General features: G+C 59.6%; 105 protein-coding genes (1 of these 105 only partly in view). 38 read left to right on the forward strand and 67 right to left on the reverse strand.

Annotated elements, in window-relative coordinates; all coding sequences use genetic code 11:
* From exbB to PMI35_RS05655, 6 genes are all read left to right on the forward strand, one after another.
* The coding region (gene exbB, locus PMI35_RS05680; protein WP_008064482.1) for a tonB-system energizer ExbB at window positions 1-851 on the forward strand (851 nt) is incomplete at its 5' end.
* A 6-nt stretch (window positions 852-857) separates the two neighbouring features.
* The gene (gene exbD, locus PMI35_RS05675) at window positions 858-1286 is read left to right on the forward strand and encodes a TonB system transport protein ExbD (RefSeq protein WP_008064483.1); all 429 of its coding nucleotides are present in this window, start codon (window positions 858-860) and stop codon (window positions 1284-1286) included.
* Window positions 1283-2032, forward strand: coding sequence for a TonB family protein (locus tag PMI35_RS05670; RefSeq protein ID WP_008064485.1), 750 nt, complete (start codon window positions 1283-1285; stop codon window positions 2030-2032). The genes exbD and PMI35_RS05670 overlap by 4 nt, the downstream gene beginning before the upstream one ends.
* A gap of 173 nt (window positions 2033-2205) precedes the next feature.
* Entirely contained in the window at window positions 2206-3135 is a 930-nt protein-coding gene (locus tag PMI35_RS05665) for a hydrogen peroxide-inducible genes activator (RefSeq protein WP_008064487.1), read from the forward strand.
* Between the two features lie 8 nt (window positions 3136-3143).
* A complete protein-coding gene (recG, locus tag PMI35_RS05660) occupies window positions 3144-5219 on the forward strand; it encodes an ATP-dependent DNA helicase RecG (protein WP_008064489.1) in 2076 nt (691 codons plus the stop codon).
* A 78-nt stretch (window positions 5220-5297) separates the two neighbouring features.
* A complete protein-coding gene (locus PMI35_RS05655; protein WP_008064491.1) occupies window positions 5298-6698 on the forward strand; it encodes an aminoacyl-tRNA deacylase and HDOD domain-containing protein in 1401 nt (466 codons plus the stop codon).
* Between the two features lie 123 nt (window positions 6699-6821).
* On the opposite strand, the gene PMI35_RS05650 is transcribed toward PMI35_RS05655, so the two are convergent.
* The 5 genes from PMI35_RS05650 to PMI35_RS05630 form a co-directional block, all read right to left on the reverse strand.
* A complete protein-coding gene (locus tag PMI35_RS05650) occupies window positions 6822-7205 on the reverse strand; it encodes a hypothetical protein (RefSeq protein ID WP_008064493.1) in 384 nt (127 codons plus the stop codon).
* A 148-nt stretch (window positions 7206-7353) separates the two neighbouring features.
* On the reverse strand, window positions 7354-7728 hold the full coding sequence (locus PMI35_RS05645; protein WP_008064495.1) for a DUF6124 family protein: 375 nt from the start codon (window positions 7726-7728) through the stop codon (window positions 7354-7356).
* Window positions 7729-8079: 351 nt separating this feature from the next.
* Entirely contained in the window at window positions 8080-8355 is a 276-nt protein-coding gene (locus PMI35_RS05640) for an HU family DNA-binding protein (protein ID WP_003213368.1), read from the reverse strand.
* A 194-nt stretch (window positions 8356-8549) separates the two neighbouring features.
* Window positions 8550-9698 carry an NAD(P)/FAD-dependent oxidoreductase gene (locus PMI35_RS05635; protein WP_008064496.1) on the reverse strand — a complete coding sequence of 383 codons (1149 nt, stop codon included), beginning with the start codon at window positions 9696-9698 and terminating at the stop codon, window positions 8550-8552.
* An 18-nt stretch (window positions 9699-9716) separates the two neighbouring features.
* Complete coding sequence (locus tag PMI35_RS05630; protein WP_007995385.1) at window positions 9717-9887, reverse strand: rubredoxin; 171 nt, start codon at window positions 9885-9887, stop codon at window positions 9717-9719.
* A 201-nt stretch (window positions 9888-10088) separates the two neighbouring features.
* Between PMI35_RS05630 and PMI35_RS05625 the strand changes: the two genes are divergently transcribed.
* A complete protein-coding gene (locus tag PMI35_RS05625) occupies window positions 10089-10652 on the forward strand; it encodes a chorismate--pyruvate lyase family protein (RefSeq protein ID WP_008064498.1) in 564 nt (187 codons plus the stop codon).
* Window positions 10652-11542 (forward strand): 4-hydroxybenzoate octaprenyltransferase, encoded by an 891-nt coding sequence (gene ubiA / locus PMI35_RS05620; RefSeq protein ID WP_008064500.1) that lies wholly within the window; start codon window positions 10652-10654, stop codon window positions 11540-11542. The genes PMI35_RS05625 and ubiA overlap by 1 nt, the downstream gene beginning before the upstream one ends.
* Window positions 11543-11590: 48 nt before the next feature.
* On the opposite strand, the gene PMI35_RS05615 is transcribed toward ubiA, so the two are convergent.
* A complete protein-coding gene (locus PMI35_RS05615) occupies window positions 11591-11977 on the reverse strand; it encodes a COG4315 family predicted lipoprotein (protein ID WP_008064502.1) in 387 nt (128 codons plus the stop codon).
* 152 nt (window positions 11978-12129) lie between these two features.
* On the opposite strand from PMI35_RS05615, the gene phoB reads away from it, so the two are divergent.
* The 3 genes from phoB to PMI35_RS05600 all read left to right on the forward strand — a co-directional run bounded on the left by phoB (window position 12130) and on the right by PMI35_RS05600 (window position 15651).
* Complete coding sequence (gene phoB, locus PMI35_RS05610; RefSeq protein ID WP_008064504.1) at window positions 12130-12819, forward strand: phosphate regulon transcriptional regulator PhoB; 690 nt, start codon at window positions 12130-12132, stop codon at window positions 12817-12819.
* Window positions 12820-12900: 81 nt separating this feature from the next.
* The gene (gene phoR / locus PMI35_RS05605) at window positions 12901-14187 is read left to right on the forward strand and encodes a phosphate regulon sensor histidine kinase PhoR (RefSeq protein WP_238543207.1); all 1287 of its coding nucleotides are present in this window, start codon (window positions 12901-12903) and stop codon (window positions 14185-14187) included.
* 123 nt (window positions 14188-14310) lie between these two features.
* Window positions 14311-15651: a hemolysin family protein gene (locus tag PMI35_RS05600; protein ID WP_008064508.1), complete on the forward strand. Its 1341-nt coding sequence runs from the start codon at window positions 14311-14313 to the stop codon at window positions 15649-15651.
* A 128-nt stretch (window positions 15652-15779) separates the two neighbouring features.
* Here PMI35_RS05600 and PMI35_RS05595 read toward each other — a convergent pair whose 3' ends face one another.
* From PMI35_RS05595 to PMI35_RS05560, 8 genes are all read right to left on the reverse strand, one after another.
* The gene (locus tag PMI35_RS05595; protein ID WP_008064509.1) at window positions 15780-16676 is read right to left on the reverse strand and encodes a peptidoglycan DD-metalloendopeptidase family protein; all 897 of its coding nucleotides are present in this window, start codon (window positions 16674-16676) and stop codon (window positions 15780-15782) included.
* A gap of 194 nt (window positions 16677-16870) precedes the next feature.
* The gene (locus PMI35_RS05590; protein WP_008064511.1) at window positions 16871-17764 is read right to left on the reverse strand and encodes a response regulator; all 894 of its coding nucleotides are present in this window, start codon (window positions 17762-17764) and stop codon (window positions 16871-16873) included.
* A 168-nt stretch (window positions 17765-17932) separates the two neighbouring features.
* A complete protein-coding gene (phoU, locus tag PMI35_RS05585; RefSeq protein ID WP_008064514.1) occupies window positions 17933-18694 on the reverse strand; it encodes a phosphate signaling complex protein PhoU in 762 nt (253 codons plus the stop codon).
* A 115-nt stretch (window positions 18695-18809) separates the two neighbouring features.
* Complete coding sequence (gene pstB / locus PMI35_RS05580; RefSeq protein ID WP_008064516.1) at window positions 18810-19643, reverse strand: phosphate ABC transporter ATP-binding protein PstB; 834 nt, start codon at window positions 19641-19643, stop codon at window positions 18810-18812.
* A 143-nt stretch (window positions 19644-19786) separates the two neighbouring features.
* Window positions 19787-21457 (reverse strand): phosphate ABC transporter permease PstA, encoded by a 1671-nt coding sequence (pstA, locus tag PMI35_RS05575; RefSeq protein WP_008064517.1) that lies wholly within the window; start codon window positions 21455-21457, stop codon window positions 19787-19789.
* A gap of 15 nt (window positions 21458-21472) precedes the next feature.
* Window positions 21473-23755 carry an ABC transporter permease subunit gene (locus PMI35_RS05570; protein WP_008064520.1) on the reverse strand — a complete coding sequence of 761 codons (2283 nt, stop codon included), beginning with the start codon at window positions 23753-23755 and terminating at the stop codon, window positions 21473-21475.
* A 238-nt stretch (window positions 23756-23993) separates the two neighbouring features.
* Complete coding sequence (locus PMI35_RS05565; protein WP_008064526.1) at window positions 23994-24995, reverse strand: phosphate ABC transporter substrate-binding protein PstS; 1002 nt, start codon at window positions 24993-24995, stop codon at window positions 23994-23996.
* A 230-nt stretch (window positions 24996-25225) separates the two neighbouring features.
* The gene (locus tag PMI35_RS05560) at window positions 25226-26524 is read right to left on the reverse strand and encodes an MFS transporter (protein ID WP_008064528.1); all 1299 of its coding nucleotides are present in this window, start codon (window positions 26522-26524) and stop codon (window positions 25226-25228) included.
* Between the two features lie 364 nt (window positions 26525-26888).
* Between PMI35_RS05560 and PMI35_RS05555 the strand changes: the two genes are divergently transcribed.
* Window positions 26889-27293, forward strand: coding sequence for an acyl-CoA thioesterase (locus PMI35_RS05555; protein WP_007896491.1), 405 nt, complete (start codon window positions 26889-26891; stop codon window positions 27291-27293).
* Window positions 27294-27366: 73 nt separating this feature from the next.
* Window positions 27367-28266 (forward strand): D-hexose-6-phosphate mutarotase, encoded by a 900-nt coding sequence (locus tag PMI35_RS05550; protein WP_008064529.1) that lies wholly within the window; start codon window positions 27367-27369, stop codon window positions 28264-28266.
* A gap of 136 nt (window positions 28267-28402) precedes the next feature.
* On the opposite strand, the gene PMI35_RS05545 is transcribed toward PMI35_RS05550, so the two are convergent.
* The 5 genes from PMI35_RS05545 to PMI35_RS05525 form a co-directional block, all read right to left on the reverse strand.
* Window positions 28403-28939 (reverse strand): DUF3299 domain-containing protein, encoded by a 537-nt coding sequence (locus PMI35_RS05545; RefSeq protein WP_008064531.1) that lies wholly within the window; start codon window positions 28937-28939, stop codon window positions 28403-28405.
* A gap of 83 nt (window positions 28940-29022) precedes the next feature.
* Window positions 29023-29268: a GlsB/YeaQ/YmgE family stress response membrane protein gene (locus tag PMI35_RS05540; protein ID WP_008064532.1), complete on the reverse strand. Its 246-nt coding sequence runs from the start codon at window positions 29266-29268 to the stop codon at window positions 29023-29025.
* A gap of 125 nt (window positions 29269-29393) precedes the next feature.
* Window positions 29394-30476 (reverse strand): 5-(carboxyamino)imidazole ribonucleotide synthase, encoded by a 1083-nt coding sequence (locus tag PMI35_RS05535; protein ID WP_008064533.1) that lies wholly within the window; start codon window positions 30474-30476, stop codon window positions 29394-29396.
* A gap of 11 nt (window positions 30477-30487) precedes the next feature.
* Window positions 30488-30979, reverse strand: coding sequence for a 5-(carboxyamino)imidazole ribonucleotide mutase (gene purE / locus PMI35_RS05530; protein ID WP_007971731.1), 492 nt, complete (start codon window positions 30977-30979; stop codon window positions 30488-30490).
* Between the two features lie 309 nt (window positions 30980-31288).
* Window positions 31289-32203, reverse strand: coding sequence for a LysR substrate-binding domain-containing protein (locus PMI35_RS05525; RefSeq protein WP_008064535.1), 915 nt, complete (start codon window positions 32201-32203; stop codon window positions 31289-31291).
* Window positions 32204-32383: 180 nt separating this feature from the next.
* Here PMI35_RS05525 and aspA point away from each other — a divergent pair, with 180 nt between their 5' ends.
* The 3 genes from aspA (at window position 32384) to PMI35_RS05510 (ending at window position 35526) form a co-directional block, all read left to right on the forward strand.
* Window positions 32384-33808 (forward strand): aspartate ammonia-lyase, encoded by a 1425-nt coding sequence (gene aspA, locus PMI35_RS05520; protein ID WP_008064537.1) that lies wholly within the window; start codon window positions 32384-32386, stop codon window positions 33806-33808.
* A gap of 220 nt (window positions 33809-34028) precedes the next feature.
* Entirely contained in the window at window positions 34029-35033 is a 1005-nt protein-coding gene (locus PMI35_RS05515) for an asparaginase (protein WP_008064540.1), read from the forward strand.
* A gap of 178 nt (window positions 35034-35211) precedes the next feature.
* Entirely contained in the window at window positions 35212-35526 is a 315-nt protein-coding gene (locus tag PMI35_RS05510) for a hypothetical protein (protein ID WP_008064542.1), read from the forward strand.
* 69 nt (window positions 35527-35595) lie between these two features.
* On the opposite strand, the gene PMI35_RS05505 is transcribed toward PMI35_RS05510, so the two are convergent.
* On the reverse strand, window positions 35596-38460 hold the full coding sequence (locus PMI35_RS05505) for an EAL domain-containing protein (protein ID WP_008064543.1): 2865 nt from the start codon (window positions 38458-38460) through the stop codon (window positions 35596-35598).
* Between the two features lie 257 nt (window positions 38461-38717).
* Between PMI35_RS05505 and uvrD the strand changes: the two genes are divergently transcribed.
* The 4 genes from uvrD (at window position 38718) to PMI35_RS05485 (ending at window position 43082) form a co-directional block, all read left to right on the forward strand.
* Complete coding sequence (gene uvrD / locus PMI35_RS05500) at window positions 38718-40901, forward strand: DNA helicase II (RefSeq protein WP_008064545.1); 2184 nt, start codon at window positions 38718-38720, stop codon at window positions 40899-40901.
* 135 nt (window positions 40902-41036) lie between these two features.
* Window positions 41037-41477: an EamA family transporter gene (locus tag PMI35_RS05495; protein WP_008064547.1), complete on the forward strand. Its 441-nt coding sequence runs from the start codon at window positions 41037-41039 to the stop codon at window positions 41475-41477.
* Between the two features lie 180 nt (window positions 41478-41657).
* Window positions 41658-42536, forward strand: coding sequence for a Tim44 domain-containing protein (locus PMI35_RS05490; RefSeq protein WP_008064549.1), 879 nt, complete (start codon window positions 41658-41660; stop codon window positions 42534-42536).
* Window positions 42537-42674: 138 nt separating this feature from the next.
* Window positions 42675-43082, forward strand: a complete 408-nt coding sequence (locus PMI35_RS05485; protein ID WP_003187120.1) for an SMI1/KNR4 family protein — start codon at window positions 42675-42677, stop codon at window positions 43080-43082.
* 23 nt (window positions 43083-43105) lie between these two features.
* Here PMI35_RS05485 and PMI35_RS05480 read toward each other — a convergent pair whose 3' ends face one another.
* On the reverse strand, window positions 43106-44869 hold the full coding sequence (locus PMI35_RS05480) for a cation:proton antiporter (protein ID WP_008064550.1): 1764 nt from the start codon (window positions 44867-44869) through the stop codon (window positions 43106-43108).
* 286 nt (window positions 44870-45155) lie between these two features.
* Between PMI35_RS05480 and PMI35_RS05475 the strand changes: the two genes are divergently transcribed.
* Window positions 45156-45638 carry an acyl-CoA thioesterase gene (locus tag PMI35_RS05475; protein WP_008064551.1) on the forward strand — a complete coding sequence of 161 codons (483 nt, stop codon included), beginning with the start codon at window positions 45156-45158 and terminating at the stop codon, window positions 45636-45638.
* Window positions 45639-45689: 51 nt separating this feature from the next.
* Here the strand turns inward: PMI35_RS05475 and pdxY are convergent, their stop codons facing one another.
* A complete protein-coding gene (pdxY, locus tag PMI35_RS05470) occupies window positions 45690-46562 on the reverse strand; it encodes a pyridoxal kinase PdxY (RefSeq protein ID WP_008064552.1) in 873 nt (290 codons plus the stop codon).
* Between the two features lie 120 nt (window positions 46563-46682).
* Between pdxY and PMI35_RS05465 the strand changes: the two genes are divergently transcribed.
* On the forward strand, window positions 46683-47096 hold the full coding sequence (locus PMI35_RS05465; RefSeq protein ID WP_008064553.1) for a DUF3301 domain-containing protein: 414 nt from the start codon (window positions 46683-46685) through the stop codon (window positions 47094-47096).
* Between the two features lie 12 nt (window positions 47097-47108).
* Here PMI35_RS05465 and PMI35_RS05460 read toward each other — a convergent pair whose 3' ends face one another.
* Complete coding sequence (locus PMI35_RS05460; protein WP_008064554.1) at window positions 47109-48074, reverse strand: CobW family GTP-binding protein; 966 nt, start codon at window positions 48072-48074, stop codon at window positions 47109-47111.
* Between the two features lie 26 nt (window positions 48075-48100).
* Between PMI35_RS05460 and PMI35_RS05455 the strand changes: the two genes are divergently transcribed.
* The gene (locus PMI35_RS05455) at window positions 48101-48457 is read left to right on the forward strand and encodes a hypothetical protein (RefSeq protein WP_008064555.1); all 357 of its coding nucleotides are present in this window, start codon (window positions 48101-48103) and stop codon (window positions 48455-48457) included.
* A 3-nt stretch (window positions 48458-48460) separates the two neighbouring features.
* Here PMI35_RS05455 and zigA read toward each other — a convergent pair whose 3' ends face one another.
* Window positions 48461-49666 (reverse strand): zinc metallochaperone GTPase ZigA, encoded by a 1206-nt coding sequence (gene zigA / locus PMI35_RS05450; protein ID WP_008064556.1) that lies wholly within the window; start codon window positions 49664-49666, stop codon window positions 48461-48463.
* 94 nt (window positions 49667-49760) lie between these two features.
* Between zigA and folE2 the strand changes: the two genes are divergently transcribed.
* Entirely contained in the window at window positions 49761-50657 is an 897-nt protein-coding gene (gene folE2, locus PMI35_RS05445; protein ID WP_008064557.1) for a GTP cyclohydrolase FolE2, read from the forward strand.
* Window positions 50658-50852: 195 nt separating this feature from the next.
* A complete protein-coding gene (locus tag PMI35_RS05440) occupies window positions 50853-51743 on the forward strand; it encodes a His/Gly/Thr/Pro-type tRNA ligase C-terminal domain-containing protein (RefSeq protein WP_008064558.1) in 891 nt (296 codons plus the stop codon).
* Between the two features lie 68 nt (window positions 51744-51811).
* Here the strand turns inward: PMI35_RS05440 and PMI35_RS05435 are convergent, their stop codons facing one another.
* A complete protein-coding gene (locus PMI35_RS05435) occupies window positions 51812-52333 on the reverse strand; it encodes a DUF3617 domain-containing protein (RefSeq protein WP_008064559.1) in 522 nt (173 codons plus the stop codon).
* Between the two features lie 133 nt (window positions 52334-52466).
* Here PMI35_RS05435 and cls point away from each other — a divergent pair, with 133 nt between their 5' ends.
* Window positions 52467-53906 (forward strand): cardiolipin synthase, encoded by a 1440-nt coding sequence (gene cls, locus PMI35_RS05430; RefSeq protein ID WP_008064560.1) that lies wholly within the window; start codon window positions 52467-52469, stop codon window positions 53904-53906.
* Here the strand turns inward: cls and cfaB are convergent.
* The 5 genes from cfaB to hflK (PMI35_RS05405) all read right to left on the reverse strand — a co-directional run bounded on the left by cfaB (window position 53903) and on the right by hflK (PMI35_RS05405) (window position 61222).
* Window positions 53903-55087 carry a C17 cyclopropane fatty acid synthase CfaB gene (gene cfaB / locus PMI35_RS05425; RefSeq protein ID WP_008064561.1) on the reverse strand — a complete coding sequence of 395 codons (1185 nt, stop codon included), beginning with the start codon at window positions 55085-55087 and terminating at the stop codon, window positions 53903-53905. The two genes, cls and cfaB, sit on opposite strands and share 4 nt — an antisense overlap.
* 168 nt (window positions 55088-55255) lie before the next feature.
* Window positions 55256-57169 carry a heavy metal translocating P-type ATPase gene (locus tag PMI35_RS05420; RefSeq protein ID WP_008064562.1) on the reverse strand — a complete coding sequence of 638 codons (1914 nt, stop codon included), beginning with the start codon at window positions 57167-57169 and terminating at the stop codon, window positions 55256-55258.
* On the reverse strand, window positions 57166-58224 hold the full coding sequence (hflK, locus tag PMI35_RS05415) for a protease modulator HflK (RefSeq protein ID WP_008064563.1): 1059 nt from the start codon (window positions 58222-58224) through the stop codon (window positions 57166-57168). Before hflK (PMI35_RS05415) ends, PMI35_RS05420 begins: the two co-directional genes overlap by 4 nt.
* Window positions 58221-59261, reverse strand: coding sequence for a protease modulator HflC (gene hflC / locus PMI35_RS05410; RefSeq protein ID WP_008064564.1), 1041 nt, complete (start codon window positions 59259-59261; stop codon window positions 58221-58223). Before hflC ends, hflK (PMI35_RS05415) begins: the two co-directional genes overlap by 4 nt.
* Window positions 59258-61222: a protease modulator HflK gene (gene hflK / locus PMI35_RS05405; protein WP_008064565.1), complete on the reverse strand. Its 1965-nt coding sequence runs from the start codon at window positions 61220-61222 to the stop codon at window positions 59258-59260. The genes hflC and hflK (PMI35_RS05405) overlap by 4 nt, the downstream gene beginning before the upstream one ends.
* Window positions 61223-61440: 218 nt before the next feature.
* Here hflK (PMI35_RS05405) and lpdA point away from each other — a divergent pair, with 218 nt between their 5' ends.
* Entirely contained in the window at window positions 61441-62841 is a 1401-nt protein-coding gene (gene lpdA / locus PMI35_RS05400; RefSeq protein WP_008064567.1) for a dihydrolipoyl dehydrogenase, read from the forward strand.
* Window positions 62842-62871: 30 nt separating this feature from the next.
* On the opposite strand, the gene PMI35_RS05395 is transcribed toward lpdA, so the two are convergent.
* The gene (locus tag PMI35_RS05395) at window positions 62872-63345 is read right to left on the reverse strand and encodes an Lrp/AsnC family transcriptional regulator (RefSeq protein WP_008064568.1); all 474 of its coding nucleotides are present in this window, start codon (window positions 63343-63345) and stop codon (window positions 62872-62874) included.
* 146 nt (window positions 63346-63491) lie between these two features.
* On the opposite strand from PMI35_RS05395, the gene PMI35_RS05390 reads away from it, so the two are divergent.
* Entirely contained in the window at window positions 63492-64121 is a 630-nt protein-coding gene (locus PMI35_RS05390; protein ID WP_008064570.1) for a LysE family translocator, read from the forward strand.
* Between the two features lie 3 nt (window positions 64122-64124).
* Here the strand turns inward: PMI35_RS05390 and PMI35_RS05385 are convergent, their stop codons facing one another.
* The 5 genes from PMI35_RS05385 to PMI35_RS05365 form a co-directional block, all read right to left on the reverse strand.
* Window positions 64125-66251, reverse strand: coding sequence for a hypothetical protein (locus PMI35_RS05385; protein WP_008064572.1), 2127 nt, complete (start codon window positions 66249-66251; stop codon window positions 64125-64127).
* On the reverse strand, window positions 66238-67434 hold the full coding sequence (locus tag PMI35_RS05380) for a DUF3142 domain-containing protein (protein ID WP_008064577.1): 1197 nt from the start codon (window positions 67432-67434) through the stop codon (window positions 66238-66240). The genes PMI35_RS05385 and PMI35_RS05380 overlap by 14 nt, the downstream gene beginning before the upstream one ends.
* A gap of 111 nt (window positions 67435-67545) precedes the next feature.
* Window positions 67546-69576, reverse strand: a complete 2031-nt coding sequence (locus PMI35_RS05375; protein ID WP_008064580.1) for a 2Fe-2S iron-sulfur cluster-binding protein — start codon at window positions 69574-69576, stop codon at window positions 67546-67548.
* Between the two features lie 64 nt (window positions 69577-69640).
* Entirely contained in the window at window positions 69641-70267 is a 627-nt protein-coding gene (locus PMI35_RS05370; protein WP_008064582.1) for a glutathione S-transferase family protein, read from the reverse strand.
* A 130-nt stretch (window positions 70268-70397) separates the two neighbouring features.
* Complete coding sequence (locus tag PMI35_RS05365) at window positions 70398-71300, reverse strand: LysR family transcriptional regulator (RefSeq protein WP_008064584.1); 903 nt, start codon at window positions 71298-71300, stop codon at window positions 70398-70400.
* Window positions 71301-71615: 315 nt separating this feature from the next.
* Here PMI35_RS05365 and PMI35_RS05360 point away from each other — a divergent pair, with 315 nt between their 5' ends.
* Window positions 71616-72932: an MFS transporter gene (locus tag PMI35_RS05360; protein ID WP_008064585.1), complete on the forward strand. Its 1317-nt coding sequence runs from the start codon at window positions 71616-71618 to the stop codon at window positions 72930-72932.
* Between the two features lie 103 nt (window positions 72933-73035).
* On the opposite strand, the gene glmS is transcribed toward PMI35_RS05360, so the two are convergent.
* The 21 genes from glmS to rpmH form a co-directional block, all read right to left on the reverse strand.
* Window positions 73036-74868, reverse strand: a complete 1833-nt coding sequence (gene glmS, locus PMI35_RS05355; RefSeq protein ID WP_008064587.1) for a glutamine--fructose-6-phosphate transaminase (isomerizing) — start codon at window positions 74866-74868, stop codon at window positions 73036-73038.
* Between the two features lies 1 nt (window position 74869).
* Window positions 74870-75649: a DeoR family transcriptional regulator gene (locus tag PMI35_RS05350; protein ID WP_177325084.1), complete on the reverse strand. Its 780-nt coding sequence runs from the start codon at window positions 75647-75649 to the stop codon at window positions 74870-74872.
* 199 nt (window positions 75650-75848) lie between these two features.
* Window positions 75849-77216 carry a bifunctional UDP-N-acetylglucosamine diphosphorylase/glucosamine-1-phosphate N-acetyltransferase GlmU gene (glmU, locus tag PMI35_RS05345; protein ID WP_032832021.1) on the reverse strand — a complete coding sequence of 456 codons (1368 nt, stop codon included), beginning with the start codon at window positions 77214-77216 and terminating at the stop codon, window positions 75849-75851.
* Window positions 77217-77330: 114 nt separating this feature from the next.
* The gene (locus PMI35_RS05340) at window positions 77331-77756 is read right to left on the reverse strand and encodes a F0F1 ATP synthase subunit epsilon (RefSeq protein ID WP_007969909.1); all 426 of its coding nucleotides are present in this window, start codon (window positions 77754-77756) and stop codon (window positions 77331-77333) included.
* Window positions 77757-77801: 45 nt separating this feature from the next.
* The gene (gene atpD, locus PMI35_RS05335; RefSeq protein WP_008064593.1) at window positions 77802-79181 is read right to left on the reverse strand and encodes a F0F1 ATP synthase subunit beta; all 1380 of its coding nucleotides are present in this window, start codon (window positions 79179-79181) and stop codon (window positions 77802-77804) included.
* Between the two features lie 27 nt (window positions 79182-79208).
* Window positions 79209-80069 carry a F0F1 ATP synthase subunit gamma gene (atpG, locus tag PMI35_RS05330; RefSeq protein ID WP_008064595.1) on the reverse strand — a complete coding sequence of 287 codons (861 nt, stop codon included), beginning with the start codon at window positions 80067-80069 and terminating at the stop codon, window positions 79209-79211.
* A 50-nt stretch (window positions 80070-80119) separates the two neighbouring features.
* Window positions 80120-81664 (reverse strand): F0F1 ATP synthase subunit alpha, encoded by a 1545-nt coding sequence (atpA, locus tag PMI35_RS05325; protein WP_008064597.1) that lies wholly within the window; start codon window positions 81662-81664, stop codon window positions 80120-80122.
* Window positions 81665-81685: 21 nt separating this feature from the next.
* Window positions 81686-82222: a F0F1 ATP synthase subunit delta gene (locus PMI35_RS05320; protein WP_008064599.1), complete on the reverse strand. Its 537-nt coding sequence runs from the start codon at window positions 82220-82222 to the stop codon at window positions 81686-81688.
* A gap of 12 nt (window positions 82223-82234) precedes the next feature.
* Window positions 82235-82705 (reverse strand): F0F1 ATP synthase subunit B, encoded by a 471-nt coding sequence (locus PMI35_RS05315; RefSeq protein ID WP_008064601.1) that lies wholly within the window; start codon window positions 82703-82705, stop codon window positions 82235-82237.
* Between the two features lie 58 nt (window positions 82706-82763).
* Window positions 82764-83021 (reverse strand): F0F1 ATP synthase subunit C, encoded by a 258-nt coding sequence (atpE, locus tag PMI35_RS05310; RefSeq protein ID WP_003097235.1) that lies wholly within the window; start codon window positions 83019-83021, stop codon window positions 82764-82766.
* Window positions 83022-83155: 134 nt separating this feature from the next.
* On the reverse strand, window positions 83156-84025 hold the full coding sequence (gene atpB, locus PMI35_RS05305) for a F0F1 ATP synthase subunit A (RefSeq protein ID WP_008064603.1): 870 nt from the start codon (window positions 84023-84025) through the stop codon (window positions 83156-83158).
* A 16-nt stretch (window positions 84026-84041) separates the two neighbouring features.
* On the reverse strand, window positions 84042-84449 hold the full coding sequence (locus tag PMI35_RS05300) for a F0F1 ATP synthase subunit I (protein ID WP_008064605.1): 408 nt from the start codon (window positions 84447-84449) through the stop codon (window positions 84042-84044).
* A gap of 148 nt (window positions 84450-84597) precedes the next feature.
* Window positions 84598-85470 (reverse strand): ParB/RepB/Spo0J family partition protein, encoded by an 873-nt coding sequence (locus PMI35_RS05295; protein WP_008064607.1) that lies wholly within the window; start codon window positions 85468-85470, stop codon window positions 84598-84600.
* A gap of 9 nt (window positions 85471-85479) precedes the next feature.
* Window positions 85480-86277 carry a ParA family protein gene (locus PMI35_RS05290; protein WP_008064610.1) on the reverse strand — a complete coding sequence of 266 codons (798 nt, stop codon included), beginning with the start codon at window positions 86275-86277 and terminating at the stop codon, window positions 85480-85482.
* A gap of 18 nt (window positions 86278-86295) precedes the next feature.
* Window positions 86296-86940, reverse strand: a complete 645-nt coding sequence (gene rsmG / locus PMI35_RS05285) for a 16S rRNA (guanine(527)-N(7))-methyltransferase RsmG (RefSeq protein ID WP_008064612.1) — start codon at window positions 86938-86940, stop codon at window positions 86296-86298.
* On the reverse strand, window positions 86937-88835 hold the full coding sequence (gene mnmG, locus PMI35_RS05280; protein ID WP_008064613.1) for a tRNA uridine-5-carboxymethylaminomethyl(34) synthesis enzyme MnmG: 1899 nt from the start codon (window positions 88833-88835) through the stop codon (window positions 86937-86939). Before mnmG ends, rsmG begins: the two co-directional genes overlap by 4 nt.
* 549 nt (window positions 88836-89384) lie before the next feature.
* Window positions 89385-90755: a tRNA uridine-5-carboxymethylaminomethyl(34) synthesis GTPase MnmE gene (gene mnmE / locus PMI35_RS05275; RefSeq protein WP_008064615.1), complete on the reverse strand. Its 1371-nt coding sequence runs from the start codon at window positions 90753-90755 to the stop codon at window positions 89385-89387.
* 79 nt (window positions 90756-90834) lie between these two features.
* Complete coding sequence (yidC, locus tag PMI35_RS05270; protein WP_008064617.1) at window positions 90835-92514, reverse strand: membrane protein insertase YidC; 1680 nt, start codon at window positions 92512-92514, stop codon at window positions 90835-90837.
* A 2-nt stretch (window positions 92515-92516) separates the two neighbouring features.
* Window positions 92517-92762 carry a membrane protein insertion efficiency factor YidD gene (gene yidD / locus PMI35_RS34230; RefSeq protein ID WP_080725322.1) on the reverse strand — a complete coding sequence of 82 codons (246 nt, stop codon included), beginning with the start codon at window positions 92760-92762 and terminating at the stop codon, window positions 92517-92519.
* Entirely contained in the window at window positions 92755-93156 is a 402-nt protein-coding gene (gene rnpA, locus PMI35_RS34235) for a ribonuclease P protein component (protein WP_197677877.1), read from the reverse strand. Before rnpA ends, yidD begins: the two co-directional genes overlap by 8 nt.
* Before the next feature lie 16 nt (window positions 93157-93172).
* Window positions 93173-93307, reverse strand: a complete 135-nt coding sequence (gene rpmH, locus PMI35_RS34240; RefSeq protein WP_003213577.1) for a 50S ribosomal protein L34 — start codon at window positions 93305-93307, stop codon at window positions 93173-93175.
* A gap of 567 nt (window positions 93308-93874) precedes the next feature.
* On the opposite strand from rpmH, the gene dnaA reads away from it, so the two are divergent.
* Genes dnaA through gyrB form a run of 4 tightly spaced genes read left to right on the forward strand, consistent with a single transcriptional unit; the run spans window position 93875 to window position 100084 of the window.
* Window positions 93875-95395, forward strand: a complete 1521-nt coding sequence (dnaA, locus tag PMI35_RS05265) for a chromosomal replication initiator protein DnaA (RefSeq protein WP_008064622.1) — start codon at window positions 93875-93877, stop codon at window positions 95393-95395.
* 38 nt (window positions 95396-95433) lie between these two features.
* A complete protein-coding gene (gene dnaN / locus PMI35_RS05260) occupies window positions 95434-96537 on the forward strand; it encodes a DNA polymerase III subunit beta (protein ID WP_008064624.1) in 1104 nt (367 codons plus the stop codon).
* 20 nt (window positions 96538-96557) lie between these two features.
* Window positions 96558-97661, forward strand: a complete 1104-nt coding sequence (gene recF, locus PMI35_RS05255) for a DNA replication/repair protein RecF (protein WP_008064628.1) — start codon at window positions 96558-96560, stop codon at window positions 97659-97661.
* A gap of 5 nt (window positions 97662-97666) precedes the next feature.
* Window positions 97667-100084, forward strand: a complete 2418-nt coding sequence (gyrB, locus tag PMI35_RS05250) for a DNA topoisomerase (ATP-hydrolyzing) subunit B (protein ID WP_008064629.1) — start codon at window positions 97667-97669, stop codon at window positions 100082-100084.
* 265 nt (window positions 100085-100349) lie between these two features.
* Here gyrB and PMI35_RS05245 read toward each other — a convergent pair whose 3' ends face one another.
* From PMI35_RS05245 to glyQ, 4 genes are all read right to left on the reverse strand, one after another.
* The gene (locus tag PMI35_RS05245; protein WP_032832024.1) at window positions 100350-101129 is read right to left on the reverse strand and encodes a lysophospholipid acyltransferase family protein; all 780 of its coding nucleotides are present in this window, start codon (window positions 101127-101129) and stop codon (window positions 100350-100352) included.
* Between the two features lie 66 nt (window positions 101130-101195).
* The gene (gene gmhB / locus PMI35_RS05240) at window positions 101196-101729 is read right to left on the reverse strand and encodes a D-glycero-beta-D-manno-heptose 1,7-bisphosphate 7-phosphatase (RefSeq protein WP_008064633.1); all 534 of its coding nucleotides are present in this window, start codon (window positions 101727-101729) and stop codon (window positions 101196-101198) included.
* A 6-nt stretch (window positions 101730-101735) separates the two neighbouring features.
* Entirely contained in the window at window positions 101736-103790 is a 2055-nt protein-coding gene (glyS, locus tag PMI35_RS05235; protein WP_008064634.1) for a glycine--tRNA ligase subunit beta, read from the reverse strand.
* Window positions 103787-104740, reverse strand: coding sequence for a glycine--tRNA ligase subunit alpha (glyQ, locus tag PMI35_RS05230; protein ID WP_003213601.1), 954 nt, complete (start codon window positions 104738-104740; stop codon window positions 103787-103789). The genes glyS and glyQ overlap by 4 nt, the downstream gene beginning before the upstream one ends.
* A gap of 81 nt (window positions 104741-104821) precedes the next feature.
* Between glyQ and tag the strand changes: the two genes are divergently transcribed.
* On the forward strand, window positions 104822-105379 hold the full coding sequence (gene tag, locus PMI35_RS05225) for a DNA-3-methyladenine glycosylase I (protein ID WP_008064636.1): 558 nt from the start codon (window positions 104822-104824) through the stop codon (window positions 105377-105379).
* 40 nt (window positions 105380-105419) lie between these two features.
* Complete coding sequence (locus tag PMI35_RS05220; RefSeq protein WP_008064638.1) at window positions 105420-106307, forward strand: lysophospholipid acyltransferase; 888 nt, start codon at window positions 105420-105422, stop codon at window positions 106305-106307.
* Between the two features lie 25 nt (window positions 106308-106332).
* Here PMI35_RS05220 and PMI35_RS05215 read toward each other — a convergent pair whose 3' ends face one another.
* The 5 genes from PMI35_RS05215 to def all read right to left on the reverse strand — a co-directional run bounded on the left by PMI35_RS05215 (window position 106333) and on the right by def (window position 111062).
* Window positions 106333-106647 (reverse strand): tetratricopeptide repeat protein, encoded by a 315-nt coding sequence (locus PMI35_RS05215; RefSeq protein ID WP_008064640.1) that lies wholly within the window; start codon window positions 106645-106647, stop codon window positions 106333-106335.
* A 176-nt stretch (window positions 106648-106823) separates the two neighbouring features.
* A complete protein-coding gene (gene trkA, locus PMI35_RS05210; protein ID WP_008064642.1) occupies window positions 106824-108197 on the reverse strand; it encodes a Trk system potassium transporter TrkA in 1374 nt (457 codons plus the stop codon).
* A gap of 22 nt (window positions 108198-108219) precedes the next feature.
* A complete protein-coding gene (rsmB, locus tag PMI35_RS05205) occupies window positions 108220-109530 on the reverse strand; it encodes a 16S rRNA (cytosine(967)-C(5))-methyltransferase RsmB (RefSeq protein WP_008064643.1) in 1311 nt (436 codons plus the stop codon).
* Complete coding sequence (gene fmt, locus PMI35_RS05200; RefSeq protein WP_008064645.1) at window positions 109527-110486, reverse strand: methionyl-tRNA formyltransferase; 960 nt, start codon at window positions 110484-110486, stop codon at window positions 109527-109529. The genes rsmB and fmt overlap by 4 nt, the downstream gene beginning before the upstream one ends.
* 69 nt (window positions 110487-110555) lie before the next feature.
* Entirely contained in the window at window positions 110556-111062 is a 507-nt protein-coding gene (def, locus tag PMI35_RS05195; protein ID WP_008064647.1) for a peptide deformylase, read from the reverse strand.
* 175 nt (window positions 111063-111237) lie between these two features.
* Here def and PMI35_RS05190 point away from each other — a divergent pair, with 175 nt between their 5' ends.
* The 3 genes from PMI35_RS05190 to PMI35_RS05180 all read left to right on the forward strand — a co-directional run bounded on the left by PMI35_RS05190 (window position 111238) and on the right by PMI35_RS05180 (window position 114062).
* The gene (locus PMI35_RS05190) at window positions 111238-112263 is read left to right on the forward strand and encodes a LysM peptidoglycan-binding domain-containing protein (protein WP_008064649.1); all 1026 of its coding nucleotides are present in this window, start codon (window positions 111238-111240) and stop codon (window positions 112261-112263) included.
* 80 nt (window positions 112264-112343) lie between these two features.
* Entirely contained in the window at window positions 112344-113450 is a 1107-nt protein-coding gene (gene dprA, locus PMI35_RS05185) for a DNA-processing protein DprA (protein WP_008064651.1), read from the forward strand.
* Between the two features lie 54 nt (window positions 113451-113504).
* A complete protein-coding gene (locus PMI35_RS05180) occupies window positions 113505-114062 on the forward strand; it encodes an L-threonylcarbamoyladenylate synthase (RefSeq protein ID WP_008064654.1) in 558 nt (185 codons plus the stop codon).
* A gap of 103 nt (window positions 114063-114165) precedes the next feature.
* Here the strand turns inward: PMI35_RS05180 and PMI35_RS05175 are convergent, their stop codons facing one another.
* A protein-coding gene (locus tag PMI35_RS05175; protein ID WP_008064655.1) for an NADPH:quinone reductase crosses the window boundary here: on the reverse strand, window positions 114166-115086 show its 3' portion. 57 nt of this gene lie beyond the right edge of the window; 921 of the gene's 978 nt are visible here — the last part of the coding sequence; its start codon lies beyond the right edge, outside the window — the gene reads right to left on this strand; the stop codon is at window positions 114166-114168.

Consider the following 115086-nt stretch of genomic DNA (forward strand, 5'->3'; position numbering starts at 1 on the left):
CCGCACCGGCTGCCGCCGCCGCACCTGCCCAGGCCGACCACGCCGCTCCAGCAGTGACACCGGTTGCGACCGATCCTGCCCAGGCAGTGCCGGCAGACACTAACGGTGAAAACGCTCCCGAAGTCCTGGAGGCCGACAACACCCTGGGCATGGCCCATGACCTGTCGCCATGGGGCATGTACCAGAACGCCGACATCATCGTGAAAATTGTGATGATCGGCCTGGCCATCGCCTCGATCATCACCTGGACCATCTGGATCGCCAAGGGTCTTGAGTTGATGGGCGCCAAGCGTCGTCTGCGCGGTGAAATCGCCCAACTGAAAAAATCCGCCTCCCTCAAGGAAGCCAGCGCCACTGCGGCAAAGGAAGGCACCCTGGCCAACCTGCTGGTCCATGACGCCCTCGAAGAGATGCGCCTGTCGGTCAACAGCCGTGAGAAAGAAGGCATCAAGGAACGCGTCAGCTTCCGCCTTGAGCGCCTGGTAGCGGCTTGCGGTCGCAACATGAGCAGCGGCACCGGCGTGCTCGCCACCATCGGTTCCACCGCGCCGTTCGTCGGTCTGTTCGGTACCGTGTGGGGCATCATGAACAGCTTCATCGGCATCGCCAAGACCCAGACCACCAACCTCGCCGTCGTGGCTCCAGGCATCGCCGAAGCCCTGCTGGCGACCGCTCTGGGCCTGGTGGCAGCGATTCCTGCGGTAGTGATCTACAACGTCTTCGCCCGCTCCATCGCCGGTTACAAGGCCCAGGTGTCCGACGCGTCGGCACAGGTCCTGCTGCTGGTCAGCCGCGACCTCGACCACCAGCCTGAGCGCAGCTCGCAACCGCACATGGTGAAAGTGGGGTAATCGGCCATGGGCCTGCATTTGAAAGAAGGGGCAGACGACGATCTGTCCGAAAACCACGAAATCAACGTCACGCCGTTCATCGACGTGATGCTGGTGCTGCTGATCATCTTCATGGTGGCAGCCCCCCTGGCTACCGTGGACATCAAGGTCGACCTGCCTGCGTCCACCGCCAAGCCGGCGCCACGGCCGGAAAAACCGGTGTTCCTCAGCGTGAAGGCTGACCAGCGCCTGTTCCTCGGCGAAGACGAAGTGAAGGCCGAAGCACTGGGTGCCACGCTCGACGCCAGGACCCAGGGCAAGAAAGACACGACGATCTTCTTCCAGGCCGATAAAGGTGTGGATTACGGCGACCTTATGAGCGTGATGGACAATCTGCGTGCCGCCGGTTACCTGAAGGTCGGCCTGGTCGGACTCGAGACGGCAGCCAAGAAATGATCACTACGCGCCATAAGCTGACGCGTTACAGCGGTAGCCTGGCCATCGTGCTGGGCGTTCACGCGCTGGCCATCGCGCTGGCCGTCAACTGGACGGCCCACCCGCCCATCGAATTGCCACCCCAGGCAATGATGGTCGAGTTGGCGCCGGTTCCCGCCCCGCCACCGCCTGCACCGCCAAAGGTCGTCACACCACCGCAGCCGCCCGCTCCGGTCGAAGAACTGCCGATACCCAAGCTTGCCGAAGCGCCAAAGGCCGAGATTGCCGTGCCCAAGCCGGTAAAACCCAAGCCGAAGCCTCAGCCGCCCAAACCGGTAGAGAAGAAGCCCGAGCCGCCGAAGGAAAAACCGTCGGAAGCCAAACCGAGCGAGGCGCAACCGACCCCGGCCCCGTCGGAGAAATCCGCCCAGCCTGCACCTGGCCCTTCCGCCGCTCAAGTCGCGGCCAAGGCCAGTTGGCAAGGCGCATTGCTGGCGCACCTGCAAAAGTACAAGAAGTACCCGGCCAGCGCACAGGCACGGGGCAAGGAAGGCATGAACCGCCTGCGTTTCGTGGTGGATGCCGAAGGCAACGTCCTGTCCTTCGAACTGGTCGGCGCCTCGGGTACGGCCGATCTGGACCGGGCGACCCTGGACATGATCCGTCGTGCCCAGCCGCTGCCCAAGCCACCGGCCGACATGTTGACCAACGGCTCCATCGAAATCGTTGCACCCTTTGTTTACTCGATCGACAAACGCCGGCGCTAATCACACCGGCAACCCAGGTAACTGGAACTGCAAAAGGCACCGAAAGGTGCCTTTTGCATATCTGGAAACGCCAAACCGATATTGCCCCGTGTCACACGCCACATGCCTTCTGATAACGTGCGTCTATCGATTGCAAGCGGTATGCTTGGCCCGCAACTTCATGGACGCTTGCTATGACCCTCACAGAATTACGCTACATCGTCACCCTCGCCCAAGAACAACACTTCGGCCATGCCGCCGAGCGTTGTCACGTCAGCCAACCAACCCTGTCGGTGGGCGTGAAAAAGCTTGAAGACGAACTCGGTGTGCTGATTTTTGAGCGCAGCAAAAGCGCCGTGCGCTTGACCCCGGTCGGCGAAGGCATCGTCGCCCAGGCGCAAAAAGTGCTCGAGCAGGCCCAAGGCATCCGCGAACTGGCCCAGGCCGGCAAGAACCAGCTGACCGCGCCGCTCAAGGTCGGCGCGATCTATACCGTCGGCCCGTACCTGTTCCCGCACCTGATTCCACAACTGCACCGGGTTGCCCCGCAGATGCCGTTGTACATCGAGGAAAACTTCACCCACGTGCTGCGCGACAAACTGCGCAACGGCGAACTCGACGCGATCATCATCGCCCTGCCGTTCAACGAAGCCGACGTGCTGACCTTGCAGCTCTATGACGAGCCGTTCTATGTCCTGATGCCGGCGCAGCACCCATGGACGCAGAAAGAATCCATCGACGCCAACCTGCTCAACGACAAGAGCCTGCTGTTGCTCGGCGAAGGCCATTGCTTCCGCGACCAGGTACTCGAAGCCTGCCCGACCCTGGCCAAGGGCAACGACGGCGCCAAGCACACCACGGTGGAGTCCAGTTCGCTGGAAACCATCCGCCACATGGTGGCTTCCGGTCTAGGCATTTCGATCCTGCCGCTGTCGGCGGTCGACAGCCATCACTACGCCCCCGGCGTGATCGAGGTTCGTCCGCTGTCGGCGCCGGTGCCATTTCGCACCGTAGCCATCGCCTGGCGTGCGAGCTTCCCGCGGCCGAAGGCTATTGAGATCCTCGCTGACTCCATTCGCCTGTGCTCGGTGGCTAAACCCGCCGCACCGGTAACGGCCGGTTAAGCGACGCCATGACCGAGTTGTCGCAAGTGTCGGTGACGGCCCTCAAGGGTGTCGGCGAAGCCATGGCCGAGAAACTGGCCAAGGTCGGCCTGGAAAACCTCCAGGACGTTCTGTTTCATCTGCCGCTGCGCTATCAGGATCGCACTCGCGTCGTGCCGATCGGCGCGCTGCGCCCAGGGCAAGATGCCGTGATCGAAGGCACCGTCAGCGGTGCCGATGTGGTCATGGGCCGACGCCGCAGTCTGGTGGTGCGCCTGCAGGACGGTACCGGCGGGCTCAGCCTGCGCTTCTATCACTTCAGTAATGCACAGAAAGAAGGCCTCAAGCGCGGCACGCGGATTCGCTGCTACGGCGAAGCGCGGCCCGGCGCATCGGGGCTCGAAATCTACCACCCGGAGTATCGCGCCCTCACCGGCGACGAGCCGCCGCCCGTGGATGAAACCCTGACCCCGGTGTACCCGCTCACCGAGGGCCTGACCCAACAGCGCCTGCGACAGCTGTGCCTGCAAACCCTGACGCTGCTCGGCCCCACCAGCCTGCCCGACTGGCTGCCAACGGAACTGGCCCGCGATTACCAATTGGCGCCGCTGGCCGATGCGATCCGCTACCTGCATAACCCGCCTGCCGATGCCGATGTCGACGAACTCGCCCTGGGTCATCACTGGGCCCAGCACCGCCTGGCCTTCGAAGAACTGCTGACCCATCAGCTGTCGCAGCAACGCTTGCGCGAGAGCATGCGTGCCCTGCGCGCGCCAGCGATGCCGAAAGCCACGAAGCTGCCCTCCCAATATCTGGCCAACCTGGGCTTCACCCCGACCGGCGCACAGCAGCGGGTCGGCAACGAAATCGCCTACGACCTCAGTCAGCACGAACCCATGTTGCGACTGATCCAAGGCGACGTCGGTGCGGGCAAAACCGTGGTCTCCGCGTTGGCTGCACTACAGGCACTGGAAGCCGGTTATCAAGTCGCCCTGATGGCGCCCACCGAAATCCTCGCCGAGCAGCACTTCATCACGTTCAAGCGCTGGCTCGAACCGCTGGGTATAGAAGTCGCGTGGCTGGCCGGCAAGCTCAAGGGCAAGAACCGTGTCGCCGCGCTTGAGCAGATTGCGGGCGGCGCACCCATGGTGGTCGGCACCCACGCGCTGTTCCAGGACGAAGTGCAGTTCAAGAATCTCGCGCTGGCGATCATCGACGAACAGCACCGCTTTGGCGTACAGCAGCGCCTGGCGCTGCGGCAGAAAGGCGTCGGCGGGCGGATGTGTCCGCATCAGCTGATCATGACCGCCACGCCGATCCCCCGGACCTTGGCCATGAGCGCCTACGCCGACCTCGACACCTCGATCCTCGACGAACTGCCCCCGGGCCGTACCCCGGTGAACACGGTGCTGGTCACCGACACCCGGCGTGTCGAAGTGATCGAACGGGTGCGCGGTGCTTGTGCCGAAGGGCGTCAGGCCTATTGGGTGTGCACGCTGATCGAAGAATCGGAAGAGCTGACCTGTCAGGCCGCCGAAACTACGCACGAAGACCTCACCGCCGCCCTCGGCGAATTGAAAGTCGGCTTGATCCATGGACGCATGAAGCCCGCCGAAAAAGCGGCGGTGATGGCCGAGTTCAAGGCTGGCAACCTGCAGCTGCTGGTCGCCACCACCGTGATCGAAGTCGGCGTGGACGTGCCCAACGCCAGCTTGATGATCATCGAAAACCCCGAACGCCTGGGCCTGGCGCAACTGCACCAGCTGCGCGGCCGCGTCGGGCGGGGCAGCGCGGTTAGCCACTGCGTGCTGCTTTATCATCCGCCGTTGTCACAGATCGGACGTCAGCGACTGGGCATCATGCGCGAAACCAACGACGGCTTTGTGATCGCCGAAAAAGACCTCGAACTGCGCGGCCCTGGCGAAATGCTCGGCACACGGCAAACCGGCCTGCTGCAATTCAAGGTCGCCGACCTGATGCGCGACGCCGACCTGCTGCCTGCCGTACGCGACGCCGCCCAAGCCCTGCTGGAACGCTGGCCTGACCATGTCAGCCCGTTACTTGACCGCTGGCTACGCCATGGGCAGCAATACGGCCAAGTGTGAGCAGCGTCTCAGTTTCCAGACCATGGTTTTGAGCAAGCTGGTTATACTCCTGAAATTGTTTTGGAACGGATACAGACCATGACCGAAGTTGCCCTCGCACCCGCTGCCCCGCACGCTCCGTCGGTCATTCGGCTACTGCTGGACAAAATGGGCATTGCCTTCGAAGAAGTGCTCGACCATCACGGCCTGAACGCCGCGCGCAAAGTCCAGGCCGTGCTGCTCGATGACAGTGTCGGTGCGCTGATGGTGCTGTATCCGCAGAGCCAATTGCTGGACCTCAATCGCCTGACCGAACTCACAGGCCGCCGCCTCACCGCCGTGTCGACCGAGCGCCTGCAGAAAATGCTCGGCAAACACAGCCTGAGCCTGCTGCCGGGCCTGCCATCGCTGACCAGCTCGCCCTGCCTGTATGAAGAAAGCCTGCTGCGCGAGCCCGTGGTGCTGGTCAATTCGGGTGAGCCAGGCGTGCTGCTGGAGATCAGCAGTGAAGCCTTCAGGTCCATGCTGACCAAGGCCAGCGCCGCCAACTTCGGCGAGAACCTGAGCAGCATCCGCCCCAACCTCGATCGCCCTGACGATGACCGCGAGGAAATCTCCCAGGCCGTCCAGGCGTTCACCGCCCGACGTATCCAGCAACGACTGGAAGCGACCATCGAGATTCCACCGCTGGCCGAAACGGCACAGAAGATCATCAAACTGCGCGTCGACCCCAACGCCACCATCGACGACATTACCGGCGTGGTCGAAACCGACCCGGCGCTGGCTGCACAGGTGGTGAGTTGGGCCGCATCGCCCTACTACGCCTCACCCGGCAAGATTCGTTCGGTAGAAGATGCGATCGTCCGGGTACTGGGTTTCGACCTGGTGATCAACCTGGCGCTGGGCCTGGCCTTGGGCAAAACCCTGAGCCTGCCCAAGGATCACCCGCAACACAGCACTCCGTACTGGCAGCAATCGATCTACACGGCCGCGGTCATCGAAGGCCTGACCCGTGCCATGCCCCGCACCCAGCGCCCGGAAGCGGGCCTGACCTACCTGGCAGGCCTGCTGCACAACTTCGGCTACCTGCTGCTGGCCCACGTATTCCCGCCGCACTTCTCGCTTATCTGCCGGCACATGGAGGTCAACCCGCACCTGTGCCACAGCTACATCGAGCAACACCTGCTGGGCATCAGCCGTGAACAGATCGGCTCATGGCTGATGCGCTACTGGGACATGCCGGAAGAACTCACCACCGCGCTACGCTTCCAGCACGACCCGGGCTACGACGGCACCTTTGCCGAATACCCGAACCTGGTTTGCCTGGCTGTGCGCCTGCTGCGCAGCCGAGGAATTGGCTCCGGACCGGATGAGGACATTCCGGATGCCCTGCTGGAGCGACTCGGCCTGAGCCGTGACAAGGCCGAAGACGTCGTCAGCAAAGTGCTTGAGGCTGAAGTGTTGCTGCGTGAACTGGCTTCGCAGTTCAGCCAGCCCTGACAGCATCACCTGTAAGCCCACGGGCCAGACGCCGCGGTGTATCTGTCACGCCGCGTCATCGTTCTTCGCCGGCAAGCCTGGCTCCTACGGGCGAAGAACCCGACGCGGTCCAACTGAAAAAACTCAAGCCTTAGGCTTCGCCTTCTTCGGCTTCAAATACTTGGTCAGCCCCTGAAACCAGATCACCAGCGCCGGATTGCCCTTGATCTGGATCGACTTGTCCTGAATCCCCGTCATGAACGCCAACTGCTTGTTCTTCGCCTGCATCGTGGCAAAACCAAAGGCGGCATCCTTGAAGGCAATCGCAAACGCCGGCTCGGCGTATACGCCAGCCTTGCTGGTAATGCGCTGATCCTTCACCCGGAAGTGCCGCGCGACTTTCCCGTCCAGAGTCTGCAGCTGAAACACCAACTCCTTGTCACCCAGCTGCTGCTGAAACGCCGGATTGGTCCGACTGGCCTTACCCATCAACAAACCCAGCATCCACAGCAGAAAACGAAATTTCATGCGCAAGCCTCAAAAGAAAAATGAACGGCCGGCGCAGTGTATCGATTAAATGCCAGAACGCCACCTTCGAGTTACGTTAGGAGGAGATGCCATGTTTTTTGACGCCGATGACTACCAAGTCACTGGCGTAAGACCTCCTCTTCCCGACTCAGACAGGGTGTGTCGGGGCGACGTTATCCAGCACTCGATTCACCGCCAGCTCACCGAGCATGATCACCTGCTGAAGCGCCAGCATCGTACTGCGGTGCGCCCCTTCCAGCATCGCGGCGATTTCACTCGCCATCACATTGGCGGTCGCCAACGACTCACAGGCATGCGCCAATAGCGTCTCGTTGTCGATGTCAGGCGCCACGACGAAGATCGTGCCGGGCGGATGAGCACCGCTCATGACCAAGGCATTGGGTTTCAAATAATGGTCCAGGGCACGAGTGGCAGCATGGTGCAACTTTCTTGAAGTCGCGGACATGTACGGGGTAGTGCTTTCGGCCGCTGATCCGGCGGGTAATTCGTTGACCTTGGGCATGGTGCATCTCCGAGGAATATGGGGAGTGACCACGCTAACCGTCGCGCTTCCGAAGGCCAACCTTAAAAAAGCGTCGGATGCTTCCGCGATTTTGTAAGGGATTTCATCATTTTCGAATTGTGTTTAATGATTCAAAACTTGCCGTTTGGAGACATTGGAGCTTTCGAAGGTTCGAATCGCGTTCGGACGATCTTTCACTCCTTCATCTCACAACACTATCGGACATTTCCCTCAAAGACGCCGGGTTATGGGTGAACCCCACGGCGTTAAAGTCGATGCCAAAAAAATGGGCACCCAACCCGGTTGGCGTGCCCATTTTTTATTGCGCAACCCCGCAAAGGGGGATGCGAATTACGGATTAACACTATCCTTCAACGACTTACCCGGCTTGAACGCAACAGTGTTGCTGGCCTTGATTTTAACCGGCTCACCGGTTTGCGGGTTTTTGCCGGTGCGGGCACCGCGGTGGCGTTGCAGGAAGGTACCGAAACCTACCAGCGTCACGCTGTCTTTGCGGTGCAGGGCGCCGGTGATTTCTTCGAGAACGGCGTTGAGGACGCGGTTGGCCTGCTCTTTGGTGAGATCTGCTTTTTCAGCAATGGCTGCGGCGAGTTCTGGTTTGCGCATATTAGTGAAGCCCCTTTGACGGTTTTTTGTTGTTATGTCCGTGCCGCTCTCTGTGGAGCAGCGCCCAAAGCGCCGCAGGTGCTCTACTCTGCGGCCGACGGGAGTGAGGATGGCACGCAGTGAGGAGCCGCGCCAGTGTCGGCGCGGCCAATGTTTGGGCAAAAGGGGGGTGATTCCGACAGAACGACCGGTATTTACGCCAGCAGTGGTGGAAGCTCTTTGTTGAGGGCCAGTTTTTCCATCACGGCCGCGCCTGTCAGGGCATAACCGAGCAGTTTGCCGTTGTTATCGCGGCATAAAACCTTGATGTCAGCGCCCTGCCCTTCGACGGTCCAGATGCCCTCCGCGCCCCGTGGCGGCGGGGATACCACCAATGGACACACCGGGGTCTTGACGGTGATCGGCATCGGGCCATAGTTGACCACCGTCGGGTTGCCGGCGAGGGTCTGGGCCAGCGCTCTCGCACAGCTCATCAGGGGCATCACGTACAACAGGTTCAGCCCATCGACCTCGGCACAGTCGCCCAGGGCGTAGATGTTGGCGTGGGAAGTTTGCAGGTGACGATCGACCACTACGCCGCGATTGACCTGCAGGCCGGCAGCAGAGGCCTGGTCGATGCGCGGACGCAGGCCAATGGCCGACACCACCACGTCGCACGGGATAATCTGGCCATCGGAAAGATGGGCTTCCAGGCCGCCAGCAACCCGCTGCAGGCGGTTGAGCACCGGCCCGAGGTGGAAGCGTGCACCCAGGCTTTCGAGCCCAGCCTGGACCGCTGCGGCCGCCGCCGGGTGCAACAGGGTCGGCATGACCTGCTCGCACGGTGCAACCAGTTGCACCTCGTAGCCGCCCAGGGTCAGGTCGTTGGCGAACTCGCAGCCGATCAGGCCGGCGCCCAGCAACAAGACCCGACGCTTGCCAGCCGCTGCCGCGCGAAAGCGCGCGTAGTCTTCCAGGTCGTTGATCGGGAACACGCAATCCGGCGCGTCGCCTTCGATGGGTACGCGTACGGTTTCGGCACCCCAGGCCAGGACCAGATCACGGTAGATCACCGCTTCCTCGCCGATCCACAAGCGCTTGTGGCCAGGGTCAATGCCGCTGATTCGGGTATGGGTACGCACTTCGGCCTTCAACTGCTCGGCCATCGCGCCCGGTTCGGCCATGCTCAGGCCGTCGGCATCCTTGTTTTTACCGAACCCGGTGGAGAGCATCGGCTTGGAGTAGGAGCGCCCGTCATCGGCGGTAATCAGCAGGAGCGGGGTTTCGCTGTCGAGTTTGCGAAACTCGCGAGCCACGTTGTAGCCAGCCAGCCCGGTACCAACGATTACGACAGGTGCGTTCATTCCTTACTCCTCAGTTATTCAGGCGGCGATTTCGATCATTTCGAAATCCATTTTGCCCACACCGCAGTCCGGGCACAGCCAGTCTGCCGGGACGTCTTCCCAACGGGTGCCGGGCGCGATGCCGTCATCGGGCCAACCGTCGGCTTCGTTATAGATCAGGCCGCAGACGATACATTGCCACTTTTTCATTCAGGTATTTCCTCGAGATTCAGGCTATTGCCGGCGCGGACGGTCGATGGTTACTGCGTTGCCATCCAGCTCAAAGCGTTTTTTTACTGATCGGGCCCAACAGATGCAAGCCTGTTCGGCGCAATGGGCCGTCGGTTCAATCAAAATTCGTGGCGCACATGGTAAGCTCGCGACCTCCTTTGCTGCCAATAATGACTCATTGTGCAACACACAGAATCCCCCTGCCCGCCCCCGATCTGGCTCCTTGAAAGCCAACTGACGCCATTGCCCGACACGTCTATCCTCGATTGGTTGTTCGATCATGGCTCGCTGACCAGACGCCTTATTCATCTAACGAATGATGCGTTCAGCGTCACGCCGTTGTTCGAAGGCTGGCAGACCCTGCGCACGGATGAATGCGCCGCGCTCGACCTGGCCGAAGGCAGTGAAGGCTGGGTGCGCGAGGTGTATTTGCGTGGTCACGGGCAAGCCCTGGTGTTTGCCCGCAGCGTCGCCGCACGCAGTGCATTGCAGGGCGACGGCTTGCACATGGATGAATTGGGCAGTCGTTCGCTGGGCGAGTTGCTGTTTTGCGATCACGCCTTCCAGCGCCGGGCCATCGAGGTTTGCCACTACCCGCAGGCGTGGTTGCCAAGCGAAGTGCGGGCGTCTGGGCTGTGGGCGCGCCGCTCGCGCTTCGACCGTGGCGCCTTGAGCGTGCTGGTGGCCGAGATCTTCCTGCCGACCCTGTGGAGCGCCGCCCGCGCCCATCCGGAGAATTGCTGATGTACCAGAGCCTGCTCAAGTCCTTGAACCGCTTCAATCCCCGGGCCTGGGATTTCATTCAGCTGACGCGCATGGACAAGCCGATCGGCATCTACCTGCTGCTCTGGCCGACGCTCTGGGCGCTGTGGATTGCCGGCAAGGGCTCGCCATCGCTGGCCAATATCGTGATTTTCGTCCTTGGCGTGGTGCTGACCCGCGCGGGCGGCTGCGTGATCAATGACTGGGCGGACCGCAAGGTCGACGGCCATGTGAAACGCACCGAGCAGCGCCCACTGCCGAGCGGCAGGATCAGCTCCAAAGAAGCGCTGGTGTTCTTTGCATTGCTGATGGGCCTGAGTTTCCTGCTGGTGCTGTGCACCAATGCGGCAACAATCTGGCTGTCGTTTGGTGGCTTGGCCCTGGCCTTCACTTATCCGTTCATGAAGCGCTACACCTATTACCCGCAAGTGGTGCTGGGCGCGGCGTTTTCCTGGGGCATGCCGATGGCCTTCACCGCCGAGACTGGCGAACTGCCGGCGGCGGCGTGGCTGCTGTGGATCGCTAACCTGATGTGGACGGTGGGCTACGACACTTATTACGCGATGACCGACCGCGACGACGATTTGAAGATCGGCGTGAAATCCACGGCGATCCTGTTTGGTGAGGCAGACCGGGTGATTATCCTGACCCTGCAAGGGTTGGCATTAGGTTGTCTGCTGCTGGCCGGGTCGAAATTCGAGCTCGGCGGCTGGTTCCATCTGGGACTGACGGTGTCGGCGGGCTGTTTTGCATGGGAGTTCTGGTACACCCGCAGCAAGGACCGGATGCGCTGTTTCAAGGCGTTCTTGCACAACCACTGGGCCGGAATGGCGATTTTTGTCGGGATTGTGCTGGATTACGGGTTGCGCTAAAACGACGACTGCCCCGCAAAGCGGGGCAATCAAACCGGGCCGAATCCGTTACTTCTGCGATTCGTGAACGACGTGCCAGACGTCCTTCATTTTGTCGCCCTTCATTTCTCCAGGCTTTTCATCTTTTACAAACGTATAAAGCGGCTTGCCGTCGTAAGCGTATTGACTGGTACCGTCATCGCGCTTGATCACGCTCCACTTGCCTGTAGCCGCGGCACCCGCCGGCGCCATCATCGGTGGCCAGTTCTTGGCGCACTCGTCATTACACATCGACTTGCCGCCTGAGTCCTTGTCGAATGTGTACAGGGTCATTCCCTTATGGTCGACCATCATGCCGTCCTTCATCATCGCGGGGTCGGCGGCGAAGGCCATGGTCGGCAGCGTTAGCGCAGCAGTTACCAGCAAAGCCTTCCAGGATTGAGCAATGTGTTTCATGGAAACCTTCCGTTTGTGGTTGTCAGGATTCGGAGTTAGAGCTTAGTCCAGGTTCATGACAATCGCCGGGCGACTAAAATACTGTCACACGACTGCAATAATTCCGTTATCTAATGCGGCGCAAGACAGTTAAATGACAAGAGGATTAAGGCATGGTTGGCAGGAGCATTCTGATCGTCGACGACGAAGCGCCCATTCGCGAAATGATCGCCGTTGCGTTGGAAATGGCCGGCTATGACTGCCTGGAGGCGGAGAACTCCCAGCAGGCCCACGCCATTATCGTCGACCGCAAACCGGACCTGATCCTGCTCGACTGGATGCTGCCCGGCACGTCCGGCATCGAACTGGCCCGCCGCCTCAAGCGCGACGAGCTGACCGGGGATATCCCGATCATCATGCTCACCGCCAAGGGCGAAGAGGACAACAAGATCCAGGGCCTGGAAGTTGGCGCCGATGACTACATCACCAAGCCCTTTTCCCCGCGCGAGCTGGTTGCACGCCTCAAGGCCGTGCTGCGCCGTGCCGGCCCTTCCGATGGCGAAGCGCCGATCGAAGTTGGCGGCCTGCTGCTGGACCCGATTGGCCACCGTGTGACCATCGACGGCAAACCGGCAGAAATGGGACCGACTGAGTACCGTCTGCTGCAGTTCTTCATGACCCACCAGGAGCGCGCCTACACCCGTGGCCAGTTGCTGGATCAGGTCTGGGGCGGCAATGTGTATGTCGAGGAACGCACCGTGGACGTGCACATCCGGCGCCTGCGCAAAGCCCTCGGCGATGCCTACGAAAACCTGGTACAAACCGTGCGCGGCACCGGTTACCGCTTTTCCACAAAAGCCTGACCCGGATTTCCCCCGTTTTAGAAGTAGACAAGGACGCGCTTTCAAGTGAACCAAAACTGGCATGGCACCCTGATTCGCCACATGCTGCTGCTGGTCACCGCCTGCCTGGTGATCGGCCTGATTACCGGCTACTACGGCTGGAGCCTCGCCGCGGGACTCGGCGTTTACCTGGTCTGGACCCTCAAGCAACTGCTGCGCCTGCACGAATGGCTGCGTCTGCACAAACCCGATGAGGCGCCACCTGATGGCTATGGCCTGTGGGGCGAAGTGTTCGACAACATCTACCATCTGCAACGTCGCGACCAACGCGTTCGCGGGCGCCTGCAAGCGGTCATCGACCGGGTTCAGGAATCCACCGCAGCCTTGAAGGACGCAGTGGTCATGCTCGACAGCGACGGCAACCTGGAATGGTGGAACCGCGCCGCCGAAACCCTGCTGGGCCTCAAGACGCCGCAGGACAGCGGCCAGCCGGTGACCAACCTGGTTCGCCATCCGCGCTTCAAGGAATATTTCGAACAGGACAGCTACGCCGAACCGCTGGAAATCCCTTCGCCGACCAACGACCGGATGCGCATCCAGTTGTACATCACCCGCTACGGCAACAATGAGCACCTGATGCTGGTGCGCGACGTGACGCGTATCCATCAGCTGGAGCAGATGCGCAAAGACTTTATCGCCAACGTCTCCCACGAGCTGCGCACGCCGCTGACGGTGATCTGTGGCTATCTGGAAACCCTGCTCGATAACGTCGAGGAAGTGAACCCGCGCTGGACCCGTGCCTTGCAGCAAATGCAGCAGCAAGGCGGGCGCATGCAGACCCTGCTCAATGACCTGCTGTTGCTGGCCAAGCTGGAAGCCACCGATTACCCGTCGGACAACCAACCGGTGGCCATCGACGGCTTGCTGCAATCGATCAAGGGTGACGCTCAACAGCTGTCCGGCCAGAAAAACCAGAAAATCTCCCTCGAAGCCGACCCGACGATCCTGCTCAAGGGCAGTGAAGCGGAATTGCGCAGCGCGTTTTCCAACCTGGTGTTCAACGCAGTGAAATACACCCAGGCCGAAGGCAACATCCGCATCCGCTGGTGGGGCGACGAGCAAGGCGCGCATCTGAGCGTGCAGGACTCCGGAATCGGCATCGACAGCAAACACCTGCCGCGCCTGACCGAACGCTTCTACCGCGTCGACTCCAGCCGCAACTCCAACACCGGCGGCACCGGGCTGGGCCTGGCGATCGTCAAACACGTGCTATTGCGTCACCGCGCGCGGATGGAAATCAGCAGCGTGCCAGGGCACGGCAGCACGTTTACCTGCCATTTCGCCCCGGCCCAGGTCAGCAAATCCCGGGTGATCAGCACCGCCGACTGATACCGGCCAGCACGCGCCACTAGGCAATCGCCCGGTCAGCCGCTACATTGGCTGACTTGTGCCTGCCTTTCAGGTGCACTTTTTTCTTTCCTTTCGAATACACGGAACCCGCAAAACTCCATCATGGACCCTTCCCCTGGCTTGACCCTCGCAACAATATTCGCCGACTTCGGCATGATCCTTTTTGCTCTGATCCTGGTATTGCTCAACGGCTTTTTCGTTGCGGCAGAATTCGCCATGGTCAAATTGCGCTCGACCCGGGTCGAAGCCATCGCTGAGCAGCACGGCTGGCGCGGGCACATCCTGCGCACCGTGCACAGTCAGCTCGATGCTTACCTGTCGGCGTGCCAATTGGGTATCACCCTCGCCTCTCTGGGCCTTGGCTGGGTCGGTGAGCCGGCATTCGCGCACCTTCTGGCACCTGTGCTGAGTGCCGTGGGCGTCGATTCGGCCGAAGTGGTCAAGGCCGTGTCGTTCTTCACCGCGTTCTTCATCATTTCGTACCTGCATATCGTGGTCGGCGAGCTCGCCCCGAAATCCTGGGCCATCCGCAAACCCGAATTGCTGTCGCTGTGGACCGCCGTGCCGCTGTACCTGTTCTACTGGGCCATGTACCCGGCCATTTATCTGCTCAACGCCAGCGCCAACCAGATCCTGCGCATCGCAGGGCAAGGCGAACCCGGCCCGCATCACGAGCACCATTACAGCCGCGAAGAACTGAAACTGATCCTGCACTCGAGCCGTGGCCAGGATCCGAGCGACCAGGGCATGCGCGTTCTGGCCTCGGCTGTGGAAATGGGCGAGTTGGAAGTGGTCGACTGGGCCAACTCCCGTGAAGACCTGGTGACCCTGGAATTCAACGCCCCCCTCAAGGAAATCCTGGCGATGTTCCGTCGCCACAAGTTCAGCCGTTACCCGGTGTACGACAGCGAGCGCCAGGAGTTCGTCGGCCTGCTGCACATCAAGGACTTGCTGCTTGAGCTGGCGGCCCTGGACCACATTCCCGAGTCGTTCAACCTGGCCGAACTGACCCGCCCGCTGGAGCGCGTGTCGCGGCACATGCCGTTGTCGCAGTTGCTGGAGCAGTTCCGCAAGGGCGGCTCGCACTTCGCCGTGGTCGAGGAGGCCGACGGCAACATCATCGGCTACCTGACCATGGAAGACGTGCTGGAAGTGCTCGTGGGCGATATCCAGGACGAACACCGCAAGGCCGAGCGCGGCATCCTCGCCTATCAGCCAGGCAAGCTGCTGGTACGGGGTGATACGCCACTGTTCAAGGTCGAGCGCCTGCTGGGCATCGACCTGGACCACGTTGAAGCCGAAACCCTCGCAGGCCTGGTCTACGAAAGCCTCAAGCGCGTTCCTGAAGAGGAAGAAGTGCTGGAAGTCGAAGGCCTGCGCATCATCATCAAGAAGATGAAAGGGCCAAAGATTGTGTTGGCCAAGGTGTTGATGCTCGATTGATGCACTGATCCAGACCCGAGTCGATCCCTTCGCGAGCAGGCTCGCTCCCACAAGGTTCACACGGTACCTGTGGGAGCGGCGGTGCGGCGATCCGACTTGCCCGCGATGGCGTCAGAACAGGCAACACATTATTGTTTGCCCAACGCAAAGTTGGGCAACGCATTGACCGGCTGATTGAACTGGTACGGAATCGATACCAGTCCCATCCCGGTATTGCGCTGCACCACGAAGTGCAGGTGTGGCCCGCTGCTGTTGCCGGTATTGCCCGACAGCGCCAACGGGCTACCCACTGCCACCCGCTGCCCCTCCCGAACGCTGACCGAACCCTGTTTCAGGTGCAGGTACACGCCCATGGTCCCGTCATCGTGCAGCACCCGCACAAAATTGCCCGACGCGTCGGTGCCGCGCCCGCTCTGACTGTTTTCGGTTTTGATCACAGTCCCGCCTCGCGCGGCAATGATCGGCGTGCCTTCGGGCATGGCGATGTCGATGGCGTAACGGTTCTTCGGGCCGAAGTGGCTGTATTGGCCATTGGCGCCCTGACTGACCCGGAACGGCCCGCCCCGCCAGGGCAACGGGTAGCGATAGGCCATGGAGGCGCCTGCAGGGTCGCCCAGGGAATATTCAAACCTGGGGATGTAGGCAATCGGGCTCCCAGCCCGGGTCGCCGTGAGCTGCGCCAGGCGAATGCTGCTGCGCAACGGCATCACCCGGCGAATCGGTCGACTCGGCGCACCACTGACGTTCTTCAACCCGGCGAAACTCAACTCGATCTCTACCGGCGCATACAGGTCATTGCGCACGTACACGCTGTCCACCCCGTCCTTCTTCGTGATGACGAGGTACACCTGCCGCTCAAGGCGCTCGTCCATGCGATCCTGGAAAGTGAACACCTTGGAGCCTGTCGTGGGGCGGTCACTGTAGGAGACCACGCCATTGACGTCGGTGGACTTGTAGATGGTCATGGCCATGGCCGCGGTCGAGGCCATGAACAGACCACAGAAAAACAGCAGGCGCGCGAGCATGGGCGGGATTCTGTCGAGTCAGGTTTGGGATTGAGCCTAGCAGCTGCAATGGACCCGGGTAGTCGGCAGATGTTCAGACAGATGTGCGGTGATTTCGAAGGCCCCATCGCGAGCAGGCTCGCTCCCACAGGGTCAGTGCAAATCCTGTGGGAGCGAGCCTGCTCGCGAAGGCGGCCTGGCAGGCAAACCCGGATTTACGCGCCTGGAATGAAATGCTTCTGCGCGGTACCCCGGGCAATCAGACGGGAGAGGTAGTCCAGTTTCTGCGCGTCCTGATCGACGAAGCGGAAGGTCAGCTGCAACCAGTCACTGTCGGGCTTGGGCTCATGAGCCACCACAGCGTGCAGATAGCCATTGAGGCGGGCCACTTCGGCACGCTCGCCCTGCTCCAGATCCAGCACGGCACTGTCGAGCACCTGCGGCAAGCTTTCGGTACGCTTGACCACCAGCAGCGCTTCCTTGAGGCTCAACGCCTTGATCACGCACTGCTGGATGCCATTGGGCAACCGCAGTTGACCCTGGCCACGCCCACCGCCGGCAGCCGCCACCGGGGCTTTCACCGGCGAGTTGTTGAGCAAGCCCGGGGACGGTGCAGCGGCCGCTGGAGCGCTCACGGCAGGCTTGTTGCCGGTCAAGGCGTTCAGGGTGTCGTTGCCGAATGCCGAAACCGTCTTGGTCGCCGCCACGCTCATCAGGCTGTCGAGTTTGCCGACTTTGTGCAGCGCATGCTTGACCTTGGTGATCAGTTGCTCGTTGGTGAACGGTTTGCTGACGTAGCCGGAAACGCCGGCCTGGATCGCCTGGACGACGTTCTCCTTGTCACCGCGGCTGGTCACCATCACGAACGGCATGCCTTTGAGACTGTCTTGCTCGCGGCACCAGGTCAGCAGCTCCAGACCGGACATTTCCGGCATTTCCCAGTCGCACAGCACCAGGTCGAAGGCCTCCCTTGCCAGCAGCGACTGAGCCTTGCGGCCGTTGACCGCGTCTTCGATGCGCATGCCCGGGAAATAGTCGCGCAGGCATTTCTTCACCAAGTCACGAATGAACGAGGCATCGTCCACGACCAACACACTGACCTTACTCATCCATAACCCCTTTAAAAAATCCCGGCAAGCCTACCGTCTTGCTGATGGCACATTGCCAAAAATCTTCAGTCACGCCGGGACTTTTCGATCGCGGGTGCTGCTTTTCGAATGCGTGGACCGCAAACGAAAACGCCCGGCCAATGGGCCGGGCGCTTTGATTGGGCAATCTTACTTATCGTCAGATTTGCCCGGAACATTAGCGGTTTCGCCGCTGGTTCCTTCAACTTCTTCCTTCATGCGCTTGAGACCCAGGTGACGTACGTCGGTGCCGCGCACCAGGTAAATCACCAGCTCCGAGATATTGCGCGCGTGGTCGCCGATGCGCTCCAGCGAACGCAGTACCCAGATGATGCTCAAGACCCGCGAGATAGAGCGCGGATCTTCCATCATGTAGGTCGCCAGCTCACGCAAGGCGGTCTTGTATTCGCGGTCGATGATCTTGTCGTACTGCGCCACCGACAACGCCAGGTCAGCGTCGAAACGGGCAAAGGCATCCAGCGCATCACGGACCATGTTGCGCACCTGGTCGCCGATGTGGCGGACCTCGACGTAACCGCGCGGCGCTTCGCCTTCTTCGCACAGCTGGATGGCGCGACGGGCGATCTTGGTCGCTTCGTCACCGATGCGCTCCAGGTCGATCACCGATTTGGAAATGCTGATGATCAGGCGCAGGTCGGACGCCGCCGGCTGGCGACGGGCCAGGATGCGCAGGCATTCTTCGTCGATGTTGCGTTCCATCTGGTTGATCTGGTCGTCGATCTCACGCACCTGCTGGGCCAGGCCGGAATCGGCCTCGATCAGCGCGGTGACCGCGTCGTTGACCTGCTTTTCCACCAGCCCGCCCATGGCCAGGAGGTGGCTGCGCACTTCCTCGAGCTCGGCGTTGAACTGCGCGGAAATGTGGTGTGTGAGGCCTTCCTTAGAAATCATTGTGTCTGCTCCGCAAAAGCTGTGAGCTGCAAGCTACAAGCTGCAAGCTGATGTGTGTCGTTATGCTGAACTGCTTTAACTTGCCGCTTGAAGCTTGCGGCTTGCAGCTCCCCCACTAGCCGTAGCGCCCCGTAATATAGTCTTCGGTCTGCTTCTTCGCCGGATTGGTAAACAGGGTGTCGGTGTCGCCGAACTCCACCAGTTTGCCCATGTACATGAACGCCGTGTAGTCGGAAACCCGCGCGGCCTGCTGCATGTTGTGGGTCACGATGACGATGGTGAACTTGGATTTCAGTTCGTAGATCAGCTCTTCGACTTTCAGCGTCGAGATCGGGTCGAGCGCCGAGCATGGCTCGTCGAGCAGCAGCACTTCCGGTTCCACGGCGATGGTACGGGCAATCACCAGACGTTGCTGTTGACCACCGGACAGGCCAAGTGCCGACTCGTGCAGACGGTCCTTGACCTCATCCCACAGTGCCGCGCCTTTCAACGCCCACTCGACGGCTTCGTCGAGCACGCGCTTTTTGTTGATGCCCTGGATGCGCAGGCCGTAGACCACGTTTTCGTAGATGGTTTTCGGGAACGGGTTCGGCTTCTGGAACACCATGCCAACGCGACGGCGCAGCTCGGCCACGTCTTCGCCCTTGCGGTAGATGTTGTTGCCGTACAGGTTGATCGCGCCTTCGACGCGGCAGCCATCCACCAGGTCGTTCATGCGGTTGAAGGTACGCAGCAGCGTGGACTTGCCGCAGCCGGACGGGCCGATGAAGGCTGTCACGCGCTGTTTCGGGATGTTCATGCTGACGTCGTACAGCGCTTGTTTGTCGCCGTAGAACAGGCTCAGGCCCGGCACTTCGATGGCCACGGTTTCCTGCTCGAGGCTCAGGCTCTGTTTGTCGCGACCCAGGGCCGACATGTTGATGCCGTGGGTATGTGCTTCGTGCTGCATGGGAGGCTCCCTGTGCTAACAAATTCGGTTCAGTTTTTGTGGGAGCCAGCCTGCTGGCGATTGCATCACCGCGGTTTCACAGATGCACCGCGTTGCCTGAATCGCCAGCAGGCTGGCTCCCACATAGAAATCAGTGTTGCAAATTAGCTATCCAGCGCCTTGTACTTCTCGCGCAGGTGGTTACGGATATAAACGGCCGACAGGTTCAACGTCGCGATCACCAGCACCAGCAGCAGCGCCGTGGCGTACACCAGCGGCCGCGCGGCCTCGACGTTCGGGCTCTGGAAGCCGACGTCATAGATGTGGAAGCCCAGGTGCATGATCTTCTGGTCCAGGTGAAGGTACGGGTAGTTACCGTCCACCGGCAGCGACGGTGCCAGCTTCACCACACCCACCAGCATCAGCGGCGCCACTTCACCGGCGGCGCGAGCCACGGCGAGGATCATGCCGGTCATCATCGCCGGGCTGGCCATTGGCAGTACGATCTTCCACAGGGTTTCCGCCTTGGTCGCGCCGAGGGCCAACGAGCCTTCGCGCACGGTGCGAGGAATCCGCGCCAGGCCTTCTTCGGTGGCCACGATCACCACCGGCACCGCCAGCAGCGCCAGGGTCAACGATGCCCAGAGCAGGCCCGGTGTGCCGAAGGTCGGCGCCGGCAAGGCTTCAGGGAAGAACAGGCGGTCAAGCGAACCACCCAGCACGTAGACGAAGAAGCCCAGGCCGAACACCCCATAGACGATGGCCGGAACGCCCGCCAGGTTGTTCACCGCGATGCGGATCACCCGGGTCAGGGTGTTCTGCTTGGCGTATTCACGCAGGTACACCGCGGCCAGTACGCCGAACGGGGTCACGATCATCGCCATGATCAACGTCATCATCACGGTGCCGAAGATCGCCGGGAAAATCCCGCCTTCGGTGTTGGCTTCACGCGGGTCGTCGCTCAGGAACTCCCAGACCTTGCTGAAGTAGAAACCGATCTTGGTGAAGGTGCCCATGGCGTTCGGCTGGTAGGCGTGAACCACTTTACCCAGGCCAATTTCGATTTCCTTGCCGTTGGCATCGCGGGCGGTGAGGCTGTCGCGGTTGAACTGCGCGTGCAGGTCACCCAGGCGTGCTTCGATGTCCTGATACCGGGCATTGAGTTCGGCGCGCTCGGATTCCATGTCCGCTTGCGCCGCGGCGTCGAGCTTGCCATCCAGTTCCAGTTTGCGGCCGTGCAGGCGGATGCGTTCGAGACCGGCGTTGATCGCGCCGATGTCGACTTTTTCCAGGCTCTTGAGCTGGCCAGCCAGCTGGCTCACACGGTCGATCCGCGCCTGCAGCTCAGGCCATGCGGCCTCGCCTTCGGCAATGACCTTGCCATCCTGTTTGACGTTGACCAGGTAGCCGTAGAAATTGCCCCACTCGCGACGTTCCAGAGCCATGAGTTCGACTGGCGTTTTCTGGTTGGTCAGCCACTCGCCGACGATCCAGGTGAAATCGGTGCCGTTCAGGTCACGGTTGCCGACCTTGATCAGCTCGCGGGTCATGAACTCCGGGCCTTCGTCAGGCACCGGCAGGCCGGCGCTCTTCAGGCGCGCACGTGGCACTTCTTCCTTCTGCACCACTTCGCCAACGACCAGGTGATTGGCCTGGCCCGGTACGTCGTAGCTGGCGTGGATCAGATCCGCCGGCCAGAAGTGACCCAGGCCACGCACGGCAATCACCGCCAGCAGGCCAATGGTCATGATGACCGCGATGGACACCGCGCCACCGCTGATCCAGACGCCCGGGGCGCCGCTCTTGAACCATCCTTTCAGGGAGTTCTGTTTCACAGACTTCTACCTTTCTTAAAGCGACGAGTATTTCTTGCGCAGACGCTGACGAATCAGTTCCGCGAGGGTGTTCATGATGAAGGTGAACAGCAGCAGCACCAGCGCCGAGAGGAACAGCACGCGGTAGTGGCTGCCGCCGACTTCCGACTCCGGCATTTCCACCGCGACGTTGGCGGCCAGGGTGCGCAGGCCTTCGAACAGGTTCATTTCCATGACCGGGGTGTTACCGGTGGCCATCAACACGATCATGGTTTCACCCACCGCACGGCCCATGCCGATCATCAACGCCGAGAAGATGCCCGGGCTGGCGGTCAGGATTACCACGCGGGTCATGGTCTGCCACGGCGTGGCACCGAGGGCCAGGGAACCCAGGGTCAGGCCACGCGGCACGCTGAACACGGCGTCTTCGGCAATGGAGTAGATGTTCGGGATCACCGCGAAGCCCATGGCCAGGCCGACCACCAGGGCGTTGCGCTGGTCGTAGGTGATGCCCAGGTCGTGGGAGATCCACATGCGCATGTCGCCGCCGAAGAACCAGTTCTCCATGTACGGGCTCATGTACAGCGACAGCCAGCCGACGAACAGGATCACTGGAATCAGCAGGGCACTTTCCCAGCCATCAGGGACTTTCAGGCGAATCGATTCCGGCAGGCGGCTGAAGGCGAAACCCGCGACGAGGATGCCGACCGGCAGCAACATCAGCAGGCTGAAGATGCCTGGCAGATGCCCTTCCACATAAGGGGCGAGGAACAGGCCGGCGAAGAAACCGAGGATCACCGTCGGCATCGCTTCCATCAGCTCGATCACCGGCTTGACCTTGCGACGCATGCCCGGGGCCATGAAGTACGCGGTATAGATCGCTGCGGCGACGGCCAGTGGAGCGGCCAGCAGCATGGCGTAGAACGCGGCTTTCAGGGTACCGAAGGTCAGCGGCGACAGGCTCAGCTTCGGTTCGAAGTCGGTGTTGGCGGCGGTCGATTGCCAGACGTATTTAGGCTCGTCGTAGTTTTCGTACCAGACCTTGCTCCACAACGCGCTCCACGACACTTCCGGGTGCGGGTTGTCCAGCAGCAACGGCTGCAACTTGCCGCCGGCTTCGACGATCACGCGGTTGGCCCGTGGCGACAGACCGAACAGGCCTTGGCCTTCGACCACCTGGTCGACCAGCAAGGTACGGTGTGCGGTGCTGTGGAACACGCCAAGCTTGCCGGAGGCATCCAAGGCGACGAAGCCCTTGCGGCGCTCTTCGGCGGTGATTTCAACGATGGGCGTGGTGCCCATCTGGAAGGTACGGATCTGCTTCAGGCGCTGCTCGCCATCGGGGTCGCGGGCCATGAACCACTGGGCCAGGCCACCTTTGGAGTCGCCAAGGATCAGCGAGATGCCGCCTACGAGCTGGGTACTGGCGGTAATTTCGGCATCACCGTTTTCCAGCAGTTTGTAGCGACCGTTGAGGCTCTTGTCGCGCAGGCTGAAGACGTCGGCCTGGGCACGACCGTTGATCACGTACAGCCACTGCTGACGCGGGTCGACGAAGATGTTCTTCACCGGCTCGGTCATCTGCGGCAGATCGATGCGCTTCTGCTCGCTGGTGATTTCGCCGGTCATCATGTTTTCTTCGCTGGTCAGCGACAAAACATTGAGTTGCGAACCGGTAGAACCCACCAGCATCAGGGTCGAATCGTTGGCATTGAGGCTGACGTGTTCCAGCGCACCGCCTGCCTCGTTCAGCGTGATCGGGGTTTCGCCATACGGATATTCAATGGCCGGCGAGATGGTTTTCTTGCCGTCCGGGTAGCTGACTTTGTAGGTGTGACGGAACACCATGGCCTGGCCGTTGGACAAGCCCACCGCCACCAGCGGTTGACCTGGCTGGTCGTCACCGATGGACGTCACGGTGACGCCCGCCGGAATCGGCAGATCGACGCGCTTGAGTTCAGCGCCACTGTCGATATCGAAGAACAGCGCCTGGCCCTTGTCGGAAACCCGCATGGCGACCTGGTTCTGCTCTTCAAGGGAAAACATCAGTGGCTTGCCGGCATCTTGCATCCAGGCAGGCGTGATGGCGTCCTTGGCGGTCAGGCTGGCACCCTGGAACAGGGGCATCACCACGTAGGCGAGGAAGAAAAAGATCAGCGTGATCGCGGCGAGAACGGCGAGGCCGCCCACCAGGACGTACCAGCGGGTCAGGCGATCCTTGAGCGCGCGGATGCGGCGCTTGCGTTGCAGCTCAGGCGTATTGAAATCAATTCGCTTGGGGGGATTTGTAGTCATTGTGGAATTGGCCAGATCATTCATTCGCACACCCTAGCGATCCTGTATGACAGAAAGATGACAGTGCAGTGACGCAACAAATCCGCCACCCGGTGAAACCGGCAGCGGAGCGAGAATTTGGGGGGCCGGCGCACCGGCATTTGTAGGAGCGAAGCTTACTCGCGAAGGCGTCAGTGCATTCAACATCAATGGTGACTGAACCACCGCTTTCGCGGGCAAGCCTCGCTCCTACAGGTCCGGGGCTTACCCCAGACCTAGGGTTTTACTTTTTTGCGACTTCGGTACCGCCTTCTTGCAGACCCAGGTCAGCCAGTGCTTTTGCGGCAACCTTGGCTGGCAGTGGGATGTAACCGTCTTTCACCACAACTTCCTGGCCCTGTTTGGACAGAACCAGCTTCACGAACTCGGCTTCCAGCGGGGCCAGAGGCTTGTTCGGGGCTTTGTTGACGTATACGTACAGGAAGCGCGACAGCGGGTACTTGCCGTTCAGGGCGTTTTCTTCGGTGTCTTCGATGAAGTCAGTGGAGCCTTTCTTGGCCAGGGCCACAGTCTTCACGCTAGCGGTCTTGTAGCCGATGCCCGAGTAACCGATGCCGTTCAGCGAGGAGCTGATCGACTGCACGACCGAAGCCGAGCCTGGTTGTTCGTTGACGTTTGGCTTGAAGTCGCCTTTGCACAGGGCTTCTTCCTTGAAGTAGCCGTAGGTGCCGGATACCGAGTTACGACCGAACAGTTGCACCGGCTTGTTGGCCAGGTCGCCGGTCACGCCCAGGTCACCCCAGGTTTTAACGTCGGTTTTAGCGCCGCACAGACGAGTGGACGAGAAGATCGCATCGACCTGTTCCATGGTCAGGTGCTGGATCGGGTTGTCCTTGTGTACGAAGACGGCCAGGGCGTCCACGGCAACCGGGATAGCGGTTGGCTTGTAGCCGTACTTCTGCTCGAAGGCAGCCAGTTCGGTGTCCTTCATCTTGCGGCTCATCGGGCCCAGGTTGGAGGTGCCTTCAGTCAACGCAGGTGGCGCGGTGGCGGAGCCAGCGGCCTGAATCTGGATGTTTACGTTCGGGTATTCTTTTTTGTAGTTCTCAGCCCAGAGGGTCATGAGGTTAGCCAGGGTATCGGAGCCGACGCTGGACAGGTTGCCCGACACACCGGTGGTCTTGGTGTAGCTCGGGATCGACGGGTCAACAGCGGCAACCGCGTTGGCAGTCGCAACGCCAGCAGCGACAAAAGTCATTGCCGCCATCAAACGCTTCAGTTTCATGCCTTACTCCTAGCAGATAGGGTGTGTTATTCGGGGCCAAGTATCAGCAGGCCGTGTGAACACTCTATGGCTGAAATATGACAATTGGATGAAAGGCCAGTATTCGAGTTTTTTTGGATGATTCATGGCGCTCCAATCGCCAGCAGGCTGGCTCCCACATTGGAATGCATTTCAATGTGGGAGCCAGCCTGCTGGCGATTGGGCCGGTACAGACGATAGGAAAGTCGAAATTAACGACCCTTTTTCCAGAGATACCCACCCACGAGAATCCCGACCCCACACAGCACCGCCACGTAATACGCCGGCCCCATCGGGCTTTCCTTGAGCAGCAGACTGACAATCATCGGCGTCAGGCCACCAAAAATCGCGTAGGCCACGTTGTACGAGAACGACAGACCGCTGAAACGCACCACCGGCGGGAACGCCTTGACCATCACGTACGGTACCGCGCCAATGGTGCCCACCAGCAGACCGGTCAGGGCGTACAGCGGGAACAGCCAGTCGGGATGGTCGGCCAGGCTGTGGTAAAAGGTCCAGGAACTGGCCAGCAACGCCGTGCAACCAACAACGAACACACGCCCCGCGCCAAAACGGTCCGCCAAGGCACCGGCAATGATGCAGCCAATGCTCAGGAACACGATTGCCACGCTGTTGGACTGCAGCGCGGTGGTTGGCGCGAAGTGGTAGACCGTCTGCAGCACGGTCGGGGTCATCAGGATCAACACCACGATGGCGGCGGACAACAGCCAGGTCAGCAGCATCGAAATGGCTATCGCACCACGATGGTCACGCAACACCGCGCGCAGCGGCACTTCTTCGGCCAGAGCCTTGCGCTGTTGCAGCTCGGCGAACACCGGGGTTTCGTGCAGCCAACGACGCAGGTACACCGAGAACAGACCGAACACACCACCGAGCAGGAACGGGATTCGCCAGGCGTAATCCGCCACTTCAACCGGCGTGTAAACGCTGTTGATCGCCGTAGCGACCAGCGAACCCAGCAAGATCCCAGCCGTCAGGCCGCTGGTCAGGGTGCCGCAGGCATAGCCGACATGCCGCTGCGGTACGTGCTCTGAAACGAACACCCAGGCACCCGGCACCTCACCGCCAATGGCAGCGCCCTGGATCACCCGCATCAGCAGCAACAGGATCGGCGCCCACATGCCGATCTGCGCATAGGTCGGCAACAGGCCCATGATCAGGGTCGGCACTGCCATCATGAAGATGCTCAGGGTGAACATCTTCTTGCGCCCCAGCAGGTCGCCGAAGTGCGCCATCACGATGCCGCCCAGTGGCCGCGCCAGGTAGCCGGCGGCGAAGATGCCGAAGGTCTGCATCAGGCGCAGCCACTCGGGCATGTCCGCCGGGAAGAACAGCTTGCCCACCACCGTCGCGAAGAACACGAAGATGATGAAATCGTAGAATTCCAGCGCGCCGCCCAAGGCCGACAGCGATAGCGTCTTGTAATCGTTGCGGGTCAACGGACGTGCGGATTGGGAAGGCTGCGCGATACTCGAGGGCGCTGTGGTCATGGCAAGGCATCTCTTATAGTCAAATCTGCCGCCCCAACAACGCTGGCAAGGGCTCGGGCAGGACCGGCACGATAGCAAATTGTTCGAAAAAGCACATAGAGGTGCGTATTTGATGGTCAAAATGAGAACCGGATGGTCGTATCGGAGTCTACCGACCGATATACTCGCAATTAAGTAATAACGTGTAAGGGTTGCTGTGCGAAAACGCCTGTCAGGGGTTCATAGGCGATTTCGCAGAGTTTCCCTTTAGGCGCCTGACGAAAAACGTGACGAACGCAGTATGTTCGGGGATGAATCGTTTTTCCTGAAGACGGCTATTCACTGAAATACACACGAAGAGTCACGGGTCAGAGGCACCCCCGGCATGATAGAGCTCGAACAAGAAGATCCGATCCCGCAAGGCGACCTGGCCCTGCAAATCACCGCGCTTCCTCGCGAAACCAATGGCTTTGGCGATATTTTCGGCGGCTGGCTGGTGGCGCAGATGGACTTGGCCGGTACTGCGATGGCCAGCAAGGTGGCGGGTGGTCGCGTGGCCACTGTCGCGATCGACCGCATGGCATTTCTGGTTCCGGTTGCAGTGGGTGCCCAGCTCTCCTTCTATACCCAGGCACTGGAAATCGGCCGCAGCTCGATCCAGATGATGGTCGAGGTCTGGAGCGACGACCCACTGTCCAGCGAATGGCGCAAAGTCACCGAAGCGGTGTTTGTGTTCGTCGCCATCGATGGCAGCGGCCGTACTCGTTCGGTTCCACCCAGAGCACGTTAAAACCGGGCTGCGTTAAACCCGACAAGCGTTTTGCGGTCCATTGCAGTCATTGTTACTGATCGAGAGCTGTCCCATGAGCACGCCCAACGTTGAAGCCGTCAAACTGGATGAACTGAACTGCTGGCGCATCCGCCACGGCCAGGCCGAATTGCTGGTGGCCCAGCAGGGTGCACACATCCTCAGCTATCAGTTGGCTGGCCAGCCACCGCTGATCTGGCTCAACGACGAGGCCGTCTTCAAGGCGGGCAAAAGCATCCGCGCCGGTGTGCCGGTTTGCTGGCCGTGGTTCGGCAACCTGGCGCGCAACCCACAGAGCGTCCAGGCGATGCGCACCGGCAACGAACCCGCCGCCGCTCACGGGCTGGTGCGGGCGATCGACTGGGAATTGGGCGGCATCGAGGCCGAGGGCGAAAGCCTGAAGATCGAGTTCCTCCTGCCCTGCCCCGAAGGCGGCTTGCCAGGCTGGCCGCACAAGGTCGACCTGAAGTTGAGCATTCGCCTGGACGAGCAACTGCATATCAACCTGACCAGTCACAACCAGGGCACCGACACCGTCACGATCAGCCAGGCACTGCACAGCTATTTCGCGGTGAGCGATGTGCGTAATGTGCATGTCGAAGGGCTGGACGGGCTGAGCTATATCGAGACGCTGGACGACTGGAAAACCGTGTCCCAGTCCGGTGACTTGCACTTTACCGGCGAAACCGATCGCATCTACCTCGATACGCCGCCCCGGCTCAGCATTGTCGACCCGGCCTGGGAGCGACGCATCGAGCTGACCAGTACCGGTTCGCGCTCGGCAGTGATCTGGAACCCGTGGACCGAGCGCGCTGCGGCGTTCAGCGACATGGCCGACGATGGCTGGCAGCGCATGCTGTGCATTGAAACGGCGAATGTGATGGGTGATGTGGTGACGTTGGCGCCGGGTGCCAGTCATACCCTGGGCGTGAGCATCAACAGCAAACCACTCTAAGCAACACCAAAAACCAATGTGGGAGCGAGCCTGCTCGCGATAGCGGCCTGATAGTCAACGAAGATGTTGAATGTCATGGCCTCATCGCGAGCAGGCTCGCTCCCACAGTTAGTTTGTGCAGAACCGGAATGGCGAGTTACAAATCCGACTCCTGCACCACCCTCACCTTCGCCGCATCCAGCGCATACGCCGCATCCGCCAGGTCATTGCTGACCTTCTCGATCTTCAGCGTGCCGGTCACCCACAACGGCGTGTAGATATCATCCAGCTTCAAGCCCTTGGGATAACGCACCAGCACCAGCTGATTGGGTGGCGGTGGCGGTACGTGGATGCAGGCCCCCGGGTATGGCACCAGGAAGAACAATGTGCTGCGGCCCTTGGCGTCGGACTCCAGCGGTACCGGATAACCACCGATACGGATGTCCTTGTCGTTCATCGAGGCTACGGTCTTGGTCGAATACATCACCGCGGGCAAACCCTTGCTCTGCTTCATGCCACCTTTTTCAGTGAAGGTGCCAGTGGCTTCCGGGGAGTTGTGGTCGATTTCGGGCATGGCCTCGAGGGCTTTCTGGTCCGACTTGGGCATCAGTTCGAGCCAGTCGGTTTCCGGCAAATCGCCGGCATGGGCAAGGCCCGTACTCAGTAAAACAAGAGTCAGCAGAAGACGTCGCATGAAAATGCCCGGTAGGGTTAAGGAAATCGCCGGGCATTCTAGTCCTCCCGGGCTGCGCAGCCGAGAGGACTTTGTCGCGTGGATCAGTTCTTTTTGATCAAGCCGTAGATCACCAGCAAGATGACGGCGCCCACCAGTGCACCGATGAAGCCTGCGCCTTCACCCGCTTGATAGAAGCCCAGGGCCTGGCCGCCGTAAGTGGCTGCCAACGAACCGCCGATACCGAGCAGGATGGTCATGATCCAGCCCATGCTGTCATCGCCCGGTTTCAGGAACCGAGCCAGCAGGCCGACGATCAAGCCGATAAAGATGGTTCCGATGATTCCCATGGCATTTCCCTCTGATTTGGTAGATATGCCAAAGCCTAGTCAGACTTTGGCATCCTGCCATGAGAGAACGGCGGTCCAGCAATGGTTCCGCCGCTGCCACATGAAACCAGATTTACCTGGTGATGCTACTCGGCGATGAGCGCTTCGACCTTGAGGATCTGCGCGGCCAGCGTTTCGCGGTCTGCACAACGCAGGTTGGCGTGACCGACCTTGCGGCCGACCTTGAATGCCTTGCCGTAGTGATGCAGATGGCAATCGGCGATGGCCAGGACTTTTTCAGTTTCCGGCACTTTACCGATGAAATTCACCATTGCGCTTTCGCCAACCTTGGCGGTCGAACCCAGCGGCAGACCGGCAACCGCCCGCAGGTGGTTTTCGAACTGGCTGCACTCGGCGCCTTCGGTGGTCCAGTGCCCGGAGTTGTGCACACGCGGGGCGATTTCGTTGGCTTTCAGGCCGCCGTCGACTTCAAAGAACTCGAACGCCATGACGCCAACATAATTCAGCTGCTTGAGCACCCGGCTGGAGTAATCTTCGGCCAAGGCTTGCAACGGGTGATCGGTGCTGGCCACGGACAGCTTGAGGATGCCGCTGTCGTGGGTGTTGTGTACCAGCGGATAAAACCTGGTTTCGCCATCGCGAGCACGCACGGCGATCAGCGAGACTTCGCCGGTGAAGGGTACGAAACCTTCCAGCAGGCAAGCCACACTGCCCAGCTCGGCGAAAGTGCCAACGACATCTTCAGGCGTGCGCAGGACTTTCTGGCCCTTGCCGTCGTAACCCAGGGTGCGGGTCTTCAGCACGGCAGGCAGACCGATGGAAGCCACGGCAGCGTCCAGGTCAGCCTGGGACTGAATGTCGGCGAACGCCGGGGTCGGAATCCCCAGGTCCTTGAACATGCTCTTCTCGAACCAGCGATCGCGGGCGATACGCAAGGCTTCGGCGCTCGGATAGACCGGCACGAACTGCGAGAGGAAGGCCACGGTTTCCGCCGGAACGCTTTCGAACTCGAAGGTCACCAGATCGACTTCATCGGCCAACTGGCGCAGGTGATCCTGGTCGCCGTAATCGGCGCGCAAGTGCTCGCCCAATGCAGACGCGCAAGCGTCCGGCGCCGGGTCGAGGAAAGCGAAGTTCATGCCCAGCGGAGTCCCCGCCAGCGCCAACATGCGACCCAACTGGCCGCCACCGATTACACCGATCTTCATCGTCAACAACCTCAGGCGATGCGTGGGTCTGGATTTTCCAGGACGCTGTCTGTCTGCTCAGCACGGAAGGTTTTCAGCACCGCGTGGAACTGTGGGTGCTTGGCGCCCAGGATACTCGCCGACAGCAGGGCTGCGTTGATCGCACCGGCCTTGCCGATGGCCAGGGTGGCAACCGGGATGCCTGCTGGCATCTGCACGATCGAGAGCAGCGAATCGACGCCCGAGAGCATTGCCGACTGCACCGGCACGCCCAGCACCGGCAGGTGGGTCTTGGCCGCACACATGCCAGGCAAGTGGGCTGCGCCACCGGCACCGGCGATGATCACCTCGATGCCACGCGCCTCGGCTTCTTCAGCGTACTGGAACAGCAGGTCCGGGGTACGGTGGGCAGAGACCACTTTCACCTCGTAAGGGATGCCGAGCTTTTCCAGCATATCGGCGGTGTGGCTAAGGGTGGACCAATCGGACTTGGAGCCCATGATCACGCCAACCAATGCACTCATCGTCGTGCCTCTTCTCTCTGGGCGCCCGCAGGCGCATCAAAAAACAACAAGCCACGCAGAATGCGTGGCTTGATTGTACGAATTATGGCCAGGCGAACCGGCCGAAGGCCGCGCAGTATACCTCAATGAAGCAGATAAACAGCCCCCATTACGACCATCTGTCATCCACCGCAAAGCACCGGATTTATTGACTTTAAGGTCAGTAGAAATACTCGCCATCGCCCCGCCCCCCTGTAGGAGCACAGCTTGCTGGCGATGGCGATTTCGAAGACGCCATCGCCAGCAAGCTGTGCTCCTACAAAGGCATCGTTAACCGGTCGTGCCCTGCGCTGCCCCGCCCTCCAACTTGCGCCACAACAACCGCACGTTGGCTTTGCGCACCAACGCGCAGCGGTACAAACGAATCTCCAGCGGTACGTGCCACTGCGGACCGCCACAGACCACCAGCTCACCGCGTGCCAGTTCGGCGCGCACACTCAGTTGCGGGACCCAGGCAATCCCCAGTCCTTCCAGTGCCATGCTTTTCAGGCTGTCGGCCATGGCGGTTTCATACACCGTGGTAAAGCGCAGCGCGCGCTGGCGCAGCAACCCATTGACCGAACGCCCGAGAAACGCTCCCGCACTGTAGGCCAGCAACGGCACGCTGGCCTCGCCCTCCAGATCGAACAGGGGTTTTCCCTGCTCATCTGCCGCGCACACCGGGAGCATTTCGGTATGCCCAAGGTGCAGGGAAGGAAAGATTTCAGGGTCCATCTGCATGGCCGCGTCCGGGTCATAGAACGCCAGCATCAAGTCACAACCGCCCTCGCGTAACGCATGCACGGCGTCGCCGACGTTGGTCGCCACCAACCGTGTAGCGATGTTCAAGCCTTCATTACGCAGTTGCGCGATCCAGCGCGGGAAAAACCCCAGCGCCAGCGAGTGCGCAGCCGCGACTTGCATCACTTCGCCCTGCCCACCTTCCAGATGATGCAGGTGGCGCAGCACTTCACCGAGCTGCTCGACCACGGTGCGCGCGGTCACCAGGAACAACTGGCCTGCCGCCGTCAGCTCGACCGGCGTGCGCGAACGATTGACCAACGTCAGCCCCAGCGCGGCTTCGAGACTGCGGATTCGGCGGCTAAAGGCCGGTTGAGTCACGAAGCGTCGCTCGGCAGCCTGGGAGAAGCTGCGGGTGGCGGCCAGGGCACTGAAGTCCTCCAGCCATTTACTTTCCAGATTCATCTCGCCCTCCCGGGCACGCACCAATTTAGGTCACACGCTCGCCGTCAACACGGCGTCACATGGGCATTATGCCGAATATGCATAGGCCAGTGTTTAACAGCATTGGCCCAAAATTCTCCACAAGCCTAGCATTTGCAGTGTTCCGGCACAGCCCGGGTCCATATTGAGATGATTTCTATCATGTCCTCCGCTGCATCATTCCGCACAGAAAATGACCTGCTTGGCGCTCTCGAAGTACCGGCTCAAGCGTATTACGGTATCCAGACCCTGCGAGCGGTGAATAACTTCCGCCTTTCAGGCGTTCCGATTTCGCACTACCCGAAACTGGTTGTCGGTCTGGCCATGGTCAAACAGGCCGCCGCTGACGCCAACCGCGAGTTGGGTCATCTGAGCGAAGCCAAGCACGCTGCCATCAGCGAAGCCTGTGCACGTTTGATCCGCGGCGACTTCCACGAAGAGTTCGTGGTGGACATGATTCAAGGCGGCGCTGGCACTTCAACCAACATGAATGCCAACGAAGTCATCGCCAACATCGCGCTGGAGGCCATGGGTCACCAGAAAGGCGAATATCAGTACCTGCACCCGAACGACGACGTGAACATGGCGCAGTCGACCAACGACGCCTACCCGACGGCGATCCGCCTGGGTCTGTTGCTGGGTCATGACACCCTGCTCGCCAGCCTCGACAGCCTGATTCAGGCATTCGCGGCCAAGGGTGAAGAATTCAACCACGTCCTGAAGATGGGCCGTACCCAGCTGCAAGACGCCGTGCCGATGACCCTGGGTCAAGAGTTCCGCGCTTTCGCCACCACCATGGGCGAAGACCTGGCCCGTCTGAAGACGCTGGCTCCGGAACTGCTGACCGAAGTGAACCTGGGCGGCACCGCGATCGGCACCGGCATCAACGCCGACCCGCGCTATCAGGCCCTGGCCGTACAGCGTCTGGCCCTGATCAGCGGTCAACCGCTGGTTCCAGCCGCCGACCTGATCGAAGCCACCTCCGACATGGGCGCCTTCGTGCTGTTCTCCGGCATGCTCAAGCGCACCGCGGTCAAGCTGTCCAAGATTTGCAACGACCTGCGCCTGCTGTCCAGCGGCCCACGCACCGGCATCAACGAAATCAACCTGCCAGCGCGTCAGCCAGGCAGCTCGATCATGCCAGGCAAGGTCAACCCGGTTATTCCGGAAGCCGTGAACCAGGTTGCGTTCCAGGTCATCGGTAACGACCTGGCGCTGACCATGGCAGCCGAAGGCGGCCAACTGCAACTGAACGTGATGGAGCCGCTGATCGCCTTCAAGATCCTCGACTCGATCCGCCTGCTGCAACGCGCCATGGACATGCTGCGCGAACACTGCATCGTCGGCATCACCGCCAACGAAGCGCGCTGCCGTGAACTGGTCGAACACTCGATCGGTCTGGTCACCGCACTGAACCCGTACATCGGCTACAAAAACGCCACCCGCATCGCCCGTATCGCCCTTGAAAGCGGCCGCGGCGTGCTGGAACTGGTGCGCGAAGAAGGTCTGCTCGACGAAGCCATGCTCGCCGACATCCTGCGCCCGGAAAACATGATTGCCCCGCGTCTGGTGCCTCTGAAGGCTTAACCAACGCTGTAGCACCGCTCACCAGGTCGAGGGACTAGACACCTCTCACCTTTTGAGGGCCTGGAGATCACTCTCCAGGCCCTTTTTTTTGACTTTTGAAAACACCGAGCCTCCTGTGGGAGCGCAGCGCAACGCTGATCGGTTAAAGTGCGTCATCTCATGTGGGAGCGGCGGTGCGACGATTCGACTTGATCCCACACATCGTTCCCGGAGTGCCTCCATGAATTCCTCGACCTACCCTGCAGCCCAGCACGTCATGGTGCTCTACACCGGCGGCACCATCGGCATGCAAGCCAGCGCCCAAGGCCTGACGCCGGCATCCGGTTTCGAAGCGCGGATGCGCGAGTACCTGCACAGCCAGCCTGATCTCGTGGTACCGCAATGGCGCTTTCGCGAGATGTCGCCGCTGATCGACAGCGCCAACATGAGCCCGGCGTATTGGCAGCAACTGCGTGAAGCGGTGGTCGACGCCGTGGACGTGCAAGGTTGCGACAGCGTGCTGATCCTGCACGGCACCGACACCCTCGCCTACAGCGCCGCCGCCATGAGTTTTCAATTACTTGGCCTGCAGGCCCGGGTGTGTTTCACCGGTTCAATGCTGCCGGCCGGCGTCACCGACAGCGATGCCTGGGAAAACCTCAGCGGTGCGCTGATTGCATTGGGCCAAGGCCTGGCACCGGGTGTTCACTTGTATTTCCACGGCGAACTGCTGGACCCGACCCGTTGCGCCAAAGTTCGCAGTTTCGGCCGACATCCGTTCAAGCGGCTGGAACGTCAGGGCGGCGGCATGAAAGAGCCTTCGATTCCTGCACAACTGATCTACAACCAACCCCGGCAACTGGCGAACATCGCGGTGCTACCGTTGTTTCCCGGCATCGGCGCCGAAATACTGGACGGCCTGATCGACAGCGGCATTCAGGGCCTGGTGCTGGAGTGCTACGGCAGCGGTACCGGGCCTAGCGACAATCCGGGGTTTCTCACCAGCCTGGAACGGGCGCGGGACACGGGCGTCGTGGTGGTGGCAGTCACGCAGTGCCATGAAGGAGGCGTAGAGCTGGACGTCTATGAGGCCGGTAATCGTTTGCGGGTTGCCGGTGTGCTTTCAGGTGGCGGCATGACCCGTGAAGCGGCGTTCGGCAAGCTGCATGGTTTGCTGGGTGCAGGACTAGAACCCGCTGAGGTTCGCCGGCTTGTTGAACTGGACCTGTGTGGCGAGCTTGCTTGATACACCAAACCCAAGCAATTAGCGCGCTCAAGTCTCTCCACGGTTTTTCGAGAACTTGAGCCACAACTGCAAACATACGACCTTACAAACATACTGCGATTATAACTCCCACAATAAAGTCAAGTTAGATACCTTGCTCGGGCAGGACGCAACTAAACTTGATTACAGGAGTTACATCATGAGCATTAAAACCAAAGACTGGACCGCACAAATCAACCGAATGCCGGGAGCAGCCTCTTTCCGCACCTTTGGCACGGTAACGGTTGCCCACACGGGAATTACGCCGAAGCTGGTCATGAGTTCACTGCAAGACAAATCCTTTGACCTGCGTCTGGAATTGCAACTTGAAAATTCCAACGATATTTCGCTGCAGGTAGAAACAGACAAATTTGTCGAATACAAAAAAATGGGCAACTCGAATGTCACCTGCGTCAGCATCTTCTACGAAGGAAAATTGCTGCACCATATCGATAAAGTACTGATTACCGACTAAGCGAAGTATGTTTCCCGCGCTGTAGAGCTTCCCGCCAGACACACAGTTACCTGGCGGGAAACTCGTCGTTCAACTTACGCCTTGCGCTTGCAGCAATCCCGCCAGGGCCTCAGCCTCAACCGGCCGACTGATCAGATAGCCCTGCACTTCGTCACAACGCTCAGCTTTCAAAAACTCAAGCTGCTCCGGCCGCTCAACGCCTTCGGCCACCACTTTCAATTTCAAGCCGTGGGCCATCGCAATGATCGCCCGGGTGATCGCCGCGTCTTCCGTACCCTCTCCCAGGCCCCGGATAAACGCCTGATCGATCTTCACGTAATCCACCGGGATGCGCTTGAGGTAGCTCAGGGACGAATACCCGGTACCGAAATCGTCGATCGCCAGCTTCACCCCCAACTCACGCAGTTGCTGGAACGTCGCGATAATGTGCTCGACACTGTCGAGCAGCTGACTTTCGGTCAGCTCCAGCTCCAGGTAATGCGGCGCCAGCCCGGTTTCTTCCAGCACCTGGCGCACCAGGCTGACCAGCTTGCCCTGGCGCAATTGATGCACCGACAGATTGACCGACACCCGGATCCCCTCGAGCCCCAGGCGCTGCCACTCGCAGGCTTGCCAGCAGGCCTGGCGTAAGACGAACTCGCCGATCGGGCCGATCAACCCCGTCTCCTCCGCCAGACCGATGAAATCCCCCGGCGGCACACGCCCCATGGTCGGGTGGTCCCAGCGCACCAAGGCCTCGGCGGCATTGAGCTTGCCCGTGGCGAGGCACAGTTTCGGTTGGTAAAACACCTTCAGCTGCTTCTCTTCCACCGCTTTACGCAGATGATTTTCCAACTGCAGGCGCTCCAGGGTGCTGGCTTGCAGGCTATCGGTGTAGAACTGGAAATTGTTGCCGCCCAAATGCTTGGCGTGTTGCATGGCCATGTTTGACTGACTGACCAATGCGGATATGTCCCGGGCGTTGTCCGGCAACAGGCTGATGCCCATGGATGCGCTAACTACCAGCTCATGACCCTCGACGGTCACCGGCAAACGCAATTTTGCCGACAAGCGCGTCGCCACCCGCGCCAGACTGGAGAGGTTGCCATAGGCATTGAACAGCACGGCGAATTCATCGCCGGACAAGCGTGCGATGGTGTCTGCCTCAGGCAATGCGTTGACCAGGCGCCGGGCCATTTTCTGCAACAGCTGATCGGCCACCTCGTGACCCAGGCTGTCGTTGAGCTGCTTGAAGCGATCCAGATTGATGTGCAACAACGCCAGGCTGCGATACCCGCCCTGACGCACACGCTGATGCGCCTCGCTCAGCCGTTCGCGGAACATCGAGCGATTGGCCAGCCCCGTGAGTTCGTCATGATGGGTCAGGTAGCGCATGCGCTCTTCGGATTCTCGCCGTGCCGAGAGATCCGCGAAGAAGCCCACGATATGGCTGACATTTCCACGAATATTGCGCACTGCAGTCAATTGCAGCCATTGCGGATACATCTCGCCATTCTTGCGGGTTTCCACCAGCTCACCCTGCCAACTGCCGTGCTGCTCCAGGGCTTGATGGATCGCACCGTAATGTCGGCGAGCATCGCGACTGCAAGGCAAATCGACCACCTTACGCCCGAGAATTTCCTCGATTTCATAGCCGGTCACCCGGCTGAAGGCTTGATTGACCGCGATCAGGGCGTAATTCGGATCGAAAATCACGATACCTTCGCTGGCCGCCTCGAACACCGTCGCCGCCAACTGCAGTTGCTCTTCCTGGGCCTTGCCGACGCTGATATCGCGCCGCGTGCCCACCATGCGAATCACTCGGCCGTTGTCGGCGCGTTCCACTGCCCGTCCGCGGTCCTCGATCCACACCCAGTGGCCATCGCCATGCCGCACGCGGTACTCGATCTGGTAATCCTCGGTACGGCCTTTCAAATGCTCGACCAAGGCCCTTTTCAGTGCAGGTAGATCGTCGGGATGCAGGCGCGGTTTGAGGTGGCGCAGTAATGCCGTTACCTGTTCCGGCGCCAGGCCGAATAATTCCTGGATATGCGTGTGATGGACTTCGTCGGTTTGCAGGTTCCAGTCCCACAACCCCAGCTCGCTGGCTTTCAATGCCAGCGCCAGGCGCGCCTCACTCTGGCTCAGTGCCTGGCTGGCCGCCTCCAGTTCCAGACTGCGCTGGGCGACACGGTTTTCCAGGTCGACCTGGATTTCGCGCAATTCGTCTTCGGCGCGTCGACGCTGATCGATTTCCCTGGCCAGCTTCTGATTGAGCTGGTCGCTGCAGTTCTGCGCCTGCTGCAGATTTTCGATCAGCGCCTGATTCTGGAAGCGTCGCAACAGTCCGCGATCGATCAGCCGATTCACCTGCCAGGCGACCACACTCAGCGCACCCAGCAGAATCAGGCCGAACCAGCCCCAGCCGTGCTCGTCCCCGCCCCAGAACATATAGGCAATGGCCGGCAACAGACAGGGCAAGGTGAAGGACAGGAACGCAGGCAAACTCACCGCGTAGGCCACGCTGGCCGACAGCGCTGCGGCACCGATCAGGCCGAACACCCACGCTTGTTGAATGAAATTATCGGCGGGAACCAGGGCGATACCGGCACCGGCCAGGGTCAAGCCGGTGAGACCAGAGCCCAGTAAAAACATGCGGCGCCAGATCGGATGCGCCTGGCGGTTGGGAATCGCCGAATCGAAGGCCGCCACCTGGATCACCCGCAATGCGACCAACGACAGCAACCACACCAGCCAGACACTGACCAGGAAATAACGCTGCGGACTCCAGAGCAATCCGGCGCACACCAGGCCATTGATCAACATGAACAGCGTGGGCAGCAAGGAACCCTGATACAGCAGACGCGTGCGTTCGACCGCCATTTCCATGGCGAATTGTTTACGGATCACCCGGGGCTCCACAGTAGGGCCCGACAGGTCGATGCTGAGGGTCATAGGCAGTGTTCTTGTTCTTATAATGATGAGCATGTGCCCGAAACGTGGACGGAGCATACACAAGCCAATGCCCGGACCAAACTGCTCCTGATCAAAAAACAGACCAAAGTATCAGCCGTCAGCAGTGGCAAAATGCCGTCAGACGGGGCCGGCAAACGATTGCAACCGATGACTGACCGGTCGTCCCGTGCGTAACTTTCATCGGCTAAAACGAAGCGGGGTTTGCCCGTGGTGACGCAGCCCCATAGAATGCCCCGATGCGCGATGATCTCTCCCTTCTGCTGAACTCCCTCAACGATGCCCAACGCCAGGCCGTAGCTGCCCCCGTGGGTCGTCAGTTGGTCCTGGCCGGTGCTGGTTCCGGTAAAACCCGAGTGCTGGTGCACCGTATCGCCTGGTTGATCCAGGTCGAAAACGCCTCGCCCCACTCCATCCTGTCGGTGACCTTCACCAACAAGGCTGCTGCCGAGATGCGCCAGCGCATCGAGCAGTTGATGGGTATCAACCCGGCCGGCATGTGGGTCGGCACTTTCCACGGCCTGGCGCACCGCTTGCTGCGGGCGCACTGGCAGGAAGCGGGCTTGAGCCAGACTTTCCAGATCCTCGACAGCGACGACCAGCAACGCCTGGTCAAGCGGGTGATCCGCGAGCTCGGCCTGGACGAACAGCGCTGGCCCGCCCGTCAGGCCCAATGGTTCATCAACGGGCAGAAAGACGAAGGCCTGCGCCCGCAACACATCCAGGCCAGCGGCGACCTGTTCCTGGCGACCATGCGCGGCATCTATGAAGCCTACGAGGCCGCCTGCCTGCGCGCCGGCGTGATCGATTTCTCCGAATTGCTGCTGCGCGCACTCGACTTGTGGCGCGATCACCCTGGCCTGCTGGCGCACTATCAGAAGCGTTTCCGGCACATCCTGGTGGACGAGTTCCAGGACACCAACGCCGTGCAGTACGCCTGGTTGCGCCTGCTGGCCAAAGGTGGCGACAGCCTGATGGTGGTGGGCGACGACGACCAGTCGATCTACGGCTGGCGTGGCGCGAAAATCGAGAACATCTACCAGTATTCCGAAGACTTCCCAGACGCCGAAACCATTCGCCTGGAGCAGAACTATCGCTCCACCGCCGGCATCCTCAAGGCTGCCAACGCCCTGATCGCCAACAACACCGGGCGTTTGGGCAAGGAGCTGTGGACCGATGGCGGCGACGGCGAGGCGATCAACCTGTACGCCGCGTTCAACGAACACGATGAAGCTCGCTACGTTGTCGAAACCATCGAAAGTGCGCTGAAAACCGGCTTGGCTCGCAGCGATATCGCGATTCTGTACCGCTCCAACGCCCAATCGCGCGTGTTGGAAGAAGCCTTGCTGCGCGAGCGCATTCCGTATCGCATCTATGGCGGCCAGCGCTTCTTCGAACGTGCTGAAATCAAGAACGCCATGGCCTACCTGCGCTTGCTCGAAGGCCGTGGCAACGATGCCGCGCTGGAACGGGTGATCAACGTGCCGGCCCGGGGCATCGGCGAGAAAACCGTCGAAGCCATCCGCGACCACGCCCGCCACAGCGATGTGTCGATGTGGGAAGCGATGCGTCTGCTGGTAGCCAATAAAGGCGTTACCGGCCGGGCAGCCAGCGCGCTGGGCGCATTTATCGAGTTGATCGAGAACCTCGCCGCCAAGTGCATGGAAATGCCGTTGCACCTCATGACCCAGACCGTCATCGAACAGTCGGGGCTGATCGCCTATCACGAAGCGGAAAAAGGCGAGAAGGGCCAGGCCCGGGTAGAAAACCTTGAGGAACTGGTCAGCGCGGCGCGCAACTTCGAAAACAGCGAAGAGGACGAGGACCTGACGCCACTGGCGGCCTTCCTCGGTCACGCCTCGCTGGAAGCCGGCGATACCCAGGCCGACGAACACGAAGACAGCATTCAATTGATGACCCTGCACAGCGCCAAGGGCCTGGAATTCCCCTATGTATTCCTGGTGGGCATGGAAGAAGGCCTGTTCCCGCACAAGATGAGCCTGGAAGAGCCCGGCCGCCTTGAGGAAGAGCGTCGCCTGGCCTATGTCGGCATCACGCGGGCCATGCAGAACCTGGTGATGACCTATGCTGAAACCCGACGCCTGTACGGCAGTGAGACCTACAACAAGGTTTCGCGATTCGTACGCGAAGTGCCCAAGGGCCTGATTCAGGAAGTGCGGCTGTCCAACAGCGTCAGCCGGCCGTACGGCGGCAACCAGTCGATGAGTGGCAGCAACCTGTTCAGCGGCAGCGAGATTCCGCAGACCGGCTTTAGCCTGGGCCAGACTGTGCGCCATTCGATCTTCGGTGACGGCGTGATCCTCAACTTCGAAGGCGCCGGGGCGGCGGCTCGGGTGCAGGTCAACTTCAGCGAAGGCAGCAAATGGCTGATGCTGGGTTACGCCAAGCTGGAAGCTATTTAAGGTCGCACTGACTGTTTTTCTGTGGGAGCGAGCCTGCTCGCGAAGAACGATGACGTGGTGTTTCAGAGACACCCTGCATTCTCATTCGCGAGCAGGCTCGCTCCCACAGGTTGATCTGACTAAAGGCGCTGAAAAATGGGCTCAGGCTTCTTTTCTTCCTGGACATTCTGGGCCCTGCTATCCGCAGCCTTCGCGGCAATGACCGCCATTTTCGCGAAGATCGGCGTCGAAAACGTCAATCCAGACTTCGCCACCCTGTTACGCACCGTGGTGGTGCTGGTCAGCCTGGCCTTGATTTTGTACGCCACGGGCCAATATCAGTCTTTAGGATCGATCTCTTCCAGGAGCTACCTGTTCCTGTTGTTGTCGGGACTGGCCACCGGTGCGTCGTGGATTTGCTACTTCCGCGCACTCAAGGTCGGCCCGGCCTCACTGGTCGCTCCCGTGGACAAACTCAGCGTGGTGTTGGTGGCCGTGCTCGGTGTGGTCCTGCTGGGGGAAAAGCTCGATCTGCGCCAATGGAGTGGGATTGGCCTGATCACGGCGGGCGTCATCATGCTCGCGCTGCGACGCTAGATATCCTTTCCTACAGAACTTATCCACTTTTCCTACAGACCAAAGTTAACAAGCCCTATTGCGCTGACTGAAGCTGAATGCAACCTGTCAGGCAAAAGCTCGAAACACTCTGCCGCTAGCCAGTAACACTTCAGCTGTGCAACATGGCGCGCGTGCCTTCCACAAATGGGAATTCCCTTTATGAAACGTTTTCTTAGCATCGCCATGGCGTTGTGCATCGGCTTGACGATGAGCCTCGACGCCAATGCCGCCAAGCGCTTTGGTGGTGGCAAAAGCGCAGGCGCTGCGCCGACGCACCAGACCAGCCAGATGGCTCCTTCTTCTCCAGGCATGGGCGGCGCTGCGGCGACCGCTGGTGCAGCCGGTGCCGCGGGCGCCGCAGCCAAGGCCGGTGGCGCTTCGCGCTGGCTTGGCCCTCTGGCCGGCATCGCCGCCGGTGGCCTGTTGGCATCCATGTTCATGGGCGACGGTTTCCAGGGCATGCAGATTTTCGACATCCTGATCATGGCGGTCATCGCGTTCCTGGTCTTCCGCTTCATCGCCGCTCGTCGTCGCAAGCAGCAGCCGCAAATGGCTCCGGCAGGCTACGCGCCGATGCAACGTGAAGCGTTCGAACCCAAGCCTGCTGGTGGTTCGATCTTCGGTGGCGCGGCAGCACCGGTTGCCGCTCGTCCGGTAATCAACGCTCCAGCCTGGTTCAACGAAAACAACTTCATCGAAGCCGCGCGCAATCACTTCCAGTCCCTGCAGCAACACTGGGACGCGAATGAAATGGACAAGATCGCCGAGTTCGTGACCCCGCAAATGCTGGAATTCCTCAAGCGCGAACGTGCTGACCTGGGTGACGGCTTCCAGTCCACCTACATTGATAACCTCAATGTGCAACTGGACGGTGTGGATGATCGCGCCGACAAGACCATCGCCACCCTGACCTTCAGCGGCGTGTCGAAAACCTCGCGTTTCGACCAGGGTGAAGTTTTCAGCGAAAGCTGGAACATGGAACGTGCACAAGGTGAAAACCAGCCTTGGCTGGTGGCCGGTATCCGCCAGAACGGCTGATTCCCCTCCGCGCTTCACTTGATGTAATAAAAACCCCAGCCTCGGCTGGGGTTTTCTATTTCGCGGTTGCATCTATAGCGAGCTACTGTATAAACCGCCCCATATAAACCGCGCCATACAAGCAAGAGGATCCCGGACGTGGAAGAAATCATCGAACAACTGCGTGAAGCCAACGAACCGGTACCGGTCCCCTTGGAGTTGCCCGACGAAGATCTGCTGGTCGAAATCGAAGAACAACTGTTCATCGACATTCCGTTCGTCTTCAGAGAGTTCCTGCTGACCGTCAGCGACGTGGTCTATGGCAGCCTGGAGCCGGTCACCGTCACTGACCCGCAATCCCACACCTACCTGCCGGACGTAGCCGCCAACGCCTGGGATGCAGGCGTCGATCGCAGCCTGATCCCGATCTGCCAGGACGGCGACGACTACTACTGCGTCGAAGAAGACGGCACCGTGGTGCTTTGGCAGGCCGAAGAAGAGCTGATCGCCGAAGAAACCTGGGAATCGGTATGGCACTGGGCGCGGGACGTCTGGCTGGAAAGCTGAGCCGTTCGACGCCCCTCACATGATCAATGCCCCGGCGAATCCTTGTGGTTTTCCAGGGTATCGAGCAAGGCCACCTGCATCCGTGTGTGCACTCGGATGAACCAGCGCCAGAGCAGCGCCGCTACGGCGGCCGCGACCACGGCGATCAGGACCAGCAACTTGTTGGTCGGCAGAATACTGGCCGACAAGGCTGCCAGCAGCAGGAAAATCACCAGCAGCGAGAGGATCGGGATCACTTCGGAGATCACCCGGCGCACTCGCTGCGTGTGACGGCCCGCCATCTCCGGTTTGACGCCCATTTCCGCCAGCAACATCGACAGCGCCTTGAGCTTGCGATACGCGGCAATCAGGAAGGGCAGCGACAGCAGCAGCGCCCCGCCCCAGATCAACGCTTTCTGCCAGCTCGGGTCACTGATCCAGTCTTGCAGGTAAGTAGATATGCCTTCGGCGAAGTAAGCGCCCGCGAAGAAAATCGCAATCACCAACGCCAGATTGACCCCCACCTGCAGCAAAATCCGCCGAATCATCGAAGCCAGCAACGCACCCTCACCCTGCGGCTGGATGCTGCGCAACCATTCACCATACATCCCCAACACCCGAGCCAGCCGTTGCGGCATCACCGCAGCCAGTTTGATCGACAGCGGGTCGGCTGCGCGGATCAGATAGGGCGTCATCAGCGTGGTTAGCACCGAGACCGCCACGGCCACCGGGTAAAGGAAGTTACTGGTGACCTGCAGGGTCATGCCCAGCGATGCAATGATGAAAGAGAATTCGCCAATCTGCGACAGCCCCATCCCGACTCGCAGCGAGGTACGCCCGTCGTTGCCGGCGATAAAGGCGCCAAGGCCGCACGACAGCATCTTGCCGAGCACCACCGCCACGGTGATCACCGCAATTGGCCAGGCGTATTGCAGCAGTATCATGGGATCGAGCATCAGGCCGATGGCGACGAAAAAAATCGCACTGAACAGGTCGCGAACCGGTTCGATCAGGCGTTCGATTTTCAGCAACTGCCGAGACTCAGCCATGATCGCGCCAATCAGGAACGCACCGAGCACCATGCTGTACTCAAGCTTGACCACCAGCAGGCAGAAGCCAAAACACAGGCCCAGCACAGTGATCAGCAGCATTTCGTTGCTTTCGAACTTGGCCACGTAGGCCAGCAAACGCGGCACCAGCAAAATGCCAATGACCAGCGCGACAATCATGAACAGCGAAAGCTTGCCGACGGTGGAGAACACCTCGCTCGAACTGACCGTGCCGCTGACCGCGATACTCGACAGCAAGGCGATGATGCCGATACCCAGGATGTCTTCGACGATCAGTACGCCGAATATCAACTGCGCAAAGCGCTGGTTTTTCATCTTCAGGTCATTGAGCGCCTTGACGATGATGGTGGTCGAGGAAATGGCCAGAATCGCCCCGAGGAATAGCGAATCCATGGTGTTCCAATCGAACCAGCGGCCGATTTCGTAGCCGATCCAGATCATCAGCACGATTTCCAGGAACGCCGCGATAAACGCCGTGGCGCCGACCTTGAACAGCTTGCGCAGGCTGAACTCCAGGCCCAGGCAGAACATCAGGAATATCACCCCCAGCTCCGCCAGGGTCTTGATGGTCTCTTCGTCGTGGATCAGGCTGAACGGCGGAGTGTGCGGGCCGATGATGAAGCCGGCCACAATGTAGCCCAGCACCACCGGCTGCTTGAACCGATGGAAAAGTACGGTCACCACGCCTGCGACCAACATGATCACTGCCAGATCCTGAATAAAACTGATGGCATGCATGGCGTGGGGCTCCTTGGGTGCAATGGCTTAATCACCGGACGCGGGAAGTCTCCGATTTGAGCAGTGTAAAAACCTGCTTCTCGTGTAGGACTATTCCCTTGGTCTGGGCTTTTGCAGGGTAACACCGCGACTTCCGGCGCAAAGGCGGTGCAATATATGGAAACAGATCGATTGGGCGTGACGGCGGTCGCCCGCGCGGCGTCCCGATATCTGTTGGTTTGAAAAAAACCGCTGAAGCGCCCGCAGAGGTGCGTCCCTCAACCTTGCCTTGACCCGTGAGATCGCTATGGAACCCGGAAACGCCCAGCTGTCGATGACAGTATTGATGACCCCCGACATGGCCAATTTCTCTGGCAATGTTCATGGTGGCACCCTGCTCAAGTACCTCGACGAAGTCGCTTATGCCTGCGCCAGCCGCTATGCCGGCCGCTATGTGGTGACCCTGTCGGTGGATCAGGTGATTTTCCGCGAGCCGATCCATGTCGGTGAACTGGTGACCTTCCTGGCGTCGGTCAATTACACCGGCAACACCTCCATGGAGGTGGGCATCAAAGTGGTGACCGAGAATATCCGTGAGCGCTCGGTACGCCATACCAACAGCTGCTTCTTCACCATGGTTGCGGTGGATGACCAGCGCAAACCAGCGCCGGTGCCGCCGCTGCAACCTGAAAACAGCGAAGACAAGCGTCGTTATATGCAGGCGCAGCAACGTCGTCAGATTCGTCAGGAGCTGGAAAAGCGTTATCAGGAAATCAAGGGCGACGCTTAAAGCAAAGAATCGCAGCCTTCTGCAGGCTGCGATCCTTTCGCCGTAACCGGATTACAAGCTGATCGGAGTCGCCTCGAACCGCACCCGCGGATGGGCGATCCGGTCCTGAGCCCGAACCAGTTCCATCTCGTAACTGGCGCAGGCTTGGGTTTCCAGCAACACCTCATGCACCGCGGACGCGGCGAACTCGAAAGCCGCCACCAGGCTGTCGCCCAGCAGGACGCGAGCCAGGAACAACCCCGACGTCAGGTCGCCAACACCCACCGGCTGACGGGGAAACGCCAGCAGCGGACGCTGCAGGTGCCAGCTGCCTTCGGCCGTCACCAGCAACATCTCGAAGACATCCGCCTTTTTTCCAGGGTAATCCAGGTGCTTGACCAGCACCGCCTTAGGCCCACGTGCCAGAAGCGCACGCGCCATCGCCAGGCAATCGAACAGCGACTGCGGCTTGCGCCCCGAAAAGCTGTCGAGCTCCAGTTGATTGGGGCACATGAAGTCGGCCACGCTGGCTGCCTCCTCCAACAGGAAATCACTGACTTCCGCCGGTACGCTGCAGCCCTTCTCCGGATGGCCCATTACCGGGTCACACAGGTACAGCGCCTTGGGATTGATCGACTTGATCTTCGCCACGCCCGTCAGTATCGCCCTGCCTTGGGCTGCACTGCCGAGGTAGCCGGACAGTACCGCATCGCAATTGCCCAGCTCGCCAATGGCCGCTATACCTTCGACCAGATCGGGAATCTGGTGCGGTGCCAGTACATCACCTGCCCATTGGCCATACTGGGTGTGATTGGAGAACTGCACGGTATTGAGCGGCCAGACATTCACCCCGACCCGCTGCATCGGGAAAACCGCGGCACTGTTGCCGGCGTGACCGAACACCACGTGGGACTGGATAGCGAGCAGATGGGGCGTACGTTTCATGCGGTGAGTTATCCGTAAAACGATTGAAATTCGAGCCACGCAGTATGCGACTAAACGCAGCCTGTACGACAGACCGACGACACAGTTAAGCTGACACTATCTTGTTGGAGCGCCCTGTTGATGCTGACCCTTGGAAATATTCTAGTGCTGATGCTTTTCGCTACCGCGGGTGCGTGGCTATGGCACAACCACGGCTTGCGCGAACACGCACTGGAGCGGGTCAAGCAGCATTGCGCCAAGCTCGGCATTGAGTTGCTGGATGGCAACGTAGCATTGAAAAAAATCGCATTCATCAAGGATGCCAATGGTCGGCGACGATTGGCCCGTGTGTATAACTTCGAATTCACCGTAACCGGCGAAACCCGCCACAACGGTACCATCACACAATTCGGCCCGCACAGCGCACAGATCGAGCTGGCGCCTTATCCCGTACCATTCGACGACACCCCGACGGTGGCCGACGTGGTCAAGCCACGTGCCGAGGTGATCGAATTGAGCCAGTGGCGCCAGGAACATACCAAGTGGCGGCCTTGAGTCTTTTGATCTTCACCCCAACCGACAGCCGTCCAGGCCTTTTTTCAGCCCCTCGACATTCTGCTGCTCACTAAAAATAAGCTCAATCCGCGAATCTTGCCGCCATTCGCTGCTTTTCCATTCCAGTACCGCGTTATCCAGCGCATTCACCGACACCCAACCTCCGACGCTGTGGATAACCAACTTGGCCCGCCGCCATTCAAGGCCTGCGAGCCACCGAGCGATCCGGTCAGTGTCAAAGGTCTGGCCCGGATGCCAGCGCCAACCAATGCTCCAGCCGCCCTCCTGCCCCTGGCTCAAGCAAATCGGCAGCGTCGGATCCATCCAGATCGCCGGCAACTGCGCCAGCCCCTTGGGCGCCACGAAGTTATCCACACCCGCCACCGCCTGAGCGTCCAGGCCAGGCAATTGGCTCAATGGCAAGGCCGCGTGGTGCGTCCAGTACAACGGGCGAAGCGGCAACTGCGCGACGAGGCGTTGGCGAGCGGCTTCATCAAGGTGTTCCGACTTGTTCATCAGCAACAGACCGGCACTCTCAAGCGCCTCCTGTTGCGCCGACGGTAGCGGCTTGCCAGCAGCAAGCGCCTGGGCGTCGAGGACCAGAACGCAAGGCTGGACACTCAGGACACCTTGCCACGGCGCTTCACGCAACTGCCGAAGCAACTGCGCCGGATGCCCCAGCCCGGACGGCTCGATGAACAGTCGATCCGGTCGCGCCTTGCGCAGCAAACGCCCGAGGCCGATCTGAAACGGCGCACCGTTGACGCAACACAAACAGCCCCCGGCCACTTCACCCAGTGCGATACCATCGGCATCACGGGTCAACAAGGCAGCGTCGATACCGATCTGCCCGAATTCATTGATCAACACCGCCCAACGCTCACCAGCGGGACGTTGCGCCAGCAGGTGCCTGATCAGGCTGGTCTTGCCGGCCCCCAATGGCCCGGCGATGACATGGGTGGGTATGTTCTGCAACATGATCGAAGATGTCTTGGGAGGTAAGGATGCGGTGGATAGGCATGTCATTGCTGCTGGCGCTCAATAGCGGAGAGGCGCTGGCCCAGGCTTGCGTGGTCCACAGTCAGGCGGAACGGCTGGACGTGAAAGTTTGCCAGCAAAACCGCAACATTCCGCAAAAACTCTTTGCCGAAGGCTTCTGCCAGCCCAGCCTTGCAGGGCAGAAAGTCGAGGTGCAGTACGTCGACCAATGCCCTGGTGGGGCGTTCGGCGTGTGCAGCAACGCCCAAGTCGCCAATATGCCTTACCGGCAGGATATTCACTATTACGGCGTAGCCACGGATGCGGCGTATTTGCAGCCGTTTTGCGAAGCCCAGAGCCAGGGCACCTGGCTCAAGCCTTGAGGGTCAAGCAACCTCTTCATACCAAGGGCCGAACGGATCAGGCAACGAGCACCAGCTCTCTGTTCCCAGCGCCATCTCTTCATCGCTCAACAGACAATCGGCGAGCTCGTCGGCAAGCTGCGTGAAATCGATGTTTTGGCCGATGAACACCAGTTCCTGCCGGCAATCCCCGCTATCAGCGTCCCAGTTCTGCAGGATGGCGGCGGTGCTTTCCTGGTCCTGCGGCCACTGGTCCTTCGGCACGAAACGCCACCAGCGCCCGGCAAAACCATAACGCATCATCCCACCGGCCTGGGACCAGCTGCCGGCGTCGGTGTGTTTGCTCGCCAACCAGAAGAAACCCTTGGAGCGCAGCAGCTTGCCATTGAGCCACGGGCCGTCGATGAAATTGAAGAAGCGCTGCGGATGGAAGGGACGACGCGCGCGGTAGGCGTAGGACGCGATGCCATATTCTTCGGTTTCCGGCACATGTTCGCCGCGCAGCTCCTGCAACCAGCCCGGTGCCTGCGCCGCTTTCTCGAAGTCGAAGCGACCGGTATCGAGGATCTTCTCCAGCGGTACTTCACCCATGACCATCGGGATGATCTGCGCCTGAGCGTTGAGGCGCTTGAGGATTGCCGTCAGCTCCTCGCGTTCGCGGCTGCTGATCAAGTCGATCTTGCTGATCAGGATGACGTCGGCGAATTCGATCTGCTCGATCAACAAATCGGTGATCGCCCGCTCATCCCCCTCCCCCAGCGTTTCGCCACGGGAAGCCAGGGTTTCGGCCGCCTGGAAGTCGAGCAGGAAATTCATGCCATCGACCACGGTGACCATGGTGTCGAGCCGGACGATGTCGGTGAGGCTTTGGCCGTTTTCATCGCGAAAGGTAAATGTCTCTGCCACTGGCAGCGGTTCTGAAATGCCGGTTGATTCGATCAACAGGTAATCAAAACGACCCTCCCGGGCCAGCGAGCTAACCTCCTTCAGCAAGTCTTCACGCAACGTGCAGCAGATGCAGCCGTTGCTCATTTCCACGAGTTTCTCTTGCGCACGATTGAGACTGACATCGCGCTGGACCTCGCTGCCGTCGATGTTGATTTCACTCATGTCGTTGACGATGACAGCAACGCGTAGGCCATTTCTATTACGTAGTATGTAATTAAGAAGTGTACTCTTTCCGGCTCCAAGAAAGCCCGAAAGGACGGTCACGGGAAGGCGATTTGACATCAGAGGTTCCTCACAGGGCCATTCATCAAAAATCTATCGTTGAGTTGATGTTATAATATAACATTGCAATCACACTTCCACGATGGATATCCTCATGAACGCGCTGACTCTCCCGGACATCGCCACGCAGGCCTCACGGCAAGCCCTGCCACTGGAGTGGGTGGGCATGTGTGGCATTGCTCTTCCTGTTTTGCTCGAAGGCAAAAAATCGCCTGCAACGGCCGATGCCGGCGTGAGTCTCGATAACGGCGAGGCACGCGGTATTCATATGTCGCGGTTGTACCTGGCGCTGGAAACGCTCGAGCAAGAGCCGCTCACACCCAAGCTGCTGCGACGGGTTTTGCACCATTTCCTGAGCAGTCACGAAGGGCTGTCAAACAACGCCTACTTGAACATTCACACCGATCTGCTGCTGAAAAGACAGGCACTGCTCAGTCCTTTGGCCGGCTGGAAAAGCTATCCCGTCAGCATCGAAGCCCGATTGAAAAACCAGATGTTCCACGTGGAACTTAAAATCGCACTGCCTTATTCCTCAACCTGTCCTTGTTCAGCCGCGCTTTCCCGGCAACTGATTCAGCAGCAATTCGTCGATGATTTTGCCAACCGGACATTGCATCACGCCGAGTTGCTGGCTTGGCTCGGCTCCCCTGACGGCATCGTCGCGACACCGCACAGTCAACGCAGCACGGCGCAATTGAGTCTGCGTTTGCATGAGTGTGTGGATGAGTTGCCACTGATCGCAGTCATCAACGATACCGAGGCTGCGCTCGGCACCGCGGTGCAGACCGCCGTCAAGCGCGCTGACGAACAGGCGTTCGCCTTGGCCAATGGACAGAACCTGATGTTTTGCGAGGACGCCGCTCGACGCCTGAACCTGGCCCTGAAACGCTCACCCGGCATCAGCGGCTTCCAGATACGGGTCATCCACGCTGAAAGCCTGCATGCCCACGATGCCGTCGCTGAAAGTCGCTGGAACTGGGAGGCCGCCTAATGCGTTTCCAGGCTTTACGCCGGGATATGTACCGAAGTTATGCCGCCCCTCAACAATCACGCTTCTGCGCGACTACAGGGCTTTGCAGAAAGAGTTTTGAGGGAGCACGACAAACGTCTACATGACAGCGACCGGGGTTTGGATCTAAGGTTAATCCGCTGACGCATGTGATCGAAGCATTCGAGAACAACAATCATGATCCAGATCACTCTGCCCGATGGTTCATTGCGTGAATACGATCAACCGCTGTCCGTTCATGAGGTTGCCGCGAGTATTGGCCCCGGGCTGGCCAACGCTGCGGTAGCGGGTCGGGTGGACGGCTTGTTGGTGGACTGTGAGTTTGTGATCCGGGCCAATGCCAGGGTCAGCATCGTTACGCCCCAGGAACCCGACGGCCTGGAGATTCTCCGGCGCTCCTGTTCGCTGGTGCTGGCGATGGCGGTCAAGCAATTGCATTCCCATACTCAATTGCGAACCGGCTCGGCGCTGGGTGACGGGTTCTATTGCGAGTTCACTGTCGAGCGCCCAATCAGGACCGCTGATTTGCCGCTGATCGAAGCGCGCATGCACTCATTGGCGGCGGCCAACCATTCGATTCGCCGCAATCGCAGTCACTCCCCGTCTTGCGCCGACCTGTCGCTGTATCGCCTCGCAGACACCGACTATTTGACGAGCGGCCCGCATGTCCCCACCACCAGGGTCTTGCAGGCGTTTGCCCTCGATCACATCAACGGGACCTTGCAGCAACGCATCTATGGCACCTGTTGGTCGAGCCCCCAGGAGTTGCAGCATTGGCGCCTGCCGGCCCATGTGGTGGTTGTCAGCATGGATGACCGGCAGGCGAGCTACGCCCACGCGGTCACCGAACGCCTGCGCCGCAGCGGCGTACGCGCCCTGGCGGACCTGCGTAACGAAAAAGTTCGCCACAAGATTCGCCATCACAGTCAGACGGTGCCGTACCTGGTGGTGATCGGCGAACAGGAAAAGGTTGGCGGGTATGTCAGCGTGCGCAATCGCAACGGGGAGGATTTTGGCAGGATGAAGGTTGAGGCGGTGTGTGAGTGGTTGGGTCAGTCGGGGATTTGAGGTGGTTGAACGGACGTCTTCCCGGGCAAGCCTCGCTCCTACAAAAGAGCAAGGCTTCCCCGAGAACGTTAAGCTCTTGGCTTCACGGTGCCGCAGTCCTGCCCCAGCCAGACCGCGCGGGTATCGAGGCTACCCTTCTGCTGGATGCCGGTGGCGTTGAACGTACCATTGACCTTGGTGGTGAACTCACGATCGCTGAGGAAGGTGGCAACACCCGCGCCTTGCGCTTTCGGGCAGCTGAAGCGGAATTTCCACTGGTTGCCGGTGCGCTCGGTGATTTCCTGTTTGCAACCCGATTGTGGGTCGGTCAGCGGAATGTTGTCGCTCTTGACCTGCTCTGGGGTCAAGCACGCCCGAATCCCTTTGCCACCCATGGTGATGCCCTGTTTTTCCAGCTGCGCGCGCTGCTCCGGGGTCATCTGGCTTTGTATTTGACCCAGGATCAGTTGCAGATCCGGCAGGTTCTGGTCATCGACTTTCATGTTGCTCGAGGTCAATTCCCACAAACCTGGCTGAAGCATCTGCGCCTGAGCAGCCACAGGAAGTACCAAACCAAATGCCAAGGCCAAACCCAGCAGACGAACGTTCATCGAGTAACTCCTGATCAGTAGTGGCCGTTAGACGTCGCCGGCGGGCTTCGGTTCATGGGCCAATTAAATAGCGACATTCTGCACGGAACATGGTCTGTTAAGCATTGAATCTTCAGGAGCAAGGCTGCCCCCCATGGATTATTTTGGACCGCATGTCTTCGGCTATGTCATCGCCCTGCTGCACTCATTGGGCTTGGTTGCGGCAATCCATGCCGTGTTGACCGTCCGCACCGCACAAGGCTCGATTGCCTGGGCCTTGTCACTGTTGTTCATGCCTTACCTGACACTTATCCCCTATCTGGTATTCGGCCGCAGTTCCTTCGACGGTTACATCAAGGCTCGGCGCCAGGCCAACGAGGAGATGCGCAAGGCTGTCTCCGAGCTCAACTGGCGGCCGTGGGTGGAGGAAGCACTCACCGCTCGCGCATCCAGCGCGTACGCGTCTCTGAGGGCGATGCCGAAACTGGGGCGCATGCCCTGTCTGGCAAACAATGAAGTGCGCTTGCTGGTGAATGGGCAGGCAACCTTCGAGGCGGTTTTCCACGCCATCAGCCAGGCCCGGGAAGCTGTACTGGTCCAGTTCTTCATCATCCACGACGACCGCCTGGGCCGACGCCTGCGTGATTTACTGCTGCACAAGGCCAGCGAAGGCGTGGTGATTTACCTGCTCTACGACCGAATCGGCAGCCACTCCCTGCCCCACGCTTACGTCCAGTCGCTGCGCGATGGCGGCGTCAAGGTCAAAGCCTTCGCCACCCGCAGCGGCTGGCTCAATCGCTTCCAGGTCAACTTTCGCAACCACCGCAAGATCGTGGTTGTCGACGGCATCCTTGGCTTCGTGGGTGGCCACAACGTTGGCGATGAATACATGGGCGAGAAACCACCGCTGGCACCGTGGCGCGATACCCATGTGCAGGTCCGGGGGCCGGTGGTGGCCTGCATGCAGGAGTCCTTCGCCGAAGACTGGTTCTGGGCGGCCCGCGAATTACCGCAGCTGATCCTGCCGCAGGTTTATCCGGACGGCGGAGTGCTGTGCCAAATGCTTGCCAGCGGCCCGGCGGATGCCTACGAAACCTGCTCACTGTTCTTCGTCGAAGCGATTCACGCGTCGACCGAACGGGTGTGGATCACCAGCCCGTATTTCATCCCCGATGAAGCGGTGCTCGCTGCGTTGCGATTGGCAGTCTTGCGCGGGGTGGATGTGCGGATTCTGCTGCCGTCACGGCCCGACCACCGAATCGTCTACGCCGCTTCCAGCCTCTATGCCTTCGAAGCCGTGCGCGCCGGTGTGCGGGTGTTCCGCTACGAACCCGGTTTCCTGCATCAGAAAGTGGTGTTGATCGACAGTGAAATCAGCGCCATCGGTAGCGCCAACATGGACAACCGTTCGTTTCGATTGAATTTCGAAGTGATGTTACTGACGGTCGACAGGGCGTTCGCCGCCCAGGTGGAGCAGATGCTCAACGACGACTTCGACCAGGCTCATGAAATCGCCAAGGAAGAAGGCCGGGAGACCCATCGCTTGCAGCAGGTCGGCATGCGGGTCGCCCGGCTTATTTCGCCCATCCTCTAGGGATTGTAGATATCGTCTCGCGTCCACGGCAGCTCATGGCTGCCATCGGCGTGGGCCTTCACCGCGAGTATCTGGTGCAGGTTGATCCAGCCACGAGCGAACGCATAGGCACAACCGGCCAGGTACAGGCGCCAGATACGCAGGGCTTGATCCGGCACCAGTTTCGAGGCGGCCTCCAGGTTGTCTTCCAGGCGTTCGCTCCAGTGATCCAGGGTGCGCGCGTAATGCAGACGCAGGCTCTCGACATCGACGATCTCCAGCCCTGCTTCACTGATCTCGGCAGAGATCATCGACAGGTGGGGCAGTTCGCCGTTGGGGAATACATACTTCTCGATGAACTCCCCGGCACCGCGTCCCACAGGACGCCCATCGATGTGCTTGGCGGTGATCCCGTGGTTCATCACCAGCCCGCCCTCTTTCACCGCGCCGAACAAGGTTTTGCAATACTCGGCCAGGTTCGCGTGCCCGACGTGCTCGAACATACCGACACTGACCACTTTGTCGAAGCGACCGTCTTGAGGCAGGTCGCGGTAATCGAGTAACTGCAGTTCGATCAAATCCTCCAGCCCTTCCGCTTTTACGCGTTCCCGGGCCAGGGCCAGTTGTTCCTTGCTGAGGGTAATACCGAACACCTTCGCGCCAAATTCCCGGGCTGCATACCGCGCCAACCCGCCCCAACCGCAGCCGACATCCAGCAGATATTCGCCAGGTTGCAGACGCAACTTGCGACACAGATGGCGGAATTTTGCCTGTTGAGCCTGTTCAAGGGATTCACTTCCCGTCTCGAAATACGCGCAGGAATACGCCATGTCGCTGTCGAGCCACAGTTGATAAAAGGCGTTTGAGAGGTCGTAATGGTAGGAGATCGCCTTGGCGTCTGCTTCCTTGTCGTGGGCGGTGCGCACAGGCTGACTGTCGAGATCACCGAGCAATGCCTGACTCCACTCATCACAGACGCGGATCACATCGCTGATGGAACCTTCCAGTTCCAGTTTGCCCTCGACGAACGCAGCCCCTAGCGCGTCCAGGCTAGGATGGGTGAACTGGGTGACCATTTGTGGGTCCTTGACCACAATTGTGACACTGGGCGTCGGCCCCAGATTGAACTCATGGCCGTCCCAGAGTCGCAGGCGTAGCGGTAGCTGCAGATTCTGTAAGGCCGGTGGAAGTTGCGCGAGCATGGAAAATCCCCCTTGTTTCAGACGTCTGCTGAGAGGTTAGACCATCCTTGAAAAATAGCTGGCTATCGATTTCATAGCGATCTTCTATGATTCCAAAACTGTTCCGAATTCGCAGAAATGACCGCTCTCACCTAGATGACTGCAAATTCGGCCGACAGTTCTGTATTTTTAAAACGGCTGTTCCCTGAGCTTGAACAGTGGCTCCTGAAAGCGCAGCAAACGCCCGGCATTACCCAACACCAGCAATGTGCTGAGGTTATGCAGCAACGCGGCGATCATCGCCCCTGCTGCCCCGAGCCAGCCAAACGCCGCGAAAGCAACGATCGCCAAGGTCCAGCCCAATCCAATGATCACGTTCACTTGCAAGGTCTGACGGCATTGTCGACTCAAGCGCACGCAGGTGCCGAGGCGCCGCAGGTCGCTACCGATCAGCACGATATCCGCTGACGCCAGCGCGATGTCCGCCCCGCCTGCCCCCATTGCCACACCAACAACACCAGCCTTGAGCGCCAGGGAATCGTTGATGCCATCGCCCACCACCATAGGACGAAAACCGTTACCGATTTCTTTCAACACGCGATTCAATTTGTCCTCGGGCAAGGCCTGCGCTTCGACTTCACTGATGCCGACATCCCGAGCAAGTGTGTGAGCGACGCTGTGCCGGTCGCCGGTGAGCAAAAGCTGTCGGCCCAATCCAAGGTCCTTCAGCTCGCTCAAGGCAAACCTGGCTTCCGGTTTGACGCTGTCGGCCAACAACAGCCAAGCGAGAAACTCACCGTTAAGCGCCAGCCCGGCAATCGGGCCATCGTGGTCGGGAACATCTGAGGTCGCTATGCCCAATTGGGCGAACAACTCCGGGCGCCCCAGCGCGGCCTCGCCCTGCTCCGTCATGGCAACCACGCCTAAACCCTGACGCTCTCGAATGTCCGACAGCAACAGAAAATGCTCTTGTGACACCAGCCCCGCCAGCGCCCGGCTGACCGGGTGACTGCTGGCGGAACCGAGGCTGGCGGCGAGCTTCAAGACCGGGTTGCGATCCTCCAGCGAGCTCTCGATGGATTGCAGGCGCAAGGTACCGAAGGTCAGGGTTCCGGTCTTGTCGACCACCAGCGATGTGAGGTCTGCCAGCTCCTCGAGAAACGCCGAGCTGCGAATCAGAATGCCGTGCCGCGCGGCTACCGCTACCCCGGCAATGGCCGTTGCGGGTGCCGACAACACCAACGCACAAGGACAGGCAGCCACCAGCACCGCGAGCATGGCCTGGGCATCGTTGGTGATGAACCAGGTGACTGCGGCCAGCAGCAATACCAGCACCAGGTAGCTCCCGGCATAACGCTCCAGCAACCGGGTGATCGGCGGCTTGGAACGCTCGGCGTTTTGCATCAGCGCGATCACTTTGCCGAGGGTCGATTCGTCGCCGGTCCGAGTCACTTCAACGCGCAGCAGGCCATCGAGATTGATCGCCCCACCGAACACCGCCATGCCGACGCCCGCTTCCATCGGCACCGATTCACCGGTAATGGAGGCGGTGTCCAGACTCGCTTGGCCGGACATCACCCGGCCATCCGCCGGCACCCGGTCACCGGCACGGACTTCCACCAGATCGCCAGCCCTGAGCGTACCGTTGTCGACCTCGACGATGGCGCCGTCGGCCTGCACCTTGCGCGCGTGACTGCGGGTGAGTTTGCCCAGGGCATGAATGGCTTCCTGCGAACCGATCACGCTGCGCTCTTCCAGCACATGGCCGAAGATCATGATGATCGGCAGCAATGCCGCCGTCAGCAAATCGCCCGTCCCCCACGCACCGAGCATGGCCAGGGCGATCAGTTGATCGGTGATGCCATGCAGGCTTGGATACCGCAGGCTGTACCAGGCCGAACGCATCACTGGTACGGCCACCAGCACGGAAGCAACACCCAGCAGCAATTGGCTGACGCCACTTTGCTCCGGGGACAACCAGCGCCATACAAGGCCAAGCGCGAGCAAGCCAAGTGCGAGCATGGCCAGGGTCAGTTGACGGGCAGCGCTGCGTTGTTCGGCCGAGGACAACATGCTCGGTGCAGCGGCGGTTTGAGCGGTCATTGTGCAGCTCCCTGAATGATCAGGCGGGAATCGTCTTTTGGATCAACCGTGGTGACTGAGCCGGCCTGACCAAGAATTTTCGGCATCCGCTCGCGGTAAATTCGCAGCAACATTTGCGGGTCGGCGGCCTGTTGTTGGGCGTTGGCCAAGCTCATTACCGTAGCGGTATCAGCCGATGCTTTCGCCAGCCGTTCACTCGCTTGAGCATGGGCGACTTGCAGCGTGCGGTCGGCTTGCTCATTGGCGGTCTGGCTCAGCTTCTCGGCTTCGGTGCGCGCGTTGGCCACGGCCTTGTCGGCTTGCTGGCTGGCGGTCAGTACGGCGTTGAACGCATTGATCGCAGGGGCCGGCAGACTCGACTGCACGTCGACCCGTGCCACTTCGATCCCCAGCCCCTGCCCCGTCGCGGCCAATTGCGCCAAGCGTTGGTTGATGCCTTGCACCAGATCGCCGCGCAGACGCTCGCGCCTTTCTGCAGCCTGATTATCAGCGCCGATCAACTCCGGTCGGGCGACCAGAATAGTGTCCAGATCTCGTGCAGCAGTGAGTGCCAAGGCGCTGCGGGTCACCAGGCGATCGAGGGCCGGCAGCACATGCTCGCCTTGAAGCACGAAAGCGTACGGCTCAGTGACCTTGTAGAACACCCGCACATCCAGTTGCACCACACCGGCATCCCCCGTCAGCAAATAACCGGAGCCTGCCAGTGCGTCACTGATCGGTGTCGCAAAACTGGCCGCGCGATCGGCCTGCAATGCGGCGTCGGTGCGCAACAGGTTTTCCACTCGACGTTCGATTACCCGGTCCGCCGCTGGCAGCAAAATCACCTGCTCAAAAGGTCGCGGCCAGGCCAACATCAAACCGGCATTCTGGATGCGATCCAGCGCGCCGAAGTGCAAAACCACCGCGCGATTTTGCGGATCGATCTGTCGAACATTGGAGAACGCCCATGCCAAAGCGGCCAACACCGTCACCGCATACAGGGCGAGAAATGCCAAGCGCCCGGCCTGAATCCACGGGCTGCTCAACTCAATTGTTCCACGTGGAACCAAACTCATGGCTGCGACCCGGGTTTGTTATCGAGCGTCGGCGGACCGTCAACCAACACCCGGAAAGGCGCGGCATCGGTACGCAGTATCAGTTTGGTGCCCGGGGTGATCACCGTGCCCAAGGTGTCGAGCGAGCGCAGCAGGTTGTAAAGCTGCGGTGAGCCGGCGTAGGCACGCGCATAAATCTGCGCCGCTTCGACCCGGGATTGCGCCTCAATGTCAGCCGCTTTCACCGTGGCATCGGCCTGGACGATTCGTGCATCACGTTCCGCCGCGGAGCGAATTTGCGCCGCTTCGCGCTTGCCGATGGCGGTGCGTTCGGTCGCGATGGTTTCACGCTCGGCGCGCATGCGATCGACCGTCGCAGTGAGCGTGACCGACGGCAAGGTCAGGCGCTCGATGCCAACTTGCAGCACTCGCACACCATAGGTGGTCAGCAACTGCTGATCGATTTGGTTGCGCAGCTGAGCTTCGAAATCAGCGATGTGCACCTGATTGGCGTCGGTGTTCACCAGGTTCGCCAGATCGAAACTACTGGCCGTGGTTTCCAGGGCGGAGCCGACGAAGGTGCGGATCTGCCGAGCCGCCTCGTCCGGTTGGTTTTGTACCGCGCGCATGAAACGCTGCACGTTGTCCGCATCACCCTGCACCTGCCAGGCCACGTAGGCCTGAACGATGATGCGCAAGCCGTCCCGCGTCCCCACATCCTGCAAACCGCTGGACGTGGTGCGCAGTCGCAGATCTACCGGGATCGCCGCTTCGAAGGGTGCCGGCCAGCGCCAACCAAGGCCTGGCTCCAGCAACACTCGCGATGGGTTACCAAACCGCGTGATGACCGTGGCTTCGCCCGAACGCACTTGCACCAGGCTCGCAGCCGCCACGGCAAACGCCACCAACAACGCCGCCCAGCCCATGCGTCGCCAAGGGAATGGGCCGGCTTCTTGCGGATCGCCGTGGTGGTGATGGTGATGGCCGTGGTGATGTCCGCCATGGCCGTGATCGTGGCCACGGTGGTCGGCGTGATCGTGGGTGTGTGATTGGCTCAATTGGCGGCTCCTGGCTGAGCGGTTTTACGCGGCGGCGCAGGGTCAGCCGGCAACGTGAATGTACGCAGGTCAATGGTCGGCGCATTACTGCTGCCGCCCAGACGATGATCGAGAACCAGCAACCTGGCATTGGCCAGGCCCTGGGAAAGTTGACCGAGGTATTGCTCCAGCACGAAGGCCTGGCCGGCACTGGCGTAAGCCTTTTTCTCGGCGCTGAATTTCAGCTCGCCGGCCTTGGCCGTCGCGTTGATTTCATGGGCAGTCGCCGTTGCCTGATCCCGGGCAATGCTCGCCTGCAACTGCGCCTGGTTGGTGGCTTCGGCGGCGGCTCCACGTTCACGGGCGATCAACGCCTGTGCACCGATCTGTGCGGCTTGCACCCCGTGATAAGCATTGGCCGCCCCCGCCGGGGGATGAATCGCTTCGACCACCGTGGCGAGAATTTCCACGCCGCTGTCGAGTTTCTGCAGGTCGGCCTGCACGGCCCGGCCGATTTCCTCGGCGAGCCCTACCCGGTCCTCACCGAGCAAACCGTCAAGGGTTCGTGAGGCGAAGTCGTGGACCAGAATGCGACTGGCGGTGCTGCGGATCAACGTCGGCACATCCGCGCTGTTGTAGGTCGCCGCCAATGCCGCCTGATCGCTCAAGCCGATGCGATAAACAAAACGCACGTCCATGTTGACGATCTGAAAGCTCTGCTTGTCGGCACGGCTGCTGGCAATCACCTGGGATTTGTCATTCACATGGCTGGCGTCCCACAACCGGTTGGCGGTCGTCGGCGCCGGGCCTTCGGCCGGATCTGCCTGCACGGGTGCCGACGTTTCGCCGACGCTGGTGGCCAATTCGTGAACCACTCCATTTTCGACACTCAGCACCCGGCCCAACGGCCACGGTAAACCTGCATGCAGACCCGGACCGAACACCATCACCGGTTTGCCGAAACGCTCGTAGATCCCCCGCCCTTGCAGCGGAATTTCGTGAACACCGGTGAGTGACCAACCGACGATGGCCACAACGACCAGCACCGGAAAAAATGCCCGGCGCATGTAAGTGAAGGCCCAAATCTGCCGCAGGTCGATGCCGAAGCGGTTGTGCAATTCGTGCTGCAACGCCTGCAATGGTTGCGGCGGCCAGCGCAGCATATCGGCGACAAAACTGCGCGCCAGCAGTGCAGGTTCAAGTTGTTCGCGACGTGGGCTGAACAATGACAGTACGGCACGAAGTAGTAATTCGAAGGCGACGAACCCCGGCAGCAGGCCGATCAGTACCGCCAGACGCACCGGCCAAACCGACGTTTCATTGCCGAACAACAGGCAAAACGCTCCAAGTATCAGGCTGATGATTGCCACGCGGGTCAATTGGGCCAAGGCTCCCGCCTCGGGCCATTGAGCGCTGTTTTCCTGGGCAAGCTGACGCTCCAGAACCAGCAAGCCAAAGGCCAGCAATAACCCCAGGGCCGCGCCGATGGTGGCCGACATTCCCAGCGCTGCAGGCGGCAAAGCAAGGTTCCAGGCCTGCTCGACGCACAACAACGCCAGCAGCGCCCAACCACCCAGCCACAGCGTTGGCGCACCGATTTGCCTGAGTAGCTTCAGCCAGCGCTGACTGATTCGCTCCAGCAGCCGCTCGTACCAACCCACCGGGACTTCAGCTTCTTCAGAGTCGACCACCGGCGCCAAGGGGTTCATCGCCCTTGAACGCCATTGCGTCACCCACCCGGCGGATTGCAAGCCAGCGACCAACACCAGCAACGCGGCGCACTGATTGAACAGCAGGGCAGGCCAAAGGGATTGCGGCGCAAACAACTCGACAAAAAAGCCCAGCACCAGGCCCATTGCCGCGAACGCGCCGAGGCCGATGGCGAACTGGCGCAATCGTCGCCCTTGAAAAACTGCCTGCTGAAAGCGCGGCAGCCTGGCTACCTGCGCTCCATCATCACCCTCTTCGAGATCGACTTGCATACCACTCCAGTGTTTATCATGGCCCACACGGCATTTCGTTACGATATAACGATATCGGTGAAATTTTCGTACTCAATCGCCCTATCTAAAGATTCCCAACCTGTCGCTAGGCTGAAGCCTTGACCGAAATGCATCGAAACGCACATATTACGTTCGTAATTTTATTCGAAGGCTACTTTTATCCCTCCCGATCCCGCTTTCAATCCAGGAGTACATCCATGAGCACCTATGACGTCGTGATACTCGGTGGTGGCCCCGGTGGCTACAACGCAGCCATCCGTGCGGGCCAACTGGGATTGAAGGCGGCGTGCGTAGAAGGTCGCGCCACGCTTGGCGGTACCTGCCTGAACGTCGGTTGCATGCCGTCCAAGGCATTGCTGCACGCCTCCGAACTTTACGATGCAGCCATGGGAACGGAATTCGCCAACCTGGGAATCGAGGTCAAGCCCACGCTCAATCTGGCCCAGATGATGAAACAGAAAGATGAAAGCGTGACCGGGCTGACCAAAGGCATCGAGTTTCTCTTTCGTAAAAACAAGGTCGACTGGATCAAGGGTTGGGGCCACATCGACGGGCCCGGCAAAGTCACCGTGACGGATAACACCGGTGGCAAGACCGAACTGACCGGCAAAGACATCATCATCGCCACCGGTTCCGAACCCACTCCCCTGCCCGGCGTGGACATCGATAACCAACGCATCCTCGATTCCACCGGCGCACTGTCGTTGACTGAAGTGCCGAAACACCTGGTGGTGATTGGTGCCGGGGTGATCGGGCTGGAGCTGGGTTCCGTCTGGCGGCGCTTGGGGGCGCAAGTGACCGTAGTCGAATTCCTTGATCGGATTTGCCCGGGCGTGGACGGCGAAGCGGGCAAAACCCTGCAACGCTCATTGAGCAAACAAGGCATCAGTTTCAAACTGAGTTCAAAAGTAACCAGCGCCACGACGTCCGCAACCGGTGTGCAGCTCAGCGTCGAGCCCGCCGCAGGCGGTACCGCCGAATCGCTGGAGGCCGATTACGTGCTGGTGGCCATCGGGCGCCGGCCTTACACCCAAGGTCTGGGGTTGGAGAACGTCGGCCTCGCCACCGATAAACGCGGCATGCTCGCCAACAAGGGGCACCGCACCGAAGCCGCAGGGGTGTGGGTGATTGGCGACGTCACCTCCGGCCCGATGCTCGCCCACAAGGCTGAAGACGAAGCCATGGCCTGCGTCGAACAGATCGTCGGCAAGGCCGGCGAGGTCAATTACGAGCTGATCCCCAACGTGATCTACACCAAGCCCGAACTGGCCAGCGTCGGCAAGACCGAAGAACAACTGAAGGCCGAAGGTCGCGCATTCAAAGTCGGCAAGTTTCCGTTTACCGCCAACAGCCGGGCGAAGATCAATCACGAAACCGAAGGCTTCGCCAAGGTCCTGGCCGATGAGCGCACCGACGAAATCCTCGGTGTGCATCTCGTGGGGCCAAGCGTCAGTGAAATGATTGGCGAGTATTGCGTGGCCATGGAGTTCAGCGCGTCCGCCGAAGACATTGCCCTGACCTGTCATCCACACCCGACCCGTTCCGAAGCCTTGCGCCAGGCGGCGATGAATGTGGAGGGGATGGCGACGCAGATGTAGGAGTGAGCTTGCTCGCGGGGCATAGCCGGCCTACAGCGGCAAATGCCCCAGCGGCAACGCTCCCGGCGTCTTCACCGTATGAATCGCAAAGTTGCTTCGGATGTCGCTCACACCTGGCAGCTTCAACAAACACCCAGTGAGAAACCGGTCGTAGGCACGTAAATCCGGTACCACCACTTGCAACAGAAAATCCGATTCCCCTGACACCAGGAACGCCGAAATCACCTCCGGCAATGCGGTCACGGCCAGGCGAAAAGATTCAGCCTGCTCATCGTTGTGGCGCTCGACTTTCACCCCGACGAACACGGTCAACCCGAGCCCGACTTCGTCGCGATCCAGATTGGCCTGATAACCACGAATCACCCCGGCCTCTTCAAGCATCCGCACCCGGCGCAAGCATGGCGAAGCCGACAGACCGATTTCTTCAGCCAACTGCACATTGCTCAGGCGACCATCCCGTTGCAGCGCGGCGAGAATCTTGCGGTCGTAGGCATCCAGTTTCATCGTTTGGCAGATCCTGCTGGCTGAGCTGTGATTTGTTGGCAGGTTATGCCAAAACAGCCAGCTTTAGAAGCGAACTACGCAAGCACATGCCCTGCTCCCTGGCTCTAGACTGGCCCTACTGAATCGACAACGAACAGGGGTGCAACATGGCGGGATTCGGGCTGTTTTTCATGGCGTTGGCAGTGGTCTATCTGTTACCCGGCCCGGACATGATCCTGCTGCTGCAAACAGGTGCCCGCCAGGGTAAAGGCGCTGCGTTGGCCACGGCGGTTGGACTGGGGGTCGCGCGTGGTTGTCATGTGGTGTTGGCGGCGTTGGGGTTGGCAGCATTGTTCAAGGCGGCGCCCTGGACCTTTGACGTGGTGCGCCTGGTTGGTGCTGCTTATCTGCTGTGGATCGGCATTCAATGCCTGCGAACGACGATGCTGCCAAGCCTGAACGGTCCAGGTGCAACGGACGAAAAACCACGCTGGGGTGAAGCGATTCGCCGCGGTTTATTGACCAACCTACTGAACCCGAAGGCCTTGCTGTTCTGCTCGGTATTGCTGCCGCAGTTCATCGATCCACTCAACGGACCGGTACTCGCGCAATTTGCGGTCCTGGGCCTGGTGCTGGTCGGTGTCGGCTTGCTGTTCGATAGCACCTACGCCTTGACCGGTGCCGCACTGGGTCGTTGGCTGCAACGCAGCCCCGGCGCCCAGCGCCTGCAACAATGGCTGTTCGGTAGCCTGCTGATCGGTTTCGCCGTGCGGCTGACCTTTGTTCAACAGGCTTGAACCTTATCGCACCTTGCGGCGGCGCTTGACCTGCACCAGCGCCACCGCCATGACCACCAGAAAGCCCCCCAACTGCACAGCCGTCTTGTACGGTCGCAGGGCCGAGCGAGCAGCGTCGGTGACCTGGGTGACATAGCGCTTGTCGGCGTTCTCAAAGTCGGGATATGGGCATTGATGCCCAAAATCCGCCGCCCACTCCACGAATGGCCCCTCTTTGACATATCGCTGGTAGAGCGCACTTTGTTCTTCAAGGCTGCTGTTCCAGCCGGCCGCTTCACACAGCACGGCGGCAAACGCCTGGCTGGTGTGCGGCAGATTGTCGGCAGCTCGGCTGGCCAGTGCGGTCGCAACGAAACGATAGTGGTAGCGCTGATCGGGCTGGGCGGCACTGGCTTGCTGACGCTTCACTTCGTCCTCGGCTACCAGCGGCCCGACTTTGAGCTCAGTGCTCTCAAGGCTGAAGTTGCCACCTAACGTGGCATAGTCCGGCGCCATTTCGTAGCCGAGGATATCCATCCCCCACTCCCGCGCGGTCCAGGCCGCGTTGAACAGTGCCGCGGCACGTCGCGTCGGCCACCACGCAGAATCGGCCGCCATGCGTTGCTGGCCGTACAACCTGGCTTTGTGGCGCAAGCCATCGTTATCGAAATAAGCCGGCGCTTGCTCGTAGTGCCCTTCGCGCAGCAAACGCCGCCCCAGCAGATTGCGCAAGCTCGCCGCCACCGGCAGAGGTACGTAGTTGTCCATGTCCTGCTGACTGCGTTGTGGCGGTGCCGGAACCTGGGTGTCGACATAGTGCTTGAGCTCATCCAGCGTCAGTACGCGTTCGGCAACAGTGGCCGCATCGAACCAATAGATGCCTTGGCTGCGGTACAACTGGTCGAACGCCTGCAGATAATCCCCGCGTTGCAGGGCAAGGATCGCGCTTTCGCCTTCGACCCGACATTTGGGTAGCAGGGTTTCGAAATCGAAGTCCGGCGTTCTCCGATCGCCCCAGGATTCATTCTGGGGGAAGGCCTTGGCTGCCTTGGCATACGCCGCAGCAGCCGCCGTTTTATCGCCATCGCGCACCGCCAGTTTGGCCCGCAGCCACCAGGCCAGGCCGCCCTCGCCGGCGTGCTCGAGAAAGGCTTTGGCGCTGCTGAAGTCGCCCTGTTGATAATTCATCGCGGCCAGACGGTCCGCATTGTCGAGGCTGCCGCGCGTGCCGTTCTGCAACAGTTTGATCAGTTTTTGCTCATTCGGTGGTTGATCACCGAATGACCAGCCCAGGCGGCTGATCAAGGAGGCGGTCACCAGTTGCTGCACAGGCTTACCCTTGAGCAGAACAGCCAGTTGATCCTCGGGCATCGAAGCCAGATCGGCCATCAACAGTTTCAACGAGGTGTAACCCACAGCCGAACCCTGAAGGTTTTGCGTGGCATAGAGTTCGATGGCGCCGTTCCAGTCACCCGCCGTCCGGGCCACGCGGGCTTCTTCACCGAGACTGGCGACGCCCAGTTCCAGTGGATCGCTGAAGCCGTCGATGCTCAGCTGACGCGTTTGCTCGAAGGCTTTGCGCGATTGTTCCAGCAGGTCGGAAGCCGCATCGGCCTGCGAACTCATGGCAAACAACGCCCTTCCCAGCGAGTAGGCAGCCCAGGTACTGCGCAATGCCCGTTGATCAGCGGGCAGCGCCAGCACCTGGCGGAAGTATTCGGCGGCCAGCGCTTGGTCGCCGGCATTGAACGCCACCGCGCCCGCCAGATACAACTTGAGCTCGGCGGGCAGGCTCGCGCCCTGTGCTTCAACCTGGCGGGCATCGGCGAGCCCACGCAACTGTTTCACCTGCGCCTGCTGTTCATGGGTCAAACCAGCCTGCTCGGCCTGATCTCGCTGTTCAACATGAGCGGAGGTTTCACCATAGGCTGCGCCCGGGTCAAGGGTGGCTGCGGTAACAGGCTTGAGACCGGCAATCGCGTGACCGAGGCGACTCACCTCGAAACTGAAATTGCCTTCCGGCAACTCCGCCAGGGATTGTCCTCGATTGTCCAGCAGCCGCATGGGGAAATCCGGCCCGCACGCCATGGCCGCCAATGGCAGGCCAAGGCTCAGACAGAGCAAGTGACGGGGCCAGTTACGGGTGAACATTCGAAGCTCCTTGATCAATGGTTGCGCAGCGTGCCCAACCGATGGCGCGCTGTCCGCCAGCCGCTATCCGACCGTCGCGCAGGCGGGTGAAGGTAAGCAGGTTCGGCTCTTGTTGCAACGTATAACCGGCCAGCGCATCGGCGCCCTCGCAACCTTGTACCGCCACCGTCACGCGCTCGGGCCAGGCATTATCGAGGTTGCCCACATTGGTGATAGCGATGTCATAGAGACCTTCGTGCTCCGAAAGATTCAGTGCCAGTTGACTCTCAAGGACCTCACCGCGGGACACCGCGCGCAGGGTCGTCAGGCTCCAGGCTCGACGGTCGTTGGCCAACGGCAGGCGAAACCAGATCAGACCGACCAGATGAGCCGGCGGGTTCGCGCGCAACCGGGTAGCCAGCTCGCTCAATTGCAGTGGATCAGCCAACAACTCCCGGCGCTTGCCATGACGTCCAATCGCTACTTCGCTTTCCACGATGGGAGCGCCACCGACACTCGGCAGCAACGCGACGCCATAGGCCGGCAGGGCCAGAAAAAAGGGTTTCGACGTGATGCGACTCCAGGCCATTGCCCATTGGCGAGCAAGGTACGGATCGAACAAACCGCGTCGAGGATCACTCACGGCATGCACCTGCAACACGCTGCTATCGACGGTGGATAACAAGGCCGGCAGCTCTGGACTGTCGAGCCACGCTGGCAATGCGGTGATGCTCAAGGCCACCGACGTCGGCAGCACAGAACGCAGGTGCGCCAGAAATTCGCGGTAATCGGGAAGCCGAGTGTTGCCCGCATCGTGATCGATCTCCACCCCGGCGACGATCAGACCTTGCCCCTGCCAATCGCTGATCAGTTGCTGGATCTGCCCCATGACCTCGTCCTGATGCAGCGACTGGAGCTGGCCATCCAGGCGAACCACCGCAATCAACGGCCTGCCATCGCGCTTGAGCAGCGCCGGATCAATCCGCGCGCGACTCCAGCCTGCCTGAGGGAAGGCCTGTAATGCCAGCACCCGCAAGGTGGAAAAGTCTGCGCGACTGTCTCGCAACGCAGCGTCATGCGCCTGGGTCCATTGTCGTTGCCAGACATAGAGCTGCTGATCGAGTGGCGGGGCATCGTGCTGCTCGCAACCACTGAGCAGCGCAAGCGTCATCAGCGAGACGATCGCGCGGGTGAAAAAAACCATGAGAAAACGCCTGTCCCTGAAATGCACAAAGGGCCCTTCTCGGCCCTTTTGCGTATGACTCCTACCCTACTCAGCCATCGACCAATGGGCAATGGCTCCTGCGATGATCCCTCAGAGGTCCAGGACCAAAGGCTGAGCGCCTTGAGCCGGTACTGCGCAACAAATCAGCACCTGACCTTCATCCGGTACCTCCGCGGGCGGCTGGGGATAATTGACCTGGCCGCTGATCAGCCGGGTCTTGCAGGTGCCGCAAGAGCCGCCACGGCAACTGAATTCCGGGTGCAATCCACGGCTTTCCGCCAGCTCCAATAGAGTACCGCCGTCCGGTTGCCAGCGAGCCTCCTTGGCTGAGCGCTGGAACACCACCGGCACCGAGGTGGTAGCCGCTGGCGGTTGTTCGATGATTACGGCGTCGGGGTCCGGCCGACGGCGCAGCGTCGAGGGACCGAAGGTTTCAGCATGAATCCGCGCGTCGCGAATATCCAGTTCGCGCAAGGCGTCGTACAACGCCTGGGTAAAACTGCCGGGACCGCAGAGTACAAAATCCAGCTGATCGTAGTCCTCCACCTCAAGCAGTTCCGAGAGCCGAGCGACATCGATTCGCCCGGTCAAATCGAAGTCCTCGCCTTCCAGAGCCTCCGGCTCAGGTTGACTGAGCAGGCGCACCACCCTGACCGCGTCGCCGGCACGCTCGAGCAACCTGTCCACTTCTGGACGAAACGGCTGATCGGCCAACGAGCGCGAACTTTGGAAAAACCAGGTCGGACGGATGTGGCGAGTGCGCAACCCTTGATAGACCACCTCACGCAGCATCGACAACAGCGGCGTAATACCCACGCCAGCGGCCAACAACACCAGCGGCCGGCGCTCATGGGGCGCCACGGTGAAATGCCCCTGAGGTGCCCGAGCCTCCAATAGGTCACCGACGCGAACCTGTTCATGCAGGTGCGAAGACACCCGCCCATCACGCTTCACGCTGATACGGAAAAAGTCATCCGATGGTGCACTCGACAGGCTGTACGTGCGGATGTGAGTTTCACCATCAATGTTGAAGCGCAGCGGCAAATGCTGACCGGCCTGAAACAATGGCAACCCGGCGCCGTCGGCTGGCTCCATATAGATCGAGCGGATGTGCTGGCTTTCCGCTTCGATCCGCACCACCCGCAGCGGCCGCCATTGATCGCCCAAGGTCTTGGCTTGCAAGCGCGCTTTGGCCTGCTCCCAAGTCCCGGTCAGCAAACTGGTAGGCGAAACACCGTCAAAGCGCCAACGCAAACCGAGTGCAGCGGGGCGACGAACAACGTGTTCCACGTGGAACATCCACAAACGTTCGGCGCCTTGAAATGCCTCAACCTGCGAACCATCAAGAATAATTTCGGTGCGTCCGCTGAGGTGTAGCAGGTCACCGGAATTGAAATCGATAAACAGCAAACCAGCCTTTGGATTGATCAGCAGGTTGCCCAAGGTATTGAAAAACAGGTTGCCGGCAAAGTCCGGGATGGTCAGGCGATTCCCTTCCACCTGGACGAAACCCGCCTGGCCACCACGGTGGGAAACATCCACCGACCGTACGCCATCGACGTCCACGAAACTCGCGACAAAGAAGGTGTCCGCTTCGGCAATCATGCCTTTGGCCGCATCATCCAGTTCATTGAATTGCTGCGCGGGACGTGTTGCCGGATCCGCCAGGGGTACCGAACGGAACTGCCTCAATTGGATGTACTGCGGGCAGTTACCAAAGGACTGATCCACCGTGACTGCAAATTCGCTGGCGGACATTGCACCGATATGGCCATTGATTCGATTGCGACGCCGGGTATGCAGTTCAATGCCCAGCAACCCGATCGCGGCCCCCGCGCTCAACTGCGCGGGATCATCGGAAGCCGGCAAGCTGCTGAATTGCAACAATTCTGGTTCGGGTGAATGAGCGAAACCCGGTTCACCTTCAAGCACGCTGGCCCAAGGGCGACCGTCAGCATCCACTGCGCCGTACAACATGAACGGAAGCTGCTGATAAAAAGTGCGGTGTTGATCAGGCATCTGGTCGCGAATCACCCTGCGCCCGATTACGTCCATTCGCTCACTGACACCGATGTGAGCCTGCAACTCTTTTTCGCCAGCATGCCACGGTGAATGGTCCATTGCGGCTTCTCCCCTGCGCCATCGGCACAGCATGAAGGGCCCGACAAAGTCGGGCGAAAAAAAATCAGGCAGTTTTTTGCAGGCCGGCGACAGTGCGCGGCATACCGATGAAACCGGGCAAGGCTTCGACCCTTGCCAGCCAGGCGCGGATGTTGGCGTAGTCATCCAGCGACACATTGCCTTCCGGTGCATGGGCGATGTAGCTGTAGGCAGCCACGTCGGCGATGGTCGGTTCGCTGCCAGCCAGGAAAGCTGTGTTGGCCAGTTCCGTATCGATCACCTTAAGCACGCTATGGGCGTAAGGAATTACTTCATCAGGATTGTATGGCGCACCGAAAACTGTGATCAGCCTGGCCCGGGCAGGGCCAAAGGCGATTGGCCCGGCAGCGGCCGACAACCAGCGCTGCACTTTAGCGGCACCGACCGGATCGGCAGGCAGCCAGCGACCGTTCCCGTATTTTTGCGCCAGATAGATCAGGATCGCATTGGAATCCGCCAGCACAACACCTTGATCGTCCAGCACCGGCACCTGGCCAAAAGCGTTGAGGGCCAGAAACTCCGGCTTTTTATGCTCGCCCTTGGCCAGGTCGACGAAGATCAGCTCGGTCGGCAGTTGCAGCAGCGAAAGCATCAGTTCCACACGATGCGCGTGGCCGGAACGTGGGAAGTTGTAGAGTTTGATGGCTTGCATGGTCGACTCCGCAGGTCAGTGGCGCTAATCGGGAGAGATCAGCACCGATGGCAGCCATCTTCTACCACTCACCAAAACAACAGAATAACCAGCAAACGCAATCAATTATTTCACCCAGTGAAACAAACCATCAGTCCTGCAAAGCCGGATGTTCGCGCAGTGCCTTCACCACAAAATCGACAAAACTGCGAACGCGCGCCGCAGCTTTGTGCCCGCCTTGATAGAGCACATGGATCGGCAGTGGCGGCATTTCAAAATCCGCCAAAACGATCTCCAACTCCCCTGCCGCCACTTTGCTCGCCGACTGATAGGAAAGAACCCGGGTGAAGCCCAGTCCAAGTGCAGCGGCGGTGATCGCTGCCTGATTCGCCGTCACCGTCAGACGCGGTTCTGCCCGCACACTCAGTGGCTCGCCACGCTCGAGGAAGGGCCAGTGCTTCAACTGTCCAATGGCGGACGTCGCGATAATCGGCGCCTGAGCCAGCTCTTGCGGATGTTTTGGTCGACCATGGATAGCCAGGAACTGCGGCGATGCACAGATCACCCGCCGCACTTCTCCCACCCGAATCGCATGCTGGTTGCTATCAGGCAGCTCACCGATGCGGATGGCCACATCGACCCCCTCCTCGACGACACTCACCACCCGGTCCACAAGCAGCGCATTGATCGTCACGTCGGGAAATTGCGTGAGAAAGCTCACCATCAGCGGAGTGACGAACAACTCTCCGAACAAAACCGGCGCCGTGATCGTCAGCTGCCCACGGGGCTGGGCGTGGCTGCCTGCCGCTGAATCCTCAGCTTCCTGCAGTTCAGCCAGAATTCTCCGACAGTCCTCCAGATAACGCTGCCCCGCCTCGCTCAGATACACACTGCGCGTAGTGCGCGTGAGCAACTGCGTGCCAATGCGCTTCTCCAGCGCCGCCACCGCCCGGGTGACGCTGGCGGCAGACAAACCCAAACGCCGAGCCGCCGCCGAAAAGCCCTGGTCCTGGGCGACGGCGGCGAAGACCTGCATTTCCTGGAAGCGGTCCATGGGTGTGTCCTCGATTCAGATAAAAAATCGCAACTAAAAAGGCTGCGATTTTTTAAGGTTCGATCAGCTGTGGGTTACTTATTCCACAGTCATGGCTATATAGTCCAGTTACTGTAAGAAAATCCTAAAACTTATGTAAGTCGCATCCGTAAATATAAAATAAAACCTTGTGGCGCTTAAATTGTTAGTGGCATAACTCTATAGTCTTGAAGGTGAAATAGAGCGATATCTAGCGATTTACTCAGAAACATCACAAGTCGTGTATTTAACGCCCCCTGAATACGCAGTCACCCTATCCGTACAAAAGGAATGTCAATGTCTGCCCATTTTTCAGGTAATACATGGGGCTTTACCGGCACCGACCGACACCTGATAAAAGTGCAATTCAGCTTTTTGCTGATGGTTCTCGGGGGACGTTGCAATCAGTTGGCCGTGGCCTGGTGGGCCTTGGAGGAAACAGGCTCTGCGCTCTATTTTGCCAACATGATCGCTTTTTCCATCGCGACGGAGGTGTTAGCCAAACCCTTGCTGGGATGGCTAGGAGACAAATACAACAAAATCCTGATCATCAAGCTGGCCTCATCGATCAGCTTGCTGACAGCGCTTTTGATGGTGATGTTGTCCGCTATGGGATCGTTTAACCCCTGGATGGTAGGCGCGCTAATGATGATGAGCAGTGCGATTGTCGGCGTGCGCGACCCTCTCCAGGCGTCGATCATTCCTTTGTTTGCAAATGACGATAAAGTTTCCCTCGCCTTTCGCTCCAAAAGCGTGATGTCGTCCTTTTCCATTCTGCTCGGGCCGGCACTGGCCAGTGGGTTGATTTACGGATTCGGTACGACCTTCACCTTCGCCGCCGATTTTATTTCGATTCTTGTTGCCGGAGCACTGATCGCGACCATACCGAATCACATCGGTGCCACCGATCGAGGCGAAAAAGCCTCGGGTGCCAGCGGATTCAGAATGATCTATTCCGGATTCAAAGTTATCCATGGAGTGAAAGTCGAATTTTATCTGGCGATCATTGCAATGTTGATCAACTTTGCCCTGTTTCCGTTCTTCACCATTCTGATCCCACTTTACGTAAAGAATGTCATCCAGCTCCCGGTCACTTACATCGGTCTTCTGGATTCTTGCTTCGGGATAGGCATTCTGGCGGGTAGCTACAAAATCATCGGCTGGCTAACTGACCATTTCCCCCGCGACATCTGCGTGTCTGCCGGCTTTGCATTATTGGGATGCAATCTGGTGGTGGTTGGCAGCGTTTCATCGTCTTTAATCGTACCTGCCGCCTTTTTCTGCGGCGGTGTCGGCTTGATGTTGATCAACATCCCAACTTCAGCTGTGAGGTTGTTGGCGACGCCAAATCTCTACCGCAACCGGATGTTTGCCACCGTTTCATTTCTGTCTGCGGGGGCCAGTCCCTTGGGCAGTTTCGCGATGAACCCCCTGATTGCCTGCTTAGGGGTAACAATGACTACCACGCTTCTGGGTGTCATGGTGCTGCTGTTGTCTTTACTGGTCTTCCTGGTCCCTGACTTTAGAACTTTTATGCGTTCTCAAGATACGCAGCTGAACGATGCCTACCTCGACATATATCCTAAAGCGTTTGCATCCACGGCGACAAAATAGCTTATCTATAAAAAAGGGGGGTGACACCAAAGTGTCACCCCCATTCGTTTAGCCAATGCTCTGAATACTTTCCAAAGCATCAACTCGATCAGCTGTGGATAACTTATTCCACAGTCACCGATTTCGCCAGGTTGCGTGGCTGGTCTACGTCGGTGCCTTTCAGCACAGCCACGTAGTACGACAGCAACTGCAGCGGGATGGTGTAGAGGATTGGCGACAGAATGTCGTGGATGTGCGGCATGTGCACAACGTGCGTGCCTTCACCATTGGTCATGCCGGCCTTCTCGTCAGCGAAAACGATCAGCTGGCCACCCCGGGCGCGGACTTCCTGGAGGTTGGACTTGAGCTTCTCCAGCAGTTCGTTGTTTGGCGCCACGGTGACCACTGGCATGTCGTTATCCACAAGCGCCAACGGACCATGTTTCAACTCGCCAGCCGGGTAGGCTTCGGCGTGGATGTAGGAAATTTCCTTGAGCTTGAGGGCCCCTTCCATCGCGACCGGGAATTGCGCGCCGCGTCCCAGGAACAGGGTGTGATTCTTCTCGGCGAACAGCTCAGCGATTTTCTCCACGGTGCTGTCCATGGCCAGCGCTTCACCCAGACGGGTTGGCAAGCGGCGTAGTTCTTCGACCAGCGTGGCTTCAACGCCATTGGCCAACGAGCCATGGACCTGGCCGAGGGACAGGGTCAGCAACAGCAGACCGACCAATTGCGTGGTGAACGCTTTGGTAGATGCGACGCCGATTTCACGACCGGCCTGGGTCAGCAGGGTCAGGTCGGATTCACGCACCAGCGAGCTGATGCCGACGTTGCAGATGGCCAGGCTGGCGAGGAAACCCAGTTCCTTGGCATTGCGCAGCGCAGCCAGGGTGTCGGCGGTTTCGCCGGACTGGGAGATGGTCACGAACAGGGTGTTGGGTTGTACCACGACCTTGCGGTAGCGGAATTCGCTGGCGACTTCCACTTGGCACGGGATACCGGCCAACTCTTCGAGCCAGTAACGGGCAACCATGCCGGCGTGATAGCTGGTACCGCAGGCGACGATCTGCACGTTGCGCACTTTGGCGAACAGCTCGGCGGCCTGTGGGCCGAAAGCCTGTACCAGCACGCCGTTCGGGCTCAAACGACCTTCCAGGGTGCGCTGCACCACGGATGGTTGCTCGTGGATTTCCTTGAGCATGAAATGGCGGAACTCGCCTTTTTCAGCCGCTTCGGCACCATCGCGATACTGCACGGTCTCGCGCTCGACAGGCTTGCCGCTGACATCCCAGATCTGCACGCTGTCGCGGCGAATTTGAGCGATATCGCCCTCTTCCAGGTACATGAAACGGTCAGTCACCTGACGCAGCGCCAATTGGTCGGACGCCAGGAAGTTCTCACCCAGGCCCAGGCCGATCACCAGCGGGCTGCCACTGCGGGCTGCTACCAGGCGATCCGGTTGCTTCGCGCTGATCACTGCCAGGCCATAAGCACCGTGCAGTTCCTTCACCGTTGCCTTGAGGGCTTCGGCCAGGTCAGCGATATCCTTTAGTTTGTGATTCAGCAGGTGGGCGATGACTTCAGTGTCAGTGTCCGAGGTGAAGACGTAACCTAAAGCCTTGAGTTGTTCACGCAGGGCTTCATGGTTTTCGATGATGCCGTTGTGCACCACGGCCAGATCGCCAGAGAAATGCGGATGCGCGTTGCGCTCGCACGGTGCACCGTGAGTTGCCCAGCGAGTGTGGGCAATACCCAATCGGCCAACCAGCGGTTCTTCGGCCAAGGCCTGCTCAAGTTCGCTGACCTTGCCCGGGCGACGCGCGCGCTCAAGCTTCTGATCGTTGGTGTACACCGCCACGCCCGCGCTGTCGTAACCACGGTATTCCAGGCGTTTGAGGCCCTCGACAAGGATGGCGGTGATGTTACGTTCTGCAACTGCGCCGACAATTCCACACATGTTATTTCTCCTGACTGACAGCCACGCAAATCAAAGTGATACCGCGGGCTTGTATCTGATCCCGCGCTTCGAGCGACAGGCGATCATCGGTAATGAGGGTATGGACGCTGCTCCAGGGCAGTTCCAGGTTGGGAATCTTGCGGCCGATCTTGTCGGCCTCCACCATCACGACCACTTCGCGGGCGACTTCGGCCATGACCCGGCTGAGTCCCAGCAATTCGTTGAAGGTGGTTGTACCGCGGACCAGATCAATACCATCGGCACCGATGAACAATTGATCGAAGTCGTAGGAGCGTAGAACCTGTTCGGCGACCTGCCCCTGAAAGGACTCGGAATGCGGGTCCCAGGTGCCGCCGGTCATCAACAGCACCGGCTCATGTTCAAGTTCGCTCAGGGCGTTGGCGACGTGCAGGGAGTTGGTCATCACCACCAGGCCCGGTTGCTGGCCCAATTCCGGAATCATCGATGCGGTCGTGCTGCCGCTGTCTATGATGATGCGTGCATGTTCGCGAATCCGCGCGACGGCTGCGCGGGCGATGGCCTGCTTGTACCTGGAGATCGGTTGACTCAGGTCAGCCACAAGTTCTTGAGGCAAGGTGATCGCACCGCCATAACGACGCAGCAACAGACCGTTGCTCTCAAGAGCTGCCAAGTCCTTGCGGATCGTAACTTCTGAGGTTTCGAAACGCTTGGCCAACTCATCCACACTCACTTCGCCCTGCTCGTTAAGCATGGCAAGGATGTTGTGACGTCGTTGAGGTGTGTTGCGCTTCGACATGATTTGGTAAGTTTCGATTCGAAAGATAACGAAAGCAATAAAACCCTATCAGTGAAACTTCGTCAAGCGCGGAGTGATCAAAAGCCCTGTGGATAAAAATATCAACAGCAAGCCTCCTGAGCCAAGCGAGACTTGCTGGTTAATATTATTGACAGGCTATACCCTGTGAATAACTACTATCAAGCATTGATGTGTGGATAACTTAGCTCTTCTTGAGCTTCTCTGGCCGCTTCCAACCGTCGATGTTCTTTTGTCGCGCACGGGCTACTGCCAACTGCGCTTTATCCACAGTGGAGGTAATAGTCGAACCAGCCGCCGTGGTGGCACCATCCAAGATATCCACAGGTGCCACCAACGAGTTGTTGGAACCGATGAACACATCGTCGCCCAGCACGGTTTTCCACTTGTTCGCGCCATCGTAGTTGCACGTAATGGTGCCGGCACCGATGTTGGTGCGCGCGCCCACTTCGGCATCGCCCAAATAAGTCAGGTGGCCAGCCTTGGCACCTTCGCCCAGGTGAGCATTTTTCAACTCGACGAAGTTACCCACATGCGCCCGCGCTTCGAGCACAGTGCCAGGACGCAAGCGCGCGAACGGACCGGCATCGCTGCCTTCACCAAGAATCGCCCCTTCGATATGACTGTTGGCCTTGATCACCACGCCTTTACGCAAGGTGCTGTCCTTGATCACGCAGTTCGGGCCGATGACCACGTCGTCTTCGATGACAACGTTGCCTTCGAGGATCACGTTGATATCAATCAGCACATCGCGACCCACACTGACCTCACCCCGAACATCGAAACGGGCCGGGTCACGCAGGGTCACGCCTTGGGCCATCAAGCGACGGCCGGCACGCAACTGATAATGACGCTCAAGATCGGAAAGCTGCTTACGGTCGTTGGCGCCCTGCACTTCCATGGCGTCGTGGGGTTGTTCGGTGGCTACCACCAGACCGTCACTGACTGCCATTTCAATCACGTCGGTCAGGTAGTACTCGCCCTGCGCGTTGTTGTTCGACAGGCGACCCGTCCAGTCGGCCAAGCGATCGGCCGGAACCGCGAGGATGCCGGTGTTGCCTTCCTTGATGGCGCGCTGGTTTTCGTTGGCATCCTTGTGCTCGACGATGGCAGAGACCTTGCCATCAGTGCCGCGAACAATGCGGCCGTAACCGGTTGCGTCATCCAGCTCGACGGTGAGCAGCCCCATCTGCCCAGGCACCACAACCTTGAGCAAACGCTGCAGGGTTTCGATTTCAATCAACGGCACATCACCGTAAAGCACCAGCACGGTGTCGGCCTTGATGAAGGGAACAGCCTGGGCCACGGCATGACCGGTACCCAGTTGTTTGTCCTGGAGGACAAAGTTGAGATCGTCAGCGGCCAGCCGCTCGCGCACCACATCGGCACCATGGCCAATCACCACGTGAATGCGCTGTGGATCAAGTTGTCGGGCGCTGTGGATAACATGGCCGAGCATCGAATTGCCGGCAATCGGGTGCAAGACTTTCGGCAGGGCCGAACGCATGCGGGTGCCCTGGCCAGCAGCGAGGATAACGATTTCAAGAGACATGACTGGCTACCAATCCTGGGTGGTCAGCGGCTGCGACCAACGTGATGAATTTCGGAAAAGAAAAAAGGGTAGCCGAGGCTACCCTTTTTAATCAATCACACAACAAGCGCTGCCTTAGTGGCCGAACTTCTTGCGGATCTGCTGGACGGTACGCAGCTGGGCTGCGGCCTCGGCCAGACGTGCGGCAGCGGAACCGTAATCGAATTCCGCGCCCCGCTCATGCAAGGCCTTCTCGGCAGCCTTGACGGCTTCCTGAGCGGAAGCTTCGTCCAGGTCGGCAGCACGTTGCACGGTGTCGGCAAGAACCTTGACCATGTTCGGCTGAACCTCGAGGAAACCACCGGAGATGTAATACACCTCCTCTTCCCCGCCCTGCTTGACCAGGCGGATCGGACCTGGCTTCAGATTAGTGATCAGCGGCGCGTGACCCAGGGCGATACCAAGATCACCCAGTGCACCGTGCGCAATCACCATCTCGACCAGACCGGAAAAGATTTCCCCTTCCGCGCTGACGATATCGCAATGGACTGTCATAGCCATCTGATTGCCTCAACCTAAATTAGCGCCCGTTACCGGGCGCCGGGATTACAGTTTCTTGGCTTTCTCGATCGCTTCTTCGATGCCGCCAACCATGTAGAACGCTTGTTCTGGCAGGTGGTCGTAGTCACCGTTGAGGATGCCTTTGAAGCCAGCAATGGTGTCTTTCAGGGAAACGTATTTACCCGATGCACCGGTGAAGACTTCAGCCACGAAGAACGGCTGCGACAAGAAACGCTGGATCTTACGAGCACGGTTTACCAACTGCTTGTCGGCTTCCGACAGCTCGTCCATACCCAGGATCGCAATGATGTCCTTCAGTTCTTTGTAACGCTGCAGAACGTACTGAACGCCGCGAGCGGTGTCGTAGTGGTCCTGGCCGATAACGTTCGGGTCCAGCTGGCGCGAAGTCGAGTCCAGTGGGTCTACCGCTGGGTAGATACCCAGGGAAGCGATGTCACGGGACAGAACGACGGTGGCGTCCAAGTGGGCGAAGGTGGTCGCTGGCGACGGGTCGGTCAAGTCGTCCGCAGGTACGTATACCGCTTGGATCGAGGTGATCGAACCTTCCTTGGTCGAAGTGATACGTTCTTGCAGAACGCCCATCTCTTCAGCCAGGGTCGGCTGGTAACCTACTGCCGAAGGCATACGGCCCAGCAGTGCGGATACTTCAGTACCGGCCAGGGTGTAACGATAGATGTTGTCGACGAACAACAGAACGTCGTTACCTTCGTCACGGAACTTCTCGGCCATGGTCAGGCCGGTCAGTGCTACGCGCAGACGGTTACCCGGCGGCTCGTTCATCTGACCGTAAACCAGTGCCACTTTGTCCAGAACGTTGGAATCCTTCATCTCGTGGTAGAAGTCGTTACCCTCACGAGTACGCTCACCAACACCTGCGAACACGGAATAACCGCTGTGCTCGATGGCAATGTTACGGATCAGTTCCATCATGTTTACGGTTTTGCCTACACCGGCACCACCGAACAGACCAACTTTACCACCCTTGGCGAACGGGCAAACCAGGTCGATAACCTTGATGCCGGTTTCCAGCAGGTCGTTGCCGCCTGCCTGTTCAGCGAACGAAGGCGCTGCACGGTGGATACCCCAACGCTCGTCGGTGGCGATTGGGCCAGCTTCGTCGATCGGGTTGCCCAGTACGTCCATGATCCGGCCCAGGGTCGCTTTACCGACCGGTACGGAGATGGCTGCGCCAGAGTCGGTCACTTCCAGACCGCGCTTCAAGCCCTCGGTGGAACCCATCGCAATGGTGCGAACCACGCCGTCGCCCAGCTGCTGCTGAACTTCCAGGGTGGTTGCGGCCGCGCTTTGAACTGTCAGCGCGTTGTAGATGCTCGGTACGCTGTCGCGTGGAAATTCCACGTCGATAACGGCGCCGATGATTTGAACGATACGTCCGCTACTCATAGCTGGATCCTCTGAATATTTGAACCGTTAAACCGCGGCAGCGCCGCCGACGATTTCCGAGATCTCTTGGGTGATCGCAGCCTGACGCGCCTTGTTGTAGACCAGCTGCAAATCGCTGATCAAATCACCGGCGTTGTCGGTAGCGTTCTTCATCGCGATCATCCGCGCAGCTTGTTCAGCCGCGTTGTTCTCGACCACCGCCTGGTAGACCTGCGACTCAACGTAGCGGACCATCAAGCCGTCAAGCAGCTCTTTGGCATCCGGTTCGTAGAGATAGTCCCAGTGATGCTTGAGGTCTTGATCCGGGGTTGCCACCAGTGGAATCAATTGCTCCACGGTAGGCTGCTGCGTCATGGTGTTGATGAACTTGTTGGACACCACGGACAGGCGGTCAATACGGCCGTCCAGGTAGGCATCCAGCATCACTTTGACGCTACCGATCAAGTCGTTGATCGACGGCTCTTCACCCAGGTGGCTGATAGCTGCTACGACGTTACCGCCGAAGTTGCGGAAAAAGGCCGCACCCTTGCTACCCACTACACACAGATCAATCTCGACGCCTTTCTCGCGGTTTACCGCCATGTCCTTGACCAGGGCCTTGAACAGGTTGGTGTTCAAGCCACCGCACAGACCACGGTCACTGCTCACTACGACATAACCAACACGCTTGATTTCGCGGTCGATCATGAACGGGTGGCGGTATTCCGGGTTGGCGTTGGCCAGATGCCCAATAACCTGGCGGATGCGCTCCGCATAAGGACGGCTAGCAGCCATGCGCATTTGTGCCTTGCGCATTTTGCTGACCGCCACTTTTTCCATGGCGCTGGTAATTTTTTGCGTGCTTTTGATGCTCGCAATCTTACTGCGAATCTCTTTTGCGCCTGCCATGTAACACCTATCAGGTTAGCAAGCGGGAGCCTTGCGGCTCCCGCTGCGGCTTACCAGGTTTGGGTGGCCTTGAACTTCTCGATACCGGCTTTCATGCCAGCGTCGATATCGTCATTGAAGTCACCCTTCACGTTGATCTTCGCCATCAATTCGGCGTGATCGCGGTTGAAGTAAGCAATCAGCGCTTGTTCAAAGCTGCCGACCTTGGTGATTTCGACGTCAGTCAGGAACCCACGCTCAGCGGCATACAGCGACAACGCCATGTCAGCGATCGACATTGGGGCGTATTGCTTCTGCTTCATCAGCTCGGTAACGCGCTGACCATGCTCAAGTTGCTTACGGGTCGCTTCGTCCAGGTCAGAAGCGAACTGGGCGAATGCCGCCAGTTCACGGTACTGAGCCAGAGCGGTACGGATACCACCGGACAGCTTCTTGATGATCTTGGTCTGAGCGGCACCACCCACACGGGATACCGAAACACCGGCGTTCACTGCAGGGCGGATGCCCGAGTTGAACATGGCCGATTCCAGGAAGATCTGACCGTCGGTGATGGAAATCACGTTGGTCGGAACGAACGCGGAAACGTCGCCAGCCTGGGTTTCGATGATCGGCAGTGCGGTCAGGGAACCGGTTTTGCCGGTCACTGCGCCGTTGGTGAACTTCTCTACGTACTCTTCCGAAACGCGGGATGCGCGCTCCAGCAGACGGGAGTGGAGATAGAACACGTCGCCTGGGTAAGCTTCACGGCCTGGTGGACGGCGCAGCAGCAGGGAAATCTGGCGGTAAGCCACTGCTTGCTTGGACAGATCGTCATAAACGATCAGCGCGTCTTCACCGCGGTCGCGGAAGAATTCACCCATGGTGCAACCGGAGTACGGTGCCAGGAATTGCAGCGCAGGAGATTCCGAAGCACTGGCAGCCACGATGATCGTGTTGGCCAGGGCGCCGTTTTCTTCCAGCTTGCGAACCACGTTGGCGATGGTCGATTGTTTCTGACCAATGGCTACGTAGACGCAGAAAATGCCGCTGTTCTTCTGGTTGATGATCGCGTCGATCGCCAGAGCGGTTTTACCGATCTGACGGTCACCGATGATCAGCTCACGCTGGCCACGGCCGACAGGGATCATGGCATCGACAGCCTTGTAGCCAGTCTGTACAGGCTGGTCTACCGACTTACGCCAGATCACGCCTGGAGCAACTTTCTCGACCGCGTCGGTCTCGGTGTTGCCCAGTGGACCTTTGCCGTCAACAGGGTTACCCAGTGCGTCGACTACGCGACCCAGCAGTTCCTTACCAACCGGAACTTCGAGGATGCGGCCGGTGCACTTGGCGCTCATGCCTTCAGCCAGAGACTGGTAAGCGCCCAGTACAACGGCACCTACGGAGTCTTGCTCCAGGTTGAGGGCCATACCGTAGACGCCGCCCGGAAACTCGATCATCTCGCCGTACATTACGTCGGCTAGACCGTGAATCCGCACGATACCGTCAGATACGCTGACGACAGTGCCTTCGTTACGGGCTTGGGAGGTCACATCGAGCTTGTCGATGCGGCCCTTGATAATTTCACTTATTTCGGAAGGATTGAGTTGCTGCATTGCTCTGCTGCCCCTTCAAACTCAAGATTTCAATGCTTCGGCAAGTTTCGCGATTTTGCCGCGAATCGAGCCATCGATAACCAGGTCGCCGGCGCGGATTACGACACCACCTATCAGGGCGGCATCCTCCGCAACTTGCAGGCGCACTTCCCGGTTGAGTCGTGCACTGAGAACCTTGGCGAGTTTGTCTTGCTGTTCTTGGTTCAATGCAAATGCACTGGTCACTTCAACGTCTACCGACTTCTCTTGCTCGGCCTTGTACAGGTCGAACAGAGCGGAGATCTCCGGCAACAGCGGGAGACGGTCGTTTTCGGCAACGACGTTGATGAAATTCTGTGCCTTGGCATCGAACTTGTCGCCGCACACGTCAATGAACGTGGCGGCCTTTTCTGCGCTCGTCAGTCGCGGGGCCTTGAGCACGCGCTGCAGGGTATCGTCTTGCGATACCGCTGCCGCCAGGCCGAGCATGGCTGACCAATTGGCCAGTTGCTGGTGGGCCTGAGCGTGCTCGAAGGCCGCCTTAGCGTAAGGTCGGGCCAACGTGGTCAGTTCTGCCATGATCGCCCTCGCTTAGATTTCAGCAGCCAGTTGGTTAACCAGCTCTGCGTGCGCGTTTTGATCGATTGTGGCACCCAGGATCTTCTCGGCGCCGCCGACTGCCAGCAAGCCCACTTGGGCACGCAGCGCGTCTTTGACACTGTTCAGTTCCTGTTCGATCTCGGCCTGAGCCTGAACCTTCACACGGTCAGCGTCGATACGGGCTTTTTCAACAGCCTCTTCAACAATCTGATTACCGCGTTTCTTGGCTTGCTCGATGATTTCAGCTGCCTGAGCTTTCGCTTCGCGCAGTTGCTGACCCGCTTTCTCTTGGGCCAACTCCAGGTCGCGAGCTGCACGGCTGGCAGCGTCCAGACCATCAGCGATCTTCTTTTGACGTTCATGCAATGCCGCAATGACCGGAGGCCATACGAACTTCATGCAGAACAGTACAAAAATCAGGAACGCAACGGACTGGCCAATCAGGGTCGCATTAATGTTCACGCCAACACCTCGCAGTTACGTTGTCCATCACACCAAATTACCCGGAAGATCCGAGTAATCAGCCAGCGATTTGACCAACGAACGGGTTCGCAAAGGTGAAGAACAGAGCGATACCAACACCGATCATGGTTACGGCGTCGAGCAGACCGGCAACGATGAACATTTTAACTTGCAGCATTGGAACCATTTCTGGCTGACGCGCTGCGCCTTCCAGGAACTTGCCGCCCAACAGGCCGAAACCAATTGCGGTACCCAGTGCGCCCAGGCCGATCAACAGTGCAACAGCGATAGCGGTTAGACCAACTACAGTTTCCATCTTTCCTCCCGACTTTTACGTCGTATGGTTTAGGTTTTTTTAATTTAAAGCGGTAAAACAAATCGTTTCAGATGCCCCGTGAGGAGCACCCTCCCGTTTGACCGGGAGGGACATCAGACTAGTCGAGACTGGTCTTAATGGTTTTCTTCGTGCGCCATCGACAGGTAAACGATGGTCAGCATCATGAAGATGAACGCCTGCAGGGTGATGATCAGGATGTGGAACACAGCCCACGCCCACTGCAGAACAACGCCCAGGCCACTAAGCCAGAGCAGGCCGCTGCCGAACATCACAGCGATCAGAATGAACACCAGCTCGCCGGCATACATGTTGCCGAACAGACGCAAAGCCAGGGAGATCGGCTTGGCGATCAGGGTCACGAATTCCAGCAGGAAGTTCACCGGGATCAGCAGGGCTTGAACGAAGATGTTCTTGCTGCCGAACGGGTGCAGGGTCAGTTCGCCGATGAAGCCGCCGAAGCCCTTGATCTTGATGCTGTAGAAGATGATCAGTGCGAAAACCGAGAACGCCATGCCCAGGGTCGCGTTCGGGTCGGTAGTCGACACGGCGCGGAACGGGATGTGTGCATCGCCGGAGATCAGGATGGCCAGCTGAGGAATCCAGTCGACCGGTACCAGGTCGACGGCGTTCATCAGGAACACCCAGACGAAGATGGTCAGTGCCAGCGGTGCAATCACCGGGCTACGGCCATGGAAGCTGTCTTTCACGCTGCCATCGACGAATTCGACCAATACTTCAACGAAGTTCTGCAAAGCACCTGGTTGACCGGAAGTCGCTTTCTTGGCCGCCATGCGGAAAAGAAGAACGAAGATCAGACCCAATGCGACCGACCAGCCGAGGGTATCGACGTGGAAAGCCCAGAAGCCCATTTCCTTGGCTTCTGCTGCGGTGTGGGCAAAGCCCCAGCCGCCGGTAGGGTGCTGACCGAAGGTCAGGTTCTGCAAGTGGTGCTGGATATAGCCCGAAGCGGTTGTTTCTGCCATGGTTGCCTCAAACGCCCTAAGGTCTCGAAAGTCTTGTTCTCATCAGCAGGGGAGCGAACCAGCTGACTGACTGAGTCAGCACGAAGACACCGAATACTGCAATCGGTGCCAGTGGCTTCACACCTGCGAACACCAGTGCAAACAGCACTGCCGTCAAAATCAGTTTGCCCGCCTCGCCGGCATAAAAAGACCGGACGATGGACTGGGCTGCTCGGGCGCCGGAAAACCGAAATGCCCTGTGAGCGAAATAAACATTGGGCAGCAAGGCTATCAGGCCTCCGCAAAGTCCCGAGTACCCGGCAACGACTCCATGCCATTGCCAGAGCGCCAAAGCAGCAATCAGCAAAACGACAAATTGAGCCATTAACACCGGAAAAACTGCCAGGCGATGGAAGGGCAAGCGGTTTGGCGTGCGGGTTTCCATCACTATTGCTCTCCAATGGTCGGCTGCCAGAATTCAATAACTTGGCATAATTTGTGCCGACAAAATGCGCGCAGAGTATAGGGGCGGTTCTGCCCCTATTCAACTGTCAGGTAGTGATTTCCGACTGCGCGCTACATAAGGAATTGTTTCAGCGGATGTGTGCGAGCACGCCCTGAAGTTCATCCAAAGAATTGTAACCAATGACCAGTTGCCCCTTTCCCTTCTTCCCGTGGCGGATCTGCACCGCAGAGCCTAGGCGCTCGGCCAGGCGCTGTTCCAGGCGGGCAATATCCGGGTCCGGTTTGGAGGGTTCCACAGGCTCCGGTTTGCCACTCAACCACTGGCGAACCAGTGCTTCAGTCTGGCGCACGGTCAGCCCGCGTGCGACAACATGTCGCGCCCCTTCAACCTGTTGATTGTCCGGCAAACCGAGCAATGCACGGGCATGACCCATTTCCAGGTCGCCGTGGGAAAGCATGGTCTTGATGACTTCCGGCAACGAAATCAGGCGCAGCAGGTTAGCCACGGTTACCCGGGACTTGCCCACGGCTTCGGCGACTTGTTGCTGGGTCAGCTGGAATTCCGTCTGCAGGCGCTGCAAGGCCACCGCTTCTTCGATCGGATTGAGGTCTTCGCGCTGGATGTTCTCGATCAGCGCAATGGCAATTGCGGTTTCATCCGGTACATCGCGCACCATCGCCGGAATGGTTTCCTGGCCAGCTTGCTGGCTGGCGCGCCAGCGGCGTTCGCCGGCAATGATTTCGTAGCGACCGCTACCGATCGGCCGCACCACGATCGGCTGCATCACGCCCTGTGCCTTGATCGATTGCGCCAGCTCTTCGAGCGCCTGGGGATCCATATCCCGACGCGGCTGGTACTTGCCGCGCTGCAGCAGGTCCAGCGGCAGGTGCTGCAGCTCTCGCTGATCGGCCTGCACCGCCTGTTCTTCAAGTGCGCTGACACTCGGACCACTCAGCAGTGCATCCAGTCCACGTCCGAGACCTCGTTTCTTGACGGCCATGGGGATTCCTTAAGTTGCCTGAGCAGCGGCGATGCGTGAGTTTTTGCGTTGGCGACGGACCATTTCGCCCGCCAGGGCCAGATAGGCCACGGCGCCGCGCGATGATTTGTCGTAGGCCAGGGCCGGCATGCCGTAACTCGGCGCTTCGGCCAGGCGAATGTTGCGCGGAATGACCGTGTCGTACAGCTGATCGCCGAAGTGTTCCTTGAGCTGGGCCGAGACATCGTTCATCAGGCTCAGGCGCGGGTCGTACATCGTACGCAACAGGCCTTCGACCTTGAGGTTCGGATTGAGCAGCTCGGCGATGCGCTTGATGTTATCCACAAGGTCGCTCAAGCCTTCGAGTGCGAAGTACTCGCACTGCATGGGGATAATTACCCCGTCGGCGGCAACCAGTGCGTTCAAGGTCAGCATCGACAATGACGGCGGGCAGTCGATCAAAATGTAATCGTAGTTTTCACGGATCGGCGCCAACGCACTGCGCAGACGGCTCTCCTTCATCTGCATTTCCAGCAGAACCACTTCGGCCGCGGTCAGGTCCCGGTTGGCCGGCAACAGCTGGTAACCGCCGTGTTCGGAGAAATGCATGGCCTGGGCCAGATCGCATTCACCGATCAACAGGTCATAGACCGAGTTTTCCAGGCCGTGTTTATCCACACCGCTACCCATGGTGGCGTTGCCCTGTGGATCGAGATCGATCAGCAATACCCGACGCTTGGTTGCGACCAGGGATGCTGCGAGGTTGATACAGGTGGTGGTCTTGCCCACACCACCCTTTTGGTTCGCAATCGCGAATACCTTAGCCATTCTTGCTTGTGTTCCCAATCATGCCGTGCGGCGCAGTATCAGCAGATGGCGTTGGCCTTGGCAACCAGGAACGGCCAGGGCGTGTTCGCTATCGAGGTGGAAGTCTGTCGGCAATGCTACCAGCTCATCGGCGGGATGAACGCCCTTCATTGCCAGCCAGCGTGTATCGGTGTCACCGAGGTGGCGCGTCCAGTTGCTGAAGTTTTCCATGCTGCTGAAGGCCCGGGAGATGATCCCGTTGAATGGCTGTGCAGGCTGGAACGCTTCGACGCGACTGTGGATAACTTGCAGGTTATCCAGTTTCAGCTCGAGTTTGACCTGGGTCAGGAAGCGGGTTTTCTTGCCGTTGCTGTCCAGGCAGGTCACTTGCGACTCGGGAAACAGGATGGCCAAGGGAATGCCCGGCATGCCGCCGCCGCTCCCAACATCAAGCCAGCGACCGTTTTCGACGAACGACATCACGCTCAGGCTATCGAGCAAATGACGGGACACCATTTCATCGGGATCGCGCACGGCGGTGAGGTTGTAGGCCTTGTTCCATTTTATCAACAGGGCCAGATAACCCAGCAGCTGTGCATGCTGGGTTTCGGTCAGAGCGACACCGAGCTGGCGAGCGCCTGTGGATAACTCTTCTGCGTGTTGCGGGGTGACCAACGAACTCAAGCGCTTTGCTCCAACTGACGGCCCGCGCCGCGTTTTTTCAGATGAATCATCAACAGGGAAATGGCTGCCGGTGTCACGCCCGGGATGCGTGATGCCTGACCCAAGGTTTCTGGACGGGTCGCGCCGAGCTTGCTCTGGATCTCTTTGGACAGGCCGGAAATGTTCGTGTAATCGATATCCACAGGCAACTTGGTGTCTTCGCTGGCCCGCAGGCGCGCGATTTCATCCTGCTGGCGATCGATGTAGCCGGCGTATTTGGTCTTGATTTCGACCTGCTCGGCAACCTGTGGATCTTCTGCGCCGCCACCGGTCACGGCGACCAGACCAGCGTAGTCGATTTCCGGACGGCTCAGCAGATTCAGCAAGTTGTATTCGTGGGTCAGTGGCGTGCCGAATTTTTCGGCGATCGCGTCGCCCTGTTCGGTGCCTGGCCGTACCCAGGTACTTTTCAGACGCTGCTCTTCCAACTCGATGCTTTCGCGTTTTTTGCAGAACGCTGCCCAACGCACGTCATCGACAAGACCCAATTCGCGGCCTTTTTCGGTCAAACGCAGGTCAGCGTTGTCTTCGCGCAGGATCAGGCGGTATTCGGCACGGGATGTGAACATCCGGTACGGTTCCTGGGTCCCGAGGGTAATCAGGTCGTCGACCAACACACCGATGTAGGCTTCGTCGCGACGCGGACACCAGGCATCTTTTCCTTGGGCTCGCAGTGCGGCGTTGGTCCCGGCCAGCAAACCCTGGGCGCCGGCCTCTTCGTAACCGGTGGTGCCATTGATTTGCCCGGCAAAAAACAGACCGCCGATGACTTTGGTTTCCAGGCTGTACTTCAGGTCACGCGGGTCGAAGTAATCGTATTCGATGGCGTAGCCCGGACGCACGATGTGTGCGTTTTCCATGCCGCGGATCGATTGCACGATCTGCAATTGCACGTCGAACGGCAAGGACGTGGAGATTCCGTTCGGATACAGCTCGTTTGTCGTCAGACCTTCCGGTTCGATGAAGACCTGATGGCTTTGCTTGTCGGCAAAACGATGGATCTTGTCTTCGATCGACGGGCAGTAACGCGGGCCGATGCCTTCGATTTCACCCGCCGCGGAATACATCGGCGAACGGTCGAGGTTCGCGGCAATGATTTCGTGGGTGCGCGCGTTGGTGTGGGTAATCCAGCAACTGACTTGCTGTGGATGCTGTTCCTTGTTGCCCATGAACGACATCACCGGGATCGGTGTATCGCCCGGTTGTTCGGTCATTACCGAAAAGTCCACAGACCGGCTGTCGATACGCGGTGGAGTACCGGTTTTCAACCGACCGACACGCAACGGCAGTTCACGCAGACGGTGAGCCAGCGCGATCGATGGCGGATCACCGGCGCGTCCGCCAGAAAAGTTCTGCAAACCGATGTGGATAAGTCCACCGAGGAACGTACCGGTGGTCAATACCACCGAATCGGCCAGGAAACGCAGGCCCATTTGGGTAACGACACCGCGCACTTGTTCCTGCTCGACGATCAGGTCGTCTGCAGCCTGTTGAAATATCCACAGGTTCGGCTGGTTTTCCAGGATTTCGCGTACGGCCGCCTTGTACAGAACCCGATCCGCCTGAGCGCGGGTTGCACGCACGGCTGGGCCTTTGCGGCTATTCAAGACGCGAAACTGGATGCCGCCTTTATCGGTAGCAATGGCCATCGCACCGCCGAGGGCGTCGATTTCCTTGACCAGATGGCTTTTGCCGATCCCGCCAATGGCCGGGTTGCAACTCATGGCACCGAGGGTTTCCACGTTATGCGTCAGCAACAGGGTCTTGACCCCCATACGTGCTGAGGCCAGTGCTGCCTCGGTACCGGCATGACCGCCGCCGATGACGATCACTTCAAAACGGGAAGGGAAATCCACCACGCACCTCGTGCCTGCTTAAGTAGGTAATTCAGGAATAGTTTGAGCTCAGGTTTTTGGACCTGGTCGACAAGTATAGGGACTTCGCCCTTCCTAAAGAACCCTTTGCACAAAATTTAACCAGCTGTGGAAAAGTGGCGGTTATAGAAATTAAAAAGAGAGAAATTTATTAAATCTTTGTTTTTATGTTTATTTCTACTGACCGGCCTTTCTGTGGATAGATTGCTATATCCCTTTAAATCCGTTGTGTACAGAGATTCAAAACCCTGTGGTCATGTGCCAATGAGGCCCTTGGATAACCGGTTTAAGCCTGTGGATGAATGAGGTGCTTATCCACAGGGGTGGTTATCTTCAGTTTTGAGGCCCTGTTATCAACTGCCCTTAGCCGGGGTTATTAACAGGGCTTAATCCACAGAAAAGCGTCGAACGAAGGAAATTCAGGCAGGGAAAAACCGCTCAAGCGGAAAAATCTGCTCGGCACTGGAGGGGTGTTTTGGAAATGGAGGAGGCAGACAGGCCAGAACGGCCTGTCTGTGAATGGCAGAAGGACTATTTTCCGATGCAGAAGCTGGAAAAGATTCGCCCCAACAAGTCATCGGAGCTGAATGCACCGGTGATTTCGCCCAGCGACTGCTGAGCCTGGCGCAAATCCTCGGCCAGAAGTTCGCCGGCACCCGCCAGGGTCAATTGGGCGCGGCCATGCTCAAGGGATGCACTGGCATGACGCAGTGCTTCCAGGTGGCGCCGGCGAGCGCTGAAGCTGCTTTCCGAGGTCTGTTCGTAGCCCATGCAGGCCTTCAGGTGGTCGCGCAGCAACTCCAGGCCAACCCCTGCAGACTTGGCGCTGAGGCTGATGGTGACGTGTCCGTCATCGCTGACTTCCAGGGCCATGGATTCGCCTGTGAGGTCGGCTTTGTTACGGATCAACGTGACTTTCGCAGGATCCGGGCGAGTTTCGAGGAACTCGGGCCATAGCGCGAAAGGATCGAGCGCTTCCGGCGCGGTTGCATCGACGACCAGCAGTACCCGATCGGCCTCGCCGATGGCTTTCAATGCCCGCTCCACACCAATTTTTTCCACATGGTCATCGGTATCGCGCAGCCCGGCGGTATCCACCACGTGCAGCGGCATGCCATCGATGTGGATATGTTCGCGAAGGACGTCCCGCGTGGTGCCGGCGATCTCGGTGACGATGGCCGCTTCACGGCCGGCCAGGGCATTGAGCAGGCTGGATTTACCAGCATTCGGACGACCGGCGATAACCACGGTCATGCCGTCGCGCAGCAAGGCACCCTGTCCAGCTTCTCGCATCACGGTGGATAACTCATCGCGCACTTTGTCGAGCATGCTCAGTACGTGGCCATCGGCCAGGAAGTCGATTTCCTCTTCCGGGAAATCGATCGCCGCTTCGACATAAATCCGCAGGCCTATCAGTTGTTCCGTGAGGTTATGCACACGTGCCGAAAAAGCGCCCTGCAAGGAGCGCAATGCGTTGCGAGCCGCCTGTGCAGAACTGGCTTCGATCAGGTCGGCGATGGCTTCGGCCTGGGCCAGGTCGAGCTTGTCGTTCAGGAACGCACGCTCACTGAATTCCCCCGGCCGGGCCAGACGGCAGCCCAGTCCGAGGCAGCGCTGAAGCAACATATCCAGGACGACCGGGCCACCGTGACCCTGTAATTCCAGGACATCTTCGCCAGTGAACGAGTTGGGCCCGGGAAAATACAGCGCGATGCCCTGATCGAGCACCTCGTCGTTTTCACCGAGGAACGGACCATAGTGTGCGAACCGCGGCTTGAGTTCGCGACCGCTGAAGGCCTCGGCCGCAACGCTGGCCAACGGCCCGGAAATACGAACGATGCCTACACCACCCCGACCTTGAGCGGTGGCGACGGCGGCAATGGTTTCACGAGGAGCGCTCATAAACCGGTATCCAGACAAAAGTGACAGATAGCAAAACGCCCCACTAGGGGGCGTTTTGAGTGGTTACCCACAGTGTAAGTCAGGCAGTCGCTTTGGCGGCGGCTTCGATCTTACGAGTGATGTACCACTGTTGGGCGATCGACAGGCAGTTGTTCACTACCCAGTACAGCACCAGACCAGCCGGGAACCACAGGAAGAAGAAGGTGAAGATGATTGGCATCAGCTTCATCACCTTGGCCTGCATCGGATCCGGTGGAGTCGGGTTCAACTGCTGCTGGATGAACATGGTTGCACCCATGATGATCGGCAGAATGAAGAACGGATCCTTGATCGACAGGTCGGTAATCCACAGCATGAACGGCGCTTGGCGCATTTCAACGCTTTCCAGCAGAACCCAGTACAGCGAAAGGAATACCGGCATCTGCACGAGGATTGGCAAGCAACCACCCAGCGGATTGATCTTCTCTTTCTTGTACAGCTCCATCATGGCTTGCGACATTTTCTGCCGGTCATCGCCATGTTGCTCTTTCAGCGCAGCCAGTTTTGGCGCCACTGCACGCATGCGCGCCATGGATTTGTAGCTGGCAGCCGACAGCGGGAAGAAGATCCCCTTGATCAGCATGGTCAGGAAGATGATCGACCAGCCCCAGTTACCCACAATCGCGTGGATGTGTTGCAGCAGCCAGAAGATCGGTTGCGCAATGAACCACAGGATGCCGTAGTCGACAGTCAGTTCCAGACCTGGGGACAACTCTTTCAAGACAGCCTGGCTTTTCGGACCGGCGTACAGCACAGCACTGGTTTCAGCCTTGGCACCCGGAGCAACGGTCAACGAAGGACCGGTGTAACCGATGATGTAGTTGCCTTTGCTGTCTTTACGGGTCTGAACGACGTTGTTTTCGCCCTTCGCCGGAATCCACGCGGTCACGAAGTAGTGTTGCAACCAGGCAACCCAGCCTCCGGTGACGGTTTCTTTAAGCGCAGCCTTGTCCATGTCCTTCATGGACACTTTCTTGTACGGCTCCGAACTTGTCCACAGGGCAGCGCCCAGGTAAGTGGCGGTACCGGTGGCGGTGCTGGAAGACGGATCGGAGCTGGCGTCACGCTTCAATTGCGCGAACATTGCACCGGACCAGGGCTGTGCGCTCTGGTTGTCGATCAGATAGGAAACGGTTACGTCATACAGGCCGCGTTTCAGGGTGAAACGCTTGATGTAATTGACGCCGTCCTTGCTGAACTTCAGGTCCACGACCAATTGGTCCTGGCCATCAGCCAGTTGGTAAACCTTCTTCTCCGCCGAGTAAACCGGACGACCGGTAGGACTAGCATCCGGGCCGTTGCTGCCAATCAGGCCACTTTGCGCCAGATAGGTCCGCTCGTTGCCGTTGTCGAACAGCTGGAATGGAATTTCCGGATGGTCCTGACGACGTGGATACAGCGGCAATCTCAGTTGGGCAACATCACCACCTTGTGGATCGATGGCCAGATCGAGCACATCCGTTTTGATCTGGATGAGGTCGGTGCTTGCAGCAACCGGAGTTTCGGCAGGCGCGCTGGTATCGTTTGCGGCGTGTGGAATGTCGTCACTGACGGACGCTTTATTGCCAGTGGCCGTATCCGGGAGGCCCGGTGCGGTCGTACTGGAAGCAACATTCTGAGTCGGCAGGGCAGCCTGGCCATAGTCCTGGTTCCATTTAAGAACCATAACGTAGGACACGATTGCCAGGGCGACGATCAGGATCGTGCGTTTGATATCCATGATTACTCGGCCATCGAAGAAGAACGGGAGGTAGGGATAGATGGAACCGGGTCATAACCACCGGGATTCCACGGATGACAGCGACCTAAACGACGAAAGGTCAGCCAGCCACCGCGAAGAAGGCCATGATTTTCAATGGCTTCTAACGCGTAGCAGGAACAACTGGGGTAGAAACGACAGTGACTGGCCATCAGGGGACTAATGGCGTAGCGATAAAACTGGATCGGAACGAGTGCCAGTTTACGCATCTGGACTGTCTACCCCTACAGTTTCGGTTTTGACTGCTGGTACCGGCGTGCTGCGTGCCAGACGCTTCCAGAGTTTGCCGAAATGCTGAATCAATTCGGGGTTTTCTACGTCACCCAAACCTTTGCGCGCGACGATAACGATGTCCCAGCCGACCAGCAAATCCTGGTTCAGGCGAAACGATTCGCGCATCAGACGTTTGAGGCGATTGCGCTCGACGGAGAGCTTTACGCTCTTTTTCCCGATAACCAGCCCGAGACGGGGGTGATCAAGATCGTTGTTGCGCGCAAGGAGCAGGAGATTTTTCCCCGGTACCTTGCCGGTAGGGGAGTCAAAGACTGCCTTGAAATGCCGGGGAGTAAGCAGACGCTTTTCCCGACTGAAGTCCTGACTCACCTCCAGTGCCGGCTTATCAAACTGCCAGACGCGCACGACCTTTGGCGCGACGACGCGACAGAACGGCACGACCGTTCTTGGTAGCCATGCGAGCACGGAAACCGTGGGTACGAGCGCGTTTGATAGTGCTTGGTTGGAAAGTACGTTTCATTGTCGTGTTACCTGGTTCGTCCACAACGGGCCGGAATGGCCCCCGTTTTAAGAGACCGGGGATTCTAGAGAAAGCAAGCCTCTAGGTCAATTTCCAACCAACGTTTCCTTATAAATAGATCTCCAGAGGTTTTTCCGGCCCTCGACCCTTCGCCAAACATAAAAATAAAGAAGGAGAGTATTTAAAGCTTTTCTGTAAAGCTTATAAAGACTAGGGCCGCCAACATCTGTGGATAACTAACTTCAGCCCTTGTTCTACAAGCTGTACAGAGAATGACAACTACAGTGGAAAACCGTGTTCAGCCTGTGCTGCACCCTCGGAAAACCTGTGGGTGAAAACGGGCTTTATCCACAGGCAGGTTATCCACCGAGTTTCGCCCCCACTTGTGCAATGAGCTTAGAGGTGGTTATCCACAGAGCTTATGCACAGACCATTGGTCGTCTTTTAGGCGTTCAAAACCTTGATTCTTCTCGGTGCATGACTCACCTACGTGTGGATAAGTCGGCGTCTGGCCGTTACAATGGCCGCTTGTTTTTGCCTCACCGGCTTTCAACTTAGGGGATATCCGTGTCAGTGGAACTTTGGCAGCAGTGCGTGGAGCTTTTGCGCGATGAGCTGCCTGCCCAACAATTCAACACTTGGATCCGTCCACTACAGGTCGAAGCCGAAGGCGACGAGTTGCGTGTCTATGCACCCAATCGTTTCGTCCTGGACTGGGTCAACGAGAAATACCTGAGTCGCGTCCTGGAATTGCTCGACGAGCACGGCAACGGTATGGCGCCTGCGCTTTCCTTATTAATAGGCAGCAAACGCAGCTCTGCTCCACGCGCCGCGCCGAATGCGCCGCTGGCCGCCGCTGCGGCGTCCCAGGTTCAGGCTGCTGCGGCCGCAGCAGCTCCTGTGGCTGCACCTGCAACACCCGCCAAGCGTGCAACGCAAAAAACTGCTGAAGTCACCGAGCTTGAGCCTTCTCGAGACAGCTTCGACCCCATGGCCGGTGCCAGTTCGCAGCAGGCTCCGGTTCGCGCCGAGCAACGTACTGTCCAGGTTGAAGGCGCGCTCAAGCACACCAGCTACCTGAACCGCACCTTTACCTTCGAGAACTTCGTTGAGGGTAAGTCCAACCAACTGGCCCGGGCCGCGGCCTGGCAAGTGGCGGACAACCCCAAGCACGGTTACAACCCGCTGTTTCTTTATGGTGGTGTAGGTCTGGGTAAAACCCACTTGATGCATGCTGTGGGTAACCATCTATTAAAGAAGAACCCGAACGCCAAGGTCGTGTACCTGCATTCCGAGCGCTTCGTGGCCGACATGGTCAAGGCCCTGCAGCTGAACGCGATCAACGAATTCAAGCGCTTCTACCGTTCGGTGGATGCGTTGCTGATCGACGACATTCAGTTCTTCGCCCGCAAGGAACGTTCCCAGGAAGAATTTTTCCACACCTTCAACGCCCTGCTTGAAGGTGGCCAGCAGGTCATTCTTACCAGTGACCGCTACCCGAAAGAAATCGAAGGCCTTGAAGAACGCTTGAAGTCCCGTTTCGGCTGGGGCCTCACGGTGGCCGTTGAGCCGCCGGAACTGGAAACTCGTGTAGCGATCCTGATGAAGAAGGCCGACCAGGCCAAAGTCGAACTGCCACACGATGCGGCGTTCTTCATTGCCCAACGCATTCGCTCCAACGTCCGCGAACTGGAAGGTGCGCTCAAACGCGTGATCGCCCATTCGCACTTCATGGGTCGCGATATCACCATCGAGCTGATTCGCGAGTCCCTGAAGGATCTGTTGGCGCTGCAAGACAAACTGGTCTCTGTGGATAACATTCAGCGCACCGTCGCCGAGTACTACAAGATCAAGATCTCGGATTTGTTGTCCAAACGTCGTTCGCGTTCGGTCGCCCGTCCACGTCAGGTCGCCATGGCGTTGTCCAAGGAACTGACCAACCACAGCCTGCCGGAGATCGGTGATGTGTTTGGTGGGCGTGACCACACGACAGTTTTGCACGCCTGCCGCAAGATCAACGAACTTAAGGAATCCGACGCGGACATCCGCGAGGACTACAAGAACCTGCTGCGTACACTGACCACTTGATGAACACCAGCGCAGCTTTTAAGGCAAGGGACTAGACCATGCATTTCACCATTCAACGCGAAGCCCTGTTGAAACCCCTGCAACTGGTCGCAGGCGTCGTCGAGCGCCGACAGACCTTGCCGGTGCTCTCCAACGTGCTGCTGGTTGTCGAAGGCCAGCAATTGTCGCTGACCGGTACCGACCTTGAAGTCGAGCTGGTTGGTCGAGTGCAACTCGAAGAGCCTGCTGAAACAGGTTCCATCACCGTGCCTGCACGTAAACTGATGGATATCTGCAAAAGCCTCCCGAACGACGCGCTGATCGACATCAAGGTCGATGAACAGAAGCTGGTGGTGAAGGCTGGCCGTAGCCGCTTCACCCTCTCGACCCTGCCGGCCAACGATTTCCCTACCGTGGAAGAAGGTCCTGGCTCGCTGACGTGCAGCCTCGAGCAAAGCAAACTGCGTCGCCTGATCGAGCGCACCAGCTTCGCCATGGCCCAGCAGGACGTGCGTTACTACCTCAACGGCATGCTGCTGGAAGTCTCGGCAGGCGTCATTCGCGCCGTGGCCACCGACGGTCACCGCTTGGCAATGTGCTCGATGCAGGCTGATATTGGCCAGCCGGACCGCCATCAGGTCATCGTGCCGCGCAAGGGTATCCTTGAACTGGCACGTTTGCTGACCGAGCCGGACGGTATAGTCAGCATTGTTTTGGGCCAGCACCACATTCGCGCTACCACCGGTGAGTTCACCTTCACCTCGAAACTGGTCGACGGCAAATTCCCGGACTACGAGCGCGTTCTGCCAAAAGGCGGCGACAAGCTGGTGCTTGGTGATCGCCAGGCGTTGCGCGAGGCGTTCAGCCGCACGGCGATTCTGTCCAACGAGAAGTACCGCGGCATCCGCCTGCAACTGGCCGCTGGTCAGCTGAAGATCCAGGCGAACAACCCGGAGCAGGAAGAAGCGGAAGAGGAAGTTGGCGTAGAGTACAACGGAGGCTCCCTGGAAATCGGCTTCAACGTCAGCTACTTGCTCGACGTATTGGGCGTGATGACCACCGAACAGGTTCGCCTGATCCTGTCCGACTCCAACAGCAGTGCGCTGGTCCAGGAGTCCGACAACGACGACTCGGCCTACGTCGTCATGCCGATGCGTCTGTAATCATGTTCAGCAGAAGCTAGATGTCCTTAAGTCGCGTCTCGGTCACCGCGGTGCGCAATCTGCACCCGGTGACCTTCTCCCCCTCCCCCCGAATCAATATTCTTTACGGCGCCAACGGCAGCGGCAAAACCAGTGTCCTGGAAGCCATTCACCTGCTGGGGCTCGCCCGTTCGTTTCGCAGCACCCGGTTGTTGCCTGTCATTCAATACGAACAATTGGCGTGCACGGTATTTGGCCAGGTCGAGTTGGCCGAGGGCGGTCACAGCGCCTTGGGTATTTCGCGGGACCGGCAGGGGGAGTTCCAGATCCGGATCGACGGGCAGAACGCGCGGAGTGCGGCGCAGCTGGCCGAGATCCTGCCGTTACAGTTGATCAACCCGGACAGCTTCCGCTTGCTGGAGGGGGCGCCAAAGATTCGTCGACAGTTCCTCGACTGGGGCGTGTTCCACGTGGAACCCCGCTTCATGTCCACTTGGCAACGGCTGCAGAAGGCCCTGCGCCAGAGAAACTCTTGGCTGCGGCATGGTACACTTGACGCCGTTTCTCAAGCGGTTTGGGACAGGGAGTTGTGCCAGGCCAGCGCTGAAATAGATGAATACCGCCGCGCCTATATCAAAGCCTTGAAACCGGTGTTTGAACAGACCTTGAGCGAACTGGTTGAGCTCGAGGGCCTAACGCTCAGCTATTACCGGGGCTGGGACAAAGACCGTGAATTGAGCGCTGTACTCGCCGGATCCCTTCAGCGGGATCAGCAGATGGGACATACCCAGGCAGGACCGCAACGTGCTGATTTGCGCCTCAGATTGGGCGCACACAATGCCGCGGACATCCTGTCTCGAGGACAGCAGAAGTTGGTGGTCTGCGCATTGCGCATCGCCCAAGGTCACCTGGTCAGCCAGGCCCGACGCGGTCAGTGTATTTATCTGGTGGATGACTTGCCGTCCGAACTGGACGAGCAGCACCGCCGTGCGCTTTGCCGCTTGCTGGAAGACTTACGCTGCCAGGTGTTTATCACCTGTGTAGACCACGAATTATTGAGGGAAGGCTGGCAGACGGAAACGCCAGTCGCCCTGTTCCACGTGGAACAGGGCCGTATCACCCAGACCCACGACCATCGGGAGTGAAGGCATTGAGCGAAGAAAATACGTACGACTCAACGAGCATTAAAGTGCTGAAAGGCCTGGATGCCGTACGCAAACGTCCCGGTATGTACATTGGTGACACCGACGATGGCAGCGGTCTGCACCACATGGTGTTCGAGGTGGTCGATAACTCGATCGACGAAGCGCTCGCCGGCCACTGCGACGACATCAGCATCATCATTCACCCGGATGAATCCATCACCGTCAAAGACAACGGCCGTGGCATCCCGGTAGACGTGCACAAGGAAGAAGGCGTTTCGGCAGCCGAGGTCATCATGACCGTGCTGCACGCCGGCGGTAAGTTCGATGACAACTCCTACAAGGTATCCGGCGGCCTGCACGGCGTAGGTGTGTCGGTAGTGAACGCCCTGTCTGAAGAGCTGGTCCTCACCGTTCGCCGTAGCGGCAAGATCTGGGAACAGACCTACGTCCATGGTGTTCCGCAGGAGCCGATGAAGATCGTTGGCGACAGCGAAACCACCGGCACCCAGATCCACTTCAAGGCTTCCAGCGAAACCTTCAAGAACATCCACTTCAGCTGGGACATCCTGGCCAAGCGGATTCGTGAACTGTCCTTCCTCAACTCCGGTGTCGGTATCGTCCTCAAGGACGAGCGCAGCGGCAAGGAAGAGCTGTTCAAATACGAAGGCGGCCTGCGTGCGTTCGTTGAATACCTGAACACCAACAAGACCCCGGTCAACCAGGTGTTCCACTTCAACATCCAGCGTGAAGACGGCATCGGCGTGGAAATCGCCCTGCAGTGGAACGACAGCTTCAACGAGAACCTGTTGTGCTTCACCAATAACATTCCGCAGCGCGATGGCGGTACTCACCTGGTGGGTTTCCGTTCCGCACTGACGCGTAACCTCAACACCTATATCGAAGCCGAAGGCCTGGCGAAGAAGCACAAGGTCGCGACTACCGGTGACGATGCCCGTGAAGGCCTGACCGCGATCATTTCGGTAAAAGTGCCGGATCCGAAGTTCAGCTCCCAGACCAAGGACAAGCTGGTCTCTTCCGAAGTGAAGACCGCGGTCGAACAGGAAATGGGCAAGTACTTCTCCGACTTCCTGCTGGAAAACCCGAACGAAGCCAAGCTGGTTGTCGGCAAGATGATCGACGCGGCACGTGCGCGTGAAGCCGCGCGCAAGGCCCGTGAGATGACCCGCCGTAAGGGCGCACTGGACATCGCCGGCCTGCCGGGCAAACTGGCTGACTGCCAGGAAAAGGACCCTGCCCTTTCCGAACTGTACCTCGTGGAAGGTGACTCTGCTGGCGGCTCCGCCAAGCAGGGACGTAACCGCAAGACCCAGGCGATCCTCCCGCTCAAGGGTAAGATCCTGAACGTCGAGAAAGCGCGTTTCGACAAGATGATCTCTTCCCAGGAAGTGGGCACCTTGATCACCGCGCTGGGCTGCGGCATTGGCCGCGAAGAGTACAACATCGACAAGTTGCGTTATCACAACATCATCATCATGACCGATGCTGACGTCGACGGTTCGCACATCCGTACCCTGTTGCTGACCTTCTTCTTCCGTCAGCTCCCAGAGCTGATCGAGCGTGGCTACATCTATATCGCCCAGCCACCGCTGTACAAGGTCAAGAAAGGCAAGCAAGAGCAGTACATCAAAGACGACGACGCCATGGAAGAGTACATGACGCAGTCGGCCCTGGAAGACGCGAGCCTGCACCTGAATGAAGACGCACCAGGCATCTCGGGCGAAGCCCTTGAGCGCCTGGTGAATGACTTCCGCCTGGTGATGAAAACCCTCAAGCGCCTGTCGCGCCTGTACCCACAGGAACTGACCGAGCACTTCATCTACCTGCCTGCCGTCAGCCTGGAGCAATTGTCCGATCACGCGGCGATGCAGGATTGGCTGGCCCAGTACGAAGTGCGCCTGCGCACCGTCGAGAAGTCCGGCCTGGTGTACAAGGCCAGCCTGCGTGAAGACCGTGAACGTAACGTCTGGCTGCCAGAGGTCGAACTGATCTCCCACGGCCTGTCTAACTACGTCACGTTCAACCGCGACTTCTTCGGCAGCAACGACTACAAGACCGTCGTGTCCCTGGGCGCTCAGCTGAGCACTCTGCTGGACGAAGGTGCGTACATCCAGCGTGGCGAGCGTAAGAAGGCGGTCACCGAGTTCAAGGAAGCCCTGGACTGGCTGATGGCTGAAAGCACCAAGCGTCACACCATCCAGCGATACAAAGGTCTGGGCGAGATGAACCCGGATCAGCTGTGGGAAACCACCATGGACCCTAGCGTTCGCCGGATGCTGAAAGTGACCATCGAAGACGCCATTGGCGCGGACCAGATCTTCAACACCCTGATGGGTGATGCGGTCGAACCTCGCCGTGACTTCATCGAAAGCAACGCCCTGGCGGTTTCCAACCTGGACTTCTGATCCCGGTTCACTCGCCAAACGAAAAAGGCCAACGCATGTGCGTTGGCCTTTTTTTTGAATTTTGAAAGATATTCTGCAGGCGTGAAACACCCACGTTACAGGCATAAAAAAACCGGCTATATCAGCCGGTTTTTTTGCGCCCGAAAAAAACTTATGCACGTTTTTCGGGTTTTTTTCGCTTTAAGAAATATCTATATAAATCATCAAGTTAGAAGCAAAAAAAAGCACTTTTCTCATAAACGGTACACAGGTTATCCACAGAACCTCAGACAACCACCTGATCGTTGGCAGCCGGTGCTTGTGGAGCGGGTGGCAAAGAGCCCATTTCCCGTTGCATCTGCTCGTTCCAGGCCTGAACCCGATCGTTCAAATCGGCGATAGCCCGTGGTCCGCTACCTTCTGCATACATCGGCGCGCCGATGATCACGGTGATGACGCCCTGCTTCTTCTTCCAGCCGGTTTTTGGCCAGAACTTGCCAGCGTTGTGGGCAATCGGCAGCACCGGTAGCTCGGCATTCACCGCCAGCGCCGTACCGCCCCGCGAGAATTTGCCGATGGTGCCGAAGGGAACGCGCGTACCTTCGGGGAAAATCAGCACCCAGACGTTGTCCTTGAGCAACTCATCGCCTTTCTTGGCGACATGCTTGAGTGCCGCTTTCGGGTTGTCGCGGTCGATGGCGATCGGGCGCAGCATGGCCATCGCCCAGCCGAAGAAAGGCACGTAGAGCAGTTCGCGCTTGAGCACCTGGCTCAATGGCTCGAAATAGGCTGAGAGAAAGAATGTCTCCCAGGTGCTCTGGTGGTTCGACTGGATCACGCAGGGCTGTGCGGGCACGTTCTCGGCACCCTTCACTTCATAGCGAATGCCCAGGAACACCTTGCTCAGCCACAAGGCGCAGCGGCACCAATACACGTTGATGAACCGATAGCGCGCCTTGAACGGCAGAAAGGGCGCGATAAAAAAACTCAGGCTGCACCACAGCAGAGAGCTGGTGCCCAGCAGCAGGTAAAAGAGAAATGTTCTGATGGCCTGCAGTATCGACATGGCGACGTTTACCGTTACGGGCACTGCCCGACTGTTCAAGCGCACTCCCGATCTGTCGAAAGCGCTCTAATTGTGGATAAGTTCTGCGGCAATCGCCGCCAGATCGTCGAAAATCAAAGTGCCTGCCGGTAGGGTCTTGCCTAAAGTCTTTTCGCCTTTCCCGGTCTTAACTAAAACAGGCTGAGAATCGACGGCTTTGGCGGCTTCCAGGTCACCGAGACTATCGCCGACAAACCATAGATCAGTCAGCGATACGTTGTAATGTGCGGCGATGCTTTTCAACATCCCGGGTTTGGGCTTGCGGCAATCGCAGCCGTCGTCCGGCCCGTGCGGGCAATAGACGATCAGGCCGACTTCACCACCCTGCTCGGCCACCAGCGAGCGCAAGCGCGCGTGCATGGCGTCCAGGGTGGCGAGATCGTAATAGCCGCGAGCGATGCCCGACTGGTTGGTGGCGACCGCCACCGTCCAGCCGGCCTTGCTCAACTGCGCGATGGCTTCGATCGAACCGGGGAGTGGAATCCACTCCTCCACCGACTTGATGTAAGCGTCGGAGTCGTAATTGATCACCCCGTCCCGATCGAGAATCAGCAGTTTCAAACAGTCTTACCCCAGCAACGAAATATCGGCGACGCCGAGGAACAAGCCACGCAGACGCGCCAGCAGTGCATAACGGTTGGCGCGCACATTGGCGTCTTCCGCGTTGACCATCACTGCTTCGAAGAACGCGTCCACCGGCTCGCGCAAGGCGGCCAGGCGTGCCAGCGATTCGCTGTACTGACGTGCCGCGGCCATAGGCTGGACTGCCTGGTCCGCCTGCTGGATCGCTGAATACAGGGAGAACTCGTTGGCATTGTCGAAGTACTTGGCTTCCACCACGGTCGGCACCGAGCCTTCGACCTTGCTCAGCAAGTTCGATACGCGCTTGTTCACCGCCGCCAGGGCCGCGGCTTCCGGCAACTTGCGGAAGGCCTGTACCGCTTGCACGCGCTGGTCGAAGTCCAGGGCCGAGCCCGGGTTCAAGGCGCGAACCGACAGGTAGGTCGCCACGTCGACGCCTTCATCCTCATAACGGGCACGCAGACGGTCGAAGATGAACTCCAGCACGGCGTCGTTGAGGCCGGCAGCCTTGACCTTGGCACCGAACGCATTCACGGCGAAGGCCACGGCGTCGTTCAGGTCCAGATCCAGCTGTTTCTCGATCAGGATACGCAACACACCCAATGCGGCGCGGCGCAGGGCGTAAGGGTCTTTGCTACCGGTCGGCAGCATGCCGATGCCGAAGATCCCCACGAGGGTGTCGAGCTTGTCGGCGATGGCCACGGCCGCACCGGTCAGGGTGGACGGCAGTTCAGCGCCGGCACCGCGCGGCATGTACTGCTCGTTCAGGGCCAGGGCGACGTCTTGCGGCTCGCCGTCATTGAGGGCGTAGTAGTAGCCGGCGACACCTTGCATCTCCGGGAACTCGCCGACCATTTCGGTGGCCAGGTCGCATTTCGACAGCAAGCCTGCGCGAGCGGCCCACGAAGCGTTGCCGCCAATGCGTGCTGCGATGTAGGCAGCGAGCTTGGAAACGCGTTCGGCCTTGTCGTAGACGCTGCCGAGTTTTTCCTGGAACACCACGTTTTGCAGGCGCTGGTTGAAGTCTTCGAGTTTCTGCTTCTTGTCTTGCTTGAAGAAGAACTCGGCGTCGGTCAGGCGTGGGCGAACCACTTTTTCGTTACCGGCGATGATCTGCTGCGGGTCTTTGCTTTCGATGTTGGCCACGGTAATGAAACGTGGCAGCAACTTGCCTTCGGCATCCAGCAGGCAGAAGTACTTCTGGTTGTCCTGCATGGTGGTGATCAGCGCTTCTTGCGGCACATCGAGGAAACGCTCCTCGAACGAGCACACCAGCGGCACCGGCCATTCGACCAGCGCGGTCACTTCATCGAGCAGGGCTGGCGGAACGATCGCCGTGCCTTCCTGACGGGTGGCCAGCTCTTCGGTGCGCTTGCTGATGATGTCGCGACGCTCGTTGGCGTCGGCCAGCACGTAAGCGGCACGCAGGTCGGCCAGGTAGCTGGACGGCGAACCGATGCGCACGCTTTCCGGGTGGTGGAAGCGGTGACCACGGGAATCGCGGCCGGACTTCTGGGCAAGGATGGTGCAGTCGATGACCTGGTCACCGAGCAGCATTACCAGCCATTGGGTCGGACGCACGAACTCTTCCTTGCGCGCGCCCCAGCGCATGCGCTTCGGAATCGGCAGGTCGTTCAGCGAATCTTCGACGATGGTCGGCAGCAGGCTTGCGGTCGGCTTGCCGGCGATGCTCTGGCTGTAGCGCAGTTTCGGGCCGCTCTGATCGATTTCGCTCAGGTCGACGCCGCACTTTTTGGCAAAGCCCAGTGCCGCTTGAGTCGGGTTGCCTTCGGCATCGAACGCGGCCTGACGTGGCGGGCCGTCGAGGTTGATGCTGCGATCCGGCTGCTGGGTGGCCAGCGAGGTGATCAGCACCGCCAGACGGCGCGGCGCGGCATACACGGTTTTGGTCTCGTAGTTCAGGCCGGCAGCTTGCAGGCCCTTGTCGATACCGGCAAGGAACGCCTCGGCCAGGGTGTTCAGGGCCTTGGGTGGCAGTTCTTCAGTGCCCAATTCAACCAGAAAATCCAGAGCACTCATTGTGCAGCCTCCAGCTTGGCCAGTACTTCGTCACGCAGGTCCGGGGTCGCCATCGGGAAGCCCAGCTTGGCGCGAGCCAGCAGGTAGGCTTGCGCAACGGAACGCGCCAGGGTGCGTACACGCAGGATGTATTGCTGACGCGCGGTTACCGAAATTGCACGGCGCGCATCCAGCAGGTTGAAGGTGTGGGACGCCTTCAACACCATTTCGTAGCTCGGCAACGGCAGCGGCTGGTCGAGTTCGATCAGGCGCTTGGCTTCGCTTTCGTAGAAATCGAACAGTTCGAACAGCTTCTCGACGTTGGCGTGTTCGAAGTTGTAGGTCGACTGTTCCACTTCGTTCTGGTGGAACACGTCGCCGTAGGTCACTTTGCCGAACGGACCGTCAGCCCAGACCAGGTCGTAGACCGAGTCCACGCCTTGCAGGTACATGGCCAGACGCTCGAGGCCGTAGGTGATCTCTCCGGTCACCGGGTAGCATTCGATGCCGCCCGCTTGCTGGAAGTAGGTGAACTGGGTCACTTCCATGCCGTTGAGCCAGACTTCCCAGCCCAGACCCCAGGCGCCGAGGGTCGGCGATTCCCAGTTGTCTTCGACGAAGCGGATGTCATGCACCAATGGGTCCAGGCCCACGTGCTTGAGGGAGCCCAGGTACAGCTCCTGGAAGTTGTCCGGGTTCGGCTTGAGCACTACCTGGAACTGGTAGTAGTGCTGCAGACGGTTCGGGTTTTCGCCGTAGCGGCCGTCAGTCGGGCGACGACTTGGCTGCACATAAGCGGCGTTCCAGGTTTCCGGGCCAATGGCGCGCAGGAATGTTGCGGTGTGGAAAGTGCCGGCGCCTACTTCCATATCGTAGGGCTGAAGTACCACACAACCTTGCTCGGCCCAGTATTGCTGGAGGGCGAGGATCAAGTCTTGGAAGGTACGCACGGCTGGCGTAGGCTGGCTCACGAAATTCACCTGTTTCTTGGGCTGCGATTTAAAGAGCGGGAGTATACCCGATTCGTTGCTGCGCACGCCCCCTGGAGCCCTATGCCACGCTGCTTTTGGTGTACCGAAGATCCGCTGTACATGGCTTATCACGATCAGGAGTGGGGCACGCCGCTACGCGATGCGCAGGCATTGTTCGAGTTGCTTTTGCTCGAAGGGTTCCAGGCCGGCCTTTCCTGGATCACCGTCCTACGCAAACGCGAGCATTATCGCCAGGTGATGTACGGCTTCGACGTGCAGCGCGTGGCGCAGATGAGCGACGCGGAAATCGATGAATTGATGCTCGACCCGGGGATCATCCGCAATCGCCTCAAGCTCAAGGCGGCCCGACGCAATGCCCAGGCCTGGATGGCGCTGGAGGACCCGGTAGGGTTTCTCTGGTCCTTTGTCGGTGGCATGCCGAAGATCAATCATTTCAAGGATCGCAGCGAAGTGCCGGCCATCACGCCCGAGGCGGTGGAGATGAGCAAAGGCTTGAAAAAGGCCGGGTTCACCTTCGTTGGCCCGACCATTTGCTACGCGCTGATGCAGGCTTCGGGCATGGTCATGGACCACACCCGCGATTGCGATCGCTACGCGCAGCTGGTCAACGGCGGTTAGAATAGCCGCCTCGCGCACAGCACAAGATCAGGAGTGACCTGTGGATAAGTTTAAAGGCGCCTTGCTGGTAGGCGCTCTACGGCTGTTTGCCCTGCTGCCGTGGCGGGCAGTACAGGCTGTCGGCTCGGCGATTGGCTGGGTGATGTGGAAAACCCCCAACCGTTCCCGCGACGTGGTGCGGATCAACCTCTCCAAATGCTTTCCGGATATGGATCCTGCCGAACGCGAGCGTCTGGTCGGCCAGAGCCTGAAAGACATTGGCAAGTCCCTGACCGAAAGCGCCTGTGCCTGGATCTGGCCGGCCCAGCGCTCCATCGACCTGGTTCGCGAAGTGGAAGGCCTCGACGTATTGAAAGACGCCCTCGCCTCTGGCAAAGGCGTGGTGGGCATCACCAGTCACCTGGGCAACTGGGAAGTGCTCAACCACTTTTACTGCAGCCAGTGCAAACCGATCATTTTCTATCGTCCGCCAAAATTGAAAGCGGTGGATGAATTGCTGCAAAAGCAACGGGTGCAACTGGGCAACAAGGTGGCCGCTTCCACCAAGGAAGGTATTCTCAGCGTGATCAAGGAAGTGCGCAGGGGTGGTGCAGTGGGCATTCCCGCCGACCCGGAACCGGCAGAATCCGCCGGGATCTTCGTGCCGTTCTTCGCCGTACAGGCGCTGACCAGCAAGTTTGTGCCGAACATGCTCGCCGGTGGCAAAGCGGTTGGCGTGTTCCTGCATGCGCTGCGGCTGCCGGACGGTTCGGGTTACAAGGTGATCCTGGAAGCCGCGCCCGAGGCGATGTACAGCACCGATACCGCCACGTCTTGCGCTGCCATGAGCCAGGTCGTCGAGCGCTATGTACGGGCATATCCGAGCCAGTACATGTGGAGCATGAAGCGCTTCAAGAAGCGTCCTCCGGGTGAAGAACGCTGGTATTGAATCTGTTGGCTTACGCTATCTTCCATCAGTGCGCCTGACGGTCGAGCTTCTTCAGAAACACTGTCATTTCTTTCTCGGCCTGCTTATCGCCGTGGTTTTGGGCGGCTTCCAGGCCTTTCTCCCAGGCTTGTCGCGCCGCTGCAAAATCCGCCAGCGCCAGATGAGCCTTGCCTAACAGCTTCCAGGCAGCCGAGTACTTCGGATCGATCTCGACGCAGCGCTGGAAATGCTCGACTGCCTTGGCGTTATCCCCAAGATCCAGGTAACCCTTGCCCAAGCCGAAGCGCAGCAATGAGTTATCCACACCCTTGGCGAGCATTTTTTCCAGGGATTCGATCATCGGTGGATTCCTTTTTGAAGTTGATCAGGGACAGCGTTGTGTTCTTGAGATTGCTTGCGCGGGCAAGCCCGCTCCCACAGGGTTCTCGGCGGTACACAACTTTTATGTCCACCGGAGATCACTGTGGGAGCTGGCTTGCTCGCGAAGAGGTCCGCCTGGCCACCGCAAATGTCGAATCAGAAAAAACTCAATCCGACATGGAACAGCTTTTCCACATCGCGAATATGCTTTTTATCCACAAGGAACAGAATCACATGGTCGCCGGCGGCGATCACGGTGTCATCGTGCGCGATAATCACCTCTTCATCGCGAATAATGGCGCCAATGGTGGTGCCAGGCGGCAAGCCAATGTTCTCGATGGCCTTGCCGATCACCTTGCTCGACTTCGCATCGCCATGGGCAATGGCCTCGATGGCTTCAGCAGCACCGCGGCGCAACGAGTGCACGCTGACGATATCGCCGCGACGCACGTGAGCCAGCAAGGTGCCAATGGTCGCCAGTTGCGGGCTGATGGCGATGTCGATGTCGCCACCCTGGATCAGGTCGACGTAGGCCGGGTTGTTGATGATGGTCATCACCTTCTTCGCCCCCAGGCGCTTGGCCAGCAGCGATGACATGATGTTGGCTTCGTCATCGTTGGTCAGGGCCAGGAAGATGTCTGCGTCGGCGATGTTCTCTTCCAGCAGCAGGTCACGGTCGGAGGCGCTGCCCTGCAACACCACGGTGCTGTCGAGATTGTCCGAGAGATGGCGGCAGCGTGCCGGGTTCATCTCGATGATCTTCACCTGGTAACGGCTTTCAATGGCTTCGGCCAGACGTTCGCCGATCTGCCCACCGCCAGCGATGACGATGCGCTTGTAAGTCTCGTCGAGACGACGCATTTCACTCATGACCGCGCGAATGTTCGCCCGAGCGGCGATGAAAAACACTTCGTCGTCCGCTTCGATCACCGTATCGCCCTGCGGCAGGATCGGCCGGTCGCGACGGAAAATCGCCGCCACGCGGGTTTCAACATTCGGCATGTGTTCACGCAGCTGGCGCAGTTGCTGACCCACCAGCGGTCCGCCGTAATAGGCCCGCACCGCGACCAGCTGCGCCTTGCCCTCGGCGAAGTCGATCACCTGCAAAGCGCCCGGATGCTGGATCAGGCGCTTGATGTAGTTGGTGACCACTTGCTCGGGGCTGATCAGCACATCCACCGGGATCGCTTCGTTGTCGAACAGTTCGTTGCGGGTCAGGTACGCCGCTTCACGGACGCGGGCGATCTTGGTCGGTGTATGAAACAGGGTGTGGGCAACCTGGCAGGCCACCATGTTGGTTTCATCGCTGCTGGTCACGGCGACCAGCATGTCGGCATCGTCGGCACCGGCCTGGCGCAGGATGCTCGGCAGCGAACCGCGGCCCTGCACCGTGCGGATGTCCAGCCGGTCACCGAGGTCACGCAGGCGTTCGCCATCGGTGTCGACCACGGTAATGTCATTCGCTTCGCTTGCCAGGTGCTCCGCCAGCGAACCGCCGACCTGCCCCGCTCCGAGGATGATGATTTTCATCCAGTCACTCCGTTGAATCCGTTTAACCGCGTGCGGCGGCGATCTTGATCAGCTTGGCGTAGTAGAAACCGTCGTGGCCGCCTTCCTGGGCGAGCAATTGCCGGCCATGGGGCTGTTTGATCCCGGCCGCCGTGGCCAGGTCCAGTTCGCGGGCGCCCGGGGTGCGAGCGAGGAAAGCCTCGATCACTTCGGTATTCTCGGTCGGCAGCGTGGAACAGGTGGCGTAGAGCAGGATGCCGCCGACTTCCAGTGTCATCCACAGGGCGTCCAGCAGTTCGCCTTGCAGCAATGCCAGCGCGGCAATGTCATCGGCTTGGCGAGTCAGCTTGATGTCCGGGTGACGGCGAATCACGCCGGTGGCCGAGCACGGTGCATCGAGGAGGATGCGCTGGAACGGTTTGCCGTCCCACCAGGTGGCGGTGTCGCGGCCGTCGGCGGCGATCAGTTCGGCACTCAGTTTCAGGCGTTCGAGGTTCTCGCGTACCCGCACCAGGCGCTTGGCTTCGAGGTCCACCGCGACGACGCCGGCCAGCTTGGGTTCGGCTTCGAGGATGTGGCAGGTCTTGCCACCGGGTGCACAGCAAGCGTCGAGCACGCGTTGGCCCGGCGCCAGGTCCAGCAAATCGGCAGCCAGTTGTGCCGCTTCGTCCTGCACGCTGATCCAGCCTTCGGCGAAGCCTGGCAGGCTGCGCACGTCGGCGGCTGCCTCGAGGATGATCCCGTCGCGGCTGTAAACGCATGCACTGGCGGCGATACCCGCTTCACCGAGAAGGCCAAGGTAGGCCTCGCGGCTGTGATGACGGCGGTTGACCCGCAGGATCATCGGCGGGTGCGCGTTATTCGCCGTGCAAATGGCTTCCCACTGCTCGGGCCAGAAGGCTTTGAGCGACTTTTGCAGCCAGCGCGGGTGAGCGGTACGCACGACGGGGTCGTGTTCCAGCTCGACCAGCAACGTTTCACTTTCCCGTTGCGCGCGGCGCAGTACCGCATTGAGCAAGGCCTTGGCCCAGGGCTTTTTCAGCTTGTCGGCGCAACCCACGGTTTCGCCGATCGCGGCGTGGGGCGGGACGCGGGTGTAGAGCAGTTGGTAGAGACCGACCAGCAACAGCGCTTCGACATCGGCGTCGGCCGCCTTGAACGGTTTCTGCAGCAGCTTGGCCGCCAGCGCCGACAAGCGCGGCTGCCAGCGAGCGGTGCCAAACGCCAGATCCTGAGTGAAGCCGCGATCACGGTCTTCGACCTTGTCCAGTTGCGTCGGCAGTGAACTGTTGAGCGAAGCTTTGCCGTTCAGGACAGCGGCGAGTGCCTTGGCGGCGGCCAGACGCGGGTTCATTGAGCGTCCACCGCTTGACCGAGGACGGTGCCGATGGCGAATTTCTCACGACGGCTGTTGAACAGGTCGCTGAAGTTCAGCGCCTTGCCACCGGGCAATTGCAGGCGGGTCAGGCACAGGGCCTGCTGACCGCAGGCAACGATCAGCCCGTCCTTGCTGGCGCCGAGGATTTCCCCCGGTGCGCCCTGCCCTTCGGCCAGGTTCGCCGCCAGCACTTTCAACGCTTCGCCGTTCAGCGTGCTGTGGGTGATCGGCCAAGGGTTGAAGGCGCGAACCAGACGCTCCAGCTCAACCGCTGGCCGCGACCAGTCGATGCGCGCCTCGTCTTTGTTCAATTTGTGGGCGTATGTGGCCAGGCTGTCGTCCTGCACTTCACCTTCCAGCGTTCCGGCGGCGAGGCCGGCAATCGCCTGGATTACGGCGGGCGGACCCATTTCGGCCAGGCGGTCATGCAGGCTGCCACCGGTGTCCTGAGCGCTGATCGGCGTGACGACTTTGAGCAGCATCGGCCCGGTGTCGAGGCCGGCTTCCATGCGCATCACCGTCACGCCGCTTTCGCTGTCGCCAGCTTCGACGGCGCGCTGGATCGGCGCCGCACCGCGCCAGCGAGGCAGCAGGGAGGCGTGGCTGTTGATGCAGCCCAGGCGCGGAATATCCAGTACCACCTGCGGCAGGATCAGGCCGTAGGCAACCACCACCATCAAGTCCGGCTTCAGTGCGGCCAATTCGGCCTGGGCGTCGGCATTGCGCAAGGTCGGGGGTTGCAACACCACGATATTGTTTTCAAGGGCCAGTTGCTTGACCGGGCTCGGCATCAGCTTTTGCCCACGCCCTGCCGGACGATCCGGCTGGGTGTAGACCGCAACGATCTCGTAAGGGCTGTCGAGCAGGGCCTTGAGGTGTTCGGCGGCGAATTCCGGGGTGCCGGCAAAGACAATGCGCAGTGGCTCAGTCATGAAAGCTCTCGATTACAAAGCATCTTGAAAAGAAAAAGGCTTGCCGCAGCAAGCCTTTGAAGAGGGGCATCAAGCGTTCTGGCGGTGAAGTTTTTCCAGTTTCTTCTTGATACGGTCGCGTTTGAGCGTGGACAGGTAGTCGACGAACAATTTGCCGTTGAGGTGGTCGCATTCGTGCTGGATGCAAACGGCGAGCAGGCCTTCGGCGATCAGTTCGTAAGGCTGGCCATCGCGGTCCAGGGCCTTGACCTTGACCTTCTGCGGGCGATCGACGTTTTCGTAGAAACCCGGCACCGAGAGGCAGCCTTCCTGGTATTGCTCCATCTCGTCGGTCAGGGGCTCGAACTCGGGGTTGATGAACACCCGCGGTTCGGTGCGGTCTTCGGAGAGGTCCATCACGACGATACGTTTGTGCACGTTGACCTGGGTCGCGGCGAGGCCGATGCCTGGCGCTTCATACATTGTTTCAAACATATCATCGACCAGCTGACGCACTTCGTCGTCCACTACGGTCACTGTCTTGGCGATCGTACGCAGGCGAGGGTCAGGGAATTCGAGGATGTTTAAAATGGCCATAAGCTCTGATTACTGCACGTGTGAAGTAAAGTCGGGTCGATGGCCTGGGCGCTCCGAAGAAGATGCAGGCTACCGTTGTAAAACGTAGCTCCCTTCTTTTCATAAGCAAGCCGGGAGCGAGCCACCGAGGGCTCTGGCGTTTCACGCGAATGCACATAATAAAGGGATTCATCGCATGAGGAAATCACTACTCGCCTTGCTGCTTCTGGCCTCGGCTGGTTTTGCGCACGCGCAAGTGCAGCTTCGGGAGGGTTTTCCACAGCAGTACACCGTGGCAACGGGCGACACACTCTGGGACATATCGGGAAAATACCTGCGTGACCCGTGGCAGTGGCCGCAACTCTGGCAGGCCAATCCACAGGTTGAAAATCCCGATCTCATCTACCCCGGCGACACGCTATCGCTGGTCTACGTCAACGGCCAGCCGCGCCTGACCCTCAATCGCGGCGCCTCACGCGGCACCATCAAACTTTCACCCCGGGTGCGCAGCAATCCGGTGGCCGACGCCATCCCGAGCATCCCGCTGAAAGCGATCAACAGTTTTTTGTTGAGCAACCGCATCGTCGACAAGGCCGAGGAGTTCGACAAGGCGCCTTATATCGTTGCCGGTGATGCCGAGCGCGTACTCAGCGGCACCGGCGACCGCATCTTCGCCCGCGGCCACTTCGACCCGGCCCAGCCGGTGTACGGCATCTTCCGCCAGGGCAAGGTCTACACCGATCCGCAGACCCAGGAGTTCCTGGGCATCAACGCCGATGACATTGGCGGTGGCGAGATCGTCGCCACCGAAGGCGACGTAGCGACCCTGGCGCTGCAACGCACGACCCAGGAGGTGCGCCTCGGCGACCGCCTGTTCAGCGGCGAGGAACACTCGATCAATTCGACCTTCATGCCCAGCGCACCCGGCACCCAGGTCAACGGCCTGATTATCGATGTGCCGCGCGGGGTCACGCAGATCGGTGCGCTGGACGTGGTCACCTTGAACAAGGGGCAACGCGACGGCGTGGCCGAAGGAAATGTCCTGGCGGTGATGAAAACCGGCGAAACCGTGCGCGACCGGATCACCGGCCAGCCCTTGAAAATTCCGGATGAACGCGCCGGCCTGCTGATGGTTTTTCGCACCTACGACAAGCTCAGCTATGGGTTGGTGCTCAATGCCTCACGTTCTTTGGCCGTGCTGGACAAGGTGCAGAATCCTTAGCTCACTTCACAAGTTACCAACAGAGTTATCCACAGCTTATTCCCGTTTCGATGGGTGCTCATAACGATCAAGGATGATCCATGTCGATACCAGCTTTTACATCGCTTTCCCCTGCGGAACTGGAAGCGCGCCTACGTCTGCACCGCCTGCCGGAACTTGGCCCGGCGCGTTTCAGGAAATTGCTGGAAGCCTTCGGTTCGGCGTCCAAGGCCATCAGCGCACCGGCCAGTGCATGGCGAGCGTTGGGCTTGCCGCAGGTGTGTGGGGAGGCCAGGCGCGCCCCTGAAGTTCGTGACGGTGCCAGCCACGCATTGGCCTGGATAGAGCGCCAGGACCAGCATTTACTGATGTGGGACCAGCCCGACTACCCGGCACTGCTGGCGCAAATCAGCGACGCGCCGCCGTTGCTGTTCGTGGCGGGCGACCCGCAGATCCTGGAAAAACCGCAATTGGCGATGGTCGGCAGCCGTCGTGCTTCTCGGCCAGGCATGGACACCGCCGCCGCGTTTTCCCGCAGCCTGGCCGGTGCCGGGTTCGTCATCACCAGCGGTCTGGCCCTGGGAATCGATGCCGCCGCGCATCAGGCGGCGCTAGATGTCGGCGGGCGAACGGTGGGGGTACTTGGCACGGGGCTTGAAAACTTTTATCCACAGCGCAATCGGCGGCTGGCGGACGCCATGATCGCGTCGGGCAGCGCGGTGCTCTCGGAGTTTCCGCTGGACGCCGCTCCTAGCGCCGCCAACTTTCCCCGACGCAACCGGATCATCAGCGGATTGTCCCTGGGCGTGCTGGTGGTCGAAGCCAGCGTTGCCAGTGGTTCGTTGATCACGGCCAGGCTGGCGGCGGAACAGGGGCGCGAGGTGTATGCGATTCCAGGGTCGATTCATCATCCTGGCGCTCGCGGTTGCCATCAGTTGATCCGCGACGGCGCCGTGCTGGTGGAAACCATCGAGCATATCCTCGAAGCCCTGCGTGGCTGGCAGCAGCTGCCGTTTTCCACAGAAACACCCGCGGCTGCAACGAGTCATCCGCTGCTGAAGCTGCTCCATGCCAGCCCCCACACCAGTGAAGCGCTGGCCGATGCCAGCGGTTGGACCTTGCCCAAGGTCCTGGCGACGTTGACGGAGCTGGAAATGGACGGCCGCGCTGTCTGCGAAAACGGGCGCTGGTTTGCGCGGGTAAGCTAGGTTTTACAAGGAAGAAAGGTAAACTGCGCAGAGCCTTATTCTGGAGAGTTTTTCATGGTCAACAGTTGGCGTGTGCAGCAAGCCGCACGAGCAATTCGCGCAGGGGCGGTGATTGCCTACCCAACCGAAGCAGTCTGGGGCCTGGGTTGCGACCCGTGGGATGAAGAGGCAGTGGATCGTTTGCTGCTGATCAAGGGTCGGTCCGTGGACAAGGGCCTGATCCTGGTGGCCGACAATATCCGCCAGTTCGACTTCCTCTTCGAAGACTTCCCCGAGCTGTGGATGGACCGCATGGCCAGTACCTGGCCGGGGCCGAACACCTGGCTGGTGCCGCATCAGAACATGTTGCCGGAGTGGATTACCGGCGTGCATGAAACGGTGGCGTTGCGGGTCAGCGATCACCCGCAGGTACGGGATTTGTGCGCACTGGTCGGGCCGCTGGTGTCGACCTCCGCCAACCCTCAGGGCCGGCCGGCGGCGCGCACGCGGATTCGCGTGGAGCAGTATTTCCGGGGTCAGGTTGATCTGGTGTTGGGTGGGAACCTGGGTGGGCGCAAGAACCCGAGTGTTATTCGGGATCTGGCGACCGGGCATGTTGTGCGCCCGGACTGATACCGCGTCGTCCCCAATCGCTGGCAAGCCAGCTCCCACAGGGTTTTGGTCGTTCACATTATTTGTATACGACGCGGGAGCTGGCTTGCCAGCGAAGGCGTCCTCAAGGCAACAAAATCACCGACCCGGTCGTACGCCGCGCCGACAACTCGGTCTGCGCCTTCGCTGCGTCAGCCAGTGGATAACGCTGGCTGATGTCCACGGTCAGCTTGCCGCTGATGATCATCTCGAACAACTCATCGGCCATGCGCTGCAGGTTCTCGGCGTTGTTGGCGTAGGTCGCCAGCGTCGGCCGGGTGACGTACAGCGAGCCTTTACCCGCCAGAATCCCCAGGTTCACCCCGTCCACCGCCCCGGATGCATTGCCGAAGCTCACAACCAGCCCACGGGGGGCCGCGCAGTCGAGAGAAGTCAGCCAGGTGTCCTTGCCGACGCCGTCGTACACCACCGGGACTTTTTTGCCGTCGGTCAATTCCAGTACGCGCTGTGCGACGTTTTCATGGCTGTAGTCGATGGTCGCCCAGGCACCATTGGCCTTGGCCAGTGCGGCTTTCTGCGCCGAGCTCACGGTGCCGATCAACTTCACGCCCAAGGCCCTGGCCCATTGGCAGGCCAGGGAACCGACACCACCGGCAGCGGCGTGGAACAGGATGGTTTCGCCACCCTTGAGTTCATAGGTCTGGCGCAGCAGATATTGCACGGTCAGGCCCTTGAGCATCACCCCGGCGGCCTGTTCGAAACTGATGGCGTCCGGAAGGTGCACCAGGTTGGCCTCGGGCAAGACGTGAGCCTCGCTGTAGGCACCCAACGGGCCGCTGCCGTATGCCACGCGATCGCCGACCTTGAACCGGGTCACTTCGCTGCCAACGGCCTCGACCACGCCCGCGCCTTCCGAACCGACACCCGATGGCAGGGACGGTGGCGGATAGAGGCCGCTGCGGTAATAGGTGTCGATGAAGTTCAGGCCGATGGCCTTGTTGGTCACGCGGACCTGCTGCGGGCCGGGTTCGGCGGGCTGGTAATC

It is taken from the genome of Pseudomonas sp. GM78, from assembly GCF_000282475.1.
Taxonomy (GTDB): Bacteria; Pseudomonadota; Gammaproteobacteria; order Pseudomonadales; family Pseudomonadaceae; genus Aquipseudomonas.

Coding starts and splice junctions, on each gene's coding strand:
- PMI35_RS05570 (WP_008064520.1), bottom strand. CDS start 23,755: ATGAATGATCTGGCCAATTCCACAATGACTACAAATCCCCCCAAGCGA.
- lpdA (WP_008064567.1), top strand. CDS start 61,441: ATGAGCACCTATGACGTCGTGATACTCGGTGGTGGCCCCGGTGGCTAC.
- PMI35_RS05555 (WP_007896491.1), top strand. CDS start 26,889: ATGATAGAGCTCGAACAAGAAGATCCGATCCCGCAAGGCGACCTGGCC.
- PMI35_RS05550 (WP_008064529.1), top strand. CDS start 27,367: ATGAGCACGCCCAACGTTGAAGCCGTCAAACTGGATGAACTGAACTGC.
- PMI35_RS05540 (WP_008064532.1), bottom strand. CDS start 29,268: ATGGGAATCATCGGAACCATCTTTATCGGCTTGATCGTCGGCCTGCTG.
- PMI35_RS05615 (WP_008064502.1), bottom strand. CDS start 11,977: ATGAAACACATTGCTCAATCCTGGAAGGCTTTGCTGGTAACTGCTGCG.
- rpmH (WP_003213577.1), bottom strand. CDS start 93,307: ATGAAACGTACTTTCCAACCAAGCACTATCAAACGCGCTCGTACCCAC.
- PMI35_RS05290 (WP_008064610.1), bottom strand. CDS start 86,277: ATGGCTAAGGTATTCGCGATTGCGAACCAAAAGGGTGGTGTGGGCAAG.
- PMI35_RS05380 (WP_008064577.1), bottom strand. CDS start 67,434: ATGGTTTTTTTCACCCGCGCGATCGTCTCGCTGATGACGCTTGCGCTG.
- fmt (WP_008064645.1), bottom strand. CDS start 110,486: ATGACTGAGCCACTGCGCATTGTCTTTGCCGGCACCCCGGAATTCGCC.
- PMI35_RS05525 (WP_008064535.1), bottom strand. CDS start 32,203: ATGAATCTGGAAAGTAAATGGCTGGAGGACTTCAGTGCCCTGGCCGCC.
- recG (WP_008064489.1), top strand. CDS start 3,144: ATGACCGAGTTGTCGCAAGTGTCGGTGACGGCCCTCAAGGGTGTCGGC.
- trkA (WP_008064642.1), bottom strand. CDS start 108,197: ATGAAAATCATCATCCTCGGAGCGGGGCAGGTCGGCGGTTCGCTGGCG.
- PMI35_RS05360 (WP_008064585.1), top strand. CDS start 71,616: ATGTCTGCCCATTTTTCAGGTAATACATGGGGCTTTACCGGCACCGAC.
- PMI35_RS05480 (WP_008064550.1), bottom strand. CDS start 44,869: ATGCATGCCATCAGTTTTATTCAGGATCTGGCAGTGATCATGTTGGTC.
- PMI35_RS05655 (WP_008064491.1), top strand. CDS start 5,298: ATGACCGAAGTTGCCCTCGCACCCGCTGCCCCGCACGCTCCGTCGGTC.
- PMI35_RS05300 (WP_008064605.1), bottom strand. CDS start 84,449: ATGGAAACCCGCACGCCAAACCGCTTGCCCTTCCATCGCCTGGCAGTT.
- atpE (WP_003097235.1), bottom strand. CDS start 83,021: ATGGAAACTGTAGTTGGTCTAACCGCTATCGCTGTTGCACTGTTGATC.
- PMI35_RS05295 (WP_008064607.1), bottom strand. CDS start 85,470: ATGGCCGTCAAGAAACGAGGTCTCGGACGTGGACTGGATGCACTGCTG.
- phoB (WP_008064504.1), top strand. CDS start 12,130: ATGGTTGGCAGGAGCATTCTGATCGTCGACGACGAAGCGCCCATTCGC.
- PMI35_RS05435 (WP_008064559.1), bottom strand. CDS start 52,333: ATGAACGTTCGTCTGCTGGGTTTGGCCTTGGCATTTGGTTTGGTACTT.
- PMI35_RS05455 (WP_008064555.1), top strand. CDS start 48,101: ATGCGGTGGATAGGCATGTCATTGCTGCTGGCGCTCAATAGCGGAGAG.
- atpB (WP_008064603.1), bottom strand. CDS start 84,025: ATGGCAGAAACAACCGCTTCGGGCTATATCCAGCACCACTTGCAGAAC.
- PMI35_RS05465 (WP_008064553.1), top strand. CDS start 46,683: ATGCTGACCCTTGGAAATATTCTAGTGCTGATGCTTTTCGCTACCGCG.
- PMI35_RS05190 (WP_008064649.1), top strand. CDS start 111,238: ATGAGGAAATCACTACTCGCCTTGCTGCTTCTGGCCTCGGCTGGTTTT.
- PMI35_RS05545 (WP_008064531.1), bottom strand. CDS start 28,939: ATGCGACGTCTTCTGCTGACTCTTGTTTTACTGAGTACGGGCCTTGCC.
- PMI35_RS05385 (WP_008064572.1), bottom strand. CDS start 66,251: ATGTTCACCCGTAACTGGCCCCGTCACTTGCTCTGTCTGAGCCTTGGC.
- tag (WP_008064636.1), top strand. CDS start 104,822: ATGCCACGCTGCTTTTGGTGTACCGAAGATCCGCTGTACATGGCTTAT.
- PMI35_RS05535 (WP_008064533.1), bottom strand. CDS start 30,476: ATGAAGATCGGTGTAATCGGTGGCGGCCAGTTGGGTCGCATGTTGGCG.
- cls (WP_008064560.1), top strand. CDS start 52,467: ATGGATTATTTTGGACCGCATGTCTTCGGCTATGTCATCGCCCTGCTG.
- hflK (WP_008064563.1), bottom strand. CDS start 58,224: ATGAGTTTGGTTCCACGTGGAACAATTGAGTTGAGCAGCCCGTGGATT.
- atpG (WP_008064595.1), bottom strand. CDS start 80,069: ATGGCAGGCGCAAAAGAGATTCGCAGTAAGATTGCGAGCATCAAAAGC.
- folE2 (WP_008064557.1), top strand. CDS start 49,761: ATGAACGCGCTGACTCTCCCGGACATCGCCACGCAGGCCTCACGGCAA.
- PMI35_RS05505 (WP_008064543.1), bottom strand. CDS start 38,460: ATGACCCTCAGCATCGACCTGTCGGGCCCTACTGTGGAGCCCCGGGTG.
- PMI35_RS05670 (WP_008064485.1), top strand. CDS start 1,283: ATGATCACTACGCGCCATAAGCTGACGCGTTACAGCGGTAGCCTGGCC.
- rsmB (WP_008064643.1), bottom strand. CDS start 109,530: ATGAACCCGCGTCTGGCCGCCGCCAAGGCACTCGCCGCTGTCCTGAAC.
- PMI35_RS05510 (WP_008064542.1), top strand. CDS start 35,212: ATGAGCATTAAAACCAAAGACTGGACCGCACAAATCAACCGAATGCCG.
- PMI35_RS05375 (WP_008064580.1), bottom strand. CDS start 69,576: ATGGACCATTCACCGTGGCATGCTGGCGAAAAAGAGTTGCAGGCTCAC.
- dnaN (WP_008064624.1), top strand. CDS start 95,434: ATGCATTTCACCATTCAACGCGAAGCCCTGTTGAAACCCCTGCAACTG.
- PMI35_RS05595 (WP_008064509.1), bottom strand. CDS start 16,676: ATGCTCGCGCGCCTGCTGTTTTTCTGTGGTCTGTTCATGGCCTCGACC.
- yidC (WP_008064617.1), bottom strand. CDS start 92,514: ATGGATATCAAACGCACGATCCTGATCGTCGCCCTGGCAATCGTGTCC.
- PMI35_RS05490 (WP_008064549.1), top strand. CDS start 41,658: ATGAAACGTTTTCTTAGCATCGCCATGGCGTTGTGCATCGGCTTGACG.
- PMI35_RS05440 (WP_008064558.1), top strand. CDS start 50,853: ATGATCCAGATCACTCTGCCCGATGGTTCATTGCGTGAATACGATCAA.
- PMI35_RS05645 (WP_008064495.1), bottom strand. CDS start 7,728: ATGCCCAAGGTCAACGAATTACCCGCCGGATCAGCGGCCGAAAGCACT.
- PMI35_RS05460 (WP_008064554.1), bottom strand. CDS start 48,074: ATGTTGCAGAACATACCCACCCATGTCATCGCCGGGCCATTGGGGGCC.
- PMI35_RS05245 (WP_032832024.1), bottom strand. CDS start 101,129: ATGTCGATACTGCAGGCCATCAGAACATTTCTCTTTTACCTGCTGCTG.
- PMI35_RS05495 (WP_008064547.1), top strand. CDS start 41,037: ATGGGCTCAGGCTTCTTTTCTTCCTGGACATTCTGGGCCCTGCTATCC.
- PMI35_RS05640 (WP_003213368.1), bottom strand. CDS start 8,355: ATGCGCAAACCAGAACTCGCCGCAGCCATTGCTGAAAAAGCAGATCTC.
- dprA (WP_008064651.1), top strand. CDS start 112,344: ATGTCGATACCAGCTTTTACATCGCTTTCCCCTGCGGAACTGGAAGCG.
- zigA (WP_008064556.1), bottom strand. CDS start 49,666: ATGTCAAATCGCCTTCCCGTGACCGTCCTTTCGGGCTTTCTTGGAGCC.
- PMI35_RS05420 (WP_008064562.1), bottom strand. CDS start 57,169: ATGACCGCTCAAACCGCCGCTGCACCGAGCATGTTGTCCTCGGCCGAA.
- PMI35_RS05215 (WP_008064640.1), bottom strand. CDS start 106,647: ATGATCGAATCCCTGGAAAAAATGCTCGCCAAGGGTGTGGATAACTCA.
- uvrD (WP_008064545.1), top strand. CDS start 38,718: ATGCGCGATGATCTCTCCCTTCTGCTGAACTCCCTCAACGATGCCCAA.
- PMI35_RS05395 (WP_008064568.1), bottom strand. CDS start 63,345: ATGAAACTGGATGCCTACGACCGCAAGATTCTCGCCGCGCTGCAACGG.
- pdxY (WP_008064552.1), bottom strand. CDS start 46,562: ATGAAACGTACGCCCCATCTGCTCGCTATCCAGTCCCACGTGGTGTTC.
- PMI35_RS05650 (WP_008064493.1), bottom strand. CDS start 7,205: ATGAAATTTCGTTTTCTGCTGTGGATGCTGGGTTTGTTGATGGGTAAG.
- cfaB (WP_008064561.1), bottom strand. CDS start 55,087: ATGCTCGCGCAACTTCCACCGGCCTTACAGAATCTGCAGCTACCGCTA.
- glmS (WP_008064587.1), bottom strand. CDS start 74,868: ATGTGTGGAATTGTCGGCGCAGTTGCAGAACGTAACATCACCGCCATC.
- PMI35_RS05340 (WP_007969909.1), bottom strand. CDS start 77,756: ATGGCTATGACAGTCCATTGCGATATCGTCAGCGCGGAAGGGGAAATC.
- PMI35_RS05365 (WP_008064584.1), bottom strand. CDS start 71,300: ATGGACCGCTTCCAGGAAATGCAGGTCTTCGCCGCCGTCGCCCAGGAC.
- phoR (WP_238543207.1), top strand. CDS start 12,901: ATGCTGCTGCTGGTCACCGCCTGCCTGGTGATCGGCCTGATTACCGGC.
- phoU (WP_008064514.1), bottom strand. CDS start 18,694: ATGATTTCTAAGGAAGGCCTCACACACCACATTTCCGCGCAGTTCAAC.
- atpA (WP_008064597.1), bottom strand. CDS start 81,664: ATGCAGCAACTCAATCCTTCCGAAATAAGTGAAATTATCAAGGGCCGC.
- PMI35_RS05320 (WP_008064599.1), bottom strand. CDS start 82,222: ATGGCAGAACTGACCACGTTGGCCCGACCTTACGCTAAGGCGGCCTTC.
- atpD (WP_008064593.1), bottom strand. CDS start 79,181: ATGAGTAGCGGACGTATCGTTCAAATCATCGGCGCCGTTATCGACGTG.
- PMI35_RS05475 (WP_008064551.1), top strand. CDS start 45,156: ATGGAACCCGGAAACGCCCAGCTGTCGATGACAGTATTGATGACCCCC.
- PMI35_RS05565 (WP_008064526.1), bottom strand. CDS start 24,995: ATGAAACTGAAGCGTTTGATGGCGGCAATGACTTTTGTCGCTGCTGGC.
- glmU (WP_032832021.1), bottom strand. CDS start 77,216: ATGTCTCTTGAAATCGTTATCCTCGCTGCTGGCCAGGGCACCCGCATG.
- PMI35_RS05600 (WP_008064508.1), top strand. CDS start 14,311: ATGGACCCTTCCCCTGGCTTGACCCTCGCAACAATATTCGCCGACTTC.
- PMI35_RS05370 (WP_008064582.1), bottom strand. CDS start 70,267: ATGCAAGCCATCAAACTCTACAACTTCCCACGTTCCGGCCACGCGCAT.
- PMI35_RS05630 (WP_007995385.1), bottom strand. CDS start 9,887: ATGAAAAAGTGGCAATGTATCGTCTGCGGCCTGATCTATAACGAAGCC.
- recF (WP_008064628.1), top strand. CDS start 96,558: ATGTCCTTAAGTCGCGTCTCGGTCACCGCGGTGCGCAATCTGCACCCG.
- hflK (WP_008064565.1), bottom strand. CDS start 61,222: ATGCAAGTCGATCTCGAAGAGGGTGATGATGGAGCGCAGGTAGCCAGG.
- PMI35_RS05590 (WP_008064511.1), bottom strand. CDS start 17,764: ATGAGTAAGGTCAGTGTGTTGGTCGTGGACGATGCCTCGTTCATTCGT.
- def (WP_008064647.1), bottom strand. CDS start 111,062: ATGGCCATTTTAAACATCCTCGAATTCCCTGACCCTCGCCTGCGTACG.
- mnmE (WP_008064615.1), bottom strand. CDS start 90,755: ATGAGCGCTCCTCGTGAAACCATTGCCGCCGTCGCCACCGCTCAAGGT.
- yidD (WP_080725322.1), bottom strand. CDS start 92,762: ATGCGTAAACTGGCACTCGTTCCGATCCAGTTTTATCGCTACGCCATT.
- pstB (WP_008064516.1), bottom strand. CDS start 19,643: ATGCAGCACGAAGCACATACCCACGGCATCAACATGTCGGCCCTGGGT.
- PMI35_RS05560 (WP_008064528.1), bottom strand. CDS start 26,524: ATGACCACAGCGCCCTCGAGTATCGCGCAGCCTTCCCAATCCGCACGT.
- purE (WP_007971731.1), bottom strand. CDS start 30,979: ATGAGTGCATTGGTTGGCGTGATCATGGGCTCCAAGTCCGATTGGTCC.
- aspA (WP_008064537.1), top strand. CDS start 32,384: ATGTCCTCCGCTGCATCATTCCGCACAGAAAATGACCTGCTTGGCGCT.
- PMI35_RS05635 (WP_008064496.1), bottom strand. CDS start 9,698: ATGAACGCACCTGTCGTAATCGTTGGTACCGGGCTGGCTGGCTACAAC.
- PMI35_RS05390 (WP_008064570.1), top strand. CDS start 63,492: ATGGCGGGATTCGGGCTGTTTTTCATGGCGTTGGCAGTGGTCTATCTG.
- glyS (WP_008064634.1), bottom strand. CDS start 103,790: ATGAGTGCTCTGGATTTTCTGGTTGAATTGGGCACTGAAGAACTGCCA.
- ubiA (WP_008064500.1), top strand. CDS start 10,652: ATGTACCAGAGCCTGCTCAAGTCCTTGAACCGCTTCAATCCCCGGGCC.
- exbD (WP_008064483.1), top strand. CDS start 858: ATGGGCCTGCATTTGAAAGAAGGGGCAGACGACGATCTGTCCGAAAAC.
- PMI35_RS05665 (WP_008064487.1), top strand. CDS start 2,206: ATGACCCTCACAGAATTACGCTACATCGTCACCCTCGCCCAAGAACAA.
- PMI35_RS05515 (WP_008064540.1), top strand. CDS start 34,029: ATGAATTCCTCGACCTACCCTGCAGCCCAGCACGTCATGGTGCTCTAC.
- PMI35_RS05180 (WP_008064654.1), top strand. CDS start 113,505: ATGGTCAACAGTTGGCGTGTGCAGCAAGCCGCACGAGCAATTCGCGCA.